The sequence below is a fragment of the Brevundimonas diminuta genome (assembly GCF_050310045.1).
Classification (GTDB): domain Bacteria; phylum Pseudomonadota; class Alphaproteobacteria; order Caulobacterales; family Caulobacteraceae; genus Brevundimonas; species Brevundimonas diminuta_F.
This window is the reverse complement of sequence record NZ_CP190005.1, coordinates 2,915,001-3,026,095: the sequence shown is the minus strand read 5'-3', so window position 1 is coordinate 3,026,095 and position 111,095 is coordinate 2,915,001. Positions and strand designations below refer to the sequence as shown.

At 67.4% G+C, this 111,095-nt stretch carries 103 protein-coding genes and 1 tRNA gene (2 of these 104 cut by a window edge); 55 read left to right on the top strand and 49 right to left on the bottom strand.

Going from position 1 to position 111,095, the window contains the following annotated elements:
- Positions 1 to 233, bottom strand: the 5' portion of a protein-coding gene (locus tag ACORJG_RS14515) for a MarC family protein (protein ID WP_427790093.1). It extends 466 nt beyond the left edge of the window; only the first 233 of its 699 coding nucleotides appear in the window; its start codon is at positions 231 to 233; its stop codon lies off the left edge, out of view.
- Positions 234 to 330: 97 nt separating this feature from the next.
- On the opposite strand from ACORJG_RS14515, the gene pyrF reads away from it, so the two are divergent.
- The gene (gene pyrF / locus ACORJG_RS14510) at positions 331 to 1,065 is read left to right on the top strand and encodes an orotidine-5'-phosphate decarboxylase (RefSeq protein WP_427790091.1); all 735 of its coding nucleotides are present in this window, start codon (positions 331 to 333) and stop codon (positions 1,063 to 1,065) included.
- Between the two features lie 81 nt (positions 1,066 to 1,146).
- On the opposite strand, the gene ACORJG_RS14505 is transcribed toward pyrF, so the two are convergent.
- Positions 1,147 to 1,956 (bottom strand): hypothetical protein, encoded by an 810-nt coding sequence (locus ACORJG_RS14505; RefSeq protein WP_427790089.1) that lies wholly within the window; start codon positions 1,954 to 1,956, stop codon positions 1,147 to 1,149.
- Between the two features lie 262 nt (positions 1,957 to 2,218).
- On the bottom strand, positions 2,219 to 2,473 hold the full coding sequence (locus ACORJG_RS14500; protein WP_427790088.1) for a DUF1674 domain-containing protein: 255 nt from the start codon (positions 2,471 to 2,473) through the stop codon (positions 2,219 to 2,221).
- A 108-nt stretch (positions 2,474 to 2,581) separates the two neighbouring features.
- Between ACORJG_RS14500 and htpX the strand changes: the two genes are divergently transcribed.
- The 6 genes from htpX to infB all read left to right on the top strand — a co-directional run bounded on the left by htpX (position 2,582) and on the right by infB (position 10,751).
- The gene (htpX, locus tag ACORJG_RS14495) at positions 2,582 to 3,562 is read left to right on the top strand and encodes a zinc metalloprotease HtpX (protein WP_427790086.1); all 981 of its coding nucleotides are present in this window, start codon (positions 2,582 to 2,584) and stop codon (positions 3,560 to 3,562) included.
- A gap of 173 nt (positions 3,563 to 3,735) precedes the next feature.
- Entirely contained in the window at positions 3,736 to 4,467 is a 732-nt protein-coding gene (gene trmB / locus ACORJG_RS14490; protein ID WP_427790084.1) for a tRNA (guanosine(46)-N7)-methyltransferase TrmB, read from the top strand.
- A gap of 151 nt (positions 4,468 to 4,618) precedes the next feature.
- Positions 4,619 to 5,230, top strand: coding sequence for a ribosome maturation factor RimP (rimP, locus tag ACORJG_RS14485; protein ID WP_427790082.1), 612 nt, complete (start codon positions 4,619 to 4,621; stop codon positions 5,228 to 5,230).
- Positions 5,230 to 6,966, top strand: a complete 1,737-nt coding sequence (gene nusA, locus ACORJG_RS14480; RefSeq protein ID WP_427790080.1) for a transcription termination factor NusA — start codon at positions 5,230 to 5,232, stop codon at positions 6,964 to 6,966. The genes rimP and nusA overlap by 1 nt, the downstream gene beginning before the upstream one ends.
- An 18-nt stretch (positions 6,967 to 6,984) precedes the next feature.
- On the top strand, positions 6,985 to 7,659 hold the full coding sequence (locus ACORJG_RS14475) for an RNA-binding protein (protein ID WP_427790078.1): 675 nt from the start codon (positions 6,985 to 6,987) through the stop codon (positions 7,657 to 7,659).
- 113 nt (positions 7,660 to 7,772) lie between these two features.
- Positions 7,773 to 10,751 carry a translation initiation factor IF-2 gene (infB, locus tag ACORJG_RS14470; RefSeq protein ID WP_427790076.1) on the top strand — a complete coding sequence of 993 codons (2,979 nt, stop codon included), beginning with the start codon at positions 7,773 to 7,775 and terminating at the stop codon, positions 10,749 to 10,751.
- A 127-nt stretch (positions 10,752 to 10,878) separates the two neighbouring features.
- Here infB and ACORJG_RS14465 read toward each other — a convergent pair whose 3' ends face one another.
- The gene (locus tag ACORJG_RS14465) at positions 10,879 to 11,622 is read right to left on the bottom strand and encodes an SAM-dependent methyltransferase (protein WP_427790074.1); all 744 of its coding nucleotides are present in this window, start codon (positions 11,620 to 11,622) and stop codon (positions 10,879 to 10,881) included.
- A 238-nt stretch (positions 11,623 to 11,860) separates the two neighbouring features.
- On the opposite strand from ACORJG_RS14465, the gene ACORJG_RS14460 reads away from it, so the two are divergent.
- The 6 genes from ACORJG_RS14460 to pnp all read left to right on the top strand — a co-directional run bounded on the left by ACORJG_RS14460 (position 11,861) and on the right by pnp (position 17,443).
- Positions 11,861 to 12,391 carry a hypothetical protein gene (locus tag ACORJG_RS14460; protein ID WP_427790072.1) on the top strand — a complete coding sequence of 177 codons (531 nt, stop codon included), beginning with the start codon at positions 11,861 to 11,863 and terminating at the stop codon, positions 12,389 to 12,391.
- A gap of 7 nt (positions 12,392 to 12,398) precedes the next feature.
- Entirely contained in the window at positions 12,399 to 13,103 is a 705-nt protein-coding gene (locus tag ACORJG_RS14455; RefSeq protein WP_427790070.1) for a DUF2459 domain-containing protein, read from the top strand.
- Positions 13,104 to 13,169: 66 nt separating this feature from the next.
- Complete coding sequence (gene rbfA / locus ACORJG_RS14450; RefSeq protein ID WP_427790068.1) at positions 13,170 to 13,661, top strand: 30S ribosome-binding factor RbfA; 492 nt, start codon at positions 13,170 to 13,172, stop codon at positions 13,659 to 13,661.
- A gap of 4 nt (positions 13,662 to 13,665) precedes the next feature.
- Entirely contained in the window at positions 13,666 to 14,598 is a 933-nt protein-coding gene (gene truB, locus ACORJG_RS14445) for a tRNA pseudouridine(55) synthase TruB (protein WP_427790066.1), read from the top strand.
- 90 nt (positions 14,599 to 14,688) lie between these two features.
- Positions 14,689 to 14,958, top strand: coding sequence for a 30S ribosomal protein S15 (rpsO, locus tag ACORJG_RS14440; RefSeq protein ID WP_003166644.1), 270 nt, complete (start codon positions 14,689 to 14,691; stop codon positions 14,956 to 14,958).
- Positions 14,959 to 15,214: 256 nt separating this feature from the next.
- Positions 15,215 to 17,443 (top strand): polyribonucleotide nucleotidyltransferase, encoded by a 2,229-nt coding sequence (pnp, locus tag ACORJG_RS14435; RefSeq protein WP_427790063.1) that lies wholly within the window; start codon positions 15,215 to 15,217, stop codon positions 17,441 to 17,443.
- Between the two features lie 261 nt (positions 17,444 to 17,704).
- Here the strand turns inward: pnp and ACORJG_RS14430 are convergent, their stop codons facing one another.
- Positions 17,705 to 18,079, bottom strand: a complete 375-nt coding sequence (locus tag ACORJG_RS14430; RefSeq protein ID WP_427790061.1) for a hypothetical protein — start codon at positions 18,077 to 18,079, stop codon at positions 17,705 to 17,707.
- 66 nt (positions 18,080 to 18,145) lie between these two features.
- A complete protein-coding gene (gene rph / locus ACORJG_RS14425) occupies positions 18,146 to 18,871 on the bottom strand; it encodes a ribonuclease PH (protein ID WP_040346471.1) in 726 nt (241 codons plus the stop codon).
- Between the two features lie 115 nt (positions 18,872 to 18,986).
- On the opposite strand from rph, the gene hrcA reads away from it, so the two are divergent.
- The gene (hrcA, locus tag ACORJG_RS14420; RefSeq protein WP_427790059.1) at positions 18,987 to 20,081 is read left to right on the top strand and encodes a heat-inducible transcriptional repressor HrcA; all 1,095 of its coding nucleotides are present in this window, start codon (positions 18,987 to 18,989) and stop codon (positions 20,079 to 20,081) included.
- Complete coding sequence (grpE, locus tag ACORJG_RS14415) at positions 20,078 to 20,692, top strand: nucleotide exchange factor GrpE (RefSeq protein ID WP_427790057.1); 615 nt, start codon at positions 20,078 to 20,080, stop codon at positions 20,690 to 20,692. The genes hrcA and grpE overlap by 4 nt, the downstream gene beginning before the upstream one ends.
- Before the next feature lie 90 nt (positions 20,693 to 20,782).
- On the opposite strand, the gene ACORJG_RS14410 is transcribed toward grpE, so the two are convergent.
- On the bottom strand, positions 20,783 to 21,418 hold the full coding sequence (locus ACORJG_RS14410) for an alpha-ketoglutarate-dependent dioxygenase AlkB (RefSeq protein WP_427790055.1): 636 nt from the start codon (positions 21,416 to 21,418) through the stop codon (positions 20,783 to 20,785).
- Between the two features lie 281 nt (positions 21,419 to 21,699).
- Here ACORJG_RS14410 and dnaK point away from each other — a divergent pair, with 281 nt between their 5' ends.
- From dnaK to dapB, 3 genes are all read left to right on the top strand, one after another.
- Positions 21,700 to 23,607 carry a molecular chaperone DnaK gene (dnaK, locus tag ACORJG_RS14405; RefSeq protein WP_427790053.1) on the top strand — a complete coding sequence of 636 codons (1,908 nt, stop codon included), beginning with the start codon at positions 21,700 to 21,702 and terminating at the stop codon, positions 23,605 to 23,607.
- A gap of 182 nt (positions 23,608 to 23,789) precedes the next feature.
- The gene (gene dnaJ / locus ACORJG_RS14400; protein WP_427790051.1) at positions 23,790 to 24,998 is read left to right on the top strand and encodes a molecular chaperone DnaJ; all 1,209 of its coding nucleotides are present in this window, start codon (positions 23,790 to 23,792) and stop codon (positions 24,996 to 24,998) included.
- Positions 24,995 to 25,744, top strand: coding sequence for a 4-hydroxy-tetrahydrodipicolinate reductase (dapB, locus tag ACORJG_RS14395; RefSeq protein ID WP_427790049.1), 750 nt, complete (start codon positions 24,995 to 24,997; stop codon positions 25,742 to 25,744). The genes dnaJ and dapB overlap by 4 nt, the downstream gene beginning before the upstream one ends.
- 82 nt (positions 25,745 to 25,826) lie before the next feature.
- Here dapB and ACORJG_RS14390 read toward each other — a convergent pair whose 3' ends face one another.
- From ACORJG_RS14390 to coaBC, 3 genes are read right to left on the bottom strand one after another with little or no spacing between them, the layout of a single operon-like run.
- On the bottom strand, positions 25,827 to 26,228 hold the full coding sequence (locus ACORJG_RS14390) for a BLUF domain-containing protein (RefSeq protein WP_427790047.1): 402 nt from the start codon (positions 26,226 to 26,228) through the stop codon (positions 25,827 to 25,829).
- A 48-nt stretch (positions 26,229 to 26,276) separates the two neighbouring features.
- Entirely contained in the window at positions 26,277 to 26,726 is a 450-nt protein-coding gene (dut, locus tag ACORJG_RS14385) for a dUTP diphosphatase (RefSeq protein ID WP_427790045.1), read from the bottom strand.
- Between the two features lie 16 nt (positions 26,727 to 26,742).
- The gene (gene coaBC / locus ACORJG_RS14380) at positions 26,743 to 27,966 is read right to left on the bottom strand and encodes a bifunctional phosphopantothenoylcysteine decarboxylase/phosphopantothenate--cysteine ligase CoaBC (RefSeq protein WP_427790043.1); all 1,224 of its coding nucleotides are present in this window, start codon (positions 27,964 to 27,966) and stop codon (positions 26,743 to 26,745) included.
- 155 nt (positions 27,967 to 28,121) lie between these two features.
- Here coaBC and ACORJG_RS14375 point away from each other — a divergent pair, with 155 nt between their 5' ends.
- Complete coding sequence (locus ACORJG_RS14375; protein ID WP_427790042.1) at positions 28,122 to 28,634, top strand: S-type pyocin family protein; 513 nt, start codon at positions 28,122 to 28,124, stop codon at positions 28,632 to 28,634.
- Between the two features lie 17 nt (positions 28,635 to 28,651).
- On the opposite strand, the gene ACORJG_RS14370 is transcribed toward ACORJG_RS14375, so the two are convergent.
- Entirely contained in the window at positions 28,652 to 29,515 is an 864-nt protein-coding gene (locus tag ACORJG_RS14370; RefSeq protein ID WP_427790040.1) for a glutamate racemase, read from the bottom strand.
- A 119-nt stretch (positions 29,516 to 29,634) separates the two neighbouring features.
- Here ACORJG_RS14370 and ACORJG_RS14365 point away from each other — a divergent pair, with 119 nt between their 5' ends.
- Both ACORJG_RS14365 and ACORJG_RS14360 read left to right on the top strand, forming a co-directional pair.
- Entirely contained in the window at positions 29,635 to 31,788 is a 2,154-nt protein-coding gene (locus ACORJG_RS14365; RefSeq protein WP_427790038.1) for a M3 family metallopeptidase, read from the top strand.
- Positions 31,789 to 31,967: 179 nt separating this feature from the next.
- A complete protein-coding gene (locus ACORJG_RS14360; RefSeq protein ID WP_427790036.1) occupies positions 31,968 to 32,933 on the top strand; it encodes a magnesium and cobalt transport protein CorA in 966 nt (321 codons plus the stop codon).
- On the opposite strand, the gene ppc is transcribed toward ACORJG_RS14360, so the two are convergent.
- Positions 32,934 to 35,639, bottom strand: a complete 2,706-nt coding sequence (ppc, locus tag ACORJG_RS14355) for a phosphoenolpyruvate carboxylase (RefSeq protein WP_427790034.1) — start codon at positions 35,637 to 35,639, stop codon at positions 32,934 to 32,936.
- Positions 35,640 to 36,020: 381 nt separating this feature from the next.
- On the opposite strand from ppc, the gene ffh reads away from it, so the two are divergent.
- From ffh to ACORJG_RS14335, 4 genes are all read left to right on the top strand, one after another.
- Positions 36,021 to 37,571 (top strand): signal recognition particle protein, encoded by a 1,551-nt coding sequence (gene ffh, locus ACORJG_RS14350; protein WP_427790032.1) that lies wholly within the window; start codon positions 36,021 to 36,023, stop codon positions 37,569 to 37,571.
- A gap of 24 nt (positions 37,572 to 37,595) precedes the next feature.
- On the top strand, positions 37,596 to 38,090 hold the full coding sequence (gene rpsP, locus ACORJG_RS14345; RefSeq protein WP_427790030.1) for a 30S ribosomal protein S16: 495 nt from the start codon (positions 37,596 to 37,598) through the stop codon (positions 38,088 to 38,090).
- A gap of 110 nt (positions 38,091 to 38,200) precedes the next feature.
- A complete protein-coding gene (rimM, locus tag ACORJG_RS14340; RefSeq protein ID WP_427790028.1) occupies positions 38,201 to 38,728 on the top strand; it encodes a ribosome maturation factor RimM in 528 nt (175 codons plus the stop codon).
- 68 nt (positions 38,729 to 38,796) lie between these two features.
- The gene (locus ACORJG_RS14335) at positions 38,797 to 39,495 is read left to right on the top strand and encodes a glutathione S-transferase N-terminal domain-containing protein (RefSeq protein ID WP_427790026.1); all 699 of its coding nucleotides are present in this window, start codon (positions 38,797 to 38,799) and stop codon (positions 39,493 to 39,495) included.
- Positions 39,496 to 39,546: 51 nt separating this feature from the next.
- On the opposite strand, the gene ACORJG_RS14330 is transcribed toward ACORJG_RS14335, so the two are convergent.
- From ACORJG_RS14330 to ACORJG_RS14320, 3 genes are all read right to left on the bottom strand, one after another.
- Positions 39,547 to 39,720 carry a YegP family protein gene (locus ACORJG_RS14330; RefSeq protein ID WP_081602724.1) on the bottom strand — a complete coding sequence of 58 codons (174 nt, stop codon included), beginning with the start codon at positions 39,718 to 39,720 and terminating at the stop codon, positions 39,547 to 39,549.
- Between the two features lie 98 nt (positions 39,721 to 39,818).
- Positions 39,819 to 40,991, bottom strand: a complete 1,173-nt coding sequence (locus ACORJG_RS14325; RefSeq protein ID WP_427790023.1) for a benzoate/H(+) symporter BenE family transporter — start codon at positions 40,989 to 40,991, stop codon at positions 39,819 to 39,821.
- A 157-nt stretch (positions 40,992 to 41,148) separates the two neighbouring features.
- Positions 41,149 to 41,946 (bottom strand): enoyl-ACP reductase FabI, encoded by a 798-nt coding sequence (locus ACORJG_RS14320; RefSeq protein ID WP_427793070.1) that lies wholly within the window; start codon positions 41,944 to 41,946, stop codon positions 41,149 to 41,151.
- 134 nt (positions 41,947 to 42,080) lie between these two features.
- Here ACORJG_RS14320 and ACORJG_RS14315 point away from each other — a divergent pair, with 134 nt between their 5' ends.
- Positions 42,081 to 42,434 (top strand): DUF2794 domain-containing protein, encoded by a 354-nt coding sequence (locus ACORJG_RS14315; RefSeq protein ID WP_427790021.1) that lies wholly within the window; start codon positions 42,081 to 42,083, stop codon positions 42,432 to 42,434.
- 131 nt (positions 42,435 to 42,565) lie between these two features.
- On the opposite strand, the gene ACORJG_RS14310 is transcribed toward ACORJG_RS14315, so the two are convergent.
- Positions 42,566 to 43,312 carry a Bax inhibitor-1/YccA family protein gene (locus tag ACORJG_RS14310; RefSeq protein ID WP_427790019.1) on the bottom strand — a complete coding sequence of 249 codons (747 nt, stop codon included), beginning with the start codon at positions 43,310 to 43,312 and terminating at the stop codon, positions 42,566 to 42,568.
- Between the two features lie 126 nt (positions 43,313 to 43,438).
- Here ACORJG_RS14310 and thpR point away from each other — a divergent pair, with 126 nt between their 5' ends.
- The 3 genes from thpR to mmcB all read left to right on the top strand — a co-directional run bounded on the left by thpR (position 43,439) and on the right by mmcB (position 45,158).
- Complete coding sequence (gene thpR, locus ACORJG_RS14305; RefSeq protein WP_427790017.1) at positions 43,439 to 43,978, top strand: RNA 2',3'-cyclic phosphodiesterase; 540 nt, start codon at positions 43,439 to 43,441, stop codon at positions 43,976 to 43,978.
- Positions 43,975 to 44,544, top strand: a complete 570-nt coding sequence (locus ACORJG_RS14300) for a GNAT family N-acetyltransferase (RefSeq protein WP_427790015.1) — start codon at positions 43,975 to 43,977, stop codon at positions 44,542 to 44,544. Before thpR ends, ACORJG_RS14300 begins: the two co-directional genes overlap by 4 nt.
- A gap of 167 nt (positions 44,545 to 44,711) precedes the next feature.
- Positions 44,712 to 45,158: a DNA repair putative endonuclease MmcB gene (gene mmcB, locus ACORJG_RS14295; protein WP_427793068.1), complete on the top strand. Its 447-nt coding sequence runs from the start codon at positions 44,712 to 44,714 to the stop codon at positions 45,156 to 45,158.
- A 75-nt stretch (positions 45,159 to 45,233) separates the two neighbouring features.
- Here mmcB and ACORJG_RS14290 read toward each other — a convergent pair whose 3' ends face one another.
- Positions 45,234 to 45,800: an ActR/PrrA/RegA family redox response regulator transcription factor gene (locus ACORJG_RS14290; RefSeq protein ID WP_427790013.1), complete on the bottom strand. Its 567-nt coding sequence runs from the start codon at positions 45,798 to 45,800 to the stop codon at positions 45,234 to 45,236.
- Between the two features lie 70 nt (positions 45,801 to 45,870).
- Complete coding sequence (locus ACORJG_RS14285) at positions 45,871 to 47,358, bottom strand: ActS/PrrB/RegB family redox-sensitive histidine kinase (protein WP_427790011.1); 1,488 nt, start codon at positions 47,356 to 47,358, stop codon at positions 45,871 to 45,873.
- A gap of 133 nt (positions 47,359 to 47,491) precedes the next feature.
- Here ACORJG_RS14285 and ACORJG_RS14280 point away from each other — a divergent pair, with 133 nt between their 5' ends.
- The 3 genes from ACORJG_RS14280 to ACORJG_RS14270 all read left to right on the top strand — a co-directional run bounded on the left by ACORJG_RS14280 (position 47,492) and on the right by ACORJG_RS14270 (position 50,171).
- Positions 47,492 to 48,112, top strand: coding sequence for an SCO family protein (locus ACORJG_RS14280; RefSeq protein ID WP_427790010.1), 621 nt, complete (start codon positions 47,492 to 47,494; stop codon positions 48,110 to 48,112).
- Positions 48,113 to 48,211: 99 nt separating this feature from the next.
- Entirely contained in the window at positions 48,212 to 49,492 is a 1,281-nt protein-coding gene (locus tag ACORJG_RS14275; RefSeq protein WP_427790008.1) for a polyhydroxyalkanoate depolymerase, read from the top strand.
- Positions 49,458 to 50,171 (top strand): M48 family metallopeptidase, encoded by a 714-nt coding sequence (locus tag ACORJG_RS14270; protein WP_427790007.1) that lies wholly within the window; start codon positions 49,458 to 49,460, stop codon positions 50,169 to 50,171. The genes ACORJG_RS14275 and ACORJG_RS14270 overlap by 35 nt, the downstream gene beginning before the upstream one ends.
- A 6-nt stretch (positions 50,172 to 50,177) precedes the next feature.
- Here ACORJG_RS14270 and ACORJG_RS14265 read toward each other — a convergent pair whose 3' ends face one another.
- The 5 genes from ACORJG_RS14265 to ACORJG_RS14245 form a co-directional block, all read right to left on the bottom strand.
- The gene (locus ACORJG_RS14265) at positions 50,178 to 50,405 is read right to left on the bottom strand and encodes a hypothetical protein (protein WP_427790005.1); all 228 of its coding nucleotides are present in this window, start codon (positions 50,403 to 50,405) and stop codon (positions 50,178 to 50,180) included.
- Between the two features lie 69 nt (positions 50,406 to 50,474).
- A complete protein-coding gene (locus tag ACORJG_RS14260; protein WP_427790003.1) occupies positions 50,475 to 51,038 on the bottom strand; it encodes a DsbE family thiol:disulfide interchange protein in 564 nt (187 codons plus the stop codon).
- Positions 51,035 to 51,187 carry a heme exporter protein CcmD gene (gene ccmD / locus ACORJG_RS14255; RefSeq protein ID WP_346507628.1) on the bottom strand — a complete coding sequence of 51 codons (153 nt, stop codon included), beginning with the start codon at positions 51,185 to 51,187 and terminating at the stop codon, positions 51,035 to 51,037. Before ccmD ends, ACORJG_RS14260 begins: the two co-directional genes overlap by 4 nt.
- A gap of 10 nt (positions 51,188 to 51,197) precedes the next feature.
- Positions 51,198 to 51,917 (bottom strand): heme ABC transporter permease CcmC, encoded by a 720-nt coding sequence (gene ccmC, locus ACORJG_RS14250; RefSeq protein WP_427790001.1) that lies wholly within the window; start codon positions 51,915 to 51,917, stop codon positions 51,198 to 51,200.
- Positions 51,918 to 51,986: 69 nt separating this feature from the next.
- Entirely contained in the window at positions 51,987 to 53,021 is a 1,035-nt protein-coding gene (locus ACORJG_RS14245) for an adenosine kinase (RefSeq protein ID WP_427789999.1), read from the bottom strand.
- A 149-nt stretch (positions 53,022 to 53,170) separates the two neighbouring features.
- On the opposite strand from ACORJG_RS14245, the gene ACORJG_RS14240 reads away from it, so the two are divergent.
- Positions 53,171 to 54,061 carry an ATP-grasp domain-containing protein gene (locus ACORJG_RS14240; RefSeq protein ID WP_427789998.1) on the top strand — a complete coding sequence of 297 codons (891 nt, stop codon included), beginning with the start codon at positions 53,171 to 53,173 and terminating at the stop codon, positions 54,059 to 54,061.
- 35 nt (positions 54,062 to 54,096) lie between these two features.
- On the opposite strand, the gene ACORJG_RS14235 is transcribed toward ACORJG_RS14240, so the two are convergent.
- Complete coding sequence (locus ACORJG_RS14235; RefSeq protein ID WP_427789996.1) at positions 54,097 to 56,169, bottom strand: transglycosylase domain-containing protein; 2,073 nt, start codon at positions 56,167 to 56,169, stop codon at positions 54,097 to 54,099.
- 196 nt (positions 56,170 to 56,365) lie between these two features.
- Positions 56,366 to 57,301, bottom strand: coding sequence for an alpha/beta fold hydrolase (locus ACORJG_RS14230; protein ID WP_427789994.1), 936 nt, complete (start codon positions 57,299 to 57,301; stop codon positions 56,366 to 56,368).
- Between the two features lie 99 nt (positions 57,302 to 57,400).
- Between ACORJG_RS14230 and ACORJG_RS14225 the strand changes: the two genes are divergently transcribed.
- The 3 genes from ACORJG_RS14225 to ACORJG_RS14215 all read left to right on the top strand — a co-directional run bounded on the left by ACORJG_RS14225 (position 57,401) and on the right by ACORJG_RS14215 (position 60,990).
- Positions 57,401 to 58,516 carry a Rieske 2Fe-2S domain-containing protein gene (locus ACORJG_RS14225; protein WP_427789992.1) on the top strand — a complete coding sequence of 372 codons (1,116 nt, stop codon included), beginning with the start codon at positions 57,401 to 57,403 and terminating at the stop codon, positions 58,514 to 58,516.
- A 75-nt stretch (positions 58,517 to 58,591) separates the two neighbouring features.
- Positions 58,592 to 59,230, top strand: coding sequence for a DUF1345 domain-containing protein (locus tag ACORJG_RS14220; RefSeq protein WP_427789990.1), 639 nt, complete (start codon positions 58,592 to 58,594; stop codon positions 59,228 to 59,230).
- A 257-nt stretch (positions 59,231 to 59,487) separates the two neighbouring features.
- Positions 59,488 to 60,990 carry a DEAD/DEAH box helicase gene (locus tag ACORJG_RS14215; RefSeq protein WP_427789989.1) on the top strand — a complete coding sequence of 501 codons (1,503 nt, stop codon included), beginning with the start codon at positions 59,488 to 59,490 and terminating at the stop codon, positions 60,988 to 60,990.
- Positions 60,991 to 61,185: 195 nt separating this feature from the next.
- Here ACORJG_RS14215 and ACORJG_RS14210 read toward each other — a convergent pair whose 3' ends face one another.
- Positions 61,186 to 62,502: an OmpP1/FadL family transporter gene (locus ACORJG_RS14210; RefSeq protein WP_427789988.1), complete on the bottom strand. Its 1,317-nt coding sequence runs from the start codon at positions 62,500 to 62,502 to the stop codon at positions 61,186 to 61,188.
- Positions 62,503 to 62,687: 185 nt separating this feature from the next.
- On the bottom strand, positions 62,688 to 63,458 hold the full coding sequence (locus ACORJG_RS14205; RefSeq protein WP_427789986.1) for a competence/damage-inducible protein A: 771 nt from the start codon (positions 63,456 to 63,458) through the stop codon (positions 62,688 to 62,690).
- Positions 63,459 to 63,608: 150 nt separating this feature from the next.
- On the opposite strand from ACORJG_RS14205, the gene map reads away from it, so the two are divergent.
- The 5 genes from map to ACORJG_RS14180 all read left to right on the top strand — a co-directional run bounded on the left by map (position 63,609) and on the right by ACORJG_RS14180 (position 66,946).
- Positions 63,609 to 64,430 (top strand): type I methionyl aminopeptidase, encoded by an 822-nt coding sequence (gene map, locus ACORJG_RS14200; protein WP_427789984.1) that lies wholly within the window; start codon positions 63,609 to 63,611, stop codon positions 64,428 to 64,430.
- 26 nt (positions 64,431 to 64,456) lie between these two features.
- Complete coding sequence (radC, locus tag ACORJG_RS14195; protein ID WP_427789982.1) at positions 64,457 to 65,188, top strand: RadC family protein; 732 nt, start codon at positions 64,457 to 64,459, stop codon at positions 65,186 to 65,188.
- Positions 65,185 to 65,706, top strand: coding sequence for a GNAT family N-acetyltransferase (locus ACORJG_RS14190; protein ID WP_427789981.1), 522 nt, complete (start codon positions 65,185 to 65,187; stop codon positions 65,704 to 65,706). The genes radC and ACORJG_RS14190 overlap by 4 nt, the downstream gene beginning before the upstream one ends.
- A gap of 94 nt (positions 65,707 to 65,800) precedes the next feature.
- On the top strand, positions 65,801 to 66,043 hold the full coding sequence (locus tag ACORJG_RS14185; RefSeq protein WP_427789979.1) for a BolA/IbaG family iron-sulfur metabolism protein: 243 nt from the start codon (positions 65,801 to 65,803) through the stop codon (positions 66,041 to 66,043).
- A gap of 3 nt (positions 66,044 to 66,046) precedes the next feature.
- Positions 66,047 to 66,946, top strand: coding sequence for an oxidoreductase (locus tag ACORJG_RS14180; protein ID WP_427789977.1), 900 nt, complete (start codon positions 66,047 to 66,049; stop codon positions 66,944 to 66,946).
- A gap of 6 nt (positions 66,947 to 66,952) precedes the next feature.
- Here the strand turns inward: ACORJG_RS14180 and cysQ are convergent, their stop codons facing one another.
- Positions 66,953 to 67,762, bottom strand: coding sequence for a 3'(2'),5'-bisphosphate nucleotidase CysQ (gene cysQ, locus ACORJG_RS14175; RefSeq protein WP_427789975.1), 810 nt, complete (start codon positions 67,760 to 67,762; stop codon positions 66,953 to 66,955).
- A 98-nt stretch (positions 67,763 to 67,860) separates the two neighbouring features.
- Between cysQ and chpT the strand changes: the two genes are divergently transcribed.
- The 3 genes from chpT (at position 67,861) to ACORJG_RS14160 (ending at position 69,832) form a co-directional block, all read left to right on the top strand.
- Positions 67,861 to 68,574, top strand: a complete 714-nt coding sequence (gene chpT / locus ACORJG_RS14170) for a histidine phosphotransferase ChpT (RefSeq protein WP_427789974.1) — start codon at positions 67,861 to 67,863, stop codon at positions 68,572 to 68,574.
- 62 nt (positions 68,575 to 68,636) lie between these two features.
- Positions 68,637 to 69,020, top strand: a complete 384-nt coding sequence (locus ACORJG_RS14165) for a response regulator (RefSeq protein WP_427789972.1) — start codon at positions 68,637 to 68,639, stop codon at positions 69,018 to 69,020.
- Positions 69,017 to 69,832: a CheR family methyltransferase gene (locus ACORJG_RS14160; RefSeq protein WP_427789970.1), complete on the top strand. Its 816-nt coding sequence runs from the start codon at positions 69,017 to 69,019 to the stop codon at positions 69,830 to 69,832. Before ACORJG_RS14165 ends, ACORJG_RS14160 begins: the two co-directional genes overlap by 4 nt.
- A gap of 4 nt (positions 69,833 to 69,836) precedes the next feature.
- Here the strand turns inward: ACORJG_RS14160 and ACORJG_RS14155 are convergent, their stop codons facing one another.
- Entirely contained in the window at positions 69,837 to 71,234 is a 1,398-nt protein-coding gene (locus ACORJG_RS14155; RefSeq protein WP_427789968.1) for a metallophosphoesterase, read from the bottom strand.
- 278 nt (positions 71,235 to 71,512) lie between these two features.
- Between ACORJG_RS14155 and ACORJG_RS14150 the strand changes: the two genes are divergently transcribed.
- The 3 genes from ACORJG_RS14150 to ACORJG_RS14140 all read left to right on the top strand — a co-directional run bounded on the left by ACORJG_RS14150 (position 71,513) and on the right by ACORJG_RS14140 (position 76,828).
- Positions 71,513 to 73,756 carry a TonB-dependent receptor gene (locus ACORJG_RS14150; protein WP_427789966.1) on the top strand — a complete coding sequence of 748 codons (2,244 nt, stop codon included), beginning with the start codon at positions 71,513 to 71,515 and terminating at the stop codon, positions 73,754 to 73,756.
- Between the two features lie 116 nt (positions 73,757 to 73,872).
- Positions 73,873 to 75,762 carry a M20/M25/M40 family metallo-hydrolase gene (locus ACORJG_RS14145; RefSeq protein WP_427789964.1) on the top strand — a complete coding sequence of 630 codons (1,890 nt, stop codon included), beginning with the start codon at positions 73,873 to 73,875 and terminating at the stop codon, positions 75,760 to 75,762.
- A 46-nt stretch (positions 75,763 to 75,808) separates the two neighbouring features.
- Positions 75,809 to 76,828: an NAD-dependent epimerase/dehydratase family protein gene (locus ACORJG_RS14140; RefSeq protein ID WP_427789962.1), complete on the top strand. Its 1,020-nt coding sequence runs from the start codon at positions 75,809 to 75,811 to the stop codon at positions 76,826 to 76,828.
- A 353-nt stretch (positions 76,829 to 77,181) separates the two neighbouring features.
- On the opposite strand, the gene ACORJG_RS14135 is transcribed toward ACORJG_RS14140, so the two are convergent.
- The 5 genes from ACORJG_RS14135 to ACORJG_RS14115 form a co-directional block, all read right to left on the bottom strand.
- Positions 77,182 to 77,382 carry a hypothetical protein gene (locus ACORJG_RS14135; protein ID WP_427789961.1) on the bottom strand — a complete coding sequence of 67 codons (201 nt, stop codon included), beginning with the start codon at positions 77,380 to 77,382 and terminating at the stop codon, positions 77,182 to 77,184.
- Between the two features lie 496 nt (positions 77,383 to 77,878).
- Positions 77,879 to 79,174, bottom strand: a complete 1,296-nt coding sequence (locus ACORJG_RS14130) for a type II toxin-antitoxin system HipA family toxin (protein WP_427789959.1) — start codon at positions 79,172 to 79,174, stop codon at positions 77,879 to 77,881.
- Positions 79,171 to 79,470: a helix-turn-helix domain-containing protein gene (locus tag ACORJG_RS14125; protein ID WP_341022439.1), complete on the bottom strand. Its 300-nt coding sequence runs from the start codon at positions 79,468 to 79,470 to the stop codon at positions 79,171 to 79,173. The genes ACORJG_RS14130 and ACORJG_RS14125 overlap by 4 nt, the downstream gene beginning before the upstream one ends.
- A gap of 139 nt (positions 79,471 to 79,609) precedes the next feature.
- Positions 79,610 to 81,220 (bottom strand): DUF6538 domain-containing protein, encoded by a 1,611-nt coding sequence (locus tag ACORJG_RS14120; protein ID WP_427793066.1) that lies wholly within the window; start codon positions 81,218 to 81,220, stop codon positions 79,610 to 79,612.
- Positions 81,182 to 81,257: transfer RNA gene (locus tag ACORJG_RS14115), tRNA-Ala, on the bottom strand. The genes ACORJG_RS14120 and ACORJG_RS14115 overlap by 39 nt, the downstream gene beginning before the upstream one ends.
- Before the next feature lie 121 nt (positions 81,258 to 81,378).
- On the opposite strand from ACORJG_RS14115, the gene ACORJG_RS14110 reads away from it, so the two are divergent.
- The 5 genes from ACORJG_RS14110 to hisS all read left to right on the top strand — a co-directional run bounded on the left by ACORJG_RS14110 (position 81,379) and on the right by hisS (position 86,071).
- Positions 81,379 to 81,684: a YggT family protein gene (locus ACORJG_RS14110; protein WP_427789956.1), complete on the top strand. Its 306-nt coding sequence runs from the start codon at positions 81,379 to 81,381 to the stop codon at positions 81,682 to 81,684.
- A 118-nt stretch (positions 81,685 to 81,802) separates the two neighbouring features.
- Positions 81,803 to 82,681 carry a 3-hydroxybutyryl-CoA dehydrogenase gene (locus ACORJG_RS14105; protein WP_427789954.1) on the top strand — a complete coding sequence of 293 codons (879 nt, stop codon included), beginning with the start codon at positions 81,803 to 81,805 and terminating at the stop codon, positions 82,679 to 82,681.
- Positions 82,681 to 83,250: a hypothetical protein gene (locus ACORJG_RS14100; RefSeq protein WP_427789953.1), complete on the top strand. Its 570-nt coding sequence runs from the start codon at positions 82,681 to 82,683 to the stop codon at positions 83,248 to 83,250. The genes ACORJG_RS14105 and ACORJG_RS14100 overlap by 1 nt, the downstream gene beginning before the upstream one ends.
- Before the next feature lie 58 nt (positions 83,251 to 83,308).
- On the top strand, positions 83,309 to 84,529 hold the full coding sequence (locus ACORJG_RS14095) for a DUF418 domain-containing protein (RefSeq protein ID WP_427789951.1): 1,221 nt from the start codon (positions 83,309 to 83,311) through the stop codon (positions 84,527 to 84,529).
- A gap of 57 nt (positions 84,530 to 84,586) precedes the next feature.
- Positions 84,587 to 86,071, top strand: a complete 1,485-nt coding sequence (gene hisS, locus ACORJG_RS14090) for a histidine--tRNA ligase (RefSeq protein WP_427789949.1) — start codon at positions 84,587 to 84,589, stop codon at positions 86,069 to 86,071.
- Between the two features lie 355 nt (positions 86,072 to 86,426).
- On the opposite strand, the gene ACORJG_RS14085 is transcribed toward hisS, so the two are convergent.
- Entirely contained in the window at positions 86,427 to 88,544 is a 2,118-nt protein-coding gene (locus ACORJG_RS14085; protein ID WP_427789947.1) for a M13 family metallopeptidase, read from the bottom strand.
- A gap of 451 nt (positions 88,545 to 88,995) precedes the next feature.
- Between ACORJG_RS14085 and ACORJG_RS14080 the strand changes: the two genes are divergently transcribed.
- Both ACORJG_RS14080 and ACORJG_RS14075 read left to right on the top strand, forming a co-directional pair.
- On the top strand, positions 88,996 to 89,652 hold the full coding sequence (locus tag ACORJG_RS14080) for a TetR family transcriptional regulator (RefSeq protein ID WP_427789946.1): 657 nt from the start codon (positions 88,996 to 88,998) through the stop codon (positions 89,650 to 89,652).
- A 150-nt stretch (positions 89,653 to 89,802) separates the two neighbouring features.
- Positions 89,803 to 92,244, top strand: coding sequence for a membrane-bound PQQ-dependent dehydrogenase, glucose/quinate/shikimate family (locus ACORJG_RS14075; RefSeq protein ID WP_427789944.1), 2,442 nt, complete (start codon positions 89,803 to 89,805; stop codon positions 92,242 to 92,244).
- Between the two features lie 187 nt (positions 92,245 to 92,431).
- Here ACORJG_RS14075 and ACORJG_RS14070 read toward each other — a convergent pair whose 3' ends face one another.
- From ACORJG_RS14070 to ACORJG_RS14050, 5 genes are all read right to left on the bottom strand, one after another.
- Complete coding sequence (locus ACORJG_RS14070; RefSeq protein ID WP_427789942.1) at positions 92,432 to 93,706, bottom strand: glutamate-5-semialdehyde dehydrogenase; 1,275 nt, start codon at positions 93,704 to 93,706, stop codon at positions 92,432 to 92,434.
- Positions 93,703 to 94,869: a glutamate 5-kinase gene (gene proB, locus ACORJG_RS14065; RefSeq protein ID WP_427789940.1), complete on the bottom strand. Its 1,167-nt coding sequence runs from the start codon at positions 94,867 to 94,869 to the stop codon at positions 93,703 to 93,705. The genes ACORJG_RS14070 and proB overlap by 4 nt, the downstream gene beginning before the upstream one ends.
- Before the next feature lie 188 nt (positions 94,870 to 95,057).
- The gene (locus ACORJG_RS14060; RefSeq protein WP_427789938.1) at positions 95,058 to 96,497 is read right to left on the bottom strand and encodes an efflux transporter outer membrane subunit; all 1,440 of its coding nucleotides are present in this window, start codon (positions 96,495 to 96,497) and stop codon (positions 95,058 to 95,060) included.
- Position 96,498: 1 nt separating this feature from the next.
- Positions 96,499 to 99,768, bottom strand: coding sequence for an efflux RND transporter permease subunit (locus ACORJG_RS14055; protein WP_427789936.1), 3,270 nt, complete (start codon positions 99,766 to 99,768; stop codon positions 96,499 to 96,501).
- 30 nt (positions 99,769 to 99,798) lie between these two features.
- Entirely contained in the window at positions 99,799 to 100,986 is a 1,188-nt protein-coding gene (locus ACORJG_RS14050; protein ID WP_427789934.1) for an efflux RND transporter periplasmic adaptor subunit, read from the bottom strand.
- 163 nt (positions 100,987 to 101,149) lie between these two features.
- On the opposite strand from ACORJG_RS14050, the gene ACORJG_RS14045 reads away from it, so the two are divergent.
- Positions 101,150 to 101,743: a TetR/AcrR family transcriptional regulator gene (locus ACORJG_RS14045; protein ID WP_427789933.1), complete on the top strand. Its 594-nt coding sequence runs from the start codon at positions 101,150 to 101,152 to the stop codon at positions 101,741 to 101,743.
- Positions 101,744 to 101,799: 56 nt separating this feature from the next.
- Here ACORJG_RS14045 and leuB read toward each other — a convergent pair whose 3' ends face one another.
- The 9 genes in view from leuB to ACORJG_RS14000 are tightly spaced (at most 31 nt apart) and all read right to left on the bottom strand, a layout consistent with a single transcriptional unit that may run on beyond the window.
- Positions 101,800 to 102,915: a 3-isopropylmalate dehydrogenase gene (gene leuB, locus ACORJG_RS14040; RefSeq protein WP_427789931.1), complete on the bottom strand. Its 1,116-nt coding sequence runs from the start codon at positions 102,913 to 102,915 to the stop codon at positions 101,800 to 101,802.
- On the bottom strand, positions 102,915 to 103,517 hold the full coding sequence (gene leuD, locus ACORJG_RS14035; RefSeq protein ID WP_427789929.1) for a 3-isopropylmalate dehydratase small subunit: 603 nt from the start codon (positions 103,515 to 103,517) through the stop codon (positions 102,915 to 102,917). Before leuD ends, leuB begins: the two co-directional genes overlap by 1 nt.
- Positions 103,510 to 104,970: a 3-isopropylmalate dehydratase large subunit gene (gene leuC, locus ACORJG_RS14030; RefSeq protein ID WP_427789927.1), complete on the bottom strand. Its 1,461-nt coding sequence runs from the start codon at positions 104,968 to 104,970 to the stop codon at positions 103,510 to 103,512. Before leuC ends, leuD begins: the two co-directional genes overlap by 8 nt.
- The gene (locus ACORJG_RS14025; RefSeq protein WP_303698512.1) at positions 104,957 to 105,931 is read right to left on the bottom strand and encodes a branched-chain amino acid transaminase; all 975 of its coding nucleotides are present in this window, start codon (positions 105,929 to 105,931) and stop codon (positions 104,957 to 104,959) included. Before ACORJG_RS14025 ends, leuC begins: the two co-directional genes overlap by 14 nt.
- Complete coding sequence (locus ACORJG_RS14020; protein ID WP_427789926.1) at positions 105,915 to 107,165, bottom strand: 2-isopropylmalate synthase; 1,251 nt, start codon at positions 107,163 to 107,165, stop codon at positions 105,915 to 105,917. The genes ACORJG_RS14025 and ACORJG_RS14020 overlap by 17 nt, the downstream gene beginning before the upstream one ends.
- On the bottom strand, positions 107,165 to 107,416 hold the full coding sequence (locus ACORJG_RS14015) for an ACT domain-containing protein (protein WP_253110946.1): 252 nt from the start codon (positions 107,414 to 107,416) through the stop codon (positions 107,165 to 107,167). Before ACORJG_RS14015 ends, ACORJG_RS14020 begins: the two co-directional genes overlap by 1 nt.
- Before the next feature lie 2 nt (positions 107,417 to 107,418).
- A complete protein-coding gene (gene ilvG, locus ACORJG_RS14010) occupies positions 107,419 to 109,125 on the bottom strand; it encodes an acetolactate synthase 2 catalytic subunit (RefSeq protein WP_427789924.1) in 1,707 nt (568 codons plus the stop codon).
- A gap of 31 nt (positions 109,126 to 109,156) precedes the next feature.
- Positions 109,157 to 110,170, bottom strand: a complete 1,014-nt coding sequence (gene ilvC, locus ACORJG_RS14005) for a ketol-acid reductoisomerase (protein ID WP_200168347.1) — start codon at positions 110,168 to 110,170, stop codon at positions 109,157 to 109,159.
- Positions 110,171 to 110,182: 12 nt separating this feature from the next.
- Positions 110,183 to 111,095, bottom strand: the 3' portion of a protein-coding gene (locus ACORJG_RS14000) for a dihydroxy-acid dehydratase (protein ID WP_427789921.1). It continues 830 nt past the right edge of the window; only the last 913 of its 1,743 coding nucleotides appear in the window; the start codon falls outside the window, past its right edge; the stop codon is at positions 110,183 to 110,185.

Sequence of the window (111,095 nt, the reverse complement as noted above, 5' to 3'; positions counted from 1 at the left end):
GCGATGCGGAAGGCGGCCAGCGAAATGCCGAAGAACTGCAGCAGGCCGAGGCCCGTGAAGAAGAAGAAGCCGAGGAAGACCGCCGCGAAGGCGCAGATCATGGCCGATACGGTGATGCGCTGGCGCAGGGAGGCGCCCGCCGTGGCCGCTGCGAAGATCGGCACATTGCCGATGGGGTCCAGCAGGGCGAACAGCGCCACGAACAGGTTGACCCCCAGATCGACCGCGTTCATTGCTGCACCTTGCCCTGAAAACCCGCCGCGCGACTGCGACTCCCTGTCCCACCTATCGGGGCATCCGCGCGCGCCTGCAAGCCGCCGAGAGCCGGAAATGTCCCCCGATCGCCCTACCGACCGCCCCAACCGCCCCTTTGACCCGCGCGTGATCTGCGCCCTCGACGTGCCGACCACCGATGAGGCGCGCGCCCTGGTCGAGCGGATCGGCGATGCGGTCGGCTTCTACAAGGTCGGGCTGCAGCTGTTCGCCTCGGACGGCATGGGTCTGGCGCGTGAGCTGAAGGCGTCGGGCGCCCAGGTGTTTCTGGACTGGAAGCTGCACGACATCGGCGCGACGGTGGAGAAGGCGACGGCGGTGCTGGCCAACGCGGGGTGCGACCTGCTGACCGTTCACGCCCGGCCGCAGGTGATGGCGGCGGCGGCGCGCGGCGCGGCGGGATCGGATCTGAAGATTCTGGGCGTCACCGTCCTGACCAGCCTGACCGAGGGTGATCTGAGGGCGGACGATCACAGCCTGTCTGCGGCGGAACTGGTGGAGCAGCGGGTGCGTCAGGCGCTGGAGGCCGGCATCCACGGCGTCGTCTCCAGCCCGCATGAGGCGGGCCGTGCGCGTGAGATCGCCGTGGCGGCGGGGCATAAGGACTTTCTGATCGTGACGCCGGGCGTGCGGCCTGCGGGCGCGGCCATGGACGATCAGGCCCGCGCCGCGACCCCGGCCAGCGCGCTTGAGGCGGGGGCGACCCATCTGGTCATCGGCCGCCCGATCACCGCTGTGGCCGATCCGCGCGCGGCGGCTCAGGCGATTACCGAGGAAATCGGCCTGATCTGAAGGCAAGCCGCTGATCCGCAAGGAATCTGCTTCACGTGAAACAAGAAAGGGCGGCGTCTGCGGACGCCGCCCTTTTTCGTATCAGCCGCGTTCGCCGCGTTCCTGACGGTAGGGCCGCTCGGTGGGCGAGGGCGGGGCGGCGGGCGCCGGAGGCACGGCGTAATAGCCCTGTTCGAAGTTCACGACCGGCGGGGCGGTTTCGACGCGCGGCGGCTCGACGTGGACGCTGGGGCGGGCGACATCGACCTGAGCCGGGGCGACGCGCACGTCGGCGGCGGCCACATGGACCGGCGGCGGCGCGACATGGACACGGGCCGGTTCGACGTAGACCGGCGCGGGCTGCACATAGATGGGCGGCGTCTCGACATAGACGGGCGGTTGCGAGACGTAGACCGGCGGCTGGCTGACGTAGATCGGCTCGCCGCGATACTGCTGGGCCGGGGCGGCGTATCCGCCCTGATAATAGCTTTGCTGGTAGTAGCCCTGCTGGCCACCTTCATACTGGCCGCCGCTGTATTGGCCGCCGTAGCCGCCATAGCCGTAGCGCGCCCACGGATAGCGGCCGTAGCCGTCGACCGGATAACCGAATGGCATGGAGCGGGTGACGCCTGAATAGGCCTGACCGCCGTGCTGGATCGGCGGCTGCGACGGAGCAACCACGACTGGCGGGCGCACGCCCGCGCCGCCGTAGCCGTAACCATAACCGTAGCTTTCGATCGGGCCGTAGCCGCCCTGCCAGCCGGTGTCGCTGTACCAGGTCTGGGCGCGGCTCTGGACCACGGGGCCGCGCGCATGGGCGGCGGCGTTGTAGCGGGCGTCAGCCTGACGGGCCTCGGCGGCCCCGGCGATGAGGATCGCCGCGCCGGCGGCGGCGTAGAATAGAGCCTTCATGGCCATGCTCCCTGTATTCAGCCGCAAAGGTTAATGCGGATATCGCCGGAGCGTTCATTATTCTCCCCTCAAGGGAACCGAGGGGCTTTCCTACGATGTGAGTGGAGAGGGGCGGCGGATATGCGTCGTGACGGAGGGGCGGTCGGGTTCTGCCGTTGCAAACCCCTCCACCGCTACGCAGTCCCCCTCCCCATGGCATGGGGAGGTACGCAGTCCCCCTCCCCATGGCATGGGGAGGAAAGGCGCGGCGAGCGGTAGAGTCTTAGAAATCTACCGCGATGCCCTTTTTCTCCCAGTCGCCGAAGCGGGTGGGCTCGGGCCCCTTGCGACCGCCGACCTCATTGGCGAGGGGGGCGGCGTCTTCGGCGGCGCGGCGCTCGGCGGCTTCCAGAAGGGCGCGGCGGGCGACATCGTTCAATGGGCGCTCGGGCGTGGCGTGAGGCACGTCGGTATTGAAGGCGGCCTCGGAGGAGGTTTCGACCGGATGTTCGATCGGGGGGGTGGGCTGTTCGGTCACAGGTCGCCTGCCTTGAGAGCGGGGATACAGAGCCTCAAATAGACGTTCCGGCAGAACACGCCACCCCTCTGACCCGCTATCGTCCGAAACCTTCGTCCAAAGCGCCGCATGAACCACCTGAAGACATTCGCCCTGCTGGCCGTGATGACCGCCCTGTTCATGGGGATCGGCTATCTGATCGGCGGCGCCAGCGGCATGGCCATCGCCCTGGTCGTGGCGGCGGGCATGAATGTCTTCAGCTATTGGAACGCGGACAAGATCGTCCTGAAGATGTATCGCGCCGAGCCGGTGGACGAGACGCATCCCAACGCCGTGGTGCGCGCCTATGTCGCCGATGTGAAGCAGATGGCGCAGGACGCGGGGCTGCCCCTGCCCAACATCACCATCATCCCGAACGATCAGCCCAACGCCTTCGCGACGGGACGCAATCCCCAGAACGCGGCCGTGGCGGCGACGACGGGCCTGCTGGACATGCTGACGCGCGAGGAGATCCGCGGCGTGATGGCGCATGAACTGGCCCATGTGAAGAACCGCGACACCCTGACCATGACGGTCACGGCGACGGTGGCGGGCGCCATCGCCATGCTGGCCAACTTCGCCATGTTCTTCGGCGGCAACGACCGTGAACGGCCCGGCGGCATGATCGGGACCATCGCCCTGATGCTGCTGGCGCCGATGGCGGCGGGTCTGGTGCAGATGGCCATCAGCCGCGCCCGCGAATACGAGGCCGACCGCGTCGGCGCCGAGATCGCCAATGATCCGCAGGCCCTGGCCTCGGCTCTGCAGAAGATCGAGGCCTATGCGCGCGGCGCGGTGAACGCTCCGGCCGAGCGCAATCCGGCCACGGCCCATATGTTCATCATCAACCCGCTGAACGGGAAGGGGGCGGACAATCTGTTCTCGACCCACCCGGCCACGGGCAACCGCGTTCGCGCCCTGATGGAGCTGGGCGCCAAGATGGGCATGGGCGGTCACGTGCGTCCGGCGGCGGCCTTCGTCGCGCCTGCGCCTGCCGCCTCGTTCCGTGGAACCAGCGTGCCGACGACTGATGACGCGCCCGCCGCGCCGCCGCGCGGGCCGTGGGGCTGAACGTTCCGCAAGGATGGGGCTTTGCGCGCGAGGCTTTAAGCCGCTAGAGCGAAATCGGTTCAGTTGGACGAGTGTCCAACTGAACACAGATATTCGCTCCAAGCATAATTCTGGACCATTGTTCTGGGTTCAGTCGATTTCGACTGAACCGAAAATGGTCTAGAGCGCGCGCCATGACCGACGAGACCGACCCCAAACCGTCCGACGCCGACCGTCCTGAATGGACTAAGGCGCATGGCCCGCTGCGTTCTTTCGGGCGCATCAAGTCGCGGCCGATCAAGGCGAAGCAGGCGGCCCTGTTCGACACCCTGATGCCGCGCATCGCCGTGCCGGACCCGGCCAAGGGACCGATCGACCCGATGGCCCTGATGCCGGGGGCGAAAGCCGCATGGCTGGAGATCGGCTTCGGCGGCGGCGAGCACCTGGCGGCGCAGGCGGCGCGTCATCCCGAAGCGGTGATGATCGGTTGCGAGCCCTTCCTGAACGGGGTGGCCTCGGCGCTGCGTCACGTCGAGGAGGGCGGGCTTCAGAATGTGCGCCTGCACGCCGACGACGCCCGCGCGGTGATGGCGGCCCTGCCGGACGCCAGTCTGGATCGGGTGATGATCCTGTTCCCCGATCCCTGGCACAAGGCGCGCCACAACAAGCGCCGCTTCCTGCAGGACGAGACGGCGGTGGAGATCGCCCGCCTGCTGAAGCCGAGCGGACGGGTGCGCTTTGTCACCGACTGGCTGGACTACGCTGACTGGGCGCTGGAGCGGCTGGCGCGCACGCCGGGCCTGACGCGCATCGAGACGGGCGCCGACTGGTTCGCCCCGCCAGAAGACCACGTCGTCACCCGCTATGAAGAAAAGGAGCTGGGCGACACCGACCCGATCTTCCTCGAGTTTGAAAAGCAGGCCTGACGACGGCGCTTAGGCGCAATGAGACGGCGGGGGCTGACACGGCCCCTGCTTTGGCCTATATGACCGCTCACATCGTTAGACCGACGTCCAACGGCGTCGTATCAAGCGGCGGCCCGGACGGACCGTCGCTTTTGTTTTCTGGAGTATCCGCTTGCGGGCCAAGACCGCCGAAGACCGCGCTCTGCTGGAGCTGATCGACCCCGTGGCTGACAGCCTGGGGCTGGCGGTCGTGCGCGTGCGCCTGATGGGCGGCACCCTGCGTCGTCGCCTGCAGATCATGGCCGAGCGCAATCTCGATCACGACATCTCGGTCGAGGAGTGCGCCCGCCTGTCGCGCGCCGTGTCCGAGGTGCTGGACGCCGCCGACCCGATCGCGGGCGAATATCTGCTGGAAGTCTCGTCGCCCGGCATCGACCGGCCGCTGACGCGCCTGATCGACTTCGACCTGTTCGAGGGGCTGGAGGCGCGTCTTGAGACCGACCGCATGGTCGAGGGCCGCAAGCGCTTCAAGGGCGTCGTCGCCGGCGTCGAGGGCGAGAACATCGCCATCGATCTGGATGGCGAGGATGAGACCGCCCTGATCCCCTTCGACTGGCTGGCCGACGCCAAGCTGGTGCTGACCGACGAACTGCTGAAGCGCGGCGCCGCCCTGCGCGCGGCGCGCGGCGAACCGGAAGACGACGGTCTGCCCGAGGGCGCGCAGGACGCTGAACAATCCGCCGCTGAACAATCCAACTCCGACTCCACTAAGGACGACGCCTGATGGCCGTGACCGGAATCTCCGCCAACCGCCTGGAACTGCTCTCCATCGCCGACGCCGTCGCGCGCGAGAAGAACATCGACCGGGAAATCGTCATCGACGCGATCGAGGAGGCGATCCAGAAGGGCGCCAAGTCGCGTTACGGCGCGCACCACGACATCCGCGCCAAGATCGACCACAAGACCGGCGAACTGAGCCTGACCCGTCACGTCACCATCGTCGCTGACGACTGGCAGCCGGAAGACGAGCTGGAAGAGTTCAACGACAGCGCCATGGTGCGTCTGCGCGACGCTCTGAAGCGCGACGCCGAGGCCGAGATCGGCAAGGAATACGTCGAGGTCCTGCCGCCGTTCGAGTTCGGCCGCGTCCAGACCCAGATGGCCCGCCAGGTCGTGACCGGAAAGGTCCGCGAGGCCGAGCGCGCCAATCAATACGAAGAGTTCAAGGACCGCGTCGGCGAGATCGTCAACGGCACGGTCAAGCGCGTCGAATACGGCAACACCATCGTCGACCTGGGCCGTGGCGAAGGCATCATGCGCCGCGACCAGTCGATCCCGCGCGAAGTGTTCAACATCGGCGACCGCGTCCGCACCTACATCTATGACGTGCGCCCGGAGGCCAAGGGCCCGCAGGTCATGCTGTCGCGCGCCCACCCCGGCTTCATGGCCAAGCTGTTCGCCCAGGAAGTGCCGGAAGTCTATGACGGCGTGATTGAGATCCGCGCCGCCGCCCGCGACGCCGGTTCGCGCGCCAAGATGGCCGTGCTGTCGAACGACAGCTCGATTGACCCTGTCGGCGCCTGCGTCGGCATGCGCGGTTCGCGCGTGCAGGCGGTGGTCGCCGAACTGCAGGGCGAGAAGATCGACATCATTCCGTGGGTTGACGACGAGCCGACCTTCATCGTCAACGCCCTGGCCCCGGCCGAAGTGGCCAAGGTGGTGCTGGACGAAGAAGCCGACCGCGTCGAAGTCGTGGTGCCGGACGAACAGCTGTCGCTGGCCATCGGCCGTCGCGGCCAGAACGTGCGCCTGGCCTCGCAGCTGACCGGCTGGCAGATCGACATCATCACCGAGTCTCAGGACTCGGAGCGTCGCCAGAAGGAATTCACCGAGCGCACCGCCCTGTTCCAGGAAGCTCTGGACGTGGACGAGACGATCGCCCAGCTGCTGGTCACCGAAGGCTTCGCCACGGTCGAGGATCTGGCCTTTGTGGAAGCTTATGAAATCTCGGAGATCGAGGGCTTCGACGAAGACACCGCCGAGGAACTGCAGACCCGCGCCCGCGAGCATCTGGACCGTCAGGCCGCCGAGCTGGACGCCAAGCGCGTGGCTCTGGGCGTCGAGGACGGCGTGCTGGACGTGCCGGGCGTGACCGCCGCCATCGCTGTCGCCCTGGGCGAAGGCGGGGTGAAGACGGTCGAGGATCTGGCCGATCTGGCCACCGACGAAATCCGCGGCGGCTATGAAGTCCGGGGCGGCGAGCGCGTGAAGGTTCCGGGCGTTCTGGAAAGCTTCAACCTGAGCCAGGAAGACGCCGAAATGCTGATCCTGCAGGCGCGCGTGGCCGCCGGGTGGATCGACGCCTCGGAACTGCCTCAGCCGGAATACGTCGAGGAAGAAGCCTTCGAGGAAGAGGCCGAAGCCGAGGGCGATGAAGACGCCGTCGCGGCTGACGCTGAAGTCGATGCTGATGCAGAGGTCGTTGCCGACGATCTCGACGATCAGTCCCGCGACATGTGATGGGAGCCGCAGCTGTCCATGAGGTCGTCCGAGACGTTGATCGATAGGGATCGTCAGGACCTGGCGTCACGCCAGGTTCTCGATGAATCTCGCCTGATCCGTTTCGTGGCGGCCCCGGACGGCGCGGTGGCGCCCGATCTGGGGCGCAAGCTTCCGGGGCGCGGCCTGTGGGTCGCGGCCGACCGCGCCTCGCTCGAGGCCGCGATCAAGAAGAACCTGTTCGCGCGGGCGGCCAAGGCGCCGTTGAGGCCCGCCGCCGATCTGCCTGATCTGGTCGAAAGCCTGCTGGCCCGGCGCTGTCTGGACCAGCTGGGGCTTGCCCGGCGCGAAGGCGTGCTTATCTCAGGGTTCGAGAAATGCGCTGCGGCGATCCGCAGCGGCCGCGCCGCATGGCTGATCGAAGCCGCCGACGGCTCGGCCGATGGGCGCGGCAAGCTTCTGGCCCTCTCCAGACACGCCTCGCCCGCCCCCGAAATCTGCGGGGCTTTCAGCGCGGACGATTTGAGTTTGGCCCTTGGGCTGGAAAATGCGATACACGCCGTCCTGCTGCAAGGCGGGCGGGCCGATCGCTGGACCATGGAGGTTCAGCGGCTGGCGGGATTTCGACCTCTCTGTCCCCAGAGCTGGAACCGGGCGGGGCCCGAAAACGGCGCAGAGGACGACCGGAGCGCGGCTCCGGAAGGAGAGCCTTAGGGTTTCGGCGGCTGCGGGCCTGTTTCCGATCTGACGGAGGCGGGGCCGCATTCTGCTATGGGTGCACAAGAAGAGACGAAGGCGGAATTCTCCGCCCTGAGTAAAGCGACCGGATGAGCGACGAAAACAACAATTCCAACGACGGCAAGACTCCTGCCAACACGCCTTCGCAAACGGGGCCTCGCGCTCCGTTGAGCCTGAAGCCGCGTGCTGCGGGCTCGGTCTCGACCGGCACGGTGAAACAGAGCTTCAGCCACGGCCGTTCCAAGACTGTCGTTGTCGAGACCAAGCGCCGTGCAGGCGCGCCTGGCCATCAGCGGCCCCAGGGCTTTGATGTCGCCCGTCCGCGTTCCGAGGGCGGCGCGCCGCGCTCGTCTGCGCCGCGTCAACCGGCCGGAGGCGCCCTGTCGCCCGAGGAACAGGAGGCGCGCCGCCGCGCCATCGCCCTGGCGACGCAGCAGGCCGCAGAGCGTGAGCGTCAGGCTGTAGCCGCCAAGGCCGCCGCCGAAGTCGCCGAGCGCCAACAGGCCGCCGCTGTCGAAGCCGCCGCCGCCAAGGCTGCTGCTGAAGCCGCCGCCGCCAAGGCCGCCGCCGATGCGGCCCGCGTCGAGGCCGCCAAGTTGAGCGCCGCCGCGCCTGCTCCGGCCAAACCGGCCGCCAAGGTCGAGGCGCCCAAGGTTGAGGCTCCGAAGGTCGAAGCGCCCAAGGTCGAGGCCAAGCCTGAACCGGCCAAGCCTGCCGCGCCGAAGCGCCCGGCCGTCAACTTCGGCCAGCGCGCGCCCAAGATTCCGACGGGCCGTGCGCCGCTGGAACGTCCCGCTTTCGGCGGCCGTTCGGCGCGCGAACAGGCCTTGGGCGGCGGTGAACGTCCGCAGAGCCAGGATCCGGCGCCGCGTGAAGGCGGCCGCGAGGGTGGTGATCGTCCTGCGCGTCCGGCCCAGACCGTCCGCTATTCGGCGCTGAACCCGCGTCCGGCCCCCGGCGCCCGCACCGGCGCGGCCGGCTCGACCCGTCCGGGCGCCCGCCCGGCTCCGAACCAGCCTCCGGCTCAACCCGAAGTGGCGCGTCCCAGCCGCGCCGGCGGCGGCTTCGCCCGCCCGGCCGGTCGTGAGGACGACCGCGAGAAGCGCTTCGGCGACAATGCGCCCGGCAAGGCCGTCAGCCGCACGCGCGGCGAGCCCAAACGCCGCGAAGGCCGCCTGACGATCCATTCGGTGGCGGGAGGCGACGAGGACGCTGTCGAGCGCATGCGCTCGCTGGCCTCGGTGCGCCGTGCTCGCGAACGCGAGAAGGAAAAGCGCCGCGGCGGTTCGACCGACGCCCCCAACCGTCCGCGCGAAGTCGTCATTCCTGACGTCATCACCGTGGGCGAACTGGCTAACCGCATGGCCGTGCGCGGGGTCGACGTCATCAAGTTCCTGATGCGTCAGGGCCTGATGATGAAGATCAACGACGTGATCGATTCCGACACCGCCGAACTGGTGGCCGAGGAATACGGCATGGCCGTCAAGCGCGTGTCGGAATCCGACGTTGAGGACGGCTTCATCACCGAAGCTGACGACAGCGACGCGACCGAACTGCGTGCTCCGGTCGTGGCCATCATGGGCCACGTCGACCACGGCAAGACCAGCCTGCTGGACGCCCTGCGCACCACGGATGTGGCGGCAGGTGAAGCCGGCGGCATCACCCAGCACATCGGCGCCTATCAGGTTCGCCTGGCCGATGATCAGCGCATCACCTTCCTGGACACGCCGGGCCACGCGGCCTTCTCGGCGATGCGGGCGCGCGGCGCCAACGTCACCGATATCGTCGTCCTGGTGGTCGCGGCCGACGACGGCGTCATGCCGCAGACGGTCGAAGCCATTCAGCACGCCAAGGCGGCGGGCGCTCCGATCATCGTGGCGGTCAACAAGATCGACAAGCCGGACGCCAATCCGCAGAAGGTCGTCAACGAGCTGCTTCAGTATGAAGTCATCTCCGAGAGCCTGGGCGGCGAGACGCAGATCATCGAACTGTCGGCCAAGGAAAAGCTGAACCTGAACGGCCTGACCGACGCCATCCTGCTGCAGGCCGAGGTCATGGACCTGCGGGCCAACTCGGATCGTTCGGCCGAAGGCGTGGTCATCGAGGCCAAGCTGGACAAGGGCCGCGGCCCGGTCGCGACCGTCCTCGTCAAGCGCGGCACGCTGAAGCGCGGCGATATCGTCGTGGCCGGTTCGGCCTGGGGCAAGGCGCGCGCCTTGCTGAACGAGCGCAACGAGCAACTGCCGGAAGCTGGTCCTTCGGTTCCGGTCGAGATCCTCGGCCTGGACGAGGCGCCTTCGCCGGGCGACGTGTTCGCCGTGGTGGAATCCGAGGCCCGCGCCCGCGAACTGACGGAATACCGTCAGCGCGTGAAGCGTGAGAAGACCCAGATCTCGGGCGGTTCGCTGTCGCTGGTCGACATGATGTCGAAGCTGCAGTCCAAGAAGGTCTCGGAACTGCCGGTCCTCATCAAGGCCGATGTTCAGGGCACCGCTGAAGCCATCGTCGGTTCGCTGGACAAGATGGGCAACGACGAAGTCCGCGCCCGCACCGTCTATTCGGGCGCCGGCGGCATCACCGAGAGCGACGTCAACCTGGCCAAGTCGGCCGGGGCGCCGATCCTGGGCTTCAACGTCCGCGCCTCGAAACAAGCGCGCGATCTGGCCGAGCGTGAAGGCGTCGAGATTCGCTACTACTCGATCATTTACGACCTGCTGGACGACATTAAGGGCGTGCTCTCGGGCATGCTGGCGCCGCTCCAGCGCGAAACCTTCCTGGGCAACGCCAAGGTGCTGCAGACCTTCGACATCACCAAGGTCGGCCGGGTCGCGGGTTGCCGCGTCACCGAAGGCGTGGTCCGCAAGGGCGCGCGCGTCCGCATCATCCGCGACGACGTGGTGGTGCTGGAGCTGGGCGTGCTCAACACGCTCAAGCGCTTCAAGGACGAGGTCAACGAAGTGCCTTCCGGTCAGGAGTGCGGCATGCAGTTCGCCGGCTTCCAGGACATCAAGGAAGGCGACTACATCGAGTGCTTCACCGTCGAAGAGATCAAGCGCACCCTGGACTAGGACGCTTGAGGCTCACGGCCTGAAACAGGAAGGGCGCGGTTTCGAGAGAAGCCGCGCCCTTTGTGTTTGGAAACTGTGCCTAATCCCCGCTCATCCCGGCGTCCGCCGGGATGAGCGGGGGAGAGGTTCAGTCCTCGACGATGGACTTCAGCGCTCCGTCCGCGAAGGTCAGGATGAAGCGCTGGACCGGCGCGGCGTCGTCGACCTGAAGTTCGACTTCGAGCCGTTCGCCGGTCAGTTCGGCCGTAAGATCGACTTCAATCCCGCCCAGCCAGGCGCGGCCGGTGACGTGTTGAAACGTCTGCTCCAGCTCCAGGCGGCAGGCGGTTCCGTCTTCGCGGGTCCAGTCCCATTGCCCGGCGACGGGGGCGGGAACGGTCCACTTGTAGATGTAGCCGTCGGCGACCTTGATCCGTTCGTCCGCGGGCCAGTCGCCCATGTCGAAGGCGTGGGAGACGATGCGGGCGCCCGGCTTCAACTGGCTGAGCAGGCGCGGGCGCAGTTCGACGTTGATCGATTGCAGCAGGTAGAGGCTGACCACGGTGGCTTCACGCACATCCACGCTGAACAGGTCTTCTTCGCGGAAGTCGACCATGTGTTCGACCCCGGCCCAGCCGGCGAACTCCATGGCGTCGGCGATCCGCAGGGGGTCGACATCGACGCCGACGCCGCGGGCGTCGCGGTCGCGGGCTGCGGCGATGACGATGCGCCCGTCGCCGCAGCCCAGATCATAGAGGCGGTCCTTCGGCCCGACGCCCGCCAGGGCCAGCATGGCCGCGACGATGTCTTCCTCGGTCGGAACGAAGGGCACGGCGAGATAATGGTCCGGGTCCTGGGCGTAATTGTCGATGTCGAAGGGGTCTTTGAACACGGCTCTCGGATCATGAAGCGGGGCTGGCGCGCGGCGGATCGCAAGGTCGCGGACCGAGCGCCCAAGGTCGCTGGATGCGGTCATCATGCCGGATCGGCGCCAGACCTGCCACCCAGACCCGCAGCCGGACCTGTCCGAACAGGCTGAAGGCGGGCGGCGGATTGGAGGCTTCATCTGACGCGCGGTTGGCTTTAGGGTCCGGGCTCTGCGTCGGGGGGCGCCGAAGAATGGGCCGCCAATGTCACGTCCTGGACTGTCTCTGTTGCTGATCGCCGCCATGGGCGCCGCTGTGGCGTCTCCCGCCGTGGCCGACACGCGCTTCCTGTCCTTCGACGCCAGCGACCGTTCCACGCAGTCACTGACGCGCGGAGTGACGCTGGAAGTTGAGCGCGGCTGGTTCGGCGCGACTTCGGTGAAAAACCTCTTCTCATCGACCTCGCGCGGTTCGGCGCGGTTCGAGCGCGGCGGACCCGATCAGGTGCGACGCGTCCTGCCGCAGGGCGCGGCGGACGGCGGCGTCTACAGCATCACGACCGACGGCGACGGCCGCGCCCTGTCGCGCGCCCTGTGCCCGGGATCGGACGAGGCCTTCATCGTCGTCGGCCGGGTGCGCGCCGGTCATCCGCTGACGATCGAGACGGTCGGGCGCTGGGCTGACGGCCAGTTCCGCCACTGCGTCACCCTGAACTATAGCTATCGCGGCGAATGGGCGACCATGCAGGGCTCTTCGCCCGCGCGCGACGCGCCCGCCGCCTTCGGAAACAACTGAGGCGCGCGTGCTGATCCGCTGGAGCCTCGCTGTTCTTCTGGGGTTGCTGGCGGGTCTGTGGACCGCACAGTGGCCAGGCGATCCGGCGCTGTTTCCCCCGTACAAAGGGCAGGGGACGGTCGTGGTCCATCTGCTCGACAACGGATTTCATACGGATCTGGCGGCGCCGCGCGCGGCGTTGATGGCCGGAGACGACGCGCTGGCGCAGGCGGTGCGGGCTCTACCGCCCGGCGACTGGGTGCGGGTCGGCTGGGGCGATGCCGTCTTCTATGTCGAACAGGGGCCGATCAGCGAGCGATTGCCTGACGGGGCGAGAGCCTTCTTCAAGCCGGGCGGCAATCCGTCCGTCGTGATGCTGGACCCGGGTATGGTCGATCCGGCGCTGTTGTCTGACGAGACGCGGACGACGCTGCGCCTTTCGCCTGCGGGCTTCGCCGCTCTGCGTGCGCGGGTGGCGGCGTCGCTGCGGCTGGATGCAGAGGGGCGGGCGGTCGTTTCGGCGCGGAGGGCGGGCGACGACGCCGTCTTCTACGCTAGCGGCGAGACGTTCTGGGTTGGGCATCTGTGCAATCACTGGACGGCCGAGGTGCTGAACGCAGGCGGCCTGTCCATGCCGATGGCCCGCAGCCTGACCTCGGGCGAGGTGATGCGGGCGGCGCGCATCGCCGAACAGCGCGCGCCGGAACTGGACTTGGGCGTCGCGGGCGACTAGACCCCGCCCCTTCGCGTTTCAGAGTCGGCGTCCGATCCCCGGCGGCGCGAGCAGGAGGAGCCCGCGATGGCCCGCAAACAACACACCCGCAACGCCAGCGGCCCGCTGGGGCCGTCGCAGCGCCAGCTGCGCGCCGGTGAACTGATCCGCCACGCCCTGGTCGACGTCATGCGCGAGCATGAGATCCACGACGAAGCCCTGGTCGGCGTCTCCGTCACTGTGACCGAGGTGCGGATGAGCCCGGACCTGCGCCACGCCACCTGTTTCGTCGAGCCGCTGGGCGCCGGCGTCGACGCGGCCGAGACGGCCGGGCAGGAGAGCGCCATCATCAAGGCGCTGAACGAACACGCCAAATTCCTGCGCGGTCAACTGGGCCGCCGCATCGACATGAAGTTTACGCCGGACCTGAAGTTCCGCCACGACGAAAGCTTCGATACGGCCAGCCACATGGACCGGCTGTTCGCCGATCCGCGCGTGCGCGCCGATATCGAACAGGCTGACGATGAGGATGACGGGCCTCAAGCAGCGCAAGGCGCGGTAGGCCCAGAGAAAGACTGATCCCATGGCGCGACGCAAGAAGGGCGACATCGTCAACGGCTGGGTGTGTCTGGACAAGCCCTATGAGATGGGCTCGACCGAGGCGGTGACGAAGATCCGCCGCCTGTTCAACGCCCAGAAGGCGGGCCATGCGGGTACGCTGGACCCGCTGGCTTCGGGCATCCTGCCCATCGCGCTGGGCGAGGCGACCAAGACGGTGCCCTTCATGATGGAGGCGCAGAAGGTCTATCGCTTCACCATCCACTGGGGCATTTCGACCGACAGCATCGACCGCGAGGGCGAGATCATCGCCCGTTCCGATGTGCGGCCTTCGGTCGAGGCGGTGACGGCGGCCCTGCCGTCCTTCGTCGGTGAGATCGACCAGACGCCGCCCGCCTTTTCCGCCGTGCGTGTCAACGGCGAGCGCGCCTATGATCTGGCGCGGGCGGGGGTCGAGGTCGAGCTTCAGTCCCGCCGCGTGACCATTCATGAGGCGGCGGTGACGGGCGCGCCGGACGCCGATCACGTCGAGATCACGATGCGGACGGGCAAGGGCGTCTATGTCCGATCCCTGGCGCGCGACCTGGCGATCATGCTGGGCGCGGAGGGCCATGTCTCGGACCTGCGGCGCGAGCGGGTGGGGCCGTTCTCGGTCGACAACGCCGTAACGCTGGATTTTCTGGAAGAGTTGGCGCATAAGGGCGCCGCCTTTGAGGGCTTGCTGCCCGTTTCGACCGCTCTGGACGACATCCCGGAGTTGGCCGTGACGGATCAGGACGCCCTCTCTCTGAGGCAGGGACGGCCGATCGTTCTGCTCCCCCGACAGATTGAAACGCTCAAGGCCCGGCTCACCGCCGGATCGCGGCTGGTTTCGGTCTTTGAGGGCAAAACATTGGTCGCGCTCGGCAATCTCAGGGCCGGTCGGCTTGAACCCGATCGTGTTTTCAACTTCCCCTGACGCAGACATTCCCGTCTGCCGACAGGAACTCCAACGCCCTCAAACAGCGAGCCTCCGCGAGGCGAGCGATAGGGCAAGAAAGGACTCTCGATGTCGATTACGGCTCAACGTAAAGCTGAAGTCATCGCCGACAACGCTCGCTCGACGGGCGACACCGGTTCGGCGGAAGTCCAGGTCGCGATCCTGACGGAACGCATCGCCAACCTGACCGAGCACTTCAAGACCCACAAGAAGGACAACCACTCGCGTCGTGGCCTGCTGAAGCAGGTTTCGCAGCGTCGTCGCCTTCTGGACCACCTGAACAAGACCGACAGCGCCCGCTATCAGGCGCTGATCGCCAAGCTGGGCCTGCGTCGTTAAGGCGCCCCGGTTGCGGATCGGATAATTCCACGAGGCGCGGGCGGACACGTCCGCGCCTCGTTCCGCTATTAGAAGTAGGCTTCCCGCGCGCCGCGGGTCTTACCGGCGCAACCGACGCGAGGGCCTGAAATCCGGTCCTCAATCACCCGTCCGGCCGCGATGATGCGGCCTGGCTCATGGGGACCGCAGGACTGAACGGCCTGCCGCTCCGCACACCCCCGACGGGAATACGCCCGCGGGAGACGAAAGAAGAATAATGTTCGACATCAAACGCAAGACGATCGAGTGGGCCGGACGCCCGCTGACGCTGGAAACCGGCCGCATCGCCCGTCAGGCTGACGGCGCCGTGCTGGCGACCTACGGCGAGACCGTGGTTCTGGCCACCGTCGTCTATGGCCGCCAGCCCAAGCCGGGCCTGGATTTCTTCCCGCTGACCGTCAACTACCAAGAGAAGACGTTCGCCGCCGGCAAGATCCCGGGCGGCTACTTCAAGCGTGAAGGCCGTCCGACCGAGAAGGAGACCCTGGTCTCCCGCCTGATCGACCGCCCGATCCGCCCCCTGTTCGTCAAGGGCTTTAAGAACGAGACCCAGGTCATCGTCACCGTGCTGCAGCACGACCTTGAGAACGATCCCGACATCCTGGGCATGGTCGCCGCCTCGGCCGCCCTGACCATCTCGGGCGTGCCCTTCATGGGACCGATCGGCGCCGCGCGCGTCGGCATGATTGACGGCGAGCTGGTGCTGAACCCGGCGATCGACCAGATGGGTGAAAGCGCCCTGGACCTGGTCGTCGCGGGCACGCAGGACGCCCTGATGATGGTCGAATCCGAAGCCAAGGAGCTGTCGGAAGACAAGATGCTCGAGGCCCTGATGTTCGCGCACGCGGGTATGCAGCCGGTCATCGACGCCATCATCGAGCTGGCCGAACACGCCGCCAAGGAGCCGTTCGACTTCCAGGCCGAAGACCACTCTGACGTCGTCGCCTCGATCAAGAAACTGGTCGGCGAAGAGATCAAGGCCGCCTACGCCCATCCGGGCAAGTACGAGCGCCGTTCGGGCGTCGACGCCGCCAAGAAGAAGGCCGCCGAGGCCCTGGTGAAGACCGACGAGAACCCCGAAGGCGTCGACGCCTCGAAGTTCTCGGCCGCCTTCAAGGAATGCGAAGCCGACGTCCTGCGTCGCGACATCATCGAGAACAGCCACCGCGTCGACGGCCGCGCCCTGGACAAGGTCCGCGCCATCGTTTCGGAAGTCGGCGTCCTGCCGCGCACCCACGGTTCGGCCCTGTTCACGCGCGGCGAGACCCAGGCCCTGGTCGTCGCCACCCTCGGCACCGGCGAGGACGAGCAGTACATCGACAGCCTGACGGGCACGTACAAAGAGTCCTTCCTGCTGCACTACAACTTCCCGCCCTATTCGGTCGGTGAAGCGGGCCGCATGGGCTCGCCGGGCCGTCGCGAAATCGGTCACGGCAAGCTGGCCTGGCGCGCCATCCGTCCGATGCTGCCGACCCGCGAGGACTTCCCCTACACCATCCGTCTGGTGTCGGAGATCACCGAGTCGAACGGCTCGTCCTCGATGGCCACGGTCTGCGGATCGTCGCTGGCCCTGATGGACGCGGGCGTGCCGCTGGTCCGTCCGGTCTCGGGCATCGCCATGGGTCTGATCCTGGAGCCGTCGGGCGAGTTCGCCATCCTGTCGGACATCCTGGGCGACGAAGATCACCTGGGCGACATGGACTTTAAGGTCGCGGGCACCTCGGAAGGCATCACCAGCCTTCAGATGGACATCAAGGTCGCCGGCATCACCAAGGAGATCATGCAGCAGGCCCTGACTCAGGCTTCGGCCGGCCGTCTGCATATCCTCGACGAAATGTCGAAGGCGATGGAAGCCCCGCGCGCCGAACTGGGCGAGTTCGCGCCCAAGATCGAATCCATCAAGATCGCGGTCGACAAGATCCGTGAAGTGATCGGTTCGGGCGGCAAGGTCATCCGCGAAATCGTCGAGAAGACGGGCGCCAAGGTCGACATCGGCGACGACGGCACCATCAAGATCGCCGCCAACGAGCAGGAAAAGATCGAAGCCGCCAAGGCCTGGATCCAGTCCATCGCCTCGGAGCCGGAAGTCGGCACGATCTACTCGGGCAAGGTCGTGAAGGTCGTCGACTTCGGCGCCTTCGTGAACTTCTTCGGCGCCAAGGACGGCCTGGTCCATGTGTCCCAGATCGCTCTGGAGCGCGTCGCCAACCCGGCCGACGTCCTGTCGGAAGGCCAGGAGGTCAAGGTCAAGTTCCTGGGCTTCGACGATCGCGGCAAGACCAAGCTGTCGATGAAGGTCGTCGATCAGGAAACCGGCGAGGACATCACCGACAAGATCAACGCCGAGCGCGCTGAACGCGGCGAAGCCCCGATGTCGGAAGACACCGGCGGCCGTCCCAAGGGCGACCGCAACGGCGGCGACCGCGGCCGTCGCCGTCGCGACTAAGCCTTGGCGTCATCGCTGAACTGAAGAAAGTCCCGGCGGAGCGATCCGCCGGGGCTTTTTTTATGCGCTATCGCTCGCGACGCGGTCGCGCGCTGCTTGAGCGCGTCCTTCTCCCTCCCCTTAATGGGGAGGGTGGCTGAGGCCGTCAGGCCGAAGCCGGGTGGGGACGGTGAGGCTATTCAGGCGCTGGGCTAGGGTCGCCAAGCCCTCCCCACCCGGTCTTCGTTTCGACCACCCTCCCCATGAAGGGGAGGGAGAAGGTCAGCCCTTGCATTCTTTCGGCGGGGTTGCGCCGTCGCGGGTCCACATCGCGCAGCTACGGTCGATCTCGCCCTGGATCAGGTCGCAGGGATTGGCGGCGTTGCAGGGCGGGCGTGTCGCGGGGCTGACGGCGATGCAGCGCTGGACCAGGCGGGCGGAGGCCGCTTCGCCCAGGGTCTCAAGGCAGGGGCGCTCGTCGAGCGGAACGGAATGGGGCGCCATGTCCGGGCCTTCGGGCAGGCGGGCTTCGGGCTCGGGGGCCGCTGCGGGCGCCGGCGTCAGGGTCGACGCGGGGGCCGCTGGCTCAGGACGCGGCTGACAGGCGACGAGCAGGCCGCCGAGGAACAGGCAGGCCAGAAGGGACGGTCGGGTCATGCGGGGCTCCGGATCGGGGTTCGCCTTCGTAACGACGATGACCCCGATCCGGCTCCAGCAAAAGCCTTATCGGCGGGCGGCTTCGACGGCGGCGCGCTGCAGGGCGAACAGTTCGGTGCAGCCGATTTCCGCCAGTTCGAACAGACGGTCGAACTCGGCCCGGCTGAAGCCGCGCTTCTCGCCGGTGGCCTGGATCTCGACGATCTGGCCCGCCCCGGTCAGCACGAAGTTGCTGTCGGCCTCGGCGGTGGAGTCCTCCTCATAGTCGAGGTCCAGGACCGGCAGGTCGTTGAACACGCCGCACGACACGGCGGCCACCTGGTCCAGGATCGGGTCGGTCGTCAGCACGCCCTCGTCCTTGAGGTAGTTGAGGGCGCTGGCCATGGCCACCCAGGCGCCGGTGATGGAGGCGGTGCGGGTGCCGCCGTCAGCCTGGATCACGTCGCAGTCGATCAGCACCTGACGCTCGCCCAGCGCCTTCAGGTCGACCACGGCGCGCAGGGAGCGGCCGATCAGGCGCTGGATCTCCTGGGTGCGGCCCGACTGCTTGCCGGCGGCGGCTTCGCGCCGGCCGCGGGTGTGGGTGGCGCGGGGCAGCATGCCGTATTCGGCCGTGACCCAGCCCTGGCCGGTGTTGCGCATCCAGCCCGGCACCTTTTCCTCGATCGAGGCCGTCACCAGCACCTTGGTATGGCCGAAGGACACCAGGCACGAGCCTTCGGCGTAGCGGTTGACGCCGGTCTCCAGCGTGACGGTGCGGAGTTGTTCGGGGGTGCGTTCGGACGGGCGCATGGGAATTCCTTGGAAGCGGGATGGCGCGTGCTTATCCTGAAACCATGAGCCTGTCCCGCCCTGACCTGTTTGCGGTGTGTGTCCGTTCCGTTCTGACGCGGCGGAGGGCGGCGTCATGAGCCTGCTTTACCCCTCGCCGGGTCTGGCGACGCTGGACGCGCGGGCGCGCGACATCTTCCGCCGGGTGGTCGAAACCTATCTGGAGACGGGCGAGCCGGTGGGGTCGCACACCCTCTCGCGCGCCGGGCTGGACCTGTCGCCCGCCTCGATCCGCAACACCATGCAGGCGCTGACGCAGGCCGGGCTGCTGGCCTCGCCGCATGCGTCGGCCGGGCGGGCGCCGACCCATGCAGGGCTGCGGCTGTTCGTGGACGGTCTGTTGGAAGTCGGCGACATCGGTCAGGAGGAGCGGCGCGAGATCGACGCCCGTCTGGCCGTGCTGGGCGCCAAGGGCGGCGGCCGCAACGTCGAGGAGGCGCTGGATGCGGCCTCGTCCCTGCTGTCGGGTCTGGCGGGCGGAGCGGGCATCGTCGCCAGCCCGGTGCGCGAGGCGGGGGTGCGCCATGTCGAGTTCGTGGCTCTGGGCGGCGGACAGGCGCTGGCGGTGCTGGTGGCCGACGACGGGGTGGTCGAGAACCGGCTGATGAATCTGGCGCCCGGGGTTACGCCCTCGACCCTGCAGGAGGCGTCGAACTTTCTCAGCGCGCGGCTGAAGGGCCGTCCGCTGGCCGAGGCCCGGCACGAGATGAAGGCCGAGATGGAGGCCGCCCGGCGCGATCTGGACGCCGCCGCCGCCCGTCTGGTCGAGGACGGGTTGGCCGCATGGAGCGGAGGCGGGGGCGGCGCAGGCCACGATCGCAACCTGATCGTGCGCGGCCGCGGCAATCTGTTGCAGGACGCCCGCGCGGCCGAGGATCTGGAGCGGGTGCGCGTTCTGTTCGACGATCTGGAGCAGAAGGAACAGCTGATCGGCCTGCTGGACGACGTCGGCGCGGCCCAGGGGGTGCGCATCTATATCGGCGCGGAAACGCGACTCTTTTCGCTTTCGGGTTCCGCCGTGATCGCGGCGCCCTATATGTCGGGCCGGCAGCGGGTGCTGGGCGCCATCGGCGTCATCGGGCCCGCGCGGTTGAACTACGCCCGTGTCATACCGTTGGTGGACTATACCGCCCGGGTGCTGGGCCGGATTCTGGACGGACAAGAGACGTGAACGACATCAACGACGAGACCCGGGACCAACTCGAGCAGGACATCCACGAGGCTGACCTCGCGCCCGAGGGCGATGACACCGCTGTGGTCGACGCCCTGATCGCCGAGCGCGACCAGTGGAAGGATCGCGCCCTGCGCGCCGTAGCCGAGGCTGAAAACGTCAAGCGCCGCGCCGAGACGCAGCAGAACGACGCCCGCGCCTACGCCATCCAGCGCTTCGCCAAGGATCTGCTGGGCGTGGCCGACACGCTGGAGCGCGGTCTGGCGACGGCGCCTAAGGATGCCGACGGCCCGGCGGCCGCCATGGTCACAGGGCTGGAGCTGACGCAGAAGTCCCTGCTGTCGGCCTTTGAGGCCAACGGCCTGACCCGCGTCGATCCGGCGCCGGGCGACGCCTTCGATCCGCACCTGCATCAGGCGATGATGGAGCAGCCCTCGGACGCCGTGCCGGGCGGGGCCGTCATCCAGACGCTGCAGCCGGGCTACGCCCTGTTCGGCCGCACCGTGCGCGCGGCCATGGTGGTGGTTGCGGCCAAGGGCTCGGGCCCGGCGGCGGGCGGCGCCTATGTCGACCCGAACACGACTGGCGGAAACCTCGACGCCAAGGCCTGATCGGTCTGACCTGCTGAAAATGACGACGGCCCGGTGCAGATGCGCCGGGCCGTTTTCTGTCAGCCTGATATGAAGCGACAGGCGAAGGACTCAGCCTGCAACCCGCAGCGTCAGGTTGACCCGCCCGCCGCCGGGCAGCAGGCGGGACGAGCCCGACAACAGCCTGTCGATCCCATGGCGCGCCAGCCGCGCCGGGCCGGTCAGGGCGCAGACGTCGCCGGAGGTCAGGCGCACTGTGCGGGTGGCGCCGCCTTCGGCCGGGCCTATGCGGAACACCGCCGTATCGCCCAGCGAGATGGACATCACCGGCGCCGTCAGGTCGCGCTCGTCCCGATCCTGATGCAGGCCCATCTTAGCCTCGCCCTGATAGAGGTTGACCAGACAGGCGTCGGGCGGCGCGGGCCAGCCGGTCAGGGCGTCCCACAGGTTCAGCAGCCGGTCAGGAATGGCGGGCCACGGAGCGCCGGTCGCCGGGTGCGTCGGCTGATAGCGATAGCCTGCGCGGTCGGACACCCAGCCCAGGGCGCCGAAATTGCTCATCCGCACCGAAAACGGCCGCCCGCCCGGCGTGACAGGGCGATAGAGGGGCGCAGTCTCAAGTCCTCGCCGCAACTCGGCCAGCAGGGCGGCCTGTGCGCCTGCGTCCAGCAGGCCCGGCCACAGGCGAAAGCCGGGCAGAACCGTGGGGGCTTCTTTAGGCGATTGCGAGAGGTTCTGAGGGATCATCGCCTGAATTTAGCGGCGCCGCGCCGCCTTGTCCGCCATAAGGCGCGGAATCTGGCCGGAAGCGGGCGGAAGGCCTTGCAGCCTCTGCGGTCTTTCCCATATCCGAGCCAATCCGGCGATAACCCCCAAATCCTTAGGGGTTCTCGCCGACCCTATCCACCGCCGAATCGGGCCTGTGTCCGGCGCGGCACAATTTCAGAAGCCCATCAGGGGGCGGTCACGCGCGGCGCTTGATCCAAGGCCGCCGCATCGCCCGCCGCAAGGAGTGAAAAGACAAGCCCATGGCCAAGATCATCGGCATCGACCTCGGCACGACCAACTCGTGCGTCGCCGTCATGGACGGCAAGAACCCCAAGGTCATCGAGAACGCCGAAGGCGCCCGCACCACCCCGTCGGTGGTCGCGATCCAGGACGGCGGCGAAATCCTCGTCGGCCAGCCCGCGCGCCGTCAGGCGGTGACCAACCCCGCCAACACCTTCTTCGCCATCAAGCGTCTGATCGGCCGCAATTTCGATGACCCGGTGGTGGCCAAGGACAAGGGCATGGTGCCCTTCGAGATCGTCAAGGGTCCGAACGGCGACGCCTGGGTGCGCGCCCACGGCAAGGACTATTCGCCGCAACAGGTCTCGGCCTTCACCCTGGGCAAGATGAAGGAGGCCGCAGAGGCCTATCTGGGCGAGAAAGTCACCCAGGCTGTCATCACCGTCCCGGCCTATTTCAATGACGCCCAGCGTCAGGCGACCAAGGACGCCGGCAAGATCGCCGGTCTGGAAGTCCTGCGCATCATCAACGAGCCGACGGCCGCTGCGCTGGCCTATGGTCTTGAGAAGAACGACGGTCAGAAGATCGCCGTCTACGACCTGGGCGGCGGCACCTTCGACGTCTCGATCCTGGAGATCGGCGACGGCGTGTTCGAGGTGAAGTCGACCAACGGCGACACCTTCCTGGGCGGTGAAGACTTCGACATGCGTCTGGTCGACTACCTGGCCGACGAGTTCAAGAAGGAGCAGGGCGTCGACCTGCGTTCGGACAAGCTGGCTCTGCAGCGCCTGAAGGAAGAAGCGGAAAAGGCCAAGAAGGAGTTGTCCTCGACGGCTCAGTACGAGGTCAACCTGCCGTTCATCACCATGAACGCCTCGGGCCCGCTGCACCTGAACATCAAGCTGTCGCGCGCCAAGCTGGAAGCTCTGGTCGAAGACCTGGTCGCCCGCACCATCGAGCCGTGCAAGAAGGCTCTGGCCGATGCTGGTCTGAAGGCTTCGGACATCGATGAAGTCGTGCTGGTCGGCGGCATGACCCGTATGCCCAAGGTGCAGGAGGCGGTTAAGGCCTTCTTCGGCAAGGAGCCGCACAAGGGCGTGAACCCGGACGAGGTTGTGGCTCTGGGCGCCGCCGTTCAGGCGGGCGTGCTGCAGGGCGACGTCAAGGACGTGCTGCTGCTGGACGTGACCCCGCTGACCCTGGGCATCGAGACTCTGGGCGGCGTCTTCACGCCCCTGATCGAGCGCAACACGACGATCCCGACCAAGAAGGCCCAGACCTTCTCGACCGCTGACGACAATCAGTCGGCCGTGACGATCCGCGTCTTCCAGGGCGAACGCCCGATGGCGGCCGACAACAAGCTGCTGGGTCAGTTCGACCTGATGGGCATCCCGCCGGCGCCGCGCGGTATGCCGCAGATCGAGGTCGCCTTCGACATCGACGCCAACGGCATCGTCCACGTCACCGCCAAGGACAAGGCGACCAACAAGGAGCAGTCGATCCGCATCCAGGCCAACGGCGGCCTGTCGGACGCGGACATCGACAAGATGGTCAAGGAAGCCGAGGCCAACGCCGCGGCCGACAAGGTCCGCAAGGAACTGGTCGAGGCCCAGAACGGCGCCGACAGCCTGATCCACTCGACCGAGAAGGCCCTGTCCGAGCACGGCGACAAGATCGACGAAGCGACCAAGGCGACCATCCAGTCGGTTCTTGACGATCTGAAGTCGGCCCGTGAAGGCGCGGAGCCTGAGGCCATCCGCGAGAAGACCAACACCCTGGCGCAGGCTTCGATGAAGCTGGGCGAGGCCATGTATGCGGCTCAGCAGGGCGGGGCTGACGGAGACGCCGAAGGCCAGCCCGCCGACGACGGCGTGGTCGACGCCGAGTTCGAGGAAGTCTCGGACACAGACGAGAAGAAGGACGCCTAAACCGGCGCCTGCATGATGTTCGGCCCCGCTTGCCAGACGGCAGGCGGGGCCGTTTCATGAAACTTGCATCATTCGACCGGGCGCCCATGTCATCAGGCAGGCCGTCGGTCATCCGCGAACGGAACGCCTCCGTGTTGAAGAGAGGCTCGAAAGCGGCGGGAAGGTAAGAGGACGAACGCCTGATGGCGCAACGTGACTATTACGAGATTTTGGGGGTCGAGCGGACGGTCGATGCGGCCGTGCTCAAGAGCGCCTATCGCAAGCTTGCGATGGAGCACCACCCTGACCGCAACGGCGGCTCTGAAGAGTCCGTGGCCCGTTTCAAGGAAATCTCCGAGGCCTATACCGTGCTGTCGGACGAACAGAAGCGCGCGGCCTATGACCGGTTCGGCCATGCGGGCGTGAACGGCGGCGGCGCGGGCGGGGGCAACCCCTTCGGTCAGGGCGGCGGCCAGGGCTTCCACGACATCAACGACATCTTTTCCCAGGTCTTCGGCGACGCTTTCGGAGACGCCTTCGGCGGCCGGGGCGGCGGACGCCAGAGCCACGGCCCGCGTCGCGGTTCGGACCTGCGCTACGATCTCGAGATCACGCTGGAACAGGCTTACAAGGGGGCCGAGGTCGAGATCGCCATTCCGACCCTGATGAGTTGCGAGGTCTGCGACGGCTCGGGCGCCAAGGCGGGCACCAAGCCGACCATCTGCTCCACCTGCGGCGGCGCCGGACGCGTGCGTCAGGCCAACGGCTTCTTCCAGGTCGAGCGCACCTGCCCCCGCTGTGGCGGTTCGGGCGAGATGATCGCCGATCCCTGCACCACCTGCCGCGGCCACGGCCAGGTCCGCAAGACCCGCAAGCTCAGCCTCAAGGTTCCGGCGGGCGTCGACGACGGCTCGCGCATCCGCCTGTCGGGCGAGGGCGAGGCGGGCCAGCGCGGCGGCCCGCGCGGCGACCTTTACGTCTTCCTGTCGGTGCAGCCGCACGAACTGTTCGAGCGCGACAATCTGGACCTGCTGGTCACGGTGCCGGTGCCGATGACGGTGGCGGCGCTGGGCGGCATTGTCGACGCGCCCTGTCTTGTTTCCGACGCCTGCGACGGCAAGTGCAAGGCGGCGGTCGAGGTGCCTGCGGGCGCCCAGACCGGCAAGACTGTCCGCATCAAGGGCAAGGGCATGCCGCACCTGAACGGGCGCGGCCGCGGCGACCTGGTGGTCGAACTGTTCGTCGAGACGCCGACCGAACTGACCGCGCGCCAGAAGGAGCTGCTGACCGAACTGGCGGCGTCCCTGGGCGAGACCCAGACCCCCCGCAACACCAGTTTCGCCGGCAAGGCCAAGCGCTTCTGGGCCGATATTCTGGGCGGCGACGCCGATAATCCGAAAGAGACCGCGTGAGCGACATCTTCCACGCCGGCATTTCCGGCGCCCGGGGCCGCATGGGCCGCGCTGTTTCACAGGTTCTGGACGCCCGCGAGGACGTGGTCGTCGCCGCGCGCTTTGACCGTGGCGAGACCGTCGATCTGAAGCTGTGCGACGTCATCATCGACTTCTCGACGCCCGAGGCCTCGGTGGCTCTGGCCAAGGCCTGCGCCGAGGCGGGCGGACCGGCGCTGGTCGTCGGCTCGACCGGCCTGACGCCCGAGCAGGAGGCCGAGATCGAGGCTGCCGCCGACAAGATCGCCATCGTCATGAGCGGCAACTTCTCGCTGGGCGTGAACATCCTGATCGGTCTGGTCGAGCACGCGGCCCTGCGACTGGACGCGCGCGACTGGGACATCGAGGTGCTGGAGACGCATCACCGGCGCAAGGTCGACGCCCCGTCAGGCACGGCCCTGATGCTGGGCGAGGCCGCCGCCAACGGTCGCGGGCGCGATCTGAAGGATGTGCGCAGCGCCCCCTATGACGGCATTACCGGCCCGCGCGAAACGGGCAAGATCGGCTTCGCCTCCCTGCGGGCGGGCGGCGTGATAGGCGAGCATACCGTGATGTTCGGTTCGGAAGACGAGATGCTGACCCTGTCGCACTCGGCCATGGATCGCAGCCTGTTCGCCAAGGGCGCCGTGGCCGCCGCCGCCTGGGTGCGCAACCGCCGCCCCGGACTCTATGACATGCAGGACGTGCTGGGCTTCCGCCAGGCCTGATGCCTGGAGGCGCTGACGCGCCTGCGCTATCGCTCGCCGCGCGGCGGCTCACTACTTGAGCGCGACGTCCTTTTCTGAGGTGTCAGGCGGCCTGCGCCAGCAGTTTTGTCATGGCGCAGCGCCAGGCCAGCAGGTCGGGCGAGCGCTGCGCGATCAATCGCCCCAGCTCAACGGACTGGCCGACATCGGGCGCCATCATGCCCCAGACGGGAAAATCGCGACGCTCGATAGTGCCGCGAGCCATGACCTCGATATCCTCGTGCCGCTCATCGAAATGCAGATGCAGCATCAGGATGTCGAGCGCGCTGGGCGCGCCTTCGAGAAACTGAACGAACATGCCGTCCTGAATCGTCAAGGCGCCGGTGATGTCGTTTCGGGCGTTCAGAAAGGCCGCGACGTGAACGATGTCGGCCATCGCCACGGCTTCGTCATCCGGGGAAAGTCGTGATCGGCTACAATAGACCAGCTGTTCCAGCGTGTTCATGGCGGCTACGCTAGACCAGTATCTAGGGATGTGAAAGTAGAGTCTTTATCAACGTCCGGTTGAACCGAATCCACCCGCGCCCCGGTCGGTTTCGTCCACGGCCTCGACCTCGATCATCCGGGCTTGCTCGTAGCGGGCGATGACCATCTGGGCGATGCGGTCGCCGCGCTTGATCTCGAACGGCAACTCGCCGTGGTTGATCAGGATGACCCCGACCTCGCCGCGATAGTCGCTGTCGATGGTGCCGGGCGAGTTGGGTGCAGAAATCCCATGCTTCAGCGCCAGGCCCGAGCGCGGGCGCACCTGGGCCTCATAGCCGGGTTCAAGCGCGATCTTCAGCCCGGTGGGGACCAGCTTGCGCTGGCCCGGCTCCAGCACCAGGGTTTCGCCCTCGGCGATGGCGGCGCGCAGGTCCATGCCCGCCGAGCCGGCGGTCTCATAGGCGGGCAGGGCCAGACCCTGCGCGTGGGGCAGGCGTTCGACGCGGATGGTGGTCATGGCGGGGAGGTCTCTTCTAGGCCTTGAAGTGATCGGCGATGCGTTGGGCCAGTTTTCTGGCCACTTCGGTCTTGGACTGGCGCGGCCACGGCTCGTCGCCGTTTTGCGTGAACAGGGTCACGGCGTTGCCGTCCGAGCCGAACACCTCGTCCGAGACGTCGTTGCCGACGATCCAGTCGCAACCCTTGCGCGACAGCTTGGCGCGGGCGTTGGCTTCCAGGTCGCTGGTCTCGGCGGCGAAACCGACCACCAGTTGCGGACGGCGCGGGCCGGGGGCGGAGACGCCCGCCAGAATGTCGGGGTTCTCGATCAGGGCCAGCGACGGCGGGCCGCCCGGCGCCTTCTTTATCTTGCCGGAAGCCACGCCGTCCACGCGCCAATCCGCGACGGCGGCGCTCATCACGGCGATGTCGGCGGGCAGGGCGGCCTCGACGGCGGCCTTCATCTCGGTCGCGGCCTCGACCCAGACGCGGGTCACGCCGACGGGCGCATCCAGCGCCACCGGGCCGGAGATCAGCGTCACCTGCGCCCCCAGTTCGGCCAGGGCGGCGGCGACCGCATAGCCCTGCTTGCCGCTGGAGCGGTTGGTCAGGCCGCGCACTGGGTCGATCGGCTCGAACGTCGGTCCGGCTGTGACGATGGCGGTCCGGTCCGTCAGCGGGCGTCCGTCCGGTCCGGCCAGCAGGCGGGCGATGGCGTCGAGTATCACCGGCGGCTCGGCCATGCGGCCCGGCCCGAATTCGCCGCAGGCCATGATCCCGTCGTCCGGGCCGACCACGGCCATGCCGTGAAAGCCGTCGAAGCTCTTCAGCCGCTCGACATTGGCCTGCACCGCCGGGTGCAGCCACATGCGCACATTCATCGCCGGGGCCAGCAGCACCTTCTTGTCCGTGGCCAGAAGCGTGGTCGAGGCCAGATCGTCGGCCATGCCGTTGGCCGCCTTGGCGATCAGCCCCGCCGTGGCGGGCGCGACCACGACCAGATCGGCCCAGCGCGACAGCTCGATATGGCCCATGGCGGTCTCGTCTTCCGGCATGAACAGGTCCTGCCGCACCGGATGGCCGGTCAGGGCCGCCAGGGACATGGGGGTGACGAACTCGGCCCCGGCCCTGGTCAGGACGGTCATCACCTCGGCGTCCGCCTTTCTGAGCAGGCGGATCAGCTCCAGCGCCTTATAGGCGGCGATGCCGCCGCCGACGATCAGCAGGACCTTGCGGCCGGATAGCGAGGGTGCGGTCATGGCGAAATCTGTAGCCCCGCCGCGTGACGGCGTCGAGACAAAGCCGCGTCCGGATCATGTTCGGGCGAACGCTGAACGCGCCGGTTGCATCACACGTTGTCGGCGCGAAAAGAGTATGCATAACTTCGTTCCGCAGGTTTTCGGGAGGGAACGCCATGCGGATACGGACAGCGGCCTTTATGGCCCTTGCAGCCGTGGCTCTGGTGGGATGCGACAACGGCGGTTCAGCGGTCGAAACCCGTGAGCGCAGCGCGCCGGACGCGCCGGGTCTACTGGCGGATGTCGTGCCGGAGACGACGGAGGCGGAGGCTCCGTTTCAGAGCGCTCCGCCGCCCGTCACCGCTAACCGGCGTGAAACCGCCGACGCCAAGGTGCAGAGGCTGTTCGAACGGAACGGCGGAGACTTCGGCGCCCGGACGGCGGACGACTATCTGGTGAAGGTGCGCGCCTTTACCGAAAACACGCCGCGCGGCACCGAGACGGTGAAGCGGCCCAACGGCGACACCCTCTTCTATCAGGCCTCGACCAACACCTTCGCCGTGGTGGATCGAAACGGGGTGCCGCGCACCATGTTCAAGCCGGACGACGGCCCCGCTTACTGGGCGCGGCAGAAGGAGATGGCGCCGACCTTCGGCCAGAGGCGCGGCCAGACCCGGGCTCAGCAATAGGTCGATGCGCTGCGCGTTCAGGCTTGCTCGAAGGTCAGGGGCGCGCCCCAGAATTGGGCGACCAGATCCGACTGCGGTCCCGGCTTGCCGGTGGTCAGGAAGTCGCGACGGCCCGACGACCCGAGGTCGTATTCCGGGTGGCGTCCGAAATAGCGTTCCAGCGAGTCGGCCACCGAGACCGGCTGGCTGATGACCTGCACCCCGGACGGCAGGGCCTGTGCGAACAGGTCGGCGACGATCTCATAATGGGTGCAGCCCAGAACCGCCTTGTCCGGGTGACGGCCGATGCGACGGCGCAGGGCGTCGACGTGATCGTCGACGACCACCTTCAGCTCTTCGGCCGGGGCGCCCAGTTCGATCAGGCCCGCAAGACCGGGGCAGGCCTCGGTGAAGACGGCCAGATCGTCGCGGCGCTTGTCGATCTCGATCTCATAGACGCGGCTCATGGCCGTGGCGGCGGTGCAGAAGACGCCGGTGATTTCGATCGCCTCCTTCTTCTCGCCTTCCAGACGGCTTTCGCGTTCGGCCTCGAACGACCAGGGCAGGCCGGTGGCCGCCTCGATGGTCGGGACGATGATGCCCAGCACATTGACCGGGCGGCCCAGCTTTTCGCGCATGCCCGGAATCCAGGTCTGCTGCAGGCGGCGAAGGGCGATGGCCGAAGCCGTGTTGCAGGCGAGCACGACCACGGAGGCGCCCTCCTCGAACAGGCGCTCGCACCCGGCGCGCGTCAGATCGACGATGTCCTCGCCTCCGCGCCCGCCATAGGGGGCGTGGGCCTGATCGCCCAGATAGATGAAGTCCCGCGTCGCAAAGCGGGTTGTGAGTTCGCGGTGGACCGTCAGGCCCCCCACGCCGGAGTCGAATACGCCAATCGCCATGCAGAGGCCTTTAGACCTGCGGGGTTTCGCCGTCCAATGGTTCAGATTACATCTTCAATGCTGACGGTTCCGTCACACGGACAGGAGCCGCGTCGAATATCAAAGGTTGGGAGAACCGGATGCACAGACGCCATCTTCTCATCGGGGGCACGAGCCTCTTCGCCCTGGCGGCCTGCGCCTCGAAGGGCGGGGCGGTGAACACCGACGAGGAAGCCCGTATCGCCCGCGCCGTCCTGCCTACGACCGCGCCGCGCGCCGAACTGCTGCAGCCGTGGACCGGCCCCTATGAGGGCGTACCGCCGTGGGACAAGGTGACGGCGCCTAAGATGCGCGAGGCCGTGCTGGAAGGCATTGAGCTGCAACGCGCCGACATCGCCGCGATCGCGGCCAACGCCGAGGCGCCGAGCTTCGCCAACACCATGGCGGCGATGGAAATGGCGGGCGAGCCGCTGGACCGCGCCCTGAACATCTTCAGCGTCATGACGTCGAACATCGGCGGCGAGGAATGGGACGCGCTCGAGATGGAGCTGTCGCCCGTTCTGTCGGCGGCCTCGGACGAGATCACCTTCAACGAACAGCTGTTCCAGCGCATCAAGGCCGTGGCCGACGGCGCTGACGCGGCCGGTCTGAGCGCCCAGCAGAAGCGTCTGGCCGAGCGCAGCCGCGACGCCTTCATCCGCAACGGCGCCGCCCTGGACCAGGCCGGCAAGGCCGAACTGGGCCGCATCAACACCGAACTGTCGAACGCCTTCACCACCTTCGGCCAGAAGGTCGTGGCGGATGAAAACACCTGGACCGTCATCGCCGATGAGGCGGGGCTGAAGGGCCTGCCCGCATCGAACAAGGCCGCCGCCGCCGAGGCCGCCCGCGCCCGCAACGTTCAGGGCTGGGCCATCGTCAACACCCGCTCCAGCGTCGACCCTTTCCTGACCTTCGCCGACGACCGCGCCCTGCGCCAGCAGGTGTGGACCAAGTTCGTCAAGCGCGGCGACAACGGCGACGCCAACGACACCAAGGCGACCATCGCCCGCATCGTCGCCCTGCGTCAGCAACGCGCCCGCCTGCTGGGCTTCGCCAACCACGCCGAGTGGCGGATGCAGGACACCATGGCCAAGACCCCGGCCGCGGCGATGGACCTGATGCAGCGCGTCTGGGCCCCGGCCAAGGCCCGCGTCGCCGAAGAGGTCGCCGACATGAAGGCGATCGCCGGTCACGACATCGAGCCGTGGGACTACCTCTATTTCGCCGAGAAGGTGCGCAAGGCGAAGTACGACCTCGATCAGAACGAGCTGAAGCCCTATTTCGAGCTGCACGCCGTCCGCGACGCCTCCTTCGACATGGCCGAGCGCCTGTACGGCTTCGTCTTCAAGCGCCTGCCCAAGGACAAGGTGCCGGTCTTCGAGGCGGACGTGACCACCTATGAGGTCACCGACAAGGCCACGGGCAAGCTGATCGGCCTGTATTACGCCGACGACTTCGCGCGTGCGGGCAAGCGTTCGGGCGCCTGGATGACCACCTATCGGTCCTTCTCGACCCTGACGGGGTCCAAGCCGATCCTGGCCTCGAACAACAACAACTTCGTCAAGGCGGCCGAGGGCCAGCCCCTGCTGATCTCGCTGGACGACGCCGAGACCCTTTTCCACGAGTTCGGCCACGCCCTGCACTATTTCTCGTCGGTGGTGACCTATCCGTCGTTCGGCAATACGCCGCGCGACTTCGTGGAATATCCGTCGCAGGTGCATGAGCACTGGGTGCTGACGCGCCCGTTGCTCGACAAATACATGAAGCACGTCGAGACCAAGCAGCCGATGCCGCAGGCGCTGGTGGACAAGATCGAGGCGTCCTCTACCTTCAATCAGGGCTATGCGACCGTCAGCTATCTGTCCTCGGCTCTGGTCGACATGGACCTGCATACGCAGGCTTCGCCGCCGACCGACATCGGCGCCTTTGAAAAGGCCTCGCTGGCCCGGCTGGGGATGCCCAAGGAGATGGTGATGCGGCACCGCCTGCCGCAGTTCAACCACCTGTTCACCTCGGACGCCTATTCGGCGGGCTACTATTCCTACCTGTGGTCCGAGACGATGGACGCCGACACCTGGGCCTATTTCGAGGAGTCGGGCGACGTCTTCAATCCGGACATCGCCGGTCGCTTCAAGTCGATCATGCTGGCGCCGGGCAACACCACGGACCGCGGCGAAGCCTACCGCGCCTTCCGCGGCCGCGACCCGGACGTAAAGGCCCTGCTGAAGGTGCGCGGCTTCCCGACTTCTTAGGGGCCTACCGCCCGTCGGGCTGCTTGAGGCCCCATGTTGAGCGGGACCTATCGGCCTTCGGCCTGATTGAGGCCGTGGGACGTCAGATCGGGAAGGGCCCGGTGGAGCAATCCGCCGGGCCTTTTCTATTTCTGCCGGGGTGCGTAAGCCTCGGCGGTGGTTCTGCTGGAGAGGTCTGCATGAGCGTCGTCGCCTCCTGGGTCTATAAGGACGGCAAGCGGGTGCGTGAGGCGCCGCTGACGGATCAGGGGCTGGCCCTGACCAAGGGGGAAGACCTCTGGATCGGCCTGTATGAGCCGACGGACGAGGAGTTCGACGGTTTGGTGCGGCGTTTCCACCTGCACCCTCTGGCGGTCGAGGACGCGCTGACGGCGCATCAGATCCCCAAGCTGGAAGTCTATGGCTCGGAGCTGTTCATCGTCGCCCGCACGGCTCAGGCCAAGGGCGACCGCATCCTGTATGGCGAGACGCACGTCTTCGTCGGCGCCAACTATGTCATCACCATCCGCCACGGCTCGGCCCGCGCCCACACCCAGCTGCGCGCCCAGCTGGAGGCCTCGCCGCAGCAGTTGAGCCACGGGCCGGACTTCATCCTGCACGGGGTGCTGGACTTCGTCGTCGACGGCTACATCCCCATCATCGACGCCATCGAGGACAAGGTGCTGGAGATGGAGCAGGTCGCGCTGGACAGCTTCCTGTCGCGCGTCGAGATCACCCGCCTGTTCGAACTGCGTCGCGAGCTGCTGAAGTTCAGCCGGGTGCTGGGGCCGATGGAGGAGGTCTGCGTCAAGCTGCAGTCGCTGGACCTGCCCTGCATCGACCGCGAGGTGCGGCCTTATTTCCGCGATGTCGCCGACCATGTGCGCCGGGTGGCCAGCCGGGCGGCGGGCCTGCGCGACATCCTGGCCTCGGTGTTCGAGGTGTCCAATCTGCTGGAGCAGCAGCGGCAGGGCGTCATCACCCGCAAGCTGGCGGCCTGGGCCGCCATACTGGCCACGCCGACGGCGGTGGCGGGCATCTACGGCATGAATTTCGAACATATGCCCGAGCTGCGCTGGACCTATGGCTATCCGGCGGTGCTGCTGGTGATCCTGTCCATCTGCGTGGGTCTGTATGTCGCCTTCAAGCGTTCGAACTGGCTGTGATCAGCCGCTGTTCCTGAGGCCCGCCGCCACGCCGTTGATGGCCAGAAGGATGCCGTTGCGCACGCGCGGGTCGTCGTCGCCCGCGCGGCGGCGGCGGATCAGTTCGATCTGCACATGGTTCAGCGGCTCGACATAGGGCAGGCGCTGACGGATCAGCCGATCCAGTTCCGGCTGCCCGCCCAGCAGGCTCTGCTGGCCGGTGATCGACAGGACGGCGGCGACGGTGCGATCCCATTCGGCGCGGATGGCGGCGTGGATACGCCCGGCCAGCGCCGCGTCGGGGACCAGTCCGGCATAGCGGCGGGCGATGGCCATGTCGGCCTTGGCCATCACCATCTCCATGTTCTGGACCACGGTGCGGAAGAAGGGCCAGGTCTCGGCCATGGCGCGCAGTTCGGCGGGGTCTTCGCCCTGAACCGCCGAGCCGAAGCCGAACCAGCCGGGCAGCATGACCCGCGACTGCGACCAGCTGAACACCCAGGGAATGGCGCGCAGGTCCTCGATGGCGGTGGAGGTCGTGCGGCTGGCGGGGCGCGAGCCGATCTTCAGGTCGGCGATCTCGGCGATGGGCGTGGCGGCCCGGAAATAGTCGACGAAGCCGGGCGTCTCATAGACCAGGGCGCGATAGGCCTTCATCGAGGCGGCCGACAGGCGCGCGGCCGTGGCCCCATGTTCGGCGCTGTAGCCCGCGTCGGACTGCGGCCCCAGCGAGGCCAGCAGGGTCCCGCAGGTCAGGGCGTCGAGGTTGCGCTGGGCCACCTCGGGTTCGCCGTATTTGTTGGCGATGACCTCGCCCTGTTCGGTGACGCGAATGCGGCCCGCGACGGTCCCGGCGGGCTGGCCCAGCACGGCCGAAAAGGCCGAGCCGCCGCCGCGCCCGACGGCGCCGCCCCGGCCGTGGAACAGCTGCAGCCGCACCCCCGCCGCGCGCGTGGTGTCCAGCAGGGCGTGCGACGCCTCATGCAGTTCCCACCCCGAGGTCAGGTAGGAGCCGTCCTTGTTGCTGTCGGAATAGCCGATCATCACCTCCTGCACCCCGCGCGCCTCGGCCACGGCGCGGGCGGAAGGCTCGGCGAGGACGCGCTCCAGCGTGGCGCGGGCGGCGCGCAGGTCGTCGATCGTCTCGAACAGGGGCGCGGCCTGAATGGGGCAGGCGCCGGGATCGGCCGGGTCGTAGAGGCCGACTTCCTTGAGCAGCAGATAGACCTCCAGCATGTCCGAGGCGGCGTCGGTTTTGGACACGATATGGGTGCGGATCGCCTGCGGGCCGAAGGTCGAAAGGGCCTCGGCGGCGGCCTGAAGGATGGCGCGCTCCTTCAGCGTCTCGGGCGCATAGTCGGCGTAGGGCGAGAACAGGGGGCGCGGGCTGGCCAGTTCGCGCGCCAGCACGGACAGACGGTCGGCTTCGTCCAGGGCGGCGTAGTCAGGGCAGGCGCCTGCGACCTTCAGCAGGTCGGCGACAACCCGTTCATGCACGTCCGAGTTCTGGCGCAGGTCCAGCGTCGCCATGTGGAAGCCGAACACGTCCGCCGCCGTGATCAGCCGCGCCAGCCGGTCGTCGGCGAAGACGGCGCCGTGGGTCTGCACCAGACTGTCGTGCAGGATGTTCAGGTCGGCGCGGAAGGCGTCGGGGCCGTCATAGGCCGGGGCGTCGAAGCGAGCGGGCCGAGGCGTCGGCTCGCCGGTCAGGGCCGGATAGGCGGCCGACAGCCGGGCGTAGATCTGGCTGAGCGCCAGACGATAGGGCTCGTCCGCGCGCTGGATAGAGGCGTCGCCGGACCCCTTGGCCAGGGCGGCCAGTGCGGGCGTGACGCGGGTCAGGTCGATGGACAGGCTGAGCTCGGCGCCCAGGGCGTGCACCTCGTCCAGATAGAAGCCGAGCGCGGCGCGGGCCTGACTGCGGAAGGCGGCGCGCAGGGTCGAGGCGTCGACATTGGGGTTGCCGTCGCGGTCGCCGCCGACCCATGAGCCGATGCGCACGAAGGGCGCCAGGTCGGGCGCCTCCAGCAGCCTGCGCCACTCGGCCAGCTGGGCCGGGGCCACGTGCAGGAAGATGCGCTGCAGCCAGTCGACCACGGTGTCGATCTCGTCCTGCACCACCAGGGCCGAAGCCCGCGTCAGCCGCGTGGCCCACAGGATGACGATCTGGCGGCGAAGCGCCGCCTTCAGGGTCTCGGCGTCACAGGCGATCCCGTCACGGTCGCAGCCGTCCAGCAGTTCGCCGACCGCTGCGGTGCGGTCGATGACGCTCTTGCGGCGCACCTCGGATGGATGGGCGGTCAGCACCGGCGAGATCAGGGCCTGCGCCAGCAGGTCGCGCACGGCGTCCCGGTCGACGCCCGCCCCGGCCAGTCGTTTAAGCGCGCCCTCGGGGGTGTCGGCCCGCTCGCCCGCTTCGGCCTGAGCCTGGGCGCGGCGCTTGCCCGCCCGGTCCTCGGCGACATTGGCCAGCAGGGAGAAGGCGGCGAAACCGTGCGTCAGGCCGATGGCCTGATCCAGCGACAGCTCGCCCAGCAGGCGCTCCAGCTCCGAAGCGTCGTCCGAGGCCGGGTCGCGGTGATAGGCGACCGACGCCTGGCGCACCGCCTCGATACGGTCGTAGAGAGCCTGGCCGCCCTCGTCGCGGATCACCTCGCCCAGCAAGGCGCCCAGAAGCCGGACCTCCGCGCGGAGGCGGTCGTGAGGAAATTCGGAAGTCTGGGTCATGGATGTCTCTCCGCGGGGAGGCCGGAAGCGGAACCGTATCAGCGGAATCCGAGCGCGCCAGTCCATGCTGCAACGCGCAAACCCTTTGTGTGGTGGCGTTTCGGCTGAGAAACGGAGTCGACATCGCCTTGCTTTTCCGCCATAAGCCGCGACTTCCGGCGCAATTGAACCTGCGCCTCCACCGGGACGACCCCATTCTGGGGTGTGCTATCGCGCTTCGCGCTACTTGAGGACGCGCTCAAGCAGGCCGAAGGCCGGTAGCGCGCTTCACAGAGTGGATGAGCCCGGAGAGGGCCTCTGTCGACGTGATCGTTCGCAGAGGTCGCCCGCCTATGGGCGCTGCTCACGGAGGCCAAGGCCCAAGCGCATGAAAGGGTTTGAATGTTCGAGGCTCTGAACGAGCGGCTGACAGGCGTCTTCGACCGGATCACCGGCCGCGGCGCCCTGTCCGAAAAGGATGTCGAGGAGGCCCTGCGCGAGGTCCGCGTCGCCCTGCTCGAGGCCGACGTCGCCCTGCCGGTGGTCAAGGACTTCATCGCCCGCGCCAAGACGGCCGCGACCGGCGAGGAAGTCATCCGCGCGGTCAAGCCCGCCGATCAGGTCATCAAGATCGTCTATGACGGCCTGGTCGACATGCTGGGCGGCGAAGAGCCGGTTCCGCTGAACACCAATGCGACCCCGCCCGCCGTCGTGCTGATGGCCGGTCTGCAGGGCTCGGGCAAGACGACGACCTCGGCCAAGCTGGCCCTGCGTCTGTCGAAGTTCGACAAGAAGAAGGTCATGATGGCCTCGCTGGACACGCGTCGTCCGGCGGCCATGGAGCAGCTGGCTACGCTCGGTCAGCAGATCGAGGTCGCGACCCTGCCCATCGTGGCGGGCGAGAGCGCGGTCCAGATCACCCGCCGCGCGCTTCAGTCGGCCAGGCTGCAGGGCTTTGACGTCCTGATCCTCGACACCGCCGGCCGCATCACCCTGGACGAAGGGCTGATGAATGAGGTGGCCGAGGTCGCCGAGATCGCCAAGCCGGTCGAGACTCTGCTGGTCGCCGACAGCCTGACGGGTCAGGACGCGGTGCGCACCGCTAGCGCCTTCCACGAGCGCCTGCCGCTGACGGGTCTGGTGCTGACCCGCGCCGACGGCGACGGGCGCGGCGGCGCCATGCTGTCGATGCGCGCCGTCACCGGCCTGCCGATCAAATATCTGGGCGCGGGCGAAAAGGTCGATGCGCTGGACGTCTTCGACGCCCGCCGCGTCGCCGGTCGGATCCTGGGGCAGGGGGACATCGTCGCCCTAGTCGAGAAGGCCGCGGGCGAGCTGGATCAGGCCAAGGCCGAGAAGATGGCCCGCAAGCTGGCCAAGGGCCAGTTCGACCTGGACGATCTGGCGGGCCAGCTGAACCAGATGAAGAAGATGGGCGGTCTTCAGGGCATCATGGGCCTGCTGCCCGGTGTGGCCAAGCTGAAGAACCAGATGGCCGAGAACAACGTCTCGGACAAGATGATCGACCGCCAGCTGGCCGTCATCAGCTCCATGACCAAGGCCGAGCGCAAGAAGCCCGACCTGCTGAACGCCAGCCGCAAGAAGCGCGTGGCCAAGGGCGCCGGCGTCGAGGTTCAGGACATCAACCGCCTGCTGAAACAGCACCGGCAGATGGCCGACATGGTCAAGTCGCTGTCCAAGGGCGGCGGCAAGAACCTGCAGAAGATGGCCTCCATGATGGGCGGTCTGCCCGGCATGGGGGCTGGTGGACTCGGGGGCGGCCCCGACATGAACCGTCTGAAGGCGCTGGGCGGCGGCAAGATGCCGGAACCCTCTGCCGATGAAATGAAAGCCATTCAGGATCGGCTCGCCGGCCTTGGAAACCCTCTCGGGGGCGGCGGACAACTTCCGGGGGGCCTTCCGGGTCTGCCGGGCTTCCCCAAAAAGAAATAACGCCTTTCTAGAAAGAGACTGAAAATGCTGAAGATTCGTCTGTCCCGCGGCGGCGCCAAGAAGCGCCCTTACTACCACATCGTCATCGCTGACTCGCACGCCCCGCGCGACGGCAAGTTCATCGAGCGCGTCGGCAGCTACAACCCGATGCTGCCGAAGGACAGCGCCACCCCGCGCATCGTCCTGAAGCAGGAGCGCATTCTGGAGTGGCTGGCCAAGGGCGCTCAGCCGACCGATCGCGTCGCTCGCTTCCTGTCGCAGGACGAAGTCCTGGGCGCCAAGGTCCAGTGGACGCAGGGCAACAACCCCAAGAAGGCCGAGCCGGGCAAGAAGGCCCAGGAACGCGCCGCCGAGCGCGCCCAGCGCGAAGCCGACCGCCTGGAAGCCGAAGCCGCCGCCAAGGCCGAGGCTGCTGAAGCCGCCGCCGCCGCTGCCGCCGCTCCGGCCGTGGAAGAAGCGCCTGCAGAAGAAGCTCCCGCTGCTGAAGCCGCTGTCGAGACGACCGAAGAGCAGGCCTGAGCCTTATCTTCTCATCCGGCCACGGCCGGTTGAAACGGGAAAGCAGCGTCCTTCCGGGGCGCTGCTTTTCTGCTATCTGGACCCATCGCATCGGCAAACGGAGCCCGGCCATGAGCAGCGAAGACAGACTGATTCTGGTCGGACAGATCGGCGGCGCCTTCGGGGTGAAGGGCGAGGTGCGGATCAGCGCCTATACCGCCGACGCCATGGCCCTGGTCGGCTATTCGCCGCTGCTGGGGGCCGATGGAAAGCCGGTGCTGACGCTGATCTCGGCGCGTCCGGACAAGGCGGGCGTGGTGGCGCGGGTCAAGGAGATCGCCTCCAAGGAAGAGGCCGACGCCCGGCGCGGCCAGAAGCTGTTCGTCACCCGCGACGCCCTGCCTGAGCCTGACGAAGACGAGTTCTACCTGACCGATCTGGTCGGGCTTGAGGGGCGTGATCCGGCCGATGTGGTGCTGGGCACGGTGAAGTCGGTTCAGAACTTCGGCGCCGACGACATGCTGGAGATCACCCCGGCCGAGGGCGGCCCGACCTGGTATCTGCCCTTCACCCGTGAGGCGGCGCCGGAACTGCACATCCATGAGGGCTGGCTGCGCATCGTCCGCCCGAGCGAAGTCAGCGACCGCGACGAAGACTGACGCCGACACGGTTGCGGATCGCCTTGCGGCTTCCGACATGGAGCGGGTCACACCAGCCGGAGCATTCCATGGCCGACCTGTCTGCTTTTCCCGTCACCCGCCAGTTTCCGCCGCAGCATCCTGATCGACTGCAGCTTTATTCGCTGGCGACGCCCAATGGGGTGAAGATCTCCATCATGCTGGAGGAGCTGGGCCTGCCCTATGAGGTCCACCTGGTCGATATCGGCAAGGACGAGACCTGGACGCCTGAGTTCCTGTCGCTGAATCCCAACGGCAAGATCCCCGCCATCATCGACCCCGACGGGCCGGGGGGTAAGCCGCTGCCCCTGTTCGAATCGGGGGCCATCCTGGTCTATCTGGCGGAGAAGTCCGGGCGCTTCCTGCCGACCGATCCGGCGGCGCGCTATGAGACGCTGCAGTGGGTCTTCTTCCAGATGGCCGCCATCGGACCGATGTTCGGTCAGGTCGGCTTCTTCCACAAATATGCGGGCAGCGCCTTTGAGGACAAACGCCCACGCGACCGTTACGTCGCGGAATCACGGCGCCTGCTGGGTGTTCTGGAGGGGCGGCTGAAGGATCGCCAGTGGATCATGGGCGACGACTACACCATCGCCGACATCGCCATTCTGGGCTGGGTGCGGAACCTGGTCGAACACTATGGCGCGGGCGATCTGGTCGGCTATGCGGACTTTCCCGCTGTCGCCGCCTGGCTGGCGCGGGGCGTGGCCCGTCCGGCCGTGCAGCGCGGCCTCAACATACCGGCCTGAAGCCAGTGAGCGTCGGGGACGGGCGGTTCGCGCGCCCCCGACGATACAGGGTCAGATTTCTTCGGTCGGAGCGTCCGGCACGAACTTCTTGATCGACTCGATGGCGCGCTTGGCGCCGGACTTGTCGGAATAGCCCTCGGTCGAGAAGATGATTTCCGAGTTGTACTTGAACCGGACGCGGTATTCGCCCGCCTTGTCCTTATAGACTTCGAACTTGTGCGCCATGATCGCCTCGCTCTGACGGCCGACCATCGGCCGGATGAAGAAGCTGGCACGGCCCCGCTTGGGTCGTAAAGAGGCGAAGCGTAAAACGCGGTAAGGCGTCAGGCGCGGGCGGGAATCCAGCGTCGCGCCGCCAGCGCCAGAAAGCCGACCGCCAGCCCCCAGAAGGCTGAGCCTACCCCGAACAGGGCCACGCCCGAGGCGGTGGCGGCGAAGGTCAGGACGGCGGCCTCGCGATCCTTCACTTCGCCCATCATGGCGCTGAGCGAGCCGGTCAGGGGCGCGATCAGGGCGAGGCCCGTGATGGCGGCCAGGGCCCCGGTCGGCATGGCGATGAACAGCCCGGCCAGCGGCGCCGCGAACAGGGCGACGACCAGATAGAACAGGCCGTAGATCACGCCCACGGTCCAGCGCTTCGTCGCGTCGGGGTGGGCGTCCGGCTCGGTGCAGATGGCGGCGGTGATGGCGGCCAGATTGACGCCGTGCGCGCCGAAGGGGGCCAGAAGCGTGCTGGTCAGCCCGCCCCAGAAGATCAGCTTTCCGGCGGGCGGGGTGTAGCCTGCAGCCCTCAGCACCACCAGACCGGGCAGATTCTGCGACGCCAGCGTCACCAGATACAGCGGCAGGGCCAGACTGACCGCCGCCTTCCAGTCGAAGGCGGGCATGACCGGCGACAGATTGCCGAACAGGCCGGTTCCCTCGGGAAGGGCGACCTGACCGCGCACGGCCAGAACGGCGAAGGCGGCGACCAGAACGGCGGGCAGGGACCAGGCAGGCGCCAGTCGACGCATCACCAGAAAGACCGCCAGCAGCCCCGCCGCCAGCATCAGGTCGGTCGGGAACACCAGGAACAGCTTGAGGCAGAAGGGCAGCAGCACCCCCGCCAGCATGGCCGAGGCGACAGCGGCGGGTATGCGCTCGGCCAGGCGACCCAGCGCAGGGACCAGCCCCGTCAGCACCATCATCAGCCCGGCGATGACGAAGGCGCCCACGGCGGTCGACCAGCCGAGGCCCAGCGTCGAGGCGGCCAGCAGGGCCGCGCCCGGCGTCGACCAGGCCAGCACGACCGGCATCTTCAGCCGCCAGCTCAGCACTGCGCCGGGCAGGCCGATGCCCAGACACAGGGCGGTGACCATGGAGATGATCTGGCCGGGCGCCGCACCCATCGCCTGACCGGCCTGAACGATCAGGGCGACCGTGCCGCCGAAACCGACGACGGTGGCCACCGCGGCGGCGGAAAAGCTGGCGGGGGGAGGCAGGCGCACGGAACTCATACGCCCAAGCTAGGACGATGGGCGGCGCGTCGAAAGCAGAAATGCGCCTTTCTTCCGCTCATCCCGACGTCCGCCGGGGTGCGCGGGCAGGGGTAGATGCAAAAAAGGGCCGCCGGTTCGCCCGGCGGCCCTCTGTCTGTCCGAAACCCGGTCGGGATCAGCCTTCCATGTCGTCGGGCAGGCCGACGGCGTGGAAACCGGCGTCGACGTGGACGACTTCGCCCGTGGTCGAGCGGCCCAGGTCCGAGCACAGCCACAGGGCGGCGCCGGCGACGCCTTCCATCGAGGTCTCTTCCTTGATCAGGGAGAACTGCGCCGACTTGGAGTGCAGGCCGCGTCCGCCCGAAATGCCCGCCAGCGACAGGGTGCGCATGGCGCCTGCCGAGATGGCGTTGACGCGGATGCCCTTGGGTCCCAGGTCGCGCGCGATGTAGCGGGTGGCGGCTTCCAGCGCGGCCTTGGCCACGCCCATGGTGTTGTAGTTCGGAATGACCCGCTCGGAACCCAGATAGGTCAGGGTGATCATCGAACCGCCGTTGGGCATCAGTTTCGCCGAGCGCTTGGCCACGTCGACGAAGCTGAAGGCCGAGATGTTCATGGCCAGCAGGAAGCTGTCACGGGTGGTGTTGTCCACGAAGGAGCCCTTCAGCTCGTCCTTGTTGGCGAAGGCCACCGAGTGGACGACGAAGTCGATCGTGCCGAATTCCTTTTCCAGCTCGGCGAAGGCGGCGTCCATCGAGGCGTCGTCGGTGACGTCGGCATGGATCAGCAGCTTGGCGCCGACGCTTTCGGCCAGCGGGCGCACGCGGCGCTCAAGACCCTCGCCCAGATAGGTGAAGGCCAGTTCGGCGCCCTGCGCCGCCAGTTGCGAGGCGATGCCCCAGGCGATGGAGTTGGAGTTGGCCACCCCCATGATCAGGCCCTTCTTGCCCTTCATGAGTTCGCCGGTGGGCATATCCCAGCCTTCGCTCGTCGCCATGGGTTCGTCTCCGTATCTAGAACTTGATCCGCCTTTTGGACGGGCGCGCGGCGGGTGACAAGTGGAGTGCAGGCGCTGGCGTTTCTCTGACGGGGGCCTAAGTTGAGGTCATGAGCTTCGACGCCGACAGTTCGAACGCGCAGCCGCAGGGCGCTTCAGGGGCGGGGCCGGTCTTCTTCGACCGCCGCGAACTGGACCAGATGCTGCGGGTCTATGGGCGGATGGTGGCGGCGGGCGAGTGGCGCGACTACGCCATGGCCGGGGGACGGGATCATGCAGAGTTCGCCGTTTTTCGTCGCCACGGCGACGCGCCGCTCTATCGCATCGAGAAACGCCCGGCCCTGCGCCTGAAACAGGGGCAGTGGGCGGTGATCGGCGAGGGCGGTCATGTGCTGAAGCGTGGCCGCGACCTGGCCCAGGTGCTGCGCGTGTTCGACAGCCGCAGGTTCACGGTGGTGGAGTAGGGCGAAAAGACAAAGCAGGGGCCAAGAAAAAGGCCCCGACGTCGCCGTCGAGGCCCCATTCTGTCTTGGCCTATCAAGCCGCGCTCAAGTCGGCCGTGACCGCGTCACGGCCATAGCGCACTTGAAAAGCCCTATTCGCGGCTGCCCATGAAGGCCAGCAGGAACTGGAACAGGTTGATGAAGTTGATGAACAGGCTCAGGGCGCCGAAGCCCGTGGCCACGCCCAGCGCGTTCTGGTCGCCGCCCATGGCGTAGTAGGTCATCTTCAGACGCTGGGTGTCATAGGCGATCAGGCCCGAGAAGATCAGCACGCCCGCGCCCGAGATCACCAGATACATCACGCCCGACTGCATGAAGATGTTGACGATCGAGGCGATGATCAGGCCGATCACGCCCATGATCAGGAAGGTGCCCATACCGGTCAGGTCCTTCTTGGTCGTATAGCCGACCAGGCTCAGACCTGCGAAGGCGGCGGCGGTGACAAAGAAGGTCGAGGCCAGCGAACCGCCCGTATAGCGCAGGAACAGCACGCCCAGACCGGCGCCGATGGTGGCGACCACGGCCCAGTAGAGCATGTTCACGCCCCTGGCCGTCGGGTTCTTCATGAAGAACATGGAGCCGAACAGCATGACCAGCGGCGAGAACTGGATGATCATGCCCAGCATGGTCAGGCCGATGCGGCCGTCCGGCATGCGGGCGAACAGCAGTTGCTGCACCGCCGGGACGTTGCCGGTGACGTAGGCCAGGGCGCCCGCGACGACCAGACCGATCGCCAGCTTGTTGTAGACGCCCAGCATGAAGGCGCGCAGACCGGCGTCGACGGACATGTCCGCCGACTGCGGTAGCGGGCGCGCATAGCCGTTGTTGAAGTCGCTCATCGCGAAACTAGTCTCCCATGCGGCCAGGAATATCCTGACCTTTGGCTGAAATATCGGGATGCAGACGCATCCTTGCAAGAAAAACCGGACTTTCAGTCGCCGGTTCCGCCCGCTACCAAGGGTCGCATGTTACGCCTGTTCACCGCCATCTCTATTCCTGAAGACGTCGCCGAGACGCTGGCGCGGCGTCAATCCGGCCTGCCGGGCGCCCGCTGGCGGCCGCTGGACGCCCTGCACGTCACCCTGTCCTTCTATGGCGAGGCGTCTGAACGCACGGCCGACGATCTGGCCTCGGAGCTGACGCGGGTCGAGGGCGGGGGGGCGTTCGAGATCACCCTGAACGGAGTCGGCGCCTTCGGCGACAATCACCGCAGTCATACCCTGTGGGCGGGGCTGGAACGATCCGAGCCGCTGAACGTCCTGGCCGGACGTTGCCGCGCGGCGGGCGAGCGGGCCGGCGTCCCGCCTGAAAAGCGCGAGTATAGACCGCACGTCACCCTGGCCTATCTGAAGCCGCAGGCGAATCCTGACCGCATCGGCGCCTGGATCGCCGGGCACAATCTGCTGAAGTCGCCGCCGATCCGCGTGGATCGCTTCGGCCTCTATTCCAGCGTCCTGACCGGCGACGGCAGCATCTACACCCTGGAACGCGAGTATCTGTTGTGATCGATCTTCCGACCTCCCCGCTCGGCCCCACGCTGGAGACGGAGCGCCTGTTCCTGCGCCCGCCGACGCTGGATGATTTCCCGCGCTGGGCCGAGTTTCAGGCTGATCCGGAGACGACGCGCTTCATCGGCGGACCGCAGTCGAAGCATCAGGTGTGGCGCACCATCGCCTCGGTCGCCGGGATGTGGGCGTTGCACGGCGAGGGCATGTTCTCGGTGATCGAGAAGGCTACCGGACTCTGGATGGGCCGTATCGGGCCGCTGCACCCTTACGACTGGCCGGGCCGCGAGGTGGGCTGGAGCCTGCACCCCGACGCTACGGGCAAGGGCTATGCGATCGAGGCTGCGGTCGCGACGATGGACTACGCCTGCGATGTGCTGGACTGGCCGGATGTCATCCACTGCATCGACCCGGACAATCGGGCGTCGGAAAAGGTGGCCGAGCGGTTGGGTTCGACCAATCGCGGGCCGGGCCGGGCGCCGCCGCCCTTCCATGAGCATCCGATCAACATCTGGGGCCAGACGCGGGACGCGTGGCGGGAGAACCGCCTGAAGCTGGAGCGTTGATTTCTCCTCCCCATGCGAATGGGGAGGTGGTGCGGCGGCGCCGCCGACGTGGCGGAGGGGCGGCTTGGTTCTGCTGACAGAAGCCTCTCCACCGCTTCGCGGTCCCCCTCCCCATTGCATGGGGAGGAAAGGCTTGCGGCTGGAACATAGGCGGAACATAAATGCGTATGGCCGCCGCCGCTCTCCATCTCGAACTGGTCTTCAGCCGCCCGGAAACGACCCTGTCGGTCACGCGGGGGGCGGCGCGACTGATGCTGGACATGGGCTATGCGCCCCTGTTGGAGGTCTGCCTACCCAACGGACGGCGGGCCGACGTCATCGCGCTGGGGCCGAAGGGCGACATCATCATCTGCGAGGTGAAGTCGGGGATCGACGACTATCGCGTCGACCGCAAATGGCAGGAGTACGGCCCCTTCTGCGACGCCTTCTACTTCGCTGTCGCGCCGGAGTTCCCTGAAGGCGTGCTGCCGAACGAGCCGGGCCTGATCGTGGCCGACGGCTTCGGCGGGGCGGTGGTGCGCGACGCGCCCGCCACGCCTCTGGCGCCCGCGCGGCGCAAGGCTCTGACGCTGGCCTTTGCACGCTTGGGCGCGCTCAGAACGATGCGCGACTGATGGTGGGATCGTCAGTCGCGGTCGCGTTCAAGCCGCGAGCGACCGCATCGCGAGCATAGCGCGCAACAAAAAAGCCTATCGCGGCGCGCGTTTGGCCAGGATGCGTTGCAGGGTGCGGCGGTGCATTCCCAGACGGCGGGCCGTCTCGGAGACGTTGTGGTCGCACAGCTCATAGACGCGCTGGATATGCTCCCAGCGCACCCGGTCGGCCGACATGGGGTTTTCGGGCGGCTCGGGCGCTTCGCCGGTCGAGAGCAGGGCCTTGACCACGTCGTCGGCGTCAGCGGGCTTCTGCAGATAGTCGACGGCGCCCGCCTTGACCGCCGCGACGGCCGTGGCGATGGCGCCATAGCCGGTCAGCATGACGATGCGGGCGTCCTCGCGCCGCTCGCGGATGGCTTCGACAACCTTGAGGCCGTTGCCGTCCTCAAGCCGCATGTCCAGAACGGCGAAGGCGGGCGTGGACTGGCGCAGGGCGTCCGTCGCCTCGGCCAGAGAACCGGCGAGGGTGACGGTGAAACCGCGTGATTCCAGCGCCCGGCCCAGTCGCGTGCGCAGAGCCTGATCATCGTCCAGCAGCAGCAGCGATCGGTCGCTGAGGGCGGCGATCTGTTCTGTGATCTGGGTCTCGGGTTCGGACATGTATTTCTCCTGAGGTTTCAGGTCGTGCGTCAGGGACGCAGGGTCAAGGGCCAAGCTCTCGACTGCGACATCAGGTTCCATCGCCTTCCATGGCCGAGGCGGTGACTTCCAGCACCTGACGCGGCCAGCGGACCGAGACGCGGGCACCCGCGGGCTGGCCTCGCGCCGGATCGCCCGCGCCCACAGAAACCTTGGCGCCGGAGCGTTCCAGCAGGGTGCGGGCGATGAAGAAGCCCAGTCCCATGCCGCCCTGACTGGGGGCGATCGGGGCGGTGATCGGCGGCGGAGGCGCGCGACGTTCGCGCCGGGCCGGGCGCGAGGCGGCCGCGATCTGGGCGGCCAGGGCGCGACGGGCCTTGGCCTGCGGGCGGCTGGTCACATAGGGCTCGCCCAGACGCGGCAGGATTTCTGAGGCGAAGCCGGGGCCGTCGTCGACGATGTCGATCTCTATCCATCCCGCGTCGACCACGGCGGTCAACTGGACGCGGGTCGTGGCGAAATCGGCGGCGTTCTCGATCAGGGTGGACAGGCCATGGACGATCTCGGGCAGGCGGCGCAGGCGCGGGGCGTCCTGACCGGGCGGTATCCTTACGGCGATATCGAAGTCGAGGTCGAAGCCGCGATGCGGGTCGGCCACCTCTTCCAGCAAAGCCGTCAGGCCGATGTCGGCGAACAGGGCGTCGCCCTCCTCGGGTTGGGCCGACAGCTGTTTCAGGATGGCGCGGCAGCGTTCCGCCTGTTGCAGGATCAAGGCGGCGTCCTCGGCGGCCGGGCTGTCCGCGGGCGCGTCGCGCAGCATTTCCTTGGCGACGACTTGAATGGTGGCCAGCGGCGTGCCTAACTCATGCGCGGCGGCGGCGGCCAGCCCCCCCAGCGCCGCCAGCCTCTGCTCGCGCTGCAGAACGTCCTGGGTGGTGGCCAGGGCCAGTTCCAGCTTGTCGGCGTCGGCGGCCACCTTCCAGGCATAGCCGGCGGTGAACAGCACGCCCGTCACCAGCGCCAGCCCCAGCCCCAGACGATAGAGGCCCGGCAGCTCAAGATGTTCATGCAGGCGCCACGGCAGGGGCAGGGACCACGAGAACAGAAAACCCACGGCGATCAGGGCCATCACGCCCAGAATGACGGCCTGGCGGGCAGGCAGAGCCGCCGCCGCGATCGTCACCGGCGCGACCAGCAGCAGACAGAAGGGGTTGGCCAGCCCGCCGGTCAGCGCCAGCAGGGTCGCCAACTGCAGAATGTCGAAGCCCAGCTGCGCCGCAGTTCTCGGTCCGTCCGGCAGGCTGCCGTCGATGCGGCGTGCGCGCGCCATGGTGGCCAGGTTCATCGCCACGCCCGCGCCGATCACGGCCAGACACTCCCACAAAGGCAAGGGGAAGTGCAGGGCGAAATAGGCCGTCAGGATCGCACAGGTCTGGCCGATCACCGCCAGCCAGCGCAGCACGATCAGCGTCCGCAGCGACAGGCCGCGTCCGCGCCGGGGCAGCTCCGGCAGGCCCGCCAGTTCGCCGCCCGCCTGCGTCAGGGCGTCGAGAGCGGGACGCGGGGCGGCCGGGTTCAAGGCAGGCTGCGACCGGATGGGGGCTTCTGTAGGGTTCACCCCTCTTCTATAGACCGGGGAAAGATCGGCTGCACGGTCCGCCGTGTCGCGCCCGCCGAATGTCCGCCGTCCCGCTTCTGTTCAAGGAGACGCCATGCCCCGCCGTCCCGTAATCCTGTTCGCCGCCGCCTGCGCCGTCATAGCCCTGGCGCTGGGCGTCGTGACCATGGTGGTGGTCGGCGGCCGCCAGCAATCGGCACAGACGACGGACGCCGCGACCGGCCAGCCTCTGGTCGGCGGCCCCTTCACCCTGACCAATCAGGACGGCCAGGTGGTCACCGAGAAGATTCTCGAGGGCAAATGGAGTCTGGTCTTCTTCGGCTTCACCTACTGCCCCGACTACTGCCCGACCACCCTGGGCGTGCTGAACGCCGTGCAGGAACGGATGGGCGACAAGGCCAAGGATCTGCAGATCCTGTTCGTCAGCATCGACCCCGAGCGCGACACTCCGCAGATGCTGAAGGACTATCTGTCCTCCGATGGCTTCCCCAATGGCGTCATCGGCCTGACCGGCACGCCGGAGCAGGTGGCGCAGGCGGCCAAGGCCTATCGCGCCTTCTATCAGAAGGTCGGCGAGGGCGAGGGCTACACCATGAACCACGGCCTGACCGTCTATTTGATGGGACCGGACGGCCAGTTCCGCAGCGCCGTCGCCCATGATCTGGGGCCCAGCCGCACCGCGACCCTGATCGAAAATGCGATGGAGAAGGGCTGATCACCTTTCCCTGAACAGGGCGAAACCGGCCTTATTTTGCGACGCGGCGCCCTGTATGATCAGCGTTCCGCTGTCAGCGGAGGCCGCAACCGGGGTTTCATGCTCTACGCTTTTCACGAGCTCGCCTATCATTCGGCGACGCCGTTCCGGATCGGGGCCCAGATGGCCCGCCAGTTCTGGACCTCTCCGCTCAATCCGGCGTCCGACACGGCGATCGGCCGCACCGCCTATGCCGCCGCCGAGGTGTTCGAGAGCCTGACGCGCCGCTACGGCAAGCCCGACTGGAACCTTGAGACGATCGAGATCGACGGCAAGCCCGTGCGCACGACCGAACAGGTCGTCTGGTCCTCGCCCTGGTGCCGGCTGGTGCGATTCGCCCGCAACATCGGCGATCTGAAGCGCGCCGGAAAGGCGACGGCGGCGCCCGCCGTCGTGATCGTGGCGCCCCTGTCGGGCCACTACGCCACCCTGCTGCGCGGCACGGTCGAAACCTTCCTTCAGGACCACGACGTCTATGTCACCGACTGGTCGAACGCCCGTCAGGTGCCGATGCTGGAAGGTCGGTTCGACTTTTACGACTACATTGACGAAGTGCGCGCGATGCTGGCCGCCGTCGGCCCGCGCGCCCATGTCGTCGGCGTCTGCCAACCGGGACCGCCGGTGCTGGCCGCCTGCGCCGTGATGGCGGCCGAAAACGATCCGAACCGTCCCGCCTCCATGACCTTCATGGGCTCGCCCATCGACGCGCGCCTGTCGCCGACGGTGACGAACCAGCTGGCCGAGGAAAAACCCTTCACCTGGTTCAAGTCGAACATGATCCACACCGTGCCCCTGCCCTATCCGGGCGTCGGGCGGCGGGTCTATCCGGGCTTCGTCCAACTCTACAGCTTCATGTCTATGAACGAGGACAAGCACATCGACGCCCATCGTCGCTACTTCAACGATCTGGTCGCGGGCGACGGCGACGGGGTCGAGAAGCACGAGCAGTTCTACGACGAATATCTGTCGGTGCTGGACCTGACGGAAGAATTCTATCTGCAGACCATCGACATCGTCTTTCAGCAGCATCTGCTGCCGCGCGGCCTGCTGGAGCATCGCGGCAAGCCAGTCGACCTCAGCGCCATCACCGACATAGGCCTGGCCACCATCGAGGGCGAGATGGACGACATCTCAGGCGTTGGCCAGACCCAGGCCGCGCACGGCCTGACGCCGAACATCCCCGACGACCGGCGCCTGCTCTACGTCCAGCCCAAGGTCGGCCACTACGGCGTCTTCAACGGCCGCCGTTTCCGCGAGGAGATCTATCCCCGCGTGCGCGATTTCATCGCCAAAAACGAAGCTGTCAGTGTCGTACCGGAACGGTCAGCGTCTGCCGCTTGAGGGCGGCGGCGCCCTGCGGCTGTCGGTCAATCCGCGCGCGCGTCGGCTGTCGATCCGCATCGACCCTCGCGCAGGCGAAGCTGTGGCCGTGGCCCCCAGCGAGCGACGTCTGGGCGAGGTCGTGGCCTTCGCCCGCGCCAAGGCCGGATGGATCGCCGAACGCCTCGCCGCGCGCCTCGATACGCAGCCGTTCGAACCGGGCGCCGTCGTGACCTGGCTGGGCCGCACCGTGCGCCTGGAAGCCAGCGGCGGCGCAGGCGCAGCGCGCCTGATCGACACGCCCGAGGGGCCTGTGTTGCGTTCCGGCGGCGAGGGCGAGGCCTTTTCCCGCCGCATCGAGAACTGGTTCCGCCGCGCCGCGCGCGACTTCCTGACCGAGCGCACGGACGTCCACCTGAAGACCCTGGGCCAGCCGCCGGTGAAGGTGTCCATCGTCGACACCCGCTCGCGTTGGGGCTCATGCAGCCCGCACAACCGCTCGATCCGCTATTCCTGGCGCGTCATCATGGCCCCGCCCGCCGTGGCCGACTACCTGGCCGCGCACGAGGTCGCCCACCTGGTCCACGCCGATCACAGCCCGGCCTATTGGGCGGTGGTGACCCGCCTGATCGGCGACCACCGCGCGCACCGCCGCTGGCTGCGCGACCATGGCGCAGCGCTGCACGCCGTGGGGGCCTAGCCGCGCCTAGACCCGGATGTCGAGCAGGGAGCCGGGGCGTTGCAGGCGCGTGGGTGCGGTTGGAACTTCGGACGCTATCGTTAAGGGCGTCTGTTCAGCGGTCGTTGGAGCTGCAGCCGGAGCCGTCACGCCCATGGCCTGACGGAAGAAGGCCGACTGAGCGGTTCTCAGGGCGTGGGCCGCGCCGCCCGCCGTGGGCGGAAAGGCCGGCCGCTCGGACGAAATCGCGGACATGGGGCGAGGATGCCCTCGCTTCGTCTAGATATGGTTAACGCACGATTCACCCTGTTTCGGGCGATCGCCTCAGCGGGCGGGCGCCTTCAGGGCGTCGGTCAGTTTCTTCAGATCGGCGTCGGTCAACACAGGTCCGGACGACTTGGCGACGATGGTTCCGAAGGCGTCGACGGCGAAGCTTTCCGGCACGCCGGATACGCCCAGATCCAGCCCCGCCCGCCCCTCACGGTCGACCAGCACCAGACGATAGGGATCGCCCAGCTCTTCCAGGAAGGCGTCGGTGGCGACGGGATCGTCCTTATAGGCCACGCCGACTACGGCGACGCCCTGTTCCTTCAGCGCCATCAGCTGCGGATGCTCCAGGCGGCACGGGGCGCACCAGCTGGCGAAGACGTTGACGATCATCGGCTTGCCTACGCCCGCCGTCTTCAGATCCAGCAGGTCGTCGCTCGCCTTGCCGTCTACCAGAATGGGCAGGACCGTCGTCTCGGGGATCGGCTGGCCGACCAGGGCGTCGGGGCGATAGGTCGGCCCGGCGGCGGGATCGCCCGCCATCCGGCCCATCTGCGTCATCAGGAAGATCCCAAGCGCCGCCAGAACGACGATGGGCAGCAGGGCCAGCCAGCGCTTCATTTGCGAGCCGCCTCCAGCCGGGTCAGTTCGCGCTTCCAGCGGCGCGCGGCGATCAGAGCGCGCGCAGACAGGGCGGCCAGAACCACGGCGCTGATGCCCCAGGCGGGCCAGACGAAGGCGCCGTAGGGGCTCATGTCCAGATCAAGCATGGCGAACGCCTCAGGATTCCAGCGCCGCGCGGGCGCGAAGGGTCAGAACGCGGCGACGGCGCACCTCGGTCCTGATGGATGTCAGCCAGATGGCGCCGAACAGCACGGCATAGGCCGCCATCATGGTCAGAAGGGCAGGCAGGAAGACCGGATCCACGCTGGTCCCGCCCGAGCGCAGCAGCGACGCGGGCTGATGCAGGGTGTTCCACCAGTCGACCGAGAACTTGACGATCGGCAGGTTGATCAGGCCGACCAGACCCAGCACCGCCGCCGCCCGCGCGGCCTTGGCCTCATCGTCGATCGAGGCGCGCAGGGCCATATAGCCGAGGTAGAACAGGAACAGCACCAGCACGCTGGTAAGGCGCGCGTCCCACACCCACCACGTCCCCCACATCGGCTTGCCCCACAGGGAGCCGGTGACCAGCGCCAGCGCCGTAAACGCCGCGCCCGGCACCGCCGCCGCGCGCGCCGCCGCATCGGCCAGCGGATGGCGGAAGACCAGGGCGAAGAAGCTGGACACGCCCAGCGCGCCATAGGCCATCAGGCCCAGACTGGCGGCCGGAACGTGAATGAACATGATGCGGACGGTGTCGCCCTGCTGATAGTCGGCGGGCGCGGTGAAGCTGAACCACGTTCCCGCCAGCAGCAGGCCGAGCGCGCAGATCCACAACACCGGGACCAGAGGTCCGGTGAAGCGCATGAAACGGTCGGGATTGGCGAGGCCGAACATGGCCAGCCGATTACGCGGCCCTGCGCCCGACGGCAAGCGGGCGCTGCGTTCAGCCCATTGTTGCGGCTCTTACAGGCTCAGACCGTTCTGCGTCGCCAGGTCCTTCAGCGCGATCATCGGGCGCGGCCCCCAGTGGGCGATGACCTCAGACGCGGCCAGCGAACCCAGCGCCCCGGCCTCGGCCAGCGACAGGCCGCGCGACAGGCCCAGCAGAACGCCCGCCGCGTATTGGTCGCCGGCGCCCGTGGTGTCGACAACCTTCTCGACCGGGCAGGCGGCGACCTCGACCCGCTCGTCGCCACGGAACAGCACCGAACCGGCGGCGCCGCGCGTCACGGCGGCGACCTCGACGATACGGCCCAGATGGGCGGCGGCGACGTCGAAATCTTCGGTTTCGAACAGGGCCTGAAGCTCGGCCTCATTGGCCAGGACGATGTCCGCCGAGGCCTCGATGAAGGCCAGCAGTTCAGCGCGCCAGCGGTGGACGACAAAGCTGTCCGACAGGGTGATGGCGACCTTGCGGCCCGCCGCGTGGGCGGCGGCGGCGGCGGCCTCGAAAGCGGCGCGGGCCGGGGCCGGGTCGAACAGATAACCTTCCAGATAGACGGTGGCGCTGTCGCCGATGACGGCGGCGTCGACGTCGGCGACGGTCAGCTGGTTCGCGGCGCCCAGGAAGGTGCACATGGTCCGCTGGCCGTCCGGCGTGACGTTGATCAGGCAGCGCCCGGTGCCGAAGCCGTTCCCCGCGCCGTCTTCCAGCACAGGGGTGTCGAAGTGGACGCCCACCGCGCGGATGTCGTGGCTGAACACCTCGCCCAGCGTATCCCTGGCCACCTTGCCGATATAGGCGGCGCGCCCGCCGAACGAGCCGACGCCCGCCACGGTGTTGCCCGCCGAACCGCCCGACGCCTCGACCCCGGCCGCCATGGCCTCATACAGGGTCGCGCTCTGCGTCTCGTCGACCAGCTGCATCGAGCCGGGAACCAGCCCCTTGGCCTCAAGGAAGGTCGGTTCGCACGGGGCCAGAACGTCAACGATGGCGTTGCCCAGGGCGCAGACGTCGAAGCGTGCGTTTTGAGCGAAGGCAGGCAGGGATTGGGTCATGTTCGCCCCCATAGCGGGCGAGGCCGTCGCGCGCCAGAGCGCCGGTCTTCATGGAAAAGGAAAACCGGCCCTTCTCCCGCAGACAGCGGCCGCCTAAGTCCACGTCTTCCCTTGCAGACGGCCCCGCCGGGCCGAGCGGAGCCCTGTTCATGACCGATGTCGCCGTCCTGACCCCCGATCCGGCCGATCCCACCTATTCGACCCTGTGGCCCGGCGTTCTGGACCGGCTGGGCGAGGCGCTGGCGACGGCGGGGATCACGGCCCGACCCACGCCGTGGACCGATCACGTCGAGAATGCGCGCGGCCTGATGGATTATCCGCTGGTCCTGCCGCTGCTGGTCTGGGGCTATCATCAGGACCACGAACGCTGGCTTCAGGCCTGCACGACCTGGAGCGAGGCGGGCGCGCCCCTCGCCAATCCGGCGCAGACTGTGCGGTGGAACGCCGACAAACGCTATCTTGCCCGTCTGGCGCAAAAGGGCGTCGCCATCCCCGAGACGATCTTCACCGACCATGTCGACGCGGGCGTGGTCGAGGCCGCCTTCGCCGCAACGGGGGCCGAGACCCTGATCGTCAAGCCGACCGTCTCGGGCGGCGCCTGGCGGACCCTGCGGGTGGCGGCCGGCGACCTGCTGGATACGGCCCTGACCGACGCCCCGGTGGGCGGCGCGATGATCCAGCCCTACCTCAAGGCCATCGAAACCGAAGGCGAGACGTCCCTGCTCTATTTCGGCGGCGAACTGAGCCACGTCGTGAACAAGCGCCCCGGTCAGGCCGGCGAATTCCGCATCCAGACCCAGTACGGCGGCCAGTATCAGGCGCTGGACGCCGCGCCGCAGGGCGCGCTGGACCTGGCCGAACGCACGCTATCGGCGATCGACGAAGACCTGCTCTACGCCCGCATCGACATGACGAGGGGCGACGACGGCGAATGGGTGCTGATGGAAGCCGAACTGATCGAGCCGGACTTCTACCTCGCCGCCGCCCCCCACGCCGCCGAACGCTTCGGCCGCGCCGTGCGGGCGCGACTGGAGCGCTGAGGGTGTCGCCGGGCGTTTGACCCGGCGTCAGTCCATTAGAAGAACAGGGCGTCCGGGCGGCGTTCCTGCTGGGGCGCTGGCAGGGCCTGCGGCGGGGCGGGACGTGCGGCCGGGGGCTGTTGCGGCTGGGCCGGTTGCGGCGCTGGCGCGTCGGTCGCGGGCGGCTGTTCCGCGTCATAGGGCACGGCCGTGGCGTAGGGATCTTGGACCTGACCCATCAGGTCGCCGACGGGGTCCGGCGGGGTCCAGCCTTCGGGCAGGGGCGGGCCGTTGGGGATGGACTGGACGGCCAGACGCGGCAGGGCCGCCTCCATGAAGCCGCGCCAGATGGCGGCGGGGGATGAGCCGCCGGTGACGCGGGCCATCGGCTTGTTGTCGTCCTTGCCGACCCAGACGGCGGCGACGAAGCCGCCCGTATAGCCGACGAACCAGGCGTCCTTGTAGTCCGAGGTGGTGCCGGTCTTGCCCGCGATGTCGCGCCCGCCGATGGCGGCCGAGCGGCCGCTGCCGGAAGTGACGACGCCGCGCAGCATCTGGTTCATGTAGTAGAGCGGCGGATTGTTGATGGCCTGACCGCCTTCGGTCGGGCCGTGGGTGTAGATCACCCGGCCGGACGGGGTGCGGATGCGGCTGATGCCGTAGGCGTCGACGCGGCGGCCGCCGTTGGCGAAGGCGTCATAGGCCTGGGCCATCTCCAGCGGGCTGACCTCGACGGCGCCCAGGGCCATGGACGGTTGCAGGCCGATGTCGCTGGTGATGCCCAGACGGCGTGCGGCGCGGGCCACGCTGTCGCGGCCGACCTGATCGGCGACATAGGCGGCCACGGTGTTGGTCGACTGGGCCACGGCCTGCGCCAGCGTCATCTGGCCCGAGAAGTTGCCGGAATAGTTGCGCGGCGACCATCCGCCGATGGTCACGGGCTGGTCCACCACCGGCGTCTGGGGCGTATAGCCCGCCTCGACCGCCGCCAGATAGACGAAGGGCTTCCACGCCGAGCCCGCCTGACGGCGCGCATCGACGGCGCGGTTGAACTGGCTGTCGCCATAGGAGGAGCCGCCGATCATGGCGCGCACCCGGCCGTCGCCGTCCAGCGCGACCAGAGCCGCCTGTTCGACACCCCGACCCTTGTCGCGGTCCAGGATGCGGCGCACGGCGCGCTCGGCGTCGGTCTGAAGGGTCAGATCCAGCGTCGTCTCGACGACCATGTCCTCGGTCGGTTCGCCGACCAGGCCGCGGATCTGCTTGTCCAGCCAGTCGATGAAGTATTGGGCGTGCTGGCTGGCCAGGGTCTTGGACACCCGCACCGGCTCGGCGACGGCGGCTTCGCGCTGGGCGGGGGTGATGGCGCCGACCTCGACCATTTCGTTCAGCACGACGTTGGCGCGGGTGGCGGCGCGCTCGCTTTCGGAGACGGGAGAATAGCGCGAGGGCGCCTTCAGCAGGCCCGCCAGCAGGGCGGCCTCGCCGACCGTCAGCTTGTCGGCGCCCTTGTCGAAATAGCGCTGCGAGGCGGATTCGATGCCATAGGCGCCGGCGCCGAAATAGACGCGGTTCAGATAGAGGGCGAGGATCTCCTTCTTGGAGAATTTCATCTCCAGCCAGACGGCGAGGATCAGCTCCTGCACCTTGCGCTTCATGTTCTGGTCGGGCGTCAGAAACAGGTTCTTGGCCAGTTGCTGGGTGATGGTCGAACCGCCCTGAACCACGCGCCGGGCCTTCAGGTTCGAGGCCATGGCCCGGCTCATGCCGATCGGATCGAAGCCGGGGTGGTGATAGAAGCGGCGGTCCTCGATGGCCACGAAGGCGGCGGGAACATAGTCGGGCAGGGCGTCCAGATCGACCGGCGGCGCCATCTGGGTGCCGCGCACCGCAATCAGGGCGCCGGACCGGTCCAGATAGGTGATCGAGGGCTGGCGATCGATGTCATACAGGCCCGATGTGTCGGGCAGGTCGCGCGCGAAAACCGCCAGGAAGACGACAGCGAAGATCAGGCACCAGACGGCCAGCACCGCAGCCCAGTAGAGCAGACGGCGCATGACGGATCGGCGCGGCTTTGCGCCGCCCTGATCGTTTTGGTCGGATCCGCGGTCGTTGCGCGCCATGAACATCCCTTTATGCCAGCGACGCGAACCCTAGACCATTTTCGGTTCAGCCGGAATCGACTGAACCGAGAACCGTGGCCCAGAATTAGCGGGAACGAACATCTGAATTGAGCTGGACAAGCGCCCAGCTAAACCGATTTCGCTCTAGCCGTTCCCTTCGCCCGCGAAAACGCCCCGCTTTCAGTAATGGCAGGGTGTGGACCTATTTGGCCGAAAGAAAGGCGTCGAGCGCGCCATAGAAGGCCGTCGGCTGGTCGAACATGATGAAGTGGGCGCTGTCGTCGATGCGCTTCAGCTTTGCGCCGGGCAGGGTCGCGAACGACATCTGATAGATGGCGTCAGTGACAGCGTCGGTCATGCGGGCGTCGTTGAACTTGACGTAGAGCACCTCGGTCGGGGCGGTGATCCGGGCCAGCTCGGGGCGCAGGTCGGTGGTCACCAGCTCGCGGAAGGCGGCGGCCGAGACCTTCTGGTCGCTGTCGCGCATGTCCTGAAGGGCTTCTTCGCGGCGGCTTTCGGTGTTGATCATGCCGTTGATGGCGGTTGTGGCCTGGGCGACGTAGGCCTCGCGCGGGCTGGTCGACTGGGCCGTCCAGATCTGGTCGGCGACGGGGGTCACGCTTTCGGCCGTCGCGCCGGGCGCGCCGAACATGGCGCCCATGAAGGGGATCATGTCAACGACCATCAGCCTGCCGACCAGATCGGGGTGGCGGGCGGCCAGCATCATGCCCATGGTTCCGCCCATGGAATGGCCCACGACGGCGGGCCTGTTCAGGTGCTGTTCGCGGATGTAGCGGGCGATCTCTTCGGCCACGGGGGCGCCGACCGGCTGGGGCGCGTCGCCCTGCGCATTGGCCTGGGGCGCGGCGCCCGCGAACCCGGCGACGTGGATGCGGTGGACGCGATAGCGCCCGGCCAGATGGTCGACCGTGCCCTGCCAGATGTCAGGCGAGGACGACAGGCCGGGGATCAGGATCAGGTCGGGCGCGCCCGCGGGGCCGTCGACGCGGACGCTGAGACGGTCGGACGCGAAGGCGCCGTGCGCCGCAGGATTGGCGGCGCCGTTCTGCGCCACGGCGGGGGCGGCGCCCAGCAACAGGGCGGCGGCGATGAAGGCGGCGGAGGCGGTGCGGATCAAGGCGTCTCTCCCAAAGAGAATTTGAGCCAGATTAATTCATCGGGTGAGGAAGGGAATGGCCTTTGGACGGCTGGCGCTCCCTGCTGCTACAAGGCGGCCATGACCGCAGACGCCGCGCCCGCATCATCCGCCACGCCTGAAGCCAAAGCCCCGCCGACGGCCTTCGGCAAGGGCTTCATCACCGACGCCTGGTATTTCGTCGCCCTGGCGCGCGACGTGCCGGTCGCCAGCCTGAAACGCTATGAGATCATGGGCGAGCCGGTCTTGATCGGCCGCACGCGCGCCGGCGAGGTCTATGGGATGCGCGACATCTGCCCCCACCGCGCGGCGCCGCTGTCGGCCGGGCGGCTGGTCGAGAAGCCGGGCGAGGGCGAGACGATCGAATGTCCCTATCACGGCTGGCGCTTCCGGCCCGACGGCGTCTGCGCGGCCATCCCGTCGCTGGTCGAGGATCAGGCGTTCGAGGCGAACCGCATCAAGGTCCGATCCTACCCGGTGCGCGAGAGCCAGGGCATGGTCTTCGTCTGGATGGCGGCGGACGCCCGCAACCCGTCCGAGCCGGATCAGGAACCGCCGCAGTTCCCAGGCGCCGTCGGCCAGCCGCGTCTGGTCGAGTGGATGGATTTCGACAGCCATATCGACCACGCTGTCGTCGGCCTGATGGACCCCGCCCACGGGCCTTATGTCCACCAGCAGTGGTGGTGGCGTTCCGAACATTCGATGCACGAGAAGGCCAAGACCTTCGCCCCCGTCGACTTCGGCTGGGCCATGGTGCGCCACGCGCCGTCGTCGAACAGCCGCCTGTACAAGGTGCTGGGCGGGGCGCCTGCGACCGAGATCACCTTCCGCCTGCCGGGCTATCGCTGGGAGCATATCCAGGTGGGTGAAAAGCAGGTGCTGGCCCTGACCTGCCTGACGCCGGTGAACGAGACCAAGACCCGCATCACCCAGATATTCTGGTCCGACCACTGGGTGTTCGGCATCGCCAAACCCTTCCTGCGGATGGGTGTGGTGGCCTTCCTGAAGCAGGACGGCGGCATGGTGAACCTGCAGAACGAGGGGCTGAAATACGACCCGGCCCTGATCTGGATCGACGACGCCGACAAACAGGCCAAATGGTATCAGCAGCTGAAGCGCGAATGGCTGAAGAGCCGCGCCGAGGGCCGCGCCTTCGTCAATCCGATCAAGGAGACGGTGCTGCGGTGGAAGAGCTGACGGCGGGCTGAAGACTGAGGCTCAGAAGATCGGCGCTCTCTGGCGCTTTTCGCGAAACGGCCTAAGCATGGCCGTATGCACTGGTTCACCCGCATCTTCCGTCTGCACGCGACCCTGTGGCTGGGTCTGGCGGTCATGCTGGCCGTGTTCTGGATCGCCAGCGAGTGGCGCAATTCCATGCAACTGGCGACCGGCTGGAATGCGGGGATCGCAACCTTTCTGGGGCTGACGCTGATGCAGGCCCTGCGTCGCCGTTCGGCCGAGGATATCGAGCATCGCGCCGGAAATCTGGATCAGGCTGGGGCCTTCCTGTTGCCGCTCAGCATATTGTCGGCGGCGGCCAGCCTGTTCGTGGTCATCGCCGAGACCTCGGCGACCGAGCGGCCGTCGCTGGCCAGCGTTCCCTATACGGTGCTGACGATCCTGATCTCATGGCTGTTCGTCCATGTGATCTTCGCTCTGCACTACGCCCATGAGTATTATGCGCCGGGTGAGGACGGGGTGCGCGGCGGGCTGGAGTTCGCAGGCGATGAGGCGCCGGACTATTGGGATTTCCTGCATCTGGCGCTGGCGGTCGGCGTCGCCAATCAGGGGACGGTGGCGGCGTCCAGCCGCCGGATCCGGCGCGTTCTGACCCTGCACGGTCTGATTTCATGGCTGTTTAACACCATCATCCTGGCGCTGACGATCAATCTGGTCATCAACCTTTTCTGAGGGTGAAGGTTGACGCAGCGGCGCGGGATCGCCATTTAGCGCTGCATCGCACAATGCGGTGACCGGCGCGTTCCAGCGCGTGTTGGGCTTCCCTACCCGGAAGGCCTGTCTGTCGAGCGGCCGGATCATTCGATTTCATACGTCGTCCATACACGCGGGGCGGCGCCCGTTCCCCGCCCGATTTGGGCAGGCGACGTGCGCCCTTTGTGAAACCGGCCCTGTCCGGTTGCGCGCGCCGCCGTTCGTGAAAGACAGACGTGAGCGACACTCTTACTTTTGAATCCATGGGTCTGAACAAGGCCCTTCTGACGGCCCTGGCGTCGACCGGCTATGAGAAGCCGACGCCGATCCAGGCCAAGTCCATCCCCGATGTGATGAAGGGCAAGGACCTGCTGGGCATCGCCCAGACCGGTACCGGCAAGACGGCGGCCTTCGCCCTGCCGATCCTGCATCGCCTGGCCGAGAACCGCGTGGCGCCCAAGCCGCGCACCACTCGCGCTCTGATCCTGAGCCCCACGCGCGAACTGGCGACCCAGATCGCTGACAGCTTCAAGCAATACGGCGCCCACCTGGGCTTCCGTGTGGCCGTCATCTTCGGCGGCGTGAAATACGGTCCGCAGGAACGCGCCCTGCAACAGGGTCTGGACGTTCTGGTGGCCGCGCCGGGCCGCCTGCTGGACCACATCCAGCAAAAGACGCTGGACCTGTCCTCGACGGAAATCTTCGTCCTGGACGAGGCCGACCAGATGCTGGACCTGGGCTTCATCAAGCCGATCCGCCAGATCGTCAGCCGTATCCCGGCCAAGCGCCAGAACCTGTTCTTCTCGGCCACCATGCCGTCGGAGATCGGCAAGCTGGCGGGCGAGCTGCTGAAGGACCCGGTCAAGGTCCAGGTCACGCCGCAGGCCACCACGGTCGAGCGCATCAAACAGTCGGTGATCTGGGTCGAACAGGGCAAGAAGCGCGCCCTGCTGACCGAGCTGTTCTCTGACCCCGCCTATACGCGCTGCCTGGTCTTCACCAAGACCAAGCACGGCGCCGACAAGGTCGCGGCCTATCTGGAAGCGGGCGGCGTCGAGGCCGGCGCCATCCACGGCAACAAGAGCCAGCCCCAGCGCGAGCGCGCGCTTGAGGCCTTCAAGAACGGCAAGCTGCGCGTCCTGGTCGCCACCGACATCGCCGCGCGCGGCATCGACGTGGACAAGGTCACCCATGTGGTGAACTTCGAGCTGCCCTATGTGCCGGAAGCCTATGTCCACCGCATCGGCCGTACGGCCCGCGCGGGCAAGGACGGCACCGCCATCAGCTTCGTCGCCGGCGACGAGATGAAGCTGCTGAAGGACATCGAGAAGGTCACGCGCCAGAAGATCCCCGCGATCGACCGCCGCAACGACAAGGCGCTGGCCCAGCTGGACGCCTCCATCATGGCGGCGGGCGTGGCCAAGAAGGCGACCCTGCCCGAACGTGAAGGCCGCTCGGACGGCGAAGGACGCGGCGGCCGTCGCGGTGGGCGCAACCCGCACCGCGAAGGCGTCAAGCAGGAGGGCGGCGGTCAGCCGCACCGCCAGCGCCGCGGCCGCAACGGCGCGCCTGCGGCCGAGCGTCCGGCGGTCGCCTATGATCCGATGGCGGGCGACCGCGCCCGTTCGTCGGTGCGCGCCGCCCCGGCGGCTGAGCCCAAGCCGGTCGGCGAATTGCAACGTCGCCCGCGCCGTCGTCGCCCGTCGAACGGCGGCAAGGGCCACGGCGCTCAAGGCTGAGGCAGCGTTTTCCTCCCCATGAAATGGGGAGGGGACCACGAAGTGGTGGAGGGGCTTGACCGTCAGCGGAACCAAGCGGCCCCTCCGTCTCGTTCGCTGCCGCGACCGATCCACCTCCCCATTGCATGGGGAGGATATAAAAACGGCGGCTCCTTTACGGGAGCCGCCGTTTGCTTATCTACCGTCAGCCGGGAATCAGAAGGCCCAGCGGGCGCCGATCGAGGCCACCAGAGCCGAACCTTCGGCCTCGCCGCGCAGGTGCGAGGTCACGGCCGCCGGGGTGCCGGCGTAGAAGGCGCGGTCGTCGTGGATCGTCGAGTCGCTGAAGGCGATGTAGGTCAGACCTGCATCGAAGGTGACGCCCTTGGTCACCTCGGTCGAGCCGCCGACCGAGAACAGCCAGCGGTCGGCGTCCGGGATGCGGGCGGTGCGCAGGCTGTCGCGGGTCGGGGTGGGGTCATAGCCGACGCCGGCGCGCAGGGTGGTCTTGTCGCTGATGGCGTAGTCCAGGCCGATGGCGCCGGTGGTGACGTCCTTGTAGTCCTGATGGATGACGTCGCCGCCGCCCGTGTATTCGACGCGGATGGCGTCGAACTCGGACCAGCCGATGCGGTTGACCTGGGCGTTCAGGGTCAGCTTGTCGTTGACGGCGTAGCGCACCGAGGCCGAGGCGAACCACGGGGTGTTGAAGCTGGCCTTGCCGTCGGTTGAGACGTTGGCGCCCGCCAGCGGACCCAGCAGGCCGGCGACGACCACGTCGCCCTCCAGTTCATGCTCGATCTTGGAGCGGTAGCTGAGGCCGAAGTCCCACGGGCCCTTGTGCACCTGGGCGCCGACGTTCCAGCCGAAGTCCCAGCCATCGCCTTCCAGGCTGTTGGAGGCGTCAGGCAGCAGCGGCGACAGGTTCGGCATGGCCGAGGTCAGCTTGGCCTTCACGTATTGGGCGTTGACGCCTGCGCCGACGTCCAGCCAGTCATTGACCTGATAGGCCACGGTCAGGCCCGCATCGCCCGAGCGCAGCTCTGACGTCAGGGCGTCATAGCGGGCGAAGGACGGCGCTTCATATTTGGTGGTGAAGTTGTAGGGCGCGGCCACCGAGACGCCGATGGCGAAGCGGTCGCCGATCGGTGTGGCGAAGGCGAAGTTGGGCGCCAGGCCGCTTTCGATCGGATCGACTTCGGTATTGCGCGGATTGACCACCGGCGCGTCCACGCCGCCCGGATAGGTGACGTAGGATCCGGCGTTTTTCACTTCGGAATCGATGCGGATGGCGTTCAGGCCGACCGAGACTTCGCGGCCGCTGCGGGCGATGGAGGCGGGGTTCCACCACATGGAGCCGACGCCGCGGTCGGCGGCCTCGCCGGAGTAGGCGCGACCGGCGCCGCGCACGGATTGTTCCTGCAGATAGAAGGAGCCTGCGAAGGCCGGGGCGGCCACGCCCGCCATCAGGGCGGTGGTCAGGGCCAGGCCGCCGAGACGCAGGCCGGGTTGGATGATGTTCCTGGGGGTCATTTACGCTTCACCTATGTTCGTCGGGCCGCCTTTGAGGGGAGGTTGGCGGCCTCTGTTCGGGGAGTGTCGCTCCGCTGACCGTCACAGCGTTCGTGTCATGAAAGCGTTGCGTCCCTGACAGATGTCAGACCGCTTCCAGGCGAAAGCGTGGCGCGGAAGGCGCACAATTTCACACCTTGGTGAGGTTACGTTGCGGCAATTTCGATGCCGGCTGAGTAAAGCTTGGCGGTAAGTTCTTGTGCCGCTGCGTCAACTTCTGCCGCGTCGCGGCCGCGGATCACCAGCTGGGTTCCGACTTCGCTCGGGGACTGTGAAACGCTGAAGCCGAAGGGGTAGGATCCGAAGGACAGGTGCGGTCGCGCCTCGGCGGCGGCGCGCAATATGTCGGCCACGGCGCCCTCGCCGACGCCGGTGACGCGCAGCGACCGGTTGTGGACCGGGGCGCCGGTTTTCAGGCGCGGCGCCACGTCGTCCAGCATGGCCTCCATGATCTTGGGCACGCCCGCCATGACGAAGACGTTCTCGACCTGAAAGCCCGGCGCGCCGCTGACCGGATTGGCGATCAGCACGCCGCCCTCGGGCACGCGGGCCATGCGGCGCCGCGCGGCGTTGAACTCGCCCGGCGCATAGCGGCGCTCAAGGATGGCGAGGGCCTCGGGATGTTCGCTGACCGGAACGCCGAAGGCGGCGCCGACCGCATCGGCGGTGATGTCGTCATGGGTCGGGCCGATGCCGCCGGTGGTGAAGACATAGTCGTGCGTCGCGCGCAGGGCGTTCAGCGCCCCGACGATCTGATCCTGACGGTCGCCGACCACCCGCGCCTCCATCAGGTCGACGCCCAGCGGCGCCAGAAACCGGGCCAGGGTGTTCAGATTGGTGTCGCGGGTGCGGCCCGACAGGATCTCGTCGCCGATGATCAGGACGGCGGCGGTGGGGGAGGGGGATGGTTGTGACATGGAGCGGATATAGGAAACGCACTGTTGCTGCGTCAGCGGCGAACCCTGACGGACTTGAGGTTTTGTGCTAGTCTGACCATCTGAAGTCCTGAAAGTCGTTTCTTCGCCCGTTCCGCATCCTTGCCGAGCGCGCCTCCCCGAAAGCCGAGCATGTACGAGACCCCCGACCTGGAAACCGACGTCTTTGTCCGCAGCCACGAAATCCGCATCTATGACGCGGAAGGGTTCGAGGGCATGCGCAAGGCGGGCCGTCTGGTCGCCGAGGCGCTGGATATGATCGGCGAGCATGTGAAGCCGGGCGTCACTACGGGCGAGCTGGACGATCTGGTGCGCGAGTTCACCCTGGACAACGGCGGCACGCCCGCCTGTCTGGGCTACAAGGGCTATACCAAAACGGTCTGCACCTCGATCAACCACGTCGTCTGCCACGGCATTCCCGGCGACAAGGTCCTGAAGGAAGGCGACATCGTCAATATCGACCATACGGTCATCGTCGACGGCTGGCACGGCGATAGCAGCCGGATGTATCCGGTCGGCGAGATCAACGCGCGTGCCAAGCGGTTGATCGACGTCACCTATGAATCGCTGGACCTGGGTCTGGCCCAGATCAAGCCGGGGAACACCTTCGGCGACATCGGCTTCGCCATCCAGAAGTTCGTCGAGGCCCAGCGCATGAGCGTGGTGCGCGACTTCTGCGGCCACGGCATCGGCCGGGTGTTCCACGACAGCCCCAACGTCCTGCACTACGGCCGTCGCGGCGAGGGCGCGGTGCTGAAGCCGGGGATGTTCTTCACGGTCGAGCCGATGGTGAACCTGGGCAAGCCCGCGGTGAAGGTGCTGTCGGACGGCTGGACCGCCGTGACGCGCGACAAGTCGCTGTCGTCGCAGTGCGAACACTCGATCGGCGTGACCGAGGACGGGCTGGAAATCTTCACGGCCTCGCCCAAGGGCCTGTTCCGCCCGAAATTCTGAGCTAGTCTCCCCCTTGGGGGAGGCTGATGCTGGATCAACCGCCGGAAAGACCGAAGGCCAAGCCGCACCATGCCGGTCATCGCGAGCGGCTGCGTGAACGCGCGCGCGCGGCGGGCATCCACCATCTGCCGGACTATGAGTTGCTGGAGCTGTTCCTGTTCCGCAGCCAGCCGCAGGGCGACGTCAAGCCGGTGGCCAAGGCCCTGCTGGCGCGGTTCGGGTCGCTGGCGGCGGTGCTGGCGGCCTCGGTCGAGGACCTGATGACGGTTCGGGCCGAGGATTCGCGCGGTCGCGCCAAGGGGTTGGGGCCTGAAACGGCGCTGGACATCGCCGCCCTGCATGAAGTCTCGCGCCGTGTGGCCAAGGAGGAGGCGAACCGGCGCACCGTCATCTCGTCATGGACGGCGCTGCTGGCCTATGTGCGCCTGTCCTTGCAGCATGAGCCGCGCGAGCAGTTCCGCGTCCTCTATCTCGACAAGAAGAACCAGTTGATCCTGGACGAGATCCAGAACCGGGGCACGGTCGATCACGCCCCGGTCTATCCGCGCGAGGTGGTGCGCCGGGCGCTGGAGCTGTCGGCCAGCGCCATGATCATCGTGCACAACCACCCCTCGGGCGATCCGACGCCCAGCCGGGCGGACATCGACATGACCAAACAGGTGATCGAGGCGTCGCGCGCCCTCAGCCTGACCGTTCACGACCATCTGATCGTCGGCCGCGAGGGCGTGGCCAGCTTCAAGCAACTGGGACTGATGTGACTGTTCTTTCGACTGAGCGTTTGACGCTGACGCCTGTGAGCGAGGGCGATCTGGGCGATCTGATCGCCCTGTGGGCCGACGCGGACTTCACCCGCCACATCATGGGGCGCGGCCTGTCGGAGGAGGAGGTGTGGTTCCGCCTTCTGCGCGATCTGGGGCACTGGCAGGCGCGGGGCTACGGCAACTGGTCCATCCGCGAGACGGCGACCGGCGCCTATGTCGGCAGCGTCGGGGTGTTGGATTACCGCCGCGACATCGAGCCGCCGTTCGATGCGCCGGAACTGGGCTGGGGCGTGGCGCCCGCCTTTCAGGGAACCGGCATGGCGCGCGAGGCGCTTGCGGCGGCGCTGGGCTGGACCGACGCGCAACGACACGAGCCGCGCACGGTCTGCATGATTTCGTCCGAGAACACGCCGTCGATCCGACTGGCCGAGCGGGTCGGCTATCGCCCCTATGCGCGCGCCGACTACAAGGGCTCGGTCGTCGAACTGTTCGAGCGACCCAAAGGCGGTGGATGACGGCGGCGATGGCTGACACGGGAGCCTTCGCCGGGTAAGCTTTACAATCTTCAGGGCCGGTTCGCCGGTCCGCCGCCTTTCGGAGCCTTTCTTCATGCCCATGTCCGTCGACGACCTTCGCGCCCATCTGGTGGAGGCCTTCCCTGATGCGGACATCGCCATCGAGGATCTGGCGGGCGACGGCGACCACTATCGCGCCCGCATCGTGTCCGAGGTTTTTCGCGGCATGAACCGCGTGCGCCAGCACCAGACCGTCTATGCCGCGCTGAAGGGCAAGATGGGCGGCGAACTTCATGCTCTGGCGCTGGAGACGTCCGCGCCGGTCGAGGCGGTCTGATCCATGCGCTATCGCCCCTTCGGCGCCTCGGGGGGCGCGGTTTCCAGCCTGACGCTCAGCCTGGGGGCCGAGGCGGCGGCGCGCGGTCCGGCCCATGTCCGCGACCTGGTGTTCGCTGGTCTGGAAGCGGGCGTGAATGTCTATCATTTCGAGCGGCCGGACCCGATGCTGCTGCAGGCGGCGGGCGAGGCGCTGGCGCATGTCGAGCGGCGACTGCTGTGGGTCAGTCTGGCGCTGGGCGAGGACCGGGATTTCTCGGCGACCGGGCTGGGGCGTTCGATCGAACAGGGGCTGCACGCCTCGGGTCTGGGCTGGTTCGATCTGGGGGTGCTGGATAATCCGGCCGAGGATGAACTGCCCCAGACCTCGCTGACGGCGCTGAAGGCCATGCGCAAGGCCGAACATGTGCGGATGCTGGGGGTGTCGGGCGCCGAGGCGGTGACCGATCTCTATGTCTCGACCGGGGCGTTCGACGTCCTGTTCACCCCCTTCCACGCCAATGTGCCGTGGCAGGTGCGCTCACGCATGAAGGCGGCGCGCGACCGGGAGATGAACCTGTTCGCCTATGATTATTTCCCCGACAGCCTGTCGACCGAGCGCCGCGCCGCAGAGGCGGGCGCCGGGAAGAAGCGGGGGCTGTTCGGCGCTGTCGGCTGGGGCGGCGGACGGGGGAATGCGGGAGAAGAGCCGCGCGGCTCCTTCGCCTTCCTGCACCGCACGCCGGGCTGGACGGGCGAGGCGATCTGTCTGGCCTACGCCCTGGCCGATCCGGCGGTGGCCAGCGTGCTGATCCGGCCGCGCGATCGGGCGCATCTGGAAGAACTGGCGGCCGTGCCCGAGCGCGACCTTCCGGCCGGTCTGTCGGCCCAGATCGAAATGGCGCGGGTGGATTCCCCGGCCTGATCTGCTTCAGGCGCCGATGGCGGAAAAGGGACCGTTCAGGAAGCCGGGCTTGCGATAGGCCAGCGGGCGGCCTTCGGCGTCCAGAACCCGGCCGCCTGCTGCTTCCAGCACGGCCTGACCGGCGGCGGTGTCCCATTCGCAGGTCGGGCCGGTGCGCGGATAGGCGTCGAAGCGGCCCTCGGCGATCAGGCAGAACTTCAGCGAGGAATCCATGCCCTGCCAGCGGGTGCAGCCGTTGCGGGCGGCCAGTCGGGCGGCCTCGTCCTCGCTGATGCTGTGGCTGACCAGGGCGACGGCGTCGGCGGGGCGTTCGCGCACGCGGATCGGCCGCCAAGGCTCGCCGAAGGCCCGGCGCTGGGCGCCCTGACCGGGGGCGGCGGCGCGCCAGCTGACGGCCATGGCCGGGGACGTCACCACGCCCGCCACGGGCGTCTCTCCGCGGATCAGGGCGATGTTGACCGAATAGCTTTCGCGGCCCTGAACAAAGCCCTTGGTGCCGTCCAGCGGGTCGATCAGCCAGAACCATTCGCCAACGGAGGCAGGCGCGCCGTCAACGGACACGGCTTCTTCGGCGACGGCCTCGACGTTCGGCCAGTGCTCCGCCAGTCGGTTCAGGATCAGGGCCTCGGCGGCGCGGTCGGCCTCGGTCACGGGGCTGGAATCGGCCTTGGTCTCGACCGTTGTTCCACTGCGCCACCAGGGCAGGATCAGGTGCGCGGCCTCTTCGGCGATGTCGGCGATGATGTCGGCCAGACGGCCGGAAGCAAGATCGGATTCGAGGTCGGATTGAGGATCGGCGCAGGCAGAGACGGTCATGAGCCGCTGGATAGACCATGCGGCCGGTTTAACGAACCGGCAAATCAGGCCACCTTGGCCTTAACCTTTCGAAATCCTGCGCGCCCCGCCTTGGCATCATGACCGTTTCCGACGACCCAATCGCCCTATCCGCCGCCGATCTTCCGGTCGATGGCGCCGAGCTGGCCGCCTTCATCGCCGCCAAGCTGTGCCACGACTTCATCAGCCCGGCCGGGGCGGTGGTGTCGGGGCTGGACCTGCTGGATGATCCCAGCGCGCAGGATATGCGCGACGACGCTCTGGGCCTGATCCGCCAGAGCGCGGCCAAGATGGTGGCCCTGGTGCATTTCGCCCGCGTGGCGTTCGGCGCGGCGACCAGCAGCGAACAGTTTTCGGGCGCTGAACTGCACGGTCTGGTCACGGGACTGACCGAGGGCGGCCGCGCCACGCTGGACTGGCGCGTGGGCGATCAGGTGTTCTCGAAGATACAGGCGCGCGCCCTGATCAATCTGGCCTATCTGACGGTCTCGGCCCTGCCGATGGGCGGGACGGCGGTAGTCACCATCCGGCGCGAGGGCGGGCAGATGCTGCTGGTGGGGTCCGCCGAGGGGGCGCGCGCGCGGCTCAAGGCCGAAGCGGTCGTGGGTCTGAAGGGCGAGCGGTTGACCGAAGGGCTCGCCGGGCAATGGATTCAGCCCTACTGGCTGTGGCTGACGGCGCATGAGGCGGGCGGTCGTCTGAACTTGGCGGTTGAAGACGGCCGGGTGGCCCTGATGGCCAGCCTGCCTGACGCGGATGCGGGGTCGGGCGACGTGGAGCCAACCCTCCGTTAACCCGCATGAATGACTATCGCGAGAATATCAGATGTATTTCACGTCAAACGGGAAACGGCGCTATGGAGCCCAGAACCTGCCTGATCGTGGATGACAGCCGGATCATCCGTAAGGTCGCGCGCCGCATCCTTGAGGACCTGTCCTTTGAGGTGACGGAGGCGGGCGATGGGGCCGAGGCGCTGGACCAGTGCCAGGCGCTCCTGCCGCAGGTGGTGCTGCTGGACTGGCAGATGCCGGTGATGGACGGCCTGACCTTCCTGCGCCGCCTGCGCGAACTGCCGGGCGGCGAGGTGCCCAAGGTGGTGTTCTGCTCGGTCGAGACCCGCGCGGACCGAATTGCCGAGGCCCTGTCCGCAGGCGCGGACGAATATGTTATGAAGCCCTTCGATGGCGAGATCCTGCAGGCCAAGCTCGCTGAAGTTGGGGTGGTGCAGTCGCTGTCATGACGCCGGAGGATTTCGATCGCCTTCAGTCCCTGCTGGCGTCCCGCGCCGGCTATCGGCTGACCCGGGACCGGATGCAGCTGGCTGAACACCGGCTGGGGCCGGTGGCGCGGCGCGAGGGCTATCATAACGTCGAGGCGATGCTGGGCAGCCTGTGGAGCCGCCCGGTGGCTTCGCTGGGCTGGGCCGTGATCGAATCCCTGCTGAACGGCGAGACCTGGTTCCGTCGCGACCGGACGAGTTTCGACGTGATGGAACGTGAACTGCTGCCCGCGCTGACGGCGGCGCGGCCGGGCGGTCGGGTGCGTATCTGGTGCGCGGGCGTCTCGACGGGACAGGAAGCCTATTCCCTCGCCATCGCCGGGCTGGAGGCGGGCGCCTGCGTCGAGATCGAAGCCACGGACCTGTCGCGGCAGGCGATCGAAAAGGCCATGTCGGGGCTCTATACTTCGTTCGAGATCCAGCGCGGCCTGTCGGCGCGGACCATGCTGCGCTGGTTCGAACAGGTCGACGATCAGTGGCGGGCTCGCCCGGAACTGCGCGCCGCCATCCGTTTCGGCCGCGCCAATCTGCTGGATGAACCGACGGACGAGGGCCGCTTCGACGTCATTTTCTGTCGTAACGTCCTGAACGACATGGCGTCGGAACGCCGCGCCCGGGTTCTGGACGGGCTGGAGCGGCGCATGGTCGATGACGGCTGCCTGTTCCTGGGGCAGGGCGAACAGCCCGAGGGCGACAGCGTGGCCTTCCGCCCCGTGGCGCGGCGACGGGGCCTCTACGTCAAGAGCGGGGCGGCGGCGAGGCGCGCAGCCTGACGTCTCAGGCGGCGGCCAGCAGGCCCTGTGCGGCGACGGCCTTGACGCCGGGGCTGGCGACTTCGGCGAAGCTCAGGTCGTCGACGCCGAAATACTCGTTCTGGTTCAGGGCGCACCAGTCGGTGGTGACGATGCGGATCGTCTCGCGGCCCTCTGCGCCCTCGACCGCGCCCCCGACCGCGCCATAGACGAAGTCGCCGGTGCGGCGGGCGAAGGGCATGACCCGGTCCTGATTGGCCAGGGCGGTCAGTTCGGCCAGACGCGCGGCCGGAACCTCGGCGGCCATCAGCTTGCCGTCGAAACGCACCACGGAATCGAAGGCGTAGCGGCTGACCGGACCCGCCGCCAGACCTGTGCCCAGCGTCGTGTGGCCGATGAAGCCCGCATGCGCCCCGGCGAAACGGGCGAAGGCGGCGGCGACCGCGCGGCCGGTGTCGCCCAGCGACAGGGCGGCGGGGCTGGTCCCCATGATGGCGCGCTCCTGTTCGGTCAGATGCTGGTCCAGCGTGCTGCGGATCAGGGCGGCCAGCGCAGGATCGGCGGGACCGTCCAGAGCGACCGTGCGCGACTGGGCCCGTACGCTGCCGTCGCTGAGATAGTCGGCGGCCGTATAGGCGTTGCTCCACGATCCGGTGTGGGCGTAGAGGCCGCGGCCCAGCGGCTCCTGGAACAGCAGGTGGTTGTGCCCGCCGATCATCAGGGCGCCGTCGGGAAGGGCGGACAGCATTCCCCGATCTCCCGCCACGCCGGCGTGGCTGAGCACCAGCGACAGCTCGGCGCCGTCCAGCAGGCGGGGCAGTTCGGCGTTCGCCCATTCGGTCGGATCGGGGATGGACAGCCAGTCGCGCGTGTCCTTCGGATAGGTGTTCAGCGCATTGGTGCCGAAGCCGACGATGTGCATCTGCCGCCCGGCGAAGGTCAGCCTGGTCGAGCTCGGGGCGTAGGGGCGGCCGCTGCGGGCGTCGACGATGTTGCTGAGGACGATGACGCCCATGTCCTGCAGACGGTCGACCACAGTATGCAGGTCCGGGATCAGGTCGTTGTCGTGATTGCCCAGATTGACGACCGTGGGCGCGATGTCGGGCAGGGCGCGCAGAAAGGCCCAGTCGATGGCCCCTTGCGAGCGCACCGAGACGACATTGCCATGCTCGAAGATGTCGCCGTCGATGACGATCAGGTGCGGCGCCTTGTGGCTGCGGACCTCGGCGCGCAGGGCGGCAAGCAGCTGGGCGCTGCGCTCATAGGCGGAATGCAGGTCCGACATGGCCAGGATGCGGCCGATGACGGCGGGCTGATGTCTGGTGCGGCGCGTCTGGGCCAGGGCCGAAGGGGCGGCGCCGATCAGGGGCAGGGCGAGGGCGGCGCCCATGAAACGACGGCGCGATGGCGAGGCGAAACGCATCTGAAAGTCTCCGGCGCCCGGCGTGTCCGGGCAGGATGTCGCCAGAGCGCGGAACCGGCGCGCGGGACCTGCGGAAGACGACGCAGCCGGTCTGAATGCCACGGAATGCTGCGACGCACAACTTGAGGCTCGTCTCATATCCGTCATCTGCGCCGGTTTTCGACAGGGTGTGGCCATGTCGCGAAAGGTTCATGAAACCGGGCGTTTCAGCGCTGGCGCAGGCGCGGCATCGGGCCTAGGGCAGCGGCCAAATTCTCCCCGTCCATTAGGATATCCCGATGACCCGTCTCGCCGCCCTCGCCGCCTCCGCCAGCGGTCTGGCCCTTCTGATCGCAACGCCGGTTCTGGCCCAGTCGGCCGATGCCCAGGCTGATCAGGCCGCCGCGGTCGGCGACATCGTCGTCACCGCCCAGCGCCGCAGCGAGAACATCCGCGACGTGCCGTTCGCGGTCACCGCCATGAACGCCGAGACGCTGAACGCCGTGAACGCCGGCGGCGGCGACATCCTGCAGCTGTCGGGCCGCGTGCCCAGCCTGCAGGTCGAAAGCTCCAACGGCCGCTACGCCCCGCGCTTCTACATCCGCGGCCTGGGCAATGTGGACTTCGACTTCACCGCCTCGCAGCCGGTGTCGATGGTCATGGACGAGATCGTCCTGGAAAGCGTCTATCTGAAGGGCTTCCCCCTGTTCGACGTGCAGCAGCTGGAAGTGCTGCGCGGTCCGCAGGGCACCTTGTTCGGCCGCAACACCCCGGCGGGCGTCATCAAGATCGAGACGACCAAGCCGGGTGACGAGTTCACCGGCTTCGGCTCCATCTCCTACGGCAACTACGGCTCGACCCGCGCCGAGGCGGCTGTGACCCTGCCTGCGACGGACACCCTGTCGGTGCGCGTCGCCGCCCTGTGGAACCATCGCGACAACTGGATCAACAACGCCTGGGACGCCCCCTTCGCCAAGAAGGACGGCAAGGACATGGGCCAGTTCGACGACGTGGCGGGCCGCGTTCACGTCGCCTGGACCCCGACGGACCGCTTCTCGGCCCTGATGACCCTGCAGGCGCGCGACTATGACGGCACGGGTACGATGAACCGCGCCAACGTCCTGACCAAGGGTTCGAACAAGCTGAACGACAACTTCGACCGCGACACGGTCTGGTATGATGGCGGCCGCAACAACTTCCAGAAGCAGAAGACCACCTCGCAGTCGCTGCAACTGGCCTATGACTTCGGTCCGGCGACCCTGACGGGCGTCATCGGCTCGTACCAGGGTTCGAGCCAGGGCGATGGCGACATCGACGGCGGCGTCGCCTCGGCTCCCGCCGGTTCGCACTTCAAGACGCCATTCAACGTCGAGTCCGGCACCCTGTCCAGCGACCTGAAGCAGAACACCTATGAGCTGCGCCTGACCTCGAACGGCGAAGGCCGTCTGGGCTGGCAGGTCGGCGCCTTCTACTGGGACGAGCGCATCAACCTGGTGTCGGGCACCTTCGACGGCGTCGGCGGCCTGTTCCCGGTCAAGGTCACGGACATCGTGCAGAAGTCGGACTCCTGGTCGATCTTCGGTCAGGCCAACTATCAGGTCACGGACGCCCTGAAGGTGACCGGCGGCGTGCGCTACACCGACGACAGCCGCGACTATCTGGGCCGCATCCTGGTCGGCACGCCCGTCAACGCAAAGGGCGAAGTCTCGGTCGGCGACGAGCAGGTCAGCTGGGACGTCAGCGCCCTGTACGAGGTCAACGACAGCCTGAACCTGTTCGCCCGTGTGGCCAGCGGCTATCGCGGTCCGTCGATCCAGGGCCGCAACCTGCCGGTCCTGACCACGGCGGATTCGGAAACGGTCATGTCCTATGAAGCCGGTTTCAAGGCCCGCATGTGGGACGGCCGCGCCCGCCTGAACGCCACCGCCTATCTGTATGACGTCAAGGACATGCAGTTCACGGCCATCGGCGGCATCGACAACTCCAACCGCCTGATCAACGCCGACAAGGGCCAGGGCTACGGTCTGGAAGTCGATGGCGACGTCTATCTGGGCGCGGGCTTCTCGCTGGCCGGCGGCGTGGCGTGGAACCACACCGAGATCAAGGACAAGGACCTGCTCGTCGCCATCTGCGGCAACCACCTGTGCACCATCACCGATCCGATGGTGAAGGTCGGCGGCGCCGACCGCGCCAACATCAACGGCAACCCCTTCCCGCAGGCGCCGGAATACACGGCCAACCTGACCCTGTCCTACGTCCGCCCGATCGGCGACGATCAGGAACTGTTCGCCTCGACGGACTGGGTGATGCGCAAGAACTTCAACCTGTTCCTCTATGAGGCTGTGGAGTTCAAGCAGGGTACGCAGTTCGAAGGCGGCCTGCGCGCAGGCTGGCGCGACCTGAACCGCGGCATTGAGGCGGCCGCCTTTGTCCGTAACCTGACGGACGAGGCCAACATCCTGGGCGCCATCGACTTCAACAACCTGACGGCTTTCGTCAACGAGCCGCGCATGTACGGCGTGGAACTGTCCAAGCGCTTCTAAAGCCGGACGAACGGCTGAGAAAAAGGAGGGCGGCGATGGGGGAACCTGTCGCCGCCCTCTTGCCATCCGCCCTCCAGGCGTCACTACTGCGCGCGGGTTTCGGGGGAGGATATTTCATGCGGCTGGCCCTGCTGTTCGGATCGTTGACGCTGGCGTTGCTGCTGGCGGTGTGGACCACCCAGGCGCCGACGCCGCGCCCGGCCGATGCGCCGCAGACGGCGTTTTCCGCCACGCGCGCCATGGTCGACATCGAGCAGATCGCCCGCGCGCCGCACCCGGTCGGCTCGGCCGAACATACCCGCGTTCGCGCCTATCTGAACGCGCGCCTGAACCAGCTGGGGCTGGAGGTCAGCGAACAGACCGGCGCCCTGTCGCCCGCCGCCATCAAGCGTCTGATAAGCAAGGGCGGCGACCCGGTTGCGGCGAACAATGAGGCGATCAATGTGATCGGCGTCCTGCCCGGCAAGGACCGCAGCCAGCCCGCCGTGATGCTGATGGCCCACTATGACACCGTGGTCGGCTCGCCCGGCGCGGCGGACGACACCGCCGGCGTCGCCTCCATCCTGGAAGCGGTGCGGGCCATCAAGGCGCGCGGCCCGGCCGAGCGCGATCTGGTCGTCCTGCTGACCGACGCCGAGGAGATGGGACTGGAAGGGGCGCGCATCTTCTTCGGCGGCCACCCCTTGCGCGATCGCATCGGCTCGGTGGTGAACCTTGAGGCGCGCGGCGGCGGGGGCCGTGCGGCCATGTTCGAAACGGGACGCGAATCCGGTCCGATGGTGCGCCTGTTCACCCGTTCGGCCGCGCGGGCGGATGGCGGGACCACCGCCACCTCTCTGGCCGCCTTTATGTATGAGCGGATGCCCAACGGCACCGACTTCACCGTGCCCAAGGATCGCGGCATCGGCGGTTTGAACATCGCCTTTATCGGCCGTGCTGATCAGTATCATGCGGCGCATGCGACGCCTGAAAACCTCGACCGGGGCGCGATCCAGCATCTGGGTTCGCAGGCGCTTGAGGCCGCGGATGATCTGCTGCGCGCGCCTGCCCTGCCGCAGAAGGGGCAGAACCTCGTCTATTCCGACGTCTTCGGCCGCTGGGTGATCGCTCATTCGCAAGGCATGGGCTGGGCCCTGCTGGCGCTGACCGCAGCCCTGGCCGGGTTCGCCGCATGGCGCGCGCGTCAGGGCGTCCGGCTGTCGTTCCGACAGGTCGGAATGGGTGCGCTGGACGGTGTCTGGTTCCTGACCGGCGGTGTCATCCTGTTGCAGGCGACGCGCCTGCTGGCCGGGCCGATGTCGAGCCGGATTGAATCGAAGGAAGTCTATTACACCCTGATGCGCCGACTGCCGTGGATGGAGGTCGGCATGAGCCTGGCCATCGCCGGTCTGGCGCTTCTGCTGCTGGCGGGGATGCGCCGCACGCGTCCGCTGGCGACGGCGGGACTGGCCGTGGCCTTGACCGCCATTGTCCTGATCGGCGGCGGGTTCAGTCCGGTGATGCTGGGCATGGGCGCGGTCGCGGCGGTTCTGTCTCTGGTTCCCGGCCGGGTCGAGCGTTCGATCTGGGGCGGCTGGCTGGGGCTGATCGCTCTGGCGCTGATCGTCGGTCTGGTGCTGCAGATGAAGACGCCCGAGGCGGCGCTGCTGTTCGTCTGGCCGGCGTTGCTGGCGGCAGGGGCGGCGGCGCTGGCGGCTCTGATCGACCCAACCCTGACGCGGCCTGCGGCGCTGGCTCCTGCGGCGGCGGCGACCATTGTGGGCGGCGCATGGCTGATGGGGATCGCCCACTTCGTCTTCCTGGGCGTCGGCATCGACCTGCCGGGCGTCATGGCGCTGCTGGCGCTTCTGACCCTGCTGTTCGTCCGTCCGCTGGCGCCTGAGGGCAAGTCGACGCGCATCGTCGTTCTGGCGGCCGCAGTCTGCCTGATCGCCGGCGCGGGGATGAATCTGTCGTCACAGGCGCTGGCGCCGTCGCCGCCAGCGGCCAAGGCTGTGTCCCAGTAAAGCGGACGCTGGCGTCCGGCTGCGCGACGGTTTATCGCAGCCGGTCATGAGCGATCCCGTACTGATCACCGGTTCCGCCGGTTTCATCGGCTTTCACACCGCCCGGCGTCTGCTGGAGCGGGGCGAGGTCGTGATCGGGTTGGACAACCTCAACGCCTACTATGATCCGGCGTTGAAGCGGGCGCGGCTGGGCCAGCTTCTGGCCTATCCGAACTATCGTCATCACACGCTGGATCTGGCCGATCGTGCGGGCGTCGCCGCCCTGTTCGCCGCCGAGACGACGCGCCGCGTGGTGCATCTGGCGGCCCAGGCAGGCGTGCGTTACAGCCTCGAAGCGCCTGAAACCTATGTCGACTCCAACGTCGTGGGTTTCCTCAGCATCCTTGAGGGATGCCGTGCGGTCGGAGCGGCCAATCTGGTCTTCGCTTCGACCAGTTCGGTGTTCGGCGCCAACCGCGCCCTGCCGTTCTCGGTGCGCCAGCCCGCCGACCATCCGCTGACGGTCTACGCCGCGACCAAGCTGGCGAATGAGGCCATGGCCCACTCCTACGCCCACCTGTTCGGCTTTCCGGCGACGGGGCTGCGGTTCTTTACCGTCTATGGACCGTGGGGCCGCCCGGACATGGCCCTGTTCAAATTCACCCGCGCCATCCTGAAAGACGAGCCGATCGACGTCTATGGCGAGGGCCGGATGAGCCGCGACTTCACCTATGTCGATGACATCGTCACCGGGGTGATCGCCGCCCTGGATCGTCCCGCCGCGATCGATCCGGCGTGGGATGCGAGCGCTCCCAATCCGGCCACCAGCGGGGTCGCGCCATGGCGCATCCTGAATCTGGGCGCAGGCCGCCCGGTGCCGCTGATGCGCTACATCGAGGTGCTGGAGTCGAAGCTGGGCCGCAAGGCCAAGCTGAATCTGATGCCTATGCAGGACGGCGACGTGGCCGACACCGAAGCGGATGTCGCCGACACCCTGAGCGCCCTCGACTACGCTCCTTCGACCCCGGTGGAGGAAGGCGTCGCCCGCTTCGTCGACTGGTACTGCAACTTCTACCGCGAAAATTGAGGCGTATAGTCGGTCGCCCTCAAGGGCGGTCCAACGTCAGCGATTTTGCGAATATGCCCTGGTAGAGCCGAGGGGACCGGTGTCTCGGGTTGGTAGATAGGGCTATCGGGTGACTTGGACATAGGCGGAGGCTCGACGACTCATGGGTTACGAGCAAGCTGCTTGCCGAGAAGGGGCTGGGTCAACGTGTTCGAACTAAACCACATCATCGCTGCGTCCGCCGTTGACGCCGAGGAGATGAGGCTGCGGGAGGTGTTGATGGTGTCGAGATCAACTGCGCGATGGTGCGAAGTGGCACGACGGTGATCTGGGATCGATTCCACCAGCAGCATCCGATCTGCGCGCGGGGCTGATCAATCTTGCCGCAGGCTCTCCTTCGTCACCTTGGCCACGAAGGTCCACCCCCTCCAGATTGCCACCTCATAGGTCGTAGCGCAGGTTTTCAGAGCAGCGGAAGCATAAGCGATTGCTGCCTCATCTGAGGGCAGAGTGGCGGGGCTAAAACGTTCCCAATTCGGGGAAATAGGCAGCGTATAGAAAGTGTATCCGGTCATGGCGGCTCCCCATCCTCGAAAAGGGGAGCAGTCCGATCGGGGCCGTCACGAGGGGGGCGCAGAGGGCACCGCGACCAGACTGCTCACATAAGCCGTTAGGACTGGCCCCTCCTCGGCAAGCAGCCTGCTCGGACCCCATGAGTCGCCGAGCCGCCGCCTATGTCCAAGTCACCCGATAGCACTACCTACCAGCCCGAGGCACCGGTCCCCTCGGCTCCACCAAGTCCTTGTTTTTCAAGGATTTTGACGGAAACAGGCAGAGAATCTGACACCACGCTGCGTCACACGGTCTCTCGCAAAGCGTCGAAAAAGCGTTCAACTACAATCAGTTCACCGTCCCGAGACTGTAGCACCAAGGCGCCACACACATCGTCTCAACGGCCTTCTCGACCGTCCCCTCTGCCCTGTCATGCTGGGCGGCGGCAATCGTCTGGCCTAATCGTTCGTGGATCGACCTACTACCTTCGCCTTCGTGTTCCTCGATCATTGGCGGAGGTCACTCAGTCCCCGGCTGTGCACGTTCCAATTGAGCCCGGACCCATTTGGCTCTCTCAGCGAAAATCGCCGCTAGTTTGTCGTTGAGGACGTGTGCGGCGCCTTCGGCGGCGATCTGGTCCCTGACGGTCGCAGCGAGATCGGGAAGCTGATGAGCGAACGCCTCGATCCTTCCCATGACGACATCGAAGTCCAATCGGTTCTCATCGGCGAACCGACGCCAGTGTCGTAGGCCGATGTCGGCGAGGCGATATTCGCCGCCGATCTTCATGGCCAGCTTCACGTCTTGGAACTGAACCTGCGGGGCGTAAGGCAGGATGCTCGCGACATCGTATATGGGCGCAAGACGTGCACGTCCCCCGGCCGCCAGCAGGAGCGAGAAATTCTTGGCGTGAGCGTCTGAACCGCCGATCATCCAGTTGAAGATGCTCGCATCGACGAGCGTATTTACGTCTTCTTGCGGTTCCACGGACACGGTGCGCACCAAGGCGATGATGTCCTTCAGGCCGGGACCGGGAGCGTTCTGGTATTTGCGCTCGGGCGGCACGCCTAGGGCCTGACAGAAGTCTTCCTGATGGACACGGGCGATTCCCTCGGGAGTGGGGATGCGGTCATATCGTTCCAAGACGATGGCCGCCTCGTCGTCGAACCACTGCACCCGAGACTGGGCGACCGTCAGGCCTAGGGATCGCAGGACCGACAGGCAGAAGTGCTCGTTCTCGGCTTGAGCTTCGAGATCGGCGGAAGGCGGCTTCAGGATGTGGGTCGTGGGCAGTCTGCCCATCGGAATGCCCCATCGGCCGTCCTGCTGCATCAGCGCGATCTTGGGCTGGGCACCCGCGAGGCTGAATTGACCTCCATCGCCAGCGCGGCGCCATGCGCCTCGGTTGGTCCGCAGACCCGCGAGCCGCTCGGCCACATCCTTTGTGTCCAGCCACTCGACACCATCACGGTCGCCGCTGACCACGGCTTCCAAGCGATCCGGCAGAACGAACTGGACCGCCCCCGCGCAGTCCTCGCCGACCGCGCCAATCAGACCGAACGGTTGGCGCGCACTGACATGGAAACGGGCGGCCCACTCACGGATGATCTGCTCGTTGTCAGGCAGAAGACCCCAGATGAAGGCGTTGATCGTCGCTCCAGTATGGGTGGGCGCCGCCAAGGACATGCTGAGCGACAGCGGGACGGCGCCGTCCCGTGAACGCCAGTCCTCGCTGTAGGTGAACGATAGGCGCCCCTGCTCGTAGTCAAGATGGCCCGCCTCGACGCCGTTCATCAGGACGATGAGGCGGCTCATTCCGAAGCGGCGCCCCGACGCGCACGCGCGAGAACGGAATCGAGGTCTGGCGTGCTTAGCGGCTCTTGAGGGGATGTCGGTGCAGCACTCGGCGTCTTCAGATCGAGTTGCATGCCCAGTGCGTTCAGGGTCCGCAACAGCATGCCGAAGGACGCTCCGGCCTTTCCGTTCTCGACTTGAATCAGCCAGCGTCGGCTCGCCCCGATCTGTTTGGCGAGTTCAACTTGGTCCAGACCGAGGGCCTTGCGCCGCTCGCGGATAGCGGCACCCAGATCGCGTGGCGTGTAGATCAGCATGACGGGCCATGTGCACGATTGTTCACAAGTGCAGTTGTGCATAATAATGCACTTGTGTCTATGTGCACGATAATGCGCATGCGGAAATGTGCAGTATCGTGCACCTGCTGAGACGCTGGCGGAGCCATGCGTTCGCATGTCATCTCGATATGAGGAGATGAGAAAGGTCGAGGTCGGGATAGGTGATCCGGCCCATAGCCTCATACAGCGTTTGGGCGCGATAGCCTCGACCGTAAGCGGCGGCGGTTTCGCCGCCCTCGCTTCCGTTGCCTGATGACCAACCTCCGAGGGCGAGCGCGACTTCATGCTCAATACGGGCTTCGCGAAGTGCATCCCGATAGCAGTGCCGGAACGAATGGAAGCAGGTCTTCTCCCGAGCGGCGCCAGCACGCTCAAGGAAGCGTCTAAACCATTTGCTGAACGGATCGCTGTAGTAGCCGGTGCTGGACTTGTGGAGTTCGGAGAACAGGCGGACGGTGCCAGCCGCGCGCCGCTGCTCGACGAACGCCATGAACCCGATATCGATCAGCGTTGGGTGGACCGGGATGAACCGCTCGCTGGCGGCGGTCTTCAGGCGTTTGCCGTTGTCGGTATCGGATGGCCCTTCCGTCACGAAGAAACAGTCTACGCCGTCCAGTTGGTGGATGTCCGCGACGTGCAGTTGGCAAATCTCGTTCATCCGCATGCCCGAGAAGAGGGCGATCAAAGGCACCCAGAAACGCCCGCGACGTGGCCGTGCATAGCCGGGTGTGGAGTATCCGGCCCGGTCGTTAACGCAACCTCGGTAGATCGGCGCGTCAAAAATCAGTCGAAGCTGCTCGACAGAGAAAGGTAGCCGTTTATCGCGCCGTCGAACGTGGTCGATGACCTGAAGACCCTTCGCCGGATTCCGGTCTATCCAACCTTCATTCTGCGCGAAATTCATGACCGCCCTAAACTTCGTCATGTAGCCGTTCACTGTGGCGGGCGAGAGCGTGCTCGAAAGACCCTCCTCTTTGGCCATCTTCGCCGCAGCTACAGGCGATAGCTTCGGGAACCGCTTTTCGGCGTTCGTCGGCAACCAACGCAGGGTATCGAGCAGATCACGGCATGCCTCGCGATCAAGCGACCGGATGGTCCTCCGTTCTCCCCAAAGACCGACCGTCAATTCGATGAGGTAGAGGTAGTGAAGGTCCGTTTTGCGTGTGCGCTGCTTCGCGGGGTCAGACCGGAATAGTTCGAACGCTTGACGCAGCGTCTTGTCCACTGCCGAAACCGGTGTCGGGAATGAAGGCGCCAGTGATGGAGCGAGAGCCGCGACGACAGGCGCGGGAACACCGCGACCCTCTAGCTCGCGCCACTCCTGCTCCAACGCTGCTGCGACTATCCGAGCCTGACGAATAGCGTCGGCCCGATAGCCAGTCCTCAAAGACTTCATGACGTGCGTCTTGCCGACGATCCCCGCCAATGATCGAGGAACACGAAGGCGAAGGTAGTAGGTCGATCCACGAACGATTAGGCCAGACGATTGCCGCCGCCCAGCATGACAGGGCAGAGGGGACGGTCGAGAAGGCCGTTGAGACGATGTGTGTGGCGCCTTGGTGCTACAGTCTCGGGACGGTGAACTGATTGTAGTTGAACGCTTTTTCGACGGTTTGCGAGAGACCGTGTGACGCAGCGTGGTGTCAGATTCTCTGCCTGTTTCCGTCAAAATCCTTGAAAAACAAGGACTTGGTGGAGCCGAGGGGAGTCGAACCCCTGACCTCGTCATTGCGAACGACGCGCTCTACCAACTGAGCTACGGCCCCGACCGACAGGCAGGCGCGGGACATAGAAGCGTGCAGGGGGCGTGTCAACGGGCCGCGTACGAATCCTTGGCGTTCTCGCGGCGGACCGCTAGAAGCGGCGTGAACGAAGCAGGAGTTTCTCATGGGTTTCGCCCTTGTCTGGCTGGTGAACGCCGTCGTCACCCTGATGATCTGGTGCATCATCGCCTCGGCGATCCTGAGCTGGCTGTTCGCCTTTGATGTGATCAATGCGCGTAATCGCTTCGTGGGCCAGATCGCCTATGTGCTGGATACGGTGACGCGGCCGATCCTGGGGCCGATCCAGCGCGTGGTGCCGTCGCTGGGCGGTATCGACATCACTCCGATCATCGCCCTTCTGGCGCTGCAGTTCCTGAGCGTGCTGTTCAACCGGACGGTGGCGCCCATGCTGATCATGTCGCTGGGCTGATCGGCGAGACGGTGACCACAGAATCCGCCATCGGAGCCCAATCCGCCCTTGCGCGATGCGAGCGGGCTCCTAAGGTGCCGACGACAGGTCCGGTTGGACTGCATTTCACGCGTAATTCATGACCACGATCAGGACAGTCGCCATCATCGGCGCCGGGCAGATGGGTTCGGGCATCGCTCAGGTGGTGGCCTCCGGCGGCTATGAGGTGAAGCTGTATGACGTTGCGCCGGATCGCGTGACGCTGGCGTTGGGCGAGATCGCGGCCAGCCTGGCGCGCCGCGCCGCCCGCGGTCTTTCCAGCGAGGCTGAGGCGCACGAGGCCATGAGCCGCATCAAGGCTGTCGCCAGTCTGGCCGAGGCGGCCAAGGCTGATCTGATCATCGAGGCGGCGTCCGAAGAAGAAGCGGTCAAGAAGGCGGTCTTCGCCGAGCTGACGCCCCTGCTGGGGGCGCAGACGCTGCTGGCGTCGAACACTTCGTCGATCTCGATCACGCGGCTGGCCTCGGTCACGGATCGGCCCGAGCGCTTCATCGGCCTGCATTTCATGAAGCCCGCGCCGACGATGAAGCTGGTCGAACTGGTGCGCGGCATCGCCACCTCGGCCTCGACCTTTGAGACGGCGGTCGCTTTCGCTGAAAGCCTGGGCAAGACGACGACCGAGTCCGAGGATTTCCCTGCCTTCATCGTCAATCGCATCCTGGTGCCGATGATGAATGAGGCGGTCTATGTCCTGTATGAAGGCGTGGGCGACGTGGCCTCGATCGACAAGGCGTTGAAGCTGGGGGCCAACCATCCGATGGGGCCGCTGGAGTTGGCGGACTTCATGGGGCTGGACGTGGCGCTGGCCATCATGAACGTGCTGTATGAAGGCTTGGCCGACAGCAAATACCGGCCCTGTCCGCTGCTGGTGAAATACGTCGAGGCCGGTTGGCTGGGCAAGAAGAGCGGGCGCGGCTTTTACGACTACTCCGGCGCGACGCCGGTTCCGACGCGCTGATGGCCGCCGATCTTTCCTCCGTTCCGGGCATGAAGCGCGTGGCGCCGCGACGTGGCGCCGGCGCGCTGGTGCCGGCCGCGCTGGCGGCGGCGGCCTGGCCTCCGGTGATCCTGACCCTGTTCATCTGGCCGCCTGAGAACTGGGCCTCGGGCGTGGATACGGACTGGCGGCTGGTGATGCTGGCGGTCGGTCTGATCGCGGCGCCGATCGGCCTGTGGGTCCTGCTCAACAGCCATGAGAAGACGGGACGCCCGTCGACACGGCTGGGCGTGGTGGGGCGGTTCACGGTGTTCGGCGGCCTGCTGGCGGCGTCGATGCAGACGATCATGGCCGTGGTGATGGCGACGCTGGCGGGCCTGTCGTCCCAGACCTTTGCTCAAGGGCTGGGCGCAATCGAGACAGCGCTGCTGATCTATGGCGTCGGCGGCCTGCCGCTGGCGATCATGATGGGCGTCAGCTACGCCCTGTGGGGCGGTTTCTGCGTGGCTTGGCTGGCGTTCGCGCCGACGCCTCCAGCGGTGCAGAACCGCATGGGCGTCCTGTCCGAACGGGATGTTACAGGGATTTAACGTGAACGGCGGCGCCGCTCCCGCCTAGCCTCGTTCCGGTGCAGAACAGGGGATGGGCATGAGGGATCTGACAGCCGTGGCCGAGCCCGCGCCGGTGGCGGCGGGGCAGCGCATCCAGACGCTCGACGTTTTGCGCGGCGCAGCCGTGCTGGGGATACTGGCCGTCAATGCGGCGGCCTTCGCCCTGCCGATGGTGGCGATCGAGATGGCGCCGGACCAGTCGCCGTTTCCGGCGGTTGCTGGGGCGTCGGGCGTGGCCCAGTGGATTGTCGACGTCTTCTTCCGCCAGAAGTTCGTGACCCTGTTCTCCATGCTGTTCGGCGTGTCGGTCTTTCTGGTCGGCGGCGAGCGGGGGGATGAGGCGAAGGGGCGCGTCCTGCGTCGGCGCCTGATGTTTCTGGCCCTGTTCGGCGTGATCCACGGGGCGGCCTTCTGGTACGGCGACATCCTGCTGCTCTATGCGTGGGCGGGTCTGTTCATGATGCTGATGCGCTCGATGCCCGCGCGTCCGCTGATCTGGATCGGGGCGGGGGCGACGGTGTTGATGGCCACGCTGCAGGCCGGGCTGATGCTGGCGACAGCGCGTTTCCCCGAGGCGATGCAGGATGGGACGGCGGCTGATGGCGCGGTCGCCGCCGTCATCGCCGCCTATCAGAGCGGTTGGGCGGGGGCGGCGCTGGAGAATCTGAAGGCCTGGGCCTTCATGCAGGGCCTCAGTCTGTTCCTTTATGTGTTTTCGACCGTGGCGCTGATGATGCTGGGGCTGGGCCTGTTCAAGGCGGGCTTCTTTCACGGCCGGGTGAAGTCATGGATCTATCTGACCCTGATGGCGGGCGGGGCGGTGATGCTGGCGCTGCTGGGCGTGCTGGAGTGGCGGGAGGTTCAGGCCGGGCCGAGCGTCGAGGCGACCGGCGGCTGGGCGGATGTGGTCGGATCGTTTTCGCTGATCGTGACCCTGGCCTACGCCTCGGCCCTGATCCTGGCGACGACGCGGGGCGTGGGCTGGCTGCGCAAGGCTCTGGCGCCGGTGGGGCGGATGGCCTTCACCAACTATCTGACCCAGACCCTGATCATGACGACGATCTTCTACATGCCGTGGGGGCCGCGTCTGTTCGGGCAGGTCGATTATCCGATGCAGTGGGCCATCGTCGTCGGCGTCTGGGCGCTGCAACTGATCTGGTCGCCGCTGTGGCTGTCGAAGTTCACCATGGGACCGTTCGAGTGGCTGTGGCGGCGCCTCAGCTATGGGCGCGACCTGCCGCTGCGCCGTGCGGCCTGAGAGCGTCGGGCGGACTGTGAGTTGCGGCGGTCGGACTGATGGCTTAATCGCCGCCCCATGACCGACGAAGCCTCAAGCCGCCCCGAAGCCCGCGCCCCGCGTGGGTTCGCCGACCGTCGCGGCCGCGACCTGACCGCCGAGCGCCGCATCGTCGCGCGCGTGTCCGAAGTCTATGAGCGCTGGGGCTTTGAGGCGCTGGAGACTCCGGCGTTTGAATACGCTGACGCTCTGGGCAAGTTCCTGCCCGACGCGGACCGCCCGAACGAGGGCGTCTTCGCGCTTCAGGACGATGACGATCAGTGGATGGCGCTGCGCTATGACCACACGGCGCCGCTGGCGCGCTTCGCCGCCCAGAACTGGGAGACCCTGCCCAAGCCGTTCCGCCGCTACGCCTATGGGCCGGTGTGGCGCAATGAGAAGCCGGGGCCGGGCCGCTTCCGCGAGTTCTGGCAGTGCGACGCCGACACCGTCGGCTCGGACCGGCCGGAGGCTGACGCTGAGATCATCGCCATGGGTTGCGAGGGCCTGCGCGCGGCGGGGCTGGCGGCGGGGCAGGCGGTGATCCGCGTCTCCAACCGCAAGCTGTTCGACGGCCTGTTCGACGCCGGCGGGATCACCGATGCAGCGCAGCGGCTGACCGCCCTGCGCGCCGTGGACAAATACGACCGCCTGGGCGTCGAGGGCGTGCGCCTGTTGCTGGGCGAGGGGCGTCTGGACGAGTCCGGCGACTACACCAAGGGCGCCAATCTGCCCGCCTCGGTGATCGGGGCGATTGAGGCGTTTCTGGCCTCGGCCGAGAGGCCGGGTCTCAGCCGCGCAGGCGTGCTGGACGCCGTATCGGACGCCGCGCGTTCAGGCTTCCTGGGCGCGGCGGGCGAAGAGGCGCTGAAGGAACTGGCCGCCATCGACCGCGCCCTGACGGCCATGGGCGTGTCACAGGACGACGTGCGCTTCGACCCGACTATCGTGCGCGGTCTGGAATACTACACCGGCGCGGTGTTCGAGGCCGAACTGCTGCTGGACACCAAGGACGAGAAGGGGCGCACGGTGCGCTTCGGCTCGATCGGCGGCGGCGGGCGCTATGACGACCTGGTGTCGCGCTTCACCGGTCAGTCGACCCCGGCGACGGGCTTCTCCTTCGGCGTGTCCCGTCTGGCCTCGGCCCTGCGCGCGGCTGGTCGCGGCGCCGAGGACGCCACGCGCGGGCCGGTGGTGGCCATCGTCTTCTCTGAAGACGACATGCAGCATTACCTCGACGCCGTGTCTGAACTGCGTGTGGCAGGCATCCCGGCCGAGCTGTATCTGGGCCGCGCAGGGATGAAGGCGCAGATGAAATACGCCGACCGTCGCGGCGCTCCGGCCGCCGTCATTCTGGGCGGGGACGAGATCGCCGCTGGTCAGGTGACGATCAAGGATCTGGACGCCGGGCGCGCCCGCGCCGCCGCCATCGCTGACAACGACGCATGGAAAGCCGAGCGTCCGGGCCAGCAGACCGTGGCACGCGATCAGCTGGTCGCCGTAGTTCGCTCCATTATCGAATAAGTTTCGATAATATCCATGACGAAGACGTGAGTTATCGACGTTCACTTACGAATGCGGCCCCTTTCGGCTGTGGGCTGATTGACTCGAACCCCCCGATGGCGTCATTTGGTCTCACTCAAGAGGCGCAGCGAAGAGACGCAGCGACATCTTGAAGGCGTTTCGGGGAGGAAACGTCCGCTCCTTAGAGAGCGAGAAGGCCCGCTGCGATGTATCCCCCGCAGCGGGCTTTTTCATGCCCGCTGCCTAACAAAAGTCGAAGGCTATTCGAGAGCGTCGGGAGCTGATGAAAAGGGCCGCATGAAAAAGGGCCGGAGCGTCGCCGCTCCGGCCCTCTTCGTTCCGCAGGCGTCGCGCCTTACCAGATGCGAACGCGGTCTTCCGGCGCCAGATAGTATTTGGTCCCCGGCCTGATGCCGAAGGCCTCGTACCAGGCGTCGACGTTGCGCACCGGGCCGATGACGCGGAACTCGGCCGGGCTGTGCGGGTCGGTGGCGATCTGGTTCTTCAGGGCGTCCTCACGGTATTTGGACTGCCACACCTGGGCCCAGCCGTAGAAGAAGCGCTGGTCGCCGGTCGTGCCGTCGATCACCGGCGCAGGCTGGCCCTTCAGCGACAGGTGATAGGCCTCAAGACCCACCGCCGTGCCGGCCGCGTCGCCGATGTTCTCGCCCATGGTCAGGCCGCCCTGAACGTGGAAGCCGGGCAGGGGCTCGAAGGCGTCATACTGGGCGCCCAGGCGCGTGGTCAGGCTCTCGAAATTGGCCTTGTCCTCGTCGGTCCACCAGTTGCGCAGCACGCCGTCGCCGTCGGACTTGGAGCCCTGATCGTCGAAGCCGTGGCCGATTTCGTGGCCGATCACGCCGCCGATGCCGCCGTAGTTGACGGCCGGGTCAGCGTCCGGGTCGAAGAAGGGCGGTTGCAGGATGGCGGCCGGGAAGACGATCTCGTTATTGGCTGAGTTGTAATAAGCGTTCACCGTCTGGGGCGTCATGCCCCACTCGTCTTTGTCGACCGGCTGGTTCAGGCGCGACAGGCGATAGTCCCACTGGAACTGGCCGATGCGCTGGCTGTTGCCGAACAGATCGTCGGCGCGGATCTCCAGCCCCGAATAGTCGCGCCATTTGTCGGGATAGCCGATCTTGACGGTGAACTTCCGCAGCTTCTCCTGAGCCGCCGTCTTCGTCTCGGCGCCCATCCACGTCAGGTTGTCGATGCGGTGCGACAGTGCGGTGCGCAGGTTGGCGACCAGTTCTTCCATCTTGGCCTTGGATTCGGCCGGGAAGTATTCGGCGACATAGAGACGACCCGCCGCTTCGCCCAGGGCGCCCTCGGCGAAGCTGATGGCGCGCTTTTCACGGCTGCGCTGCTCAGGCTGGCCGCCCAGATCCCGCGAATAGAAGGCCCACTGGGCGTCCGAGAAGCGCTGCGACAGATAAGGCGCCGCATCGTCCGTGGTGTGGAAGGCCTGCCACGCCTGCAGCGTCGCCACCGGGGTTTGTGCGAACAGGGCGGCCATTTTCGGCATGGCGGTGTTCTGGCGCACGATCACCCGGTCGACGGAACCCAGTCCGGCGGCGTTGAAATAGCCGGCCCAGTCGAAGCCGGGCGCCTCTGCGGTCAGGGCCTGGACCGTATAGGGGTTGTAGGTCTTGTCGCGGTTGCGGTTCTCGATCGGGGTCCAGTGGGCCTGGGCGATGCTGTCTTCAAGCGCGATGATGGCGGCGGCGGAAGCGGCCGGATCGGCCCACCCGATGTTGGTCAGGGTGCGCTCTATATAGGCCTGATACTTCTCTTTCTTGTCCGCGAAACGGGCGTCCAGATAGTAGTCGCGGTTGGGCATCCCCAGACCCGCCTGGCCGGTCGAGACGGCGTAACGGGTCGGGCTCTTCTGGTCGATGGTGATGCCGGTGCCGAAGAAGGAGCCGCCGACGCGGCCCTGGGTCTGGCCCATGTAGGCGGCGATCTTCTCATGGCTGTCGGCGGCGCGGATGGCGGCCAGGTAAGGGGCAAGAGGCTGGGCGTCCAACTGGTCGATGCGGGCCTGATCCATGAAGGCGCGGTAGGCGTCAGCGATCTTTTGTTCGTCCGAGCCGGCGGTCAGGTCGCGGCGCGCGGCCAGATCCGTCACCAGTTTCTTCATACGGTTGTCTGACAGTTCACGCAGCAGGGCGAATGAGCCGTAGGAGGTGCGGTCCGACGGAATGGTCAGCTGGTCGATGGCTGCGCCGTTGGCGTAGCGGAAGAAGCTGTCGCCCGGATCGATGGAGGTGTCGCGACCGGCCAGGTCAAAGCCCCAGCTGCCGTAACGAGGCGCTTCCACGCCCTGCCAGCCCGAGGCGCCGCCCTGGGCGGCCGGGGTCTGGAACAGCTCGAAGACGGTGCACGCTTCGTCGATGCAGGCGTGGTCGTGCGCCATGGCGGCGGCCGGGGCCAGAAGGGCGGCTGCGGCGACTCCCGCGAAAAGTTTCCTCATGCGTCGTTTCCTCATGTCTCTGCGGCCGATCGCCATTCTGACGCGGCCAGCGCATACGCCGGGCCGCTAGCGGCCTTGGCTGGTGTCACGGTGTTAAGAAATTTCAACCGTCAGTGCGAGCATGGATTGGATTTCGCCCGGCGGAGACATCATTTCGCCGGTCAGGACGTGGCCGAGCGAGCGGCCAATAAAAGGCAGATACTGTCAAGCTTCATGTCGGAACATGTCTTGAGCGCCACGGTATCCGCAGGAATTCCTAGTCGTTTCGAGCGCCGGAACGCTTTATGGTAGAGTTTTATGCCGTTCATGACCCATTTTGGTCACTGTTCGGTGATGAAAGTTCGTTCTTCCTCCTAGATGCGCAGCAGTCGTCAATCGTCAGTCTCCGTCATGCCGACGTTTGGCGGAATGAGCGAACGCCGCGTAAAAACGAAAGTCAGAGTCGTCGCCGATGCCTGAAACTTCTTCGACCGTCCCTGCCGCCGCCGAAGCCCAGCCTCGGCTGAACCGTCGTCAGGCCGCCAAAGTCCGGACGCGTCAGAAAGTTCTGGACGCCGCCCGCACCCTTTTCGCCGAGCGCGGCTATGACGCCGCCACCATCCGCGACATCGCCAAGGGCGCAGGCATGTCGACCGGCGCCGTCTTCGCCAACTTCCAGGACAAGGCCGAACTGTTCGAGGCCGTCTTCTCGGAAGAGATGGAAGGCATGCTGGCCGATATCCGAACCGCCATCGCCGCCGCCGACGGTCGCGTGATGGAGCGTCTGTCCAGCGGTCTGACTGCGGGTTATCATCGCTCGCTGGAGCATCTGCCGCTGATGCAGGCCATGGTCGCCCGGTCGTGGTTCCAGCCGCAAGACGCCGATGAGCGTTCGCGCGCCTTCGTCCGCCCGCTGGTCGAGGCCGTGGCCCAGGTGCTGCAGGCCGGCATCAGCGAAGGCGAAGTCCGTCAGGACGTCGACGTCGAGCTTCTGGCCCGCCTGATCTGGGACGTCTATGTCATGAACTTCCGCTTCGCAGCCTATGACGACTGGGGCATCGAAGAACTGACAGCCCACATCCGCAAGCAGCTGGAACTGATCATGTCCAGCCAGCTGGCGCGTCAGTAAGACCAAGGGAAGACCGATATCAGGGGCCGTGCGTCGTCAGGACGCGCGGCCCCTTTTTCATGGCCGATCCACTGTTTTGCAGATCAGAGGGAACGTCGGTCTTTCTGGCGTGTTGCATTCCGAAGCCAAGCTGAACGTGGGAGGGCGCCGATGTCGTCCATTGAACGCGGACGTGGATTTGGAAGCGTCCTTGTCAGGCTGTTGGGGATCATCATCGCCCTGATCGGGCTGACGCTGACCATAGGCGGGGCCCAGCTGATGATGCTGGGCGGGTCGGCCTATTATCTGATCGTCGGCTTGTTGATGATCGTGTCAGGGGGATTGTTGGCCCTGCTCAGGCCCTTCGGCGCCTGGCTCTATGTCGCCATCTTCATCGGCACTGTCATCTGGGCGCTATGGGAGGTCGGGCTGAACGGCTGGGCCCTGGTTCCGCGCGTGGTGGCGCCGTTGGTGCTGTTGATCGCCGTGGTGCTCAGCCTGCCTGTGCTGAAGCGTGACGGAGACGGCAGGCGGCTGGTTCTGAGCGGTCTTGCGGCCATCGTCGTCTTTGGTTTGATTTCCGGCGTGGTGGTGGCGCAGGCTAACAAGGCGCGAGTGTTCAGTCCCGTCCCGAAAGCGTCGAACGGCGGCGTAAGCGACCCGGCGCTGCTGAAGGTCGGCGCAGACTGGCCAGCCTGGGGCGGATCAGACAGCGCCCAGCGCTATTCGCCGCTGAACCAGATCAACAGGGACAATGTGAAAGGCCTTCAACGGGCCTGGATCTTCCGCACCGGCGACCTGCCGGACGAACGCTGGGGCGCCGAGACGACGCCGCTGAAGATCGGCGACACCCTCTATCTGTGCTCGGCCCGCAACCGGCTGTTTGCGGTCGATGCGGCGACGGGCAAGCAGAAGTGGACCTATGATCCCAAGGTCGCTGACGACCAGATTCCCTATACCGCCGCCTGCCGGGGCGTGACCTATTACGCGACGCCGAACGTTGATGCGGCCCAGCCCTGCGCCACCCGCATCATCGAAGGGACGCTGGACGGGCGTCTGGTGGCGGTGGACGCGCGCACGGGCGTTCCCTGCGCAGGCTTCGGAACCAACGGCTCGGTCAGCATCAAGCACGGCATGGGCGACCCCTATCCGGGCATGGTGTCGATCACCTCGGCGCCGGTCATCGTGCGCGGGGTGGTGGTCACGGGCCATCAGGTGCTGGACGGCCAGAAGCGCTGGAATGCGTCCGGCGTCATTCAGGGCTTCGACGCCGTGACGGGCGAATTGCGCTTCGCATGGGACATGATGCGGCCGGACATTACGACGACGCCGCCAGAGGGCGAGACCTATACGCCTGGCACGCCGAACATGTGGACGACGGCCACGGCGGATGAGGCGCTGGGTCTGGTCTTCCTGCCGATGGGCAATTCCTCGGCAGACTATTATTCCGGCCTGCGTCGTCCGGCGGAGAATGAGTATTCGACCTCTCTGGTGGCGCTGGACGTCACCACGGGCAAGCCGCGCTGGCATTTCCAGACGGTGCGCAAGGATGTCTGGGATTACGACCTCGGCTCGCAGGCGACCCTGGTCGATATGCCGATCGACGGGGTCATGGTTCCGGCCGTGATCCTGCCGTCCAAGCAGGGCGACATCTATATTCTGGACCGTCGCACCGGCCAGCCTCTGCACAAGGTGGAGGAGCGCCGCGTGCCGCAGGGCGGCGTCGAGCCGTCGCAGCGCAGCCCGACCCAGCCCTTCTCTCTGTTCCACACGCTGAGGAAGGCCGACCTGACCGAACGCGATATGTGGGGCATGTCGCCGATCGACCAGATGGTGTGTCGCATCCAGTTCCGGCAGGCGGCCTATGAGGGCTACTTCACGCCGCCGACCGCGGACCGCTATTCGATCCAGTATCCGGGCTATAACGGGGGTTCGGACTGGGGCGGGGTGGCGGTCGATCCGGCGCGCGGCGTCATTGTCGCCAACTATAACGACATGCCCAACCACAACCGCCTGGTGCCCCGCGCCGAGGCTGACCGTCTGGGCTGGTTCCCGCGCGACGACCCTCGCTACATCGTCCGCGAGAAGGAGGCGGCCAACCGCGGCGGCAACCTGTCGAAGTCCAAGGCCGAGGGTGCGGGCGATCCGCAGATGGGCGTGCCCTACGCCATCGACGTCAATGCGGGCTGGCGGGTCAAGTTCACCGGCCTGCTGTGCAAGCAACCGCCCTATGGCGGGATGCGGACCATCGACCTGAAGAGCGGCCGCACCCTGTGGGACCGTCCGTTCGGCACGGCGCGCAAGAACGGCCCCTTCGGCATTCCGTCGATGCTGCCGCTGGAGATCGGCACGCCGAACAACGGCGGATCGGCGGTGACGGCGGGCGGGCTGATCTTCATCGCCGCCGCCACGGACGATTTGATCCGCGCCATCGACATCGAGACGGGCAAGACGGTGTGGTCGGACGTGCTTCCGGCGGGCGGTCAGGCCAATCCGATGATCTATGAGCAGAACGGCCGCCAGTATCTGGTCATCATGGCCGGCGGGCATCACTTCATGGAGACGCCGCGCGGTGACTATGTGATCGCCTATGCCCTGCCGGAGAAGAAATAGGCGCGACGCCTCTCCCTCCCCGGGACGGGGAGGGTGGTCGCGTAGCGACCGGGTGGGGAGGGCTTGGTGATAACGGCGCGGGCCTGATTTGTCAGCGCCTGAATAGCCTTGCCGCCCCCACCCGGCCTCGCCCTGACGGGCTCAGCCACCCTCCCCGGGACGGGGAGGGAGAGGGGTGCGTCTTGTTTTACGGCCGCGTCTGGCCCTCGCCGCGCACCACATATTTGTAGGTGGTCAGTTGCTCCGCTCCGACAGGGCCGCGCGCATGCAGCTTGGACGTAGAGATGCCGATCTCGCCGCCGAAGCCGAACTCTCCGCCGTCGGCGAACTGGGTCGAGGCGTTGATCAGGAGGATGGCGCTGTCGACGCCGTTGGCGAAGCGTTCGGCGGCCTTTTCGTCGGTGGTGATGATGGCCTCGGTGTGCCCCGAACCGTAGGCGCGGATGTGCTCGACCGCGCCATCGACGCCGTCCACCACGCGCACGGACAGGATGGGGGCCAGATATTCCGTGGTCCAGTCGGCCTCGACTACCTCGCACATTTCAGGAACAAGCGCGCGCGCCTCAGCGTCGCCGCGTAGTTCGCATCCGGCGGCGATCAGATCGGCGGCCACGGCGGGCAGCAGGCGCGCCGCCGCTGCGCGGTCGACCAGCAGGGTCTCGGTCGCGCCGCAGACGGAAACGCGGCGCATCTTGGCGTTCAGGGTCACACGACGGGCGACATCCAGATCGGCGGCCCCGTCCAGATAGGTGTGGCACAGTCCCTCAAGGTGACCCAGCACCGGCGCCTTGGCTTCGGCCTGAACGCGAGCGACCAGGCTCTTGCCGCCGCGCGGGATGATCAGGTCGACGGCGCCGTTGAGGCCCGACAGGATGGCGCCGACGGCCTCGCGATCCGGCACGGGGACCAGCTGGACGGCGTCGGCGGGCAGGCCCGCTTCGGCCAGGGCGCTCGTGACGACAGCGGCGATGGCGCGCGAGGAATCCAGACAGTCCGAGCCGCAGCGCAGGATCGCTGCATTGCCGGACCGGATGCACAGGGCGGCGGCGTCGGCGGTGACGTTCGGGCGGCTCTCATAGATGACGGCCAGCACGCCGATGGGGGTGCGGACGCGGGCGATGTTCAGGCCGTTGGCGGGGGTCCAGCGCGCCATTTCACCGCCGACAGGATCGGGCTGGGCGGCGATGGTTTCGACCGCAACGGCCATGTCCTCGACGCGGGCGGGCGTCAGGGCCAATCGGTCGATCAGAGCCTGGGACAGGCCGCCGTCGCGGGCGCGGCTTACGTCGCGGGCGTTGGCGGACAGGATGTCGGCCTCAGCCGCGCGCAAGCCCCTGGCGAGCCTGTGAAGCGCCTCGGTCCGGGCGTCCGGCGTCGTGGCGCGCAGGGCGTCAGCCGCAGCGCGGGCGCGGCGGCCCATGTCGATCATCATGTCCAGCATGGCGGCGTCGAGGTCGCTCATCGGTCCTCCAGAACCAGATCGTCGCGGTGGATGACGACCGAGGCGCTGCGATAGCCCAGCAGGCTTTCGATCGCGTCGGAATGGCGGCCGCGGATCAGGGCGATCTCATCGGCGGCGTAGGACGCCAGACCGACGCCGATGCGCGCGCCGTCGGGGCCGGTCAGGCGCACGCTGTCGCCCTTGCCGAAATCGCCGCTGACGGACACGACGCCGGAGGGCAGCAGGCTCTTTCCGGCGCGGAGGGCGGCGACGGCCCCGGCATCCAGCGTCAGGGCGCCGCCGGGCGCCACGCTGCCTGCGATCCACTGCTTCCATGCGGCCAGAGGGGTGGCGGGCGCCAGGATCAGACTGGCGCGGGCGCCGTCCCGCACTGCCTTCAATGGATGGTCGGTCAGGCCCGAGGCGATGAGGGTGGCGCAGCCAGCCGAAGCGGCGATCTGGGCTGCGGCCAGCTTGGTCGCCATGCCGCCTGTGCCGACGCCCGCCTCGCTGTTGGCGCCCGTGGCCATGGCCAGAATCTCAGGCGTCAGCCGTTCGATCAACGGCAGGTGGCGGGCGCCCGGATCGCGGCGCGGATCGGCGGTGTAGAGGCCGTCCACATCGGACAGCAGGATCAGCAGGTCGGCCCGCCCGAGTTGTGCGGCGCGCGCCGCCAGCCGGTCGTTGTCGCCGTAGCGGATCTCTTCGGTGGCGACAGTGTCGTTTTCATTGACCACGGGGATGACGCCGTGGGCAAGCAGGGCCTCCAGTGTGGCGCGGCCGTTCAGCCAGCGGCGACGGCGTTCGGTGTCGTCGCGGGTCAATAGCACCTGGCCTGCGATCAGGCCGTGGGGCGCCAGAGCCTCTTCCCAGGCGTGCATCAGCAGGGACTGGCCCACGGCGGCGGCGGCCTGTTTATCCTGAAGGCGTCCTGTCGGCAGGTTCAGCCGTCCGCGCCCCAGAGCCACCGCGCCGGAAGAGACGACGATGACCTCGCGACCCTGTCGACGCAGATCGGCGATGTCGGCGGCGAGGCTGGCCAGCCAGTCGGCGGCGACAGCCCGACGCGCGGCGTCGAACAGCAGCGATGAGCCGATCTTGACCACGACCCGGCGCGCCTGCGTCAGGGCGGCGGCGGGGGAGGCGGTCTCAGGGGGCTGAGAAAGGGCGGAGGAGGCGGTCACACAGCCTCCCTATCGCAAGATCATCGCTTCGGCCAAGGTGTCGGCGATGATTATTCATTCTGATGAACTTTGACTGGTGGTCTTTTGAACAGTATTCGCCCTGGCTGGGCGTCACCAGAAGAAGCGCCAAAGAAAACGCCCGGCGGGCGAACCAGCCGGGCGTCTCGATTTCAGCCTGGAACCGAAGATCAGGCTTCAGGATCGGGGGCCTGATCCCAACCGCCCGCCAGCGCCTTGAACAGGCTGATCTGGTAGGTGGTGACCTGAGCCTCAGAAGCGGCCAGGGCCGCGTCGGCGCCCGCGAGGGTCCGTTCGGCGTCCAGCACGGTCAGGAAGCTGTCGGCGCCCGCATCGAAGCGCAGGCGCGACAGGCGTGCCGCCGTGGCCGCCTGATCGCGTGCTGTGCGCAGGGCCGTGCGGCGGTCCAGTTCATTGCCATAGGCGCTGAGGGCCGTCTCGGTCTCCTGAAGCGCGGTCAGAACGGTCTGGTCGAAGGTCGCCAGAGCCGCGTCCGACTGGGCGCCTGCCTGCTTGATCCGCGCCCGGGCCGCCCAGACGTTGGGGAAGGACCAGGAGATCAGCGGGCCGACGCTGAAGCGCATGTTGGCGCTTTCGCCGAGGTTCGACGAATCCAGCGCCGTCGTGCCGACCGACCCGCCCAGGCGGATGCTGGGATACAGGCTGGCCGTGGCGACGTTGACGCGGGCGGCGGCCGCCGACAGACGCGCCTCGGCCTGACGCACGTCAGGGCGACGGGCCAGGAGAGCTGCGCCGTCGCCGATCGGGATCGGCTGCGACAGCTGCGGCGGGGCCTGACAGGCGCGGGCGGCCTCGCTGGCCTCGGCCGGGGTGCGGCCGGTCAGCGTCGCCAGACGGAACAGGGCGCCGTCGCGCGCCGCCCGCAGGGGCGGCAGGCTGGCGCGGGTCTGCTCCAGGGCGGCGCGGGCGCGGGCCACGTCCAGACCATTGCCGGCGCCCCCGTCCAGCAGGCGCTGGGTCAGGTCGACGGTCTGGGTCTGCAGGCTGATGGTCCGTTCGGCCACGCCGATCTGGGCGTTGGCCGAGCAGGTGTCGGCATAGGCCCGTGCCGTTTCAGCCGCGACGCTCACCCGCACGACTTCAAGAGCGGCAGCGGCGGCGGCCACGTCGCCTCGCGCGGCGCGGATGGAGGATTCCACCCGACCGAACAGGTCGATCTCATAGGCCACGTCGAGGCCGACGTCATAGGTGTCGACCTCCGGCAGCTTGGCGCCGTTGGCCGTGGGCACGGTGTCGGTCGAGGCGCGGCTGCGGTTATAGGCGGCCGAGGTCGTGGTGGTCGGGAACCGGCCCGAGCGGGCTTCGGACAGCGAGGCCCGGACGGCGCGCAGATTGGCTGCGGCCGCCTCAAGCTCGTTGTTCTCGGTCAGGGCCTGCTGGATCAGGCCGTCCAGCGTCGGGTCCTGATACAGCCGCCACCAGTCGTCGCGGGCCGCCGCGGTCGAAACCGAGGCGGACTGCGAGCCGATGAAGGCGCCCTGGCCTTCGGCCGGGAGGGTGGGGAGCGGCGCCTTGGGGCCCACCGCGCAGGCGGCGAGCAGGGCGGCCGACCCCGCGGCGGTCAGCAGAGTGCGGAGTTTGCCGTTCATTTTACGCATCTCCCTGGCGCGGAGCGGCGGGGACCGGTTCCGGGCCGTCGGGGTCAAAGGGGTCGTGCGGCGTGGAGCCGAAGCTGGTCGGAAGTTCGCGATCCTTGCCCGGCGCCTTGGGCAGCCTGGCGGCCACCCAGCGACAGAGGACATAGAAGACCGGGGTGAAGATCAGACCGAAGAAGGTCACCCCCAGCATCCCATAGACCACCGCGATGCCCAGGGCGTTCTGCATCTCCGAGCCGGGGCCCGAGGCGATGGCCAGAGGCAGCACGCCGAAGATGAAGGCGAACGAGGTCATCAGGATCGGCCGCAGGCGCTGGCGGGCGGCCTGAACGGCGGCCTGCCAGCGGTCGAGACCGTCGTTGTCCTCGGCCTGTTTGGCGAACTCCACGATCAGGATGGCGTTCTTGGCCGCCAGCGCGATCAGGACCACCAGACCGACCTGGGTCAGGATGTTGTTGTCCAGACCATGCAGGTTCACACCCAGGATCGCCGCCAGAATACACATGGGCACGATCAGGATGACCGCCAGCGGCAGGGTGAAGGCCTCATAGTTGGCGGCCAGCACCAGGAAGACGAACACCACGGCCATCAGGAAGATGATGGTCGACCCGCCGGCCGCCGCCTTCTCCTGCAGGGCGATTTCGGTCCACTCGTAACCGAAGCCGTCGGGCAGGGTCTGGGCCGCAAGCTGCTCCATGGCGGCGATGGCGCTGCCGGTCGAGACGCCCGGCGCCGCTTCACCCTGCAGTTCCGAAGCCGGGAACAGGTTGTAGCGGACCACGCGCGACGGACCGGAATCGTCGGCCAGGGTCGTCACCGCGCCGACCGGCACCATGCCGCCCGAGGCCGAACGGACCTTCAGGTTGGCGATGTCGGCCAGCTTGTCGCGATAGGCGGGTTCGGCCTGGGCGGTCACGCGGAAGGTGCGGCCCAGGAAGTTGAAGTCGTTGACGTAGGTCGAGCCGAGGTAGGTGCCCAGGGTGCTGAACACGGCCGAGGGCTGGACCCCCATCAAAAGGGCCTTGTCGCGGTCGACGTTGGCGGCGATGCGCGGCGAGCCGGTGTTGTAGAGGCTGAACACCTGCTGCACTTGATCGGGCGCCTGTGCGGCGGCGCCCATCATGGCGAAGGTCGCGCCTTCCAGGGCCTTGAAGCCCGCGCCGGAGCGGTCCTGGATCATCATCTTGAAGCCCGAGCCGGTGCCCATGCCCTGAACGGGCGGGGGCGACAGCATGAAGATGGTGGCTTCCTCGATGACGCCGGTGGCGCCGCTGAGCGCGCCGGCCAGGGCGGCGGCCTTCAGTTCTGGCCGGGTGCGGTCTTCATAGTCGTCCAGCTTGATGAACATGGTCGCGGCGTTGGACGACAGCGAGAAGCTGGAGCCGTCCAGACCGGCGAAGGCGGTGACCTGAAGGACGCCGTCGGTCTTTTTGACGATGTCCACAGCCCTGTTCATCGCGGCCTTGGTGCGTTCCAGCGAGGCGCCGGGCGGCAGTTGGACCACGCCGATCAGGACGCCCTGGTCCTGGTCGGGAATGAAGCCGGTCGGGGTGTCGGCCATGCGCCAGCCCGTCAACGCCAGAAGACCGGCGTAGACGACAAGCATCAGGGTTGTCATGCGGATCAGGCGGCCCGTCATGCGACCATAGCGGTCCGAAACCCAGTCGAAGCCTTCGTTGAACCTGGCTCCGGCCCAGCCGACGTAATAGGCGACCGTGCCCAAGAGGCCCGGCTTTCGGTGATGGTCATGGTCCTTGTGCGGCTTGAGCAGCAGGGCCGACAGGGCCGGCGACAGCGTCAACGACACCAGCAGCGAGATCAGCGTCGCCGAGGCGATGGTGACGGCGAACTGGCGGAAGAAGATGCCGGGGATGCCGGGCACGAAGGCGGTCGGCACGAACACCGACGTCAGCACCAGGGAGATGGCGACCAGGGCGCCGGACACTTCCTGCATCGAGCGGTAGGCCGCTTCCTTGGGCGTCAGGCCTTCGCGGATGTAACGCTCGACGTTTTCGACCACGATGATGGCGTCGTCGACGACGATGCCGACGGCCAGAACCAGGGCGAACAGCGACAGGGAGTTGATCGAATAGCCCAGCGCCAGCTGCACCGCGAAGGTGCCGACCAGGGCGACCGGGATGGCCAGGATCGGGATGATGGCCGCGCGCCAGGTCTGCAGGAAGACCAGGATGACGATCATCACCAGGAAGACGGCTTCGATCAGCACGTGCTCCACGGCCGAAACCGAGGCGGCGACGTATTCCGTCGGGTTATAGGGGATGGCGTATTTCACGCCCGGCGGGAAGTCGGCCTTGATCTGGTCCAGCTCGGCGATGACGGCCGTGGCCGTCGACAGGGCGTTGGAGCCCGGCTGCTGGATGATGGCGACGCCGACGCCGCGCTGGCCGTCGAAATAGCCCTCGACGCCGTACATTTCCGAGCCCAGCTCGATACGGGCGATGTCGTTGACGCGGGTCACGCGCCCCTGAGCGTCGGTCTTGATGACGACCTGACCGAACTCTTCCGGGGCCGACAGGCGGCCTTCGACCTGAACCGGCAGCTCGAAGGCGGCGGCGCTGGTCGGGAAGGGGGGCTGGCCGATCGAACCGCCGGCGGCCTGAATGTTCTGGGCCTGCAGGGCGGCGACGATTTCCGGCGCCGTCAGATCGCGCGCGGCCGCCTTGGCCGGATCGATCCAGATGCGCATGGAGTAGTTGCCGCCGCCGAAGACCATGACGCCGCCCACGCCGTCGATCCGCAGCAGGCGGTCGCGGATCGTCGACTGGGCCATATTGCCCAGATAGTCGCTGTCGATGCCGGGGTCGTCCGACGTCAGCGAGGCCAGCATCAGGAAGCCCGAGGACTCCTTGTTGACGACCACGCCGACCTGACGGACCTGCGCCGGAAGACGCGGCTCAGCCAGGGCGACGCGGTTCTGGACCAGCACCTGGGCGGTGTCGAGATTGGTGCCCGGCTGGAAGGTCACGGTGACCTTCACCTGACCGTCCGAGGTGGACGACGAGGTCATATAGAGCATGTTCTCGACGCCGTTGATCTCCTGCTCCAGCGGCGCAGCGACCGTCTCGGACAGGGTCTCGGCCGAGGCTCCGGCGTAGGAGGCGGTCACGCCGATGGTCGGGGGCGCGATCTCCGGATACTGCGCCAGCGGCAGCAGCGGCATGGCGAAGGCGCCGACCAGTGTGATGAAGACCGAGATCACGATCGCGAAGATCGGTCGGTCGATAAAGAAGCGGGATATGTTCATGAATCAGGTTCCGGCCCGTGAGCCCCCTCCTCAGCCGGCGCTGGAGACGAAGGTGGCGGACGAAGCGACGGGCGCCGTGGTGACGGGCGCCTGGGACTTGGTTTCCTCGGCCTTGATGGTTCCGTTCTGGGCCGTGACCTTCTGGCCCGGACGGGCGCGCTGAAGGCCGTTGATGATCACGCGATCGTCCGGCGTCAGGCCCGTACGCACGACGCGCAGGCCGTTGGCCAGCGGGCCCAGTTGGACCGGCTTGGCGGTGACCGTGCCGTCCTTGGCGACGACATAGACCACCTTGCGCGGACCATCGGTGACGACAGCGGCGTCCGGCACCAGCATGGCGGCGTAACCGTCCGAGCCCGCCAGCTGGGCGTGGCCGAACATGCCCGGCTTCAGGAAGCCGTCGGCGTTCTGCACCACGGCGCGCAGGCGGATGGTCCCCGAAGAGGCGTCGATGGCGTTGTCGGTGAAGTCCAGCACGCCGGTGCGGTCATAGCTGGTCTCGTCCTGCAGGCGGATGCGGATCGGGGCTGCGCCCTGACGGGCGTCGCGCTGATACTTCAGCGCCAGGGCTTCGGAACCGTCGAAGACGAAATAGATCGGCGAGGCCGAAACGATGGTCGTCAGGATGTCGCCGGCGGAAGAACCGCCGCCGACCAGGTTGCCCGGATCCACGCGGCGGTCGGATACGCGGCCTGAGATCGGCGCGGTGACGCGGGTGAATTCCACGTCCAGCTGACGGGCGCGGATGGCGGCGTTGGCGGCGGCCACGGCGGCTTCGGCGGTCTGGACGGCGCCGCGCTTGGCGTCGACCTCAGCCTGGGACACGGCCTGCGAGGCCAGCAGGCCCTCGGCGCGGGCCAGTTCGGTGCGGGCCAGCGTCAGCTGCGCCTGGCCCTGGGCCAGCTGGGCGCGGGCCGAGGCCAGGGCGGCCTGGGCCGGACGCGGGTCCAGGGTGAACAGCAGCTGGCCCTGACGGACATGATCGCCGTCCTTGAAATGGACGGACTGGATATAACCGCCCACACGCGCCCGCACGTCGACGCTGCGCGGCGCTTCGAAACGGCCGGTGAACTCGTCCCAGTCTACGACCTGTTGCGACAGGGGCGCGGCCACCGTGACGGGCGGCGCGCCCTGTTCGGGCGCGTCCTGTCCCTTGGAACAGCCATAGAGAGCAGCCGCCATCAAAGCGGACGCGGCCGCGATCTTAACCGTGCGCATCGGCGCAATCTCCTCGGGAGTAACGTGATCAGGAGGGACTGTGCGCACTATGGGGAGGATGCGTCCAGTCAACACTGGCTGACTTAAAGACGACGCAGGCGGCGCTTGTCAACGTCTGATGACAAGGCCATATAGACCGTAAGGTTTATTGGAGTGCGACCAATTGGTCCTTTGCGACGTTCCCCGACCGCGTAACGCCAACGCCACCCGCCAGGCTATACTGGAGGCGGCGCGCGAGCGTTTCTGCGCGGAAAGCTATGATGACGTCGGCATGCGCGACGTGGCGCGCGACGTGGGGGTCGATGCGGCGCTGATCAGCCGTTACTTCGGCTCGAAAGAAGATCTGTTCGTGGCGGTCATGGACAGCTGCAAGAACGGCCGCGACCTGATGGACGGCGACCGGGCCGACTTCGGCGAACGTCTGGCCCGCGAGATCGTCTATGGCGACATCGCGCCGTGCGACGAACATGACGGCGCGGCCAAGATGCGGGGTCTGCTGATCCTGTTGCGCTCAATCGGTTCGGCCAAGGCGATGGATGTGGTTCAGCGCACGTCGAACGCGCGCTTTTTCGAACCGCTGACCCAGTGGATCGGCGGCCCGGATGCGCCGGTGCGCGCCCGTCTGACGGCGGGCCTGATCATGGGCATGGCGATCGGGCGTGAATTGTCCGACGGTTTCGCCAGTCTTGACGAGAAACAGAAGGCTTCCCTGACCCGTCGCATGGCCAATGCTCTGCAGGGCCTGATCGACGGCTGAATTGAAGAGAGGCGGACCGAACGGCCCGCCTCCTGTCTTCTTTACAGTTAGGGGCTTCAGGCCCAGTGCATCGGCACATGACGCGCCGCCGCCCAGTGGATGGCGCGGATGGCGTCGACGATGGCGCGCGTGGCGGCGACCGTGCCCAACTCTCCGCCCAGATCGGCAGTGACTGCGCCGGATGCCAGCACGGCCGCAACCGCCGCCTCGATGGAGTCGGCCTCGTCCTCCAGCTGGAAGCTGTGGCGCAGCATCATCGCCGCCGACAGCACCATGCCGACGGGGTTGGCCAGATCCTGACCGGCGATGTCCGGCGCCGAGCCGTGGATCGGCTCGAACAGGCCCGGCCCGTCCGCGCCCAGCGAGGCTGAGGGCAGCAGGCCGATCGAACCGCCCAGCACCGAGATCTCATCCGACAGAATGTCGCCGAACATGTTCTCGGTCAGGATGACGTCGTATTCGCGCGGCTTGCGGATCAGGTGCATGGCCATGGAGTCGACCAGGGCGTGTTCCAGGGTGATCTGCGGATATTCCTCGGCATGGATGCGGGTCACGACCTCGCGCCACAGGCGGCTGGTCTCCATGACGTTGGCCTTGTCGACCGAAGTGACCTTGCCGCGGCGCTGTTCGGCGGCCTGGAAGGCGGCGCGGGCGACGCGCTCGATCTCTTCGACCGTATAGACGCACAGGTCGGAGGCCTGGGTCTCGGTGCGGGTGCGCTCGCCGAAATAGACGCCGCTGGTCAACTCGCGGAAGACGATCAGGTCGACGCCCTCGACGATCTCCTTCTTCAGCGGCGAACGGTGTGCCAGCACGGGCGAGACCTGCAGCGGGCGCAGGTTGGCGTACAGACCCATGGCCTTGCGGATGGCCAGCAGACCCTGTTCGGGACGGACCGGCGCGCCGTCCCACTTGGGCCCGCCGACCGCGCCCAGCAGCACGGCGTCGGAGGCCAGACAGGCGGCTTTGGTCTCTTTGGGCAGGGACTCGCCCGTGGCGTCGATGGCGGCGCCGCCGATCAGATGTTCGGTGAAGTTGAAGCGGTGGCCGTAGATGTCGCCGATGCAGGTCAGCACCCGCTGGGCGGCCAGGGTCACTTCGGGACCGACCCCGTCGCCGGGCAGGACGACGATGTCGAAGGTGCGGGCGGCGGGCGTTTCATGGGCGGTCATCAGGCGGTCTCCGGCTGATAGGCGTCGTTGCGATGGTGTTCGAAGGCGGTCACGTCAGGCAGTTTCGACTGAAGCCAGCCGAGGGCGTCGACACCGTCCAGCAGACACTGGCGGGCGAAGGACTCGACCTTGAACGGCACGGCCGGGGCGTTGCCGCGCCGGATCTCATTGGCGTCCAGATCGATGGTGACGGGCTGTTCCGGATGGGCGGCCAGATCGTCCCAGACGGCCTGATCGACGACGATGGGCAGAAAGCCGTTCTTCAGAGCGTTGGAGGTGAAGATGTCGGCGATCTCGGTCGAGATCACCGCCCGGAAGCCGTAGTCCAGCAAGGCCCACGGCGCATGCTCGCGCGACGAGCCGCAGGCGAAGTTCGGCCCAGCCAGCAGGATGCGCTGCTCGGTCGGGTCGATGCGGTTCAGCACCGCCTCCGGCTTGGGCGAGCCGTCGGCCTCATAGCGCCAGTCGTAGAAGGCGTGGGCGCCCAGACCCTCGCGCGTGGTGGTGGTCAGGAAGCGCGCGGGGATGATCTGGTCGGTGTCGATGTTGGCCTGACTCAGCGTCAGGGTCTTCGACGTCAGCGTTTTGAATGCTTCAGACATTTTGAGTCTCCCCTACCGTCTCGCGCGCCGCGCTCGACTGCTTGAGGGGAGCGGCCCCTGACAGATAGACGCGCGGGTCGGTCAGCACACCGGCTACGGCGCTGGCGGCGGCGGTGGCGGGGCTGGCCAGGATGGTGCGGGCGCCCTTGCCCTGCCGGCCCTCGAAATTGCGGTTGGAGGTCGAGACGGCCAGTTGCCCGGGCGCGACGAAGTCCCCGTTCATGGCGATGCACATGGAGCAGCCGGGGATGCGCCATTCGGCGCCCGCCTCGGTGAAGACCCGGTCCAGACCTTCGGCCTCGGCGTCGCGGCGCACGGCCTCCGATCCGGGCACGACCAGCATCCGCACGCCCGGCTGGATCTTGCGGCCGCGCAGGACGTCGGCGGCGGCGCGCAGGTCGGGCAGGCGGCCGTTGGTGCAACTGCCGATGAAGACGACGTCGACCTTGTGGCCGGTGGTCGCCTCGCCCGCCGTGAAGCCCATGTAGTCGATGGCCTTCTGGTCCGAGGCCGAGCGCGGCTGCGGCACGGGCGCGCCGACGGGGGCGCCGGCGTCCGGCGTGGTGCCCCAGGTGGCCATCGGGCGGATGGCGGCGCCGTCCAGCACGACCTCCTTGTCGAAGACCGCGCCGGGGTCGGTGGCCAGGCTCAGCCAGTCGGCGGCGGCGGCCTCATAGTCGGCGGGGACATGTCTGCGGCCGCGCAGCCAGTCGACGGTGGTCTGGTCCGGCGCGATCATGCCTGCGCGGGCGCCCGCCTCGATGGACATGTTGCACAGGGTCATGCGCCCTTCCATGTCCAGCGACCGCACGGCCGCGCCCGCATATTCGATGACGTAGCCGGTGCCGCCGCCGAAGCCGATGGCGGCGATGACCGCTAGAGCCATGTCCTTGCCGGACACGCCGGGACGTAAACGCCCGTCGACCGTCACCCGCATGGATTTGGCCCGGCGCTGCAGCAGGCACTGGGTCGCCAGCACATGACCGACTTCCGAGGTGCCGATGCCGAAGGCCAGCGCGCCGAAGGCGCCGTGGGTGGCCGTGTGGCTGTCGCCGCAGACGACGGTCATGCCCGGTTGGGTCAGGCCCAGCTCCGGCCCCATGACGTGAACCACGCCGCGCTGATCCGAACCCCAACCCGCCAGCTCGACGCCATGACGGGCGCAGTTGGCTTCAAGCGTCTCGACCTGACGACGCGCCTGTTCGGTGACATAGGGGCGCTGGCCATCCGGTCCGGCGGGCAGGGTGGGGGTCGAGTGGTCCAGGGTGGCGAAGGTGCGGTCGGGGCGGCGGACCTTCAGCCCGCGCGCCTCGATCTCAGAGAAGGCCTGTGGCGAGGTGACTTCGTGGACCAGATGCAGGTCCACATACATGACGCCCGGCGTCTCGGCGGTTTCCGGCACGACGACGTGCCGGTCCCAGACCTTCTGATACAGGGTTTTAGGCTGGCTCATGCGCGCGCTCCTTCGCCGGGGCGGCGTTTTCGGCCTCGCCGATGGGCTCCAGCCAGCCGAAGCGGTCGGGCGTCGTGCCGTCGAACAGGCCGCGGAAGGCCTTGTTGACCGCCTTGGTCACCGGGCCGGGGCCGCCCGCGCGGGTCATGATGCCGTCGATGGAGCGGACGGGCGTGATCTCGGCCGCCGTGCCGGTCATGAAGACCTCGTCGGCGACATAGAGGGCTTCGCGCGGCAGCACCTGTTCGCGCGCCTCATAGCCCAGGCCGCGCGCCAGCTTCATCACGCTGTCGCGGGTGATGCCCTGCAGGATGGAGGCGGCGGCGGGCGGGGTCATGAGCACCCCGTCCTTGACGATGAACAGGTTCTCGCCTGCGCCCTCGGACAGCAGGCCGTCGGCGCCCAGGGCGATGCCCTCGCCGAAGCCGCGCACGCGGGCTTCGCGCCCGATCAGATAGGAGGACAGATAATTGCCGCCCGCCTTGGCGCCCGCCGGGACGGTGTTCGGCGCCACGCGGTTCCAGCTGGAGATGCAGGCGTCGACGCCCTTCTCCAGCGCCTCTTCGCCCAGATAGGCGCCCCAGGCGAAGGCTGAGATCATCACATCGCTGCGGATCGTCTCGGCCGAAGGGCTGACGCCCATGCCGCACTCGCCCAGAAAGGCCAGCGGCCGCAGATAGGCCGAACGCAGACCCTCGGCCCGCACCACGTCCTTGCAGGCCTGAACCAGCTCGTCCTCATTATAAGGCATGGGGAAGTGGTAAATGCGCGCGCTGTCGAACAGGCGGCGGATGTGGTCGGTCAGGCGGAAGCCGCACGGGCCGTTCGGCGTGTCATAGACGCGGATGCCCTCGAACACCGAGGTGCCGTAGTGCAGGGCGTGGCTCATGACGTGAACCGTGGCCTTTTCCCACGCGATCAGCTCGCCATTGATCCAGATGTTCTTAGCCAGCGGCGGCATAGGCGCGTTCCTGTCGGGTCTCGGTTGGGGCGGCGGCGTTGATGATGGCCGTCAGTTCGGTGTCGTTGATCTCGCCGATCTCGTCGGCGCGGCGCTTGAAGCCGGCGAAGACGGCGGCCAGGGTCTCGCCCTCCAGCGTGTGGCCCAGCACCTCGGCGCGCTTGGCCACGGCGTGGCGGCCCGAGTGCTTGCCCAGAACGAAGCTGGTGCCGTCGAAGCCCACGTCCTGCGGGCGGATGATTTCATAGGTGCGGCTGTCGGCCATCATGCCGTGCTGGTGGATGCCGGACTCGTGGGCGAAGGCGTTCATGCCGACGATGGCCTTGTTGCGGGCGATGACGCTCTCGGTCACTTCACACAGGGTGCGCGAAGCGCGGACCAGCTGGCGCGCATCGGTCCCCGTCGACACGCCGAAGCGGTCGGCGCGGGTGCGCAGGGCCATGATGGCCTCCTCGATCGAGGCGTTGCCGGCGCGCTCGCCGATGCCGTTGATGGTTCCTTCGATCTGACGGGCGCCGCCTTCGACCGCGGCCAGGGAGTTGGCGACGGCCAGGCCCAGGTCGTTGTGGCAGTGGGTCGAGAAGATCACGTCGGGATGACGCGGCCGAATCTGTTCGCTCAGCCAGGCGAAGCGTTTGGTCACTTCCTCGGGCATGGCGTAGCCGACGGTGTCCGGCACGTTCAGCGTCCGGGCGCCCGCATCGGCGGCGGCGATCAAAGCTTCGACCAGAAACTCCGGTTCTGTGCGGAAGGCGTCCTCGGCCGAGAACTCGACATCGGCGAACATGGAGGCGGCGTATTCCACGGTGCGCGAAATAGACTCCAGCACCTGATTGGTGCTCATCCGCAGCTTGGCCGAGCGGTGCAGGGGGCTGGTGGCCAGGAAGATGTGGCAGCGCCGGTGCGAGGCCGGCGCCGTCGACAGGGCGCGATGCGAGGCGTCGATGTCTTTCTCATTGGCGCGCGACAGGGAGCAGAAGACCGGTCCCTCGATCTCGCCCGCCACGCGGCGGATCGCATCCTCGTCGCCGGGCGAGGCGGCGGCGAAACCGGCCTCGATCACGTCGACGCCCAGATCGCGCAGCACGGCCGCCATCGCCAGCTTGGCGTCGGTCGACATGGAGAAGCCGGGGGCCTGTTCGCCGTCGCGCAGGGTGGTGTCGAAGATGATGACGCGGTTGGGATCGGACGCCGCGATCTCGGCGGTTCTGGATACGCGTTCTACTCGGGACATTACGCAGCCTCGGACTGGAAGGTTTGGGCCTGGATGCGCGCGACGCCGATCAGGCGGTCGATCTGGCGGCCCAGGGTGTCGATGGAGCGGGCGGCGTCGCGCCCGCGAACGGTCAGGGCGATGCGGCGCATCGCGCCTTCATCCGCCATGTTGATGCCGTCGATGTGGAAGCCGCGGCGCTCCACAAGGCCGATAAGACGCTGAAGCGAGCCGTCGGCCCGGTCGATGTGGATGTGAATGGTGTCGCTCATGATTATGCGCCTTCCATCATTTCAGCGTTGCTCTTGCCCGGCGGCACCAGCGGCCAGACGTTTTCCTTGGGGTCGATGACGACGTGGGCCAGACAGGCGCCCTTGGCAGCCAGCAGGCGGGCCAGACCGGCCTCGACCTGATCGCGTTGCGCGATACGGAAGGCCTCGATGCCGAAGGCCTCGGCCACCTTCACGAAGTCCGGATTGTCGGACAGGTCGATCTCGGAATAGTTCTCCGAGAAGAACAGCTCCTGCCACTGGCGCACCAGACCCAGCGATGAGTTGTCCAGCAGGACGATCTTCAGCGGCACGCCATAGCGGCGCAGGGTGGCCAGCTCCTGAACGTTCATCATGAAACCGCCGTCGCCGGCGATGGTGACGACGATCGCATCGGGGTCGGCCATCTGGGCGCCCAGACCGGCGGGCAGGCCGAAGCCCATCGCGCCCAGGCCGCCCGAGGTGATGTGGGCTTCGGGCCGGGCGAAGCGGCAGTGCTGGGCGGCCCACATCTGATGCTGACCGACGTCGCACGCGGCGACGAAGCGGTCGCCCGCCATTTCGGACAACTGCTTCAGCAGGGCGGGGGCGTAGACGCCTTCGCCCGGCGCGTCATAGCGGGCGGCGTGGCGCTCGGCCGCGGAGGCGCAGCGGATGACCCACGGGTCGATGGCCAGCGGGGCCGCCGCCAGGCGTTCGGTCAGGGCCTCGATGGCCGGGCGGATATCGCCGCCGACGGCGACGTGGGTCTCGCGCAGCTTGCCGATCTCGGAGGCGTCGACGTCGAAGTGGACGACGCGTGCGTGAGGGGCGAACTCGGCCAGCTTGCCGGTAGCGCGGTCGTCGAAGCGGGCGCCCATGACGATCAGCAGGTCGGACGCCTGAACCGCCTCATTGGCCGCGCGCGTGCCGTGCATTCCCAGCATCCCCAGGAAGCCGGGCGCGTCGGTCGGCACCGTGCCCAGGGCGTTCAGGGTGGCGACGGCGGGAATGCCGGTGGTCTCGGCGAAGACGCGCAGGGCCTCGGTCGCGCGGCCGATCTTCACCCCGCCGCCGATGTAGATCAGCGGGCGCTGGGCGGCGCGGATGAAGCGCTCGGCCTCGGCGATGGCGTCGGGGTCGGCCTCAGTCGTCTCATTGGGAATGTTGAAGCCGAAGGGGGCGACCGTTTCGGCGAACTGGACGTCCTTGGGCAGGTCGACCAGCACCGGCCCGGGGCGGCCCGAGGCGGCGATGTGGAAGGCCTGTTCGATGGCGGCCGGAATCTCGGCGGCGTCACGGACCAGGATGGAGTGTTTCACGATCGGCAGGGTGACGCCCAGGATGTCGATCTCCTGGAAGGCGTCGGTGCCCATGACTCCTTGGGGGACATTGCCGGTGATGCAGACCATCGGCGCCGAATCCATCATGGCGTTGGCGATGCCGGTGATCAGATTGGTGGCGCCGGGGCCGGAGGTCGCCATGCAGACCCCGACCCTGCCGCTCAGGCGCGCATAGGCGTCGGCGGCGAAGGCGGCGGCCTGTTCGTGGCGCACCAGGATGTGCTTCAGCGACGAGCCGGTCAGGGCGTCGTAGATCGGCATGATGGCGCCGCCGGGATAGCCGAACACGACCTCTACGCCCATTCGCTCCAGGCTGGAGACAAGCAGGCGCGCGCCGGTCATGACGGCCGGGGCGGGGGGTGTTTTCAGGGCGGGCGCGGCGGCGCTCATCGGATCAGTCTCTCTTTATATATATAGAGGTTCAGGCGGCGGCCTGTTTGGCCGTCTGCAGCCAGGCCATTCGGTCGCGCAGACGGGCGCCGACCTGTTCGATCTGGCTGGCGCGGTCCTCGGTCAGCAGGGCCTCGTATTTCGGCTTGCCCGCCTCGTTCTCGGCGATCCATTCGCGCGCGAACTGGCCGCTCTGGATCTCGTCCAGCACGGTCTTCATGCGGGCGCGGGTTTCGTCGGTGATGACGCGCGGACCGCTGGCGACAGCGCCCCACTTGGCCGTTTCCGAGATGAAGTGGTGCATCTTGGATATGCCGCCTTCGTAGAACAGGTCCACGATCAGCTTCAGCTCGTGCAGGCATTCGAAATAAGCGATCTCGGGCTGGTAGCCGGCCTCGACCAGGGTGTTGAAGCCCTGGATGACCAGCTCCTTGGCGCCGCCGCACAGGACGGCCTGTTCGCCGAACAGATCGGTTTCGGTTTCTTCGCGGAAGGAGGTCTCAAGCAGGCCGCCGGTGGCGCCGCCGATGCCCTTGGCGTAGCCCATGGCGCGGTCGCGCGCCTTGCCGGTCGCGTCCTTCTCGATGGCGAACAGGGAGGGGACGCCGCGACCGCGGGCGAACTCGCGGCGGACCAGATCGCCCGGTCCCTTGGGCGCCACCAGAATGACATCCATGTCGTCGCGCGGGGTGATGCGGTCGTAGATGATCGAGAAGCCGTGGGCGAACAGCAGGGCCGAGCCAGGCTTGGCGTTCGGCTCGATGACGTCGCGATAGATCTCGTTCTGGATCATGTCGGGCGTCAGGATGGCGATGATGTCAGCGTCCTTGACCGCTTCGGCGGGCTCGGCCGTGGCCAGACCGTCCTCGGTCGCGTGCTTCCAGCCCGTGCCGCCGTGACGGACGCCGACGATCACGTCGTGGCCCGAATCCTTCAGGTTCTGGGCGTGGGCGCGGCCTTGCGAGCCGTAGCCGATGACGGCGATGCGTTGCCCGGCGATGGCGCCCGGCTTGATGTCTTCATTGGTGTAGATGGTGATGGCCATGGGAGGAGATCCTTAGGAAGCAGCGGTTTCGGTGGAGCGGGCGGCCAGATCGGCGGGGATCTGGGCCGGCGGCGGATTGGGAATGGTCACGGCCCCTTGCGAGGCGGAGGCGACGGCGGCGCGGTACTTTGCGAAAACGCCTTGCGCCGGGCGGATACGGTTGGGGGCGAAGTCCGCCCGGCGCGCCTCCAGATCGACGAGCACATCGATCCTTCGGTTGGTGACGTCGATGACGATCGGATCGCCATCGCGAATGAGAGCAATCGGGCCGCCCGCCGCCGCCTCGGGCGAGACGTGGCCCGCGACGAAGCCGTAGCTGGCGCCCGAGAAGCGGCCGTCGGTCAGCAGGGCGACGTTCTCCACCTTGCGGCCCTTCAGGGCGGCGGTGACCTGCAGCATCTCGCGCATGCCTGGCCCGCCCTTGGGACCTTCGTAGCGGATGATGATGACGTCGCCTTCGCCGACCGAGCCGTCCTGAACCGCGTGGAAGGCGTCTTCCTCGCAGTCGAACACGGCGGCGGGGCCTTCAAAACGATCGACCTTGTGGCCGGTCAGCTTGATGACGGCGCCTTCAGGCGCGACATCGCCATAGATGACGGCGTAGGAGCCGCGCGCCATGACCGGGGCGTCCATGCTGGTGACGACCTGCTGGCCGGGTTGCTCCTCGGCGTCGCCCGCTTCGGCGAACAGGCTGCGGCCCGAGACGGTGGGGACGTTGGCGATCTTGCCCGCCTCGGCCAGACGCTGGGCGACCAGACGCGTGCCGCCGGCCGCATACAGGTGCGAGGCCAGGAAACGCCCGCCCGGCTTCAGGTCGCAGATGACCGGCGCCTCGACGCAGGCCTGGTGACAGTCCTCGATACCGAAATCGACGCCCGCCTCTGCCGCGATGGCGGTCAGGTGCATGACGGCGTTGGTCGATCCG

What these genes read in the sequence shown, in the direction of transcription:
- ACORJG_RS14110 (WP_427789956.1), top strand. Translation starts at nt 81,379, where the DNA reads ATGGGTTTCGCCCTTGTCTGGCTGGTGAACGCCGTCGTCACCCTGATG.
- ffh (WP_427790032.1), top strand. Translation starts at nt 36,021, where the DNA reads ATGTTCGAGGCTCTGAACGAGCGGCTGACAGGCGTCTTCGACCGGATC.
- ACORJG_RS14075 (WP_427789944.1), top strand. Translation starts at nt 89,803, where the DNA reads ATGTCGTCCATTGAACGCGGACGTGGATTTGGAAGCGTCCTTGTCAGG.
- ACORJG_RS14055 (WP_427789936.1), bottom strand. Translation starts at nt 99,768, where the DNA reads ATGAACATATCCCGCTTCTTTATCGACCGACCGATCTTCGCGATCGTG.
- ACORJG_RS14130 (WP_427789959.1), bottom strand. Translation starts at nt 79,174, where the DNA reads ATGAGCCGCCTCATCGTCCTGATGAACGGCGTCGAGGCGGGCCATCTT.
- chpT (WP_427789974.1), top strand. Translation starts at nt 67,861, where the DNA reads ATGACCGTTTCCGACGACCCAATCGCCCTATCCGCCGCCGATCTTCCG.
- infB (WP_427790076.1), top strand. Translation starts at nt 7,773, where the DNA reads ATGAGCGACGAAAACAACAATTCCAACGACGGCAAGACTCCTGCCAAC.
- ACORJG_RS14155 (WP_427789968.1), bottom strand. Translation starts at nt 71,234, where the DNA reads ATGCGTTTCGCCTCGCCATCGCGCCGTCGTTTCATGGGCGCCGCCCTC.
- ACORJG_RS14050 (WP_427789934.1), bottom strand. Translation starts at nt 100,986, where the DNA reads ATGCGCACGGTTAAGATCGCGGCCGCGTCCGCTTTGATGGCGGCTGCT.
- thpR (WP_427790017.1), top strand. Translation starts at nt 43,439, where the DNA reads ATGTTACGCCTGTTCACCGCCATCTCTATTCCTGAAGACGTCGCCGAG.
- ACORJG_RS14460 (WP_427790072.1), top strand. Translation starts at nt 11,861, where the DNA reads ATGTCACGTCCTGGACTGTCTCTGTTGCTGATCGCCGCCATGGGCGCC.
- ACORJG_RS14310 (WP_427790019.1), bottom strand. Translation starts at nt 43,312, where the DNA reads ATGAGCGACTTCAACAACGGCTATGCGCGCCCGCTACCGCAGTCGGCG.
- rpsP (WP_427790030.1), top strand. Translation starts at nt 37,596, where the DNA reads ATGCTGAAGATTCGTCTGTCCCGCGGCGGCGCCAAGAAGCGCCCTTAC.
- rph (WP_040346471.1), bottom strand. Translation starts at nt 18,871, where the DNA reads ATGCGCCCGTCCGAACGCACCCCCGAACAACTCCGCACCGTCACGCTG.
- ACORJG_RS14360 (WP_427790036.1), top strand. Translation starts at nt 31,968, where the DNA reads ATGAGCGTCGTCGCCTCCTGGGTCTATAAGGACGGCAAGCGGGTGCGT.
- ACORJG_RS14025 (WP_303698512.1), bottom strand. Translation starts at nt 105,931, where the DNA reads ATGCCGCCGCTGGCTAAGAACATCTGGATCAATGGCGAGCTGATCGCG.
- map (WP_427789984.1), top strand. Translation starts at nt 63,609, where the DNA reads ATGTACGAGACCCCCGACCTGGAAACCGACGTCTTTGTCCGCAGCCAC.
- trmB (WP_427790084.1), top strand. Translation starts at nt 3,736, where the DNA reads ATGACCGACGAGACCGACCCCAAACCGTCCGACGCCGACCGTCCTGAA.
- ACORJG_RS14120 (WP_427793066.1), bottom strand. Translation starts at nt 81,220, where the DNA reads ATGACGAGGTCAGGGGTTCGACTCCCCTCGGCTCCACCAAGTCCTTGT.
- ACORJG_RS14370 (WP_427790040.1), bottom strand. Translation starts at nt 29,515, where the DNA reads ATGGCGATTGGCGTATTCGACTCCGGCGTGGGGGGCCTGACGGTCCAC.
- ACORJG_RS14220 (WP_427789990.1), top strand. Translation starts at nt 58,592, where the DNA reads ATGCACTGGTTCACCCGCATCTTCCGTCTGCACGCGACCCTGTGGCTG.
- ilvG (WP_427789924.1), bottom strand. Translation starts at nt 109,125, where the DNA reads ATGAGCGCCGCCGCGCCCGCCCTGAAAACACCCCCCGCCCCGGCCGTC.
- ACORJG_RS14020 (WP_427789926.1), bottom strand. Translation starts at nt 107,165, where the DNA reads ATGTCCCGAGTAGAACGCGTATCCAGAACCGCCGAGATCGCGGCGTCC.
- ACORJG_RS14430 (WP_427790061.1), bottom strand. Translation starts at nt 18,079, where the DNA reads ATGACCCGACCGTCCCTTCTGGCCTGCCTGTTCCTCGGCGGCCTGCTC.
- ACORJG_RS14330 (WP_081602724.1), bottom strand. Translation starts at nt 39,720, where the DNA reads ATGGCGCACAAGTTCGAAGTCTATAAGGACAAGGCGGGCGAATACCGC.
- cysQ (WP_427789975.1), bottom strand. Translation starts at nt 67,762, where the DNA reads ATGACCGTCTCTGCCTGCGCCGATCCTCAATCCGACCTCGAATCCGAT.
- ACORJG_RS14410 (WP_427790055.1), bottom strand. Translation starts at nt 21,418, where the DNA reads ATGATCCCTCAGAACCTCTCGCAATCGCCTAAAGAAGCCCCCACGGTT.
- ACORJG_RS14180 (WP_427789977.1), top strand. Translation starts at nt 66,047, where the DNA reads ATGCGCTATCGCCCCTTCGGCGCCTCGGGGGGCGCGGTTTCCAGCCTG.
- ACORJG_RS14260 (WP_427790003.1), bottom strand. Translation starts at nt 51,038, where the DNA reads ATGAAGCGCTGGCTGGCCCTGCTGCCCATCGTCGTTCTGGCGGCGCTT.
- ACORJG_RS14145 (WP_427789964.1), top strand. Translation starts at nt 73,873, where the DNA reads ATGCGGCTGGCCCTGCTGTTCGGATCGTTGACGCTGGCGTTGCTGCTG.
- pnp (WP_427790063.1), top strand. Translation starts at nt 15,215, where the DNA reads ATGTTCGACATCAAACGCAAGACGATCGAGTGGGCCGGACGCCCGCTG.
- ACORJG_RS14085 (WP_427789947.1), bottom strand. Translation starts at nt 88,544, where the DNA reads ATGAGGAAACTTTTCGCGGGAGTCGCCGCAGCCGCCCTTCTGGCCCCG.
- ACORJG_RS14265 (WP_427790005.1), bottom strand. Translation starts at nt 50,405, where the DNA reads ATGTCCGCGATTTCGTCCGAGCGGCCGGCCTTTCCGCCCACGGCGGGC.
- ACORJG_RS14245 (WP_427789999.1), bottom strand. Translation starts at nt 53,021, where the DNA reads ATGACCCAATCCCTGCCTGCCTTCGCTCAAAACGCACGCTTCGACGTC.
- ACORJG_RS14280 (WP_427790010.1), top strand. Translation starts at nt 47,492, where the DNA reads ATGCCCCGCCGTCCCGTAATCCTGTTCGCCGCCGCCTGCGCCGTCATA.
- ACORJG_RS14325 (WP_427790023.1), bottom strand. Translation starts at nt 40,991, where the DNA reads ATGAGTTCCGTGCGCCTGCCTCCCCCCGCCAGCTTTTCCGCCGCCGCG.
- ACORJG_RS14475 (WP_427790078.1), top strand. Translation starts at nt 6,985, where the DNA reads ATGAGGTCGTCCGAGACGTTGATCGATAGGGATCGTCAGGACCTGGCG.
- rimM (WP_427790028.1), top strand. Translation starts at nt 38,201, where the DNA reads ATGAGCAGCGAAGACAGACTGATTCTGGTCGGACAGATCGGCGGCGCC.
- hrcA (WP_427790059.1), top strand. Translation starts at nt 18,987, where the DNA reads ATGAGCCTGCTTTACCCCTCGCCGGGTCTGGCGACGCTGGACGCGCGG.
- ppc (WP_427790034.1), bottom strand. Translation starts at nt 35,639, where the DNA reads ATGACCCAGACTTCCGAATTTCCTCACGACCGCCTCCGCGCGGAGGTC.
- ACORJG_RS14275 (WP_427790008.1), top strand. Translation starts at nt 48,212, where the DNA reads ATGCTCTACGCTTTTCACGAGCTCGCCTATCATTCGGCGACGCCGTTC.
- dut (WP_427790045.1), bottom strand. Translation starts at nt 26,726, where the DNA reads ATGACCACCATCCGCGTCGAACGCCTGCCCCACGCGCAGGGTCTGGCC.
- nusA (WP_427790080.1), top strand. Translation starts at nt 5,230, where the DNA reads ATGGCCGTGACCGGAATCTCCGCCAACCGCCTGGAACTGCTCTCCATC.
- ACORJG_RS14375 (WP_427790042.1), top strand. Translation starts at nt 28,122, where the DNA reads ATGCGGATACGGACAGCGGCCTTTATGGCCCTTGCAGCCGTGGCTCTG.
- ACORJG_RS14070 (WP_427789942.1), bottom strand. Translation starts at nt 93,706, where the DNA reads ATGAGCGACCTCGACGCCGCCATGCTGGACATGATGATCGACATGGGC.
- ACORJG_RS14015 (WP_253110946.1), bottom strand. Translation starts at nt 107,416, where the DNA reads ATGAGCGACACCATTCACATCCACATCGACCGGGCCGACGGCTCGCTT.
- hisS (WP_427789949.1), top strand. Translation starts at nt 84,587, where the DNA reads ATGACCGACGAAGCCTCAAGCCGCCCCGAAGCCCGCGCCCCGCGTGGG.
- rpsO (WP_003166644.1), top strand. Translation starts at nt 14,689, where the DNA reads ATGTCGATTACGGCTCAACGTAAAGCTGAAGTCATCGCCGACAACGCT.
- ACORJG_RS14315 (WP_427790021.1), top strand. Translation starts at nt 42,081, where the DNA reads ATGAGCTTCGACGCCGACAGTTCGAACGCGCAGCCGCAGGGCGCTTCA.
- ACORJG_RS14105 (WP_427789954.1), top strand. Translation starts at nt 81,803, where the DNA reads ATGACCACGATCAGGACAGTCGCCATCATCGGCGCCGGGCAGATGGGT.
- leuB (WP_427789931.1), bottom strand. Translation starts at nt 102,915, where the DNA reads ATGACCGCCCATGAAACGCCCGCCGCCCGCACCTTCGACATCGTCGTC.
- ccmC (WP_427790001.1), bottom strand. Translation starts at nt 51,917, where the DNA reads ATGTTCGGCCTCGCCAATCCCGACCGTTTCATGCGCTTCACCGGACCT.
- pyrF (WP_427790091.1), top strand. Translation starts at nt 331, where the DNA reads ATGTCCCCCGATCGCCCTACCGACCGCCCCAACCGCCCCTTTGACCCG.
- ACORJG_RS14165 (WP_427789972.1), top strand. Translation starts at nt 68,637, where the DNA reads ATGGAGCCCAGAACCTGCCTGATCGTGGATGACAGCCGGATCATCCGT.
- ACORJG_RS14100 (WP_427789953.1), top strand. Translation starts at nt 82,681, where the DNA reads ATGGCCGCCGATCTTTCCTCCGTTCCGGGCATGAAGCGCGTGGCGCCG.
- ACORJG_RS14365 (WP_427790038.1), top strand. Translation starts at nt 29,635, where the DNA reads ATGCACAGACGCCATCTTCTCATCGGGGGCACGAGCCTCTTCGCCCTG.
- dnaK (WP_427790053.1), top strand. Translation starts at nt 21,700, where the DNA reads ATGGCCAAGATCATCGGCATCGACCTCGGCACGACCAACTCGTGCGTC.
- ACORJG_RS14390 (WP_427790047.1), bottom strand. Translation starts at nt 26,228, where the DNA reads ATGAACACGCTGGAACAGCTGGTCTATTGTAGCCGATCACGACTTTCC.
- ACORJG_RS14320 (WP_427793070.1), bottom strand. Translation starts at nt 41,946, where the DNA reads ATGCCCACCGGCGAACTCATGAAGGGCAAGAAGGGCCTGATCATGGGG.
- ACORJG_RS14210 (WP_427789988.1), bottom strand. Translation starts at nt 62,502, where the DNA reads ATGACCCCCAGGAACATCATCCAACCCGGCCTGCGTCTCGGCGGCCTG.
- ACORJG_RS14080 (WP_427789946.1), top strand. Translation starts at nt 88,996, where the DNA reads ATGCCTGAAACTTCTTCGACCGTCCCTGCCGCCGCCGAAGCCCAGCCT.
- ACORJG_RS14150 (WP_427789966.1), top strand. Translation starts at nt 71,513, where the DNA reads ATGACCCGTCTCGCCGCCCTCGCCGCCTCCGCCAGCGGTCTGGCCCTT.
- ACORJG_RS14160 (WP_427789970.1), top strand. Translation starts at nt 69,017, where the DNA reads ATGACGCCGGAGGATTTCGATCGCCTTCAGTCCCTGCTGGCGTCCCGC.
- leuD (WP_427789929.1), bottom strand. Translation starts at nt 103,517, where the DNA reads ATGTCTGAAGCATTCAAAACGCTGACGTCGAAGACCCTGACGCTGAGT.
- ACORJG_RS14335 (WP_427790026.1), top strand. Translation starts at nt 38,797, where the DNA reads ATGGCCGACCTGTCTGCTTTTCCCGTCACCCGCCAGTTTCCGCCGCAG.
- ACORJG_RS14290 (WP_427790013.1), bottom strand. Translation starts at nt 45,800, where the DNA reads ATGTCCGAACCCGAGACCCAGATCACAGAACAGATCGCCGCCCTCAGC.
- ACORJG_RS14140 (WP_427789962.1), top strand. Translation starts at nt 75,809, where the DNA reads ATGAGCGATCCCGTACTGATCACCGGTTCCGCCGGTTTCATCGGCTTT.
- ccmD (WP_346507628.1), bottom strand. Translation starts at nt 51,187, where the DNA reads ATGCTTGATCTGGACATGAGCCCCTACGGCGCCTTCGTCTGGCCCGCC.
- ACORJG_RS14240 (WP_427789998.1), top strand. Translation starts at nt 53,171, where the DNA reads ATGACCGATGTCGCCGTCCTGACCCCCGATCCGGCCGATCCCACCTAT.
- ACORJG_RS14185 (WP_427789979.1), top strand. Translation starts at nt 65,801, where the DNA reads ATGCCCATGTCCGTCGACGACCTTCGCGCCCATCTGGTGGAGGCCTTC.
- ACORJG_RS14235 (WP_427789996.1), bottom strand. Translation starts at nt 56,169, where the DNA reads ATGTTCATGGCGCGCAACGACCGCGGATCCGACCAAAACGATCAGGGC.
- mmcB (WP_427793068.1), top strand. Translation starts at nt 44,712, where the DNA reads ATGGCCGCCGCCGCTCTCCATCTCGAACTGGTCTTCAGCCGCCCGGAA.
- rbfA (WP_427790068.1), top strand. Translation starts at nt 13,170, where the DNA reads ATGGCCCGCAAACAACACACCCGCAACGCCAGCGGCCCGCTGGGGCCG.
- ACORJG_RS14095 (WP_427789951.1), top strand. Translation starts at nt 83,309, where the DNA reads ATGAGGGATCTGACAGCCGTGGCCGAGCCCGCGCCGGTGGCGGCGGGG.
- ACORJG_RS14225 (WP_427789992.1), top strand. Translation starts at nt 57,401, where the DNA reads ATGACCGCAGACGCCGCGCCCGCATCATCCGCCACGCCTGAAGCCAAA.
- ACORJG_RS14205 (WP_427789986.1), bottom strand. Translation starts at nt 63,458, where the DNA reads ATGTCACAACCATCCCCCTCCCCCACCGCCGCCGTCCTGATCATCGGC.
- truB (WP_427790066.1), top strand. Translation starts at nt 13,666, where the DNA reads ATGGCGCGACGCAAGAAGGGCGACATCGTCAACGGCTGGGTGTGTCTG.
- ACORJG_RS14060 (WP_427789938.1), bottom strand. Translation starts at nt 96,497, where the DNA reads ATGAACGGCAAACTCCGCACTCTGCTGACCGCCGCGGGGTCGGCCGCC.
- ACORJG_RS14505 (WP_427790089.1), bottom strand. Translation starts at nt 1,956, where the DNA reads ATGAAGGCTCTATTCTACGCCGCCGCCGGCGCGGCGATCCTCATCGCC.
- coaBC (WP_427790043.1), bottom strand. Translation starts at nt 27,966, where the DNA reads ATGACCGCACCCTCGCTATCCGGCCGCAAGGTCCTGCTGATCGTCGGC.
- ACORJG_RS14125 (WP_341022439.1), bottom strand. Translation starts at nt 79,470, where the DNA reads ATGCTGATCTACACGCCACGCGATCTGGGTGCCGCTATCCGCGAGCGG.
- dnaJ (WP_427790051.1), top strand. Translation starts at nt 23,790, where the DNA reads ATGGCGCAACGTGACTATTACGAGATTTTGGGGGTCGAGCGGACGGTC.
- ACORJG_RS14135 (WP_427789961.1), bottom strand. Translation starts at nt 77,382, where the DNA reads ATGACCGGATACACTTTCTATACGCTGCCTATTTCCCCGAATTGGGAA.
- ilvC (WP_200168347.1), bottom strand. Translation starts at nt 110,170, where the DNA reads ATGGCCATCACCATCTACACCAATGAAGACATCAAGCCGGGCGCCATC.
- radC (WP_427789982.1), top strand. Translation starts at nt 64,457, where the DNA reads ATGCTGGATCAACCGCCGGAAAGACCGAAGGCCAAGCCGCACCATGCC.
- htpX (WP_427790086.1), top strand. Translation starts at nt 2,582, where the DNA reads ATGAACCACCTGAAGACATTCGCCCTGCTGGCCGTGATGACCGCCCTG.
- leuC (WP_427789927.1), bottom strand. Translation starts at nt 104,970, where the DNA reads ATGAGCCAGCCTAAAACCCTGTATCAGAAGGTCTGGGACCGGCACGTC.